The organism is Kribbella sp. NPDC049174 (assembly GCF_043197365.1).
Classification (GTDB): Bacteria; Actinomycetota; Actinomycetes; order Propionibacteriales; family Kribbellaceae; genus Kribbella.
This window is the reverse complement of record NZ_JBICSZ010000001.1, coordinates 393,375-506,572: the sequence shown is the minus strand read 5'-3', so window position 1 is coordinate 506,572 and position 113,198 is coordinate 393,375. Positions and strand designations below refer to the sequence as shown.

The window sequence follows — 113,198 nt, the reverse complement described above, 5'->3', positions numbered from 1 at the left end:
GATCACCGCGATCTTGTCCGGACCGCCGCGGCCCGCGAGGAGCGCCGGGATGATCACCGCGGCCAGCACCAGCACCAGCATGAACGCGGTCGAGCCGAGGAAGGTCTTGTCCCGCAGCTTGGTGACGATCTCGCGCTCGGCGATCAGCAGCGCGGGACGGTCGAGAGTACGGTCGTTCATCGGGTCGCCTCCCGGAAGACGTCGCTCAGTGCCACCCGCTCCGGCCCGAACTCGAGCACCGGTCCGCGGGTGATCGCCTGCTGGAGAACCTGCTGCGCCACGCCGTCGTCCTCGACGTCGAAGAGCGCCGTACCGCCGGCCACATCGCGCACCCGGATGCCGCGGAGGTCGCGCAGCCAGCCCGCGTCGCCGTCGACCGTCAGCTTGTAGGTCAGGGACGGCCCGGCGGCCAGTTCGACAACGGGGCCTGCGGCAACGACCTTGCCGCGGGACAGGACGACGAGGTCGTCGCAGAGCCGCTCGACCAGGTCGAGCTGGTGGCTGGAGAACAGCACCGGAACCTCGGATGTGACCTCCTCGCGGAGCAGGTCCACCATCGCGTCGACCGCGAGCGGGTCGAGACCGCTGAACGGCTCGTCCAGGACCAGCGCGATCGGCTCGTGCACCAGCGCCGCGGCGATCTGCACCCGCTGCTGGTTGCCGAGTGACAGCGTCTCCAGTACGTCGGTCGCCCGCTCGCCGAGCCCGAGTCGCTCGAGCAGCTTGTCGGTGCGCTCGCCCGCCCGGATCGGGTCGAGCCCGTGCAGCCGGCCGAAGAACACCAGCTGGTCGCGGATCTTCATCTTCGGGTACAGCCCGCGCTCCTCCGGCATGTACCCGAAGTCACGCCGGGTCTCCTGCGTCAGCGGAGCGTCGTTCCACCGCACCTCGCCCGCCGTCGCGGCCAGCACGCCGAGGATGATCCGCATCGCCGTCGTCTTACCGGCGCCGTTGGCCCCGACGAACCCGGTCATCCGTCCCGGTACGACGTCGAAACTCACGTCGTCCAGCGCCAGCTGTTCCCCGAACCGCCGGGTCAATCCAGCCACGCTCAGCATCCGTCACCGTTCCATTCACCTTGGCCCCTCCGCCAGGCCCGCGCCTGACCGCTTCCGCTCGGAAGTAAGTCAAAGTTAGTGAACGGCGCCCGTACACACGTCGGCCCCCAGGGTGATCACGCAGGTCATCCGTACGGCGGACCTGGTCACCACCCCGGGGGGCCGGGGACGGACTGACTTCAGCTGTCGGCGTCACCCTCCAGCGCCTCGACAGCGCCGAGCAGGCTGCGCAGGCCGATCTCGTCCCGCTCGGTGTCGGCCGGGTCGACCGTCCACTCGCTGGGCGGCAGCGTGGCGGCCTCCGCGGGGTGACTGGACTCGATCATGGTCAGGTCGGCCTCGACCTCGTGTTCGAGCTCGTGCAGGAAGTCACCACTCATGACGGGTTCCACTCGCCGTAGTGGATCCGGCCGAGGGTGGCGTCGCCGATCGGGACCAGCGAGTCCTCGACCAGCTCGGAGCCGAAGTACGTCGCCTTCGGGTCGGTGATCACCTCTCGCTTGTCGCCGAGCTCGGCGAGTGCCTTGCGGAAGAACTCGTCCATCCGGTAGCGGTCGGGCCCGGCGATGTCCTTGCGGCCGTTCAGCGGCTCGCCGATCGCGACCTGGGCGACCTGGTCGGCGACGTCGTCACCGGCCATCGGCTGCCAGCCCACCGCCGCCATGTGCACCCCGTCGTCCTGGGCCGAGGAGTCCGCGATGGCCCGGACGAACTCGAAGAACTGGGTCGCGTGCACCAGCGAGTACGGGATCCCGGACTCCTCGATCAGCTTCTCCTGGGCCAGTTTGGCCGCGAAGTAGCCGTTCTCCGGCATCCGCTCGGTGCCCACGATCGACACCGCGACGTGGTGGCCAACCCCCGCCTCGGCCTCCGCGGCGAGCTGGTTCGCGGTGGAGGTGGTGAAGAAGTCCATCACCGCCTGGGCCTCGAACGACGGCGAGTTGGACACGTCCACGACCACGGAGGCGCCCGCCATCGCCTCGGCCAGGCCCTCGCCGGTGAGAGTGTTCACCCCGGTGTTCGGTGACGCCGCGACGACCTCGTGTCCGTGCGCCTCGAACCGCCGTACCAGCTTCGAACCGATCAGCCCCGTGCCACCGATCACCACGATCTTCACAGCCACTCTCCTGTCCCCGGGCACCCCGCTGGCGACCCGACGCCAGTTAAGACAAGGCAGCCCCCGGACTTGTGACCGTCACAACAGGGCGGGCTGCCTTGTCTAGCCTGCAGACGAGAGGACGGACAACGTTGCCCACTGCATCGAGCCGCTTCAGGATCCGGATGACGGCCCGGCCGATCGACGAGCCGCACCGGACCTCGAGCCCGCTGGAACTGCTGTTCGACCTCACCTTCGTGGTCGCGGTCGCGGCGGTGACGGCCGAGTTCGCGCACAGCATCGCCGACGGTCACGCCGCCGTGGTCCCGTTCCTGATGGTGTTCTTCTGCATCTGGTGGGCGTGGATGAACTTCACCTGGTTCGCCTCCTCCTACGACACCGATGACGTCCTCTACCGGCTGCTGACGATGCTCCAGATGGCCGGAGTGCTCGTGCTGGCGGCCGGAGTCCCCGCCGCGACCTCCGAGTCCGACTACAGCGCCGTGCCGTTCGGCTACCTGATCATGCGGATCGGTCTGGCCGCCCTGTGGCTGCGGGCCGGCTACGAGGACCCGGAGCGGCGCCGTACGGCGTTCCGCTACGCAGGCGGGATCCTGACCCTCAACGCGTGCTGGATCGCGGCACTCCTGCTGACCCACATGGCGTTGTGGTTGTTCGTCGTACTGGTGGTGCTCGAGCTCGCCGTACCGCTGTGGGCCGAGCGGCCGCGGGCCACCAACTGGCACCCGCATCACATCGCCGAGCGCTACGGCCTGTTCACGATCATCCTGCTCGGTGAGAGCGTGCTCGCAGCCAGTCGCGGCGTCCAGAAGGCGCTCGCGGTCGGTGACATCAGCAGCTCCTTCCTCCTCGTGTCCGGGGCCGGCCTGGTGCTGCTCTTCGCGATCTGGTGGCTGTACTTCCTGCACCCCGCCGGCCACGGCCTGAGCGAGCGACGGGCCGCCTCCTACCGGTGGGGGTACGGGCACTTCTTCCTGTTCGCCGCACTGGCCGCAGTCGGCGCCGGGCTCGAGGTCGCCGTCGAGGAGGCGGCGCACCACTCCACCTCGACGACGGTCGGGTACGCCGTCGCGATCCCGGTCGCGGTGTACCTGCTCGCGCTCTGGCTGGTGCACGCGCCGATCATCACGCCGGCGGTCACCACGCCGGCCATGATCCTGGGCAGCGTTGCACTCATCCTGCTCTTGCCGCTCCTACTTCCACCGGTCGCCGTGGTGGTGGCTGTCGCGGGTGTCGCTGTACTGATCGCGGCGCTGGTGATGATCCGCGCGAATCAGCTGGCCGGGTCGTCGCCCGGGGTGACCAAACCGCATTCGTAGGCGAAGACGACGGCTTGGACCCGGTCGCGGAGGCCCAGTTTGAGGAGGACCCGGGAGACGTGGGTCTTGACCGTGGCCTCGCCGACGTAGAGCTGGTTGGCGATCTCGGTGTTGGTGAGACCGCGGGCGATCAGGCCGAGGACCTCGCGTTCGCGGTCGGTCAGCTCCTCGAGCAGGTCGGGGCGGTAGACCCGCTCGCCGCCGCCGGTGAACCGCTTGATCACCCGGCGGGTCACCTCGGGAGCGAGCAGGGCGTGACCGGAGTGCACCACCTGGATCGCGTCGACCAGGTCCTCCGGCGCGGTGTTCTTCAGCAGGAACCCGCTGGCTCCGGCGCCGAGCGACTCGAACAGGTAGTCGTCGCGGTCGAACGTGGTCAGGATGACGACCTTGCCGGCGTCCGCGGCGACGATCCGCTGGGTCGCGGTGATCCCGTCCATCCCCGGCATCTGGACATCCATCAGTACGACGTCCGGCCGCAGCGCGAGCGCGAGTTCGATCGCCTTCTCGCCGTCCGAGGCCTCGCCGACCACCTCGATATCCGGCTCGACCGACAGGATCATCCGGAACCCGGCCCGGACCAGATCCTGGTCGTCCACCAGCAGCACGCGCATGGGTGCCGTCTCACTCACGACTGCTTCTCCTCTGTGGCCAGCGGGCGGTTCTGCGGGTCGAGCGGGATCCGGACCCGGACCCGGAAGCCACCGACCGGGCGGGGGCCGATCTCGGTCTCGCCGCCGAGCAGACCGACCCTCTCACGGATCCCGACGTGGCCGAGCCGGCTCCCCACCGGCGCGTGCTTCGGCCGACCGTCATCGATCACCTCGAGCTCGACCGAGTCGCCGAGATAACGCAGTGTGATGTGCGCGCTCCGCGCGGTCGAATGGCGTCGTACGTTGGTCAGCGCCTCCTGGGCGATCCGGTAGACCGAGACCGAGACCGTCTCCGGCAGCTGGACCGGCTGGCCGATCTGGTGGAACCCGACCGACAGCCCTTCGCCGTTCACGTCCGCGATCAGGGCGGGCAGCCGGTCGGCGCCGGCCTGCGGGGCCTTCGCCGCCGGGGCCTCGACGTCGAGGTCGGGGTCGGCCGCGCGGAGCATGCCGAGGAGCTGGCGCATCTCGTTGACCGCGGTGCGGCTGGAGTCCTCGATCACGCTGAGCGCGCTCTTCGCCGCCTCCGGATCGGTGCCCATCACCCGGCGGGCGCCGCCGGCCTGGACGCCGATGCTGCTGATGTGGTGGGCCACCACGTCGTGCAGCTCACGGGAGATCCGGAGCCGCTCGTCGATGACCGCGCGCCGGGCGTTGGCCTGCTGCTGGGCGGCGAGCTCGGTGGCCTGCTGCTCCAGCTCGTACCGCTGCCGCGCGGTCCCCCACGCCGTTCGGCCCCAGAAGTAGGCGCCGAAGAAGTAAAGGACGTTCAGGGCAAGGGTGAGGACGACGCCGGACACGTACGGCGACAGCAGGCCGTCGTTGGGGCCTTTGATCTCGTCGTTCTGCAGCGCCTGGACGAAGTTGAGCACCAGCCAGCCGAACATCCCGACGAAGACCACGCCCACCGCGGCCTTCATCAGCCGACGGTCCCGCGCCCAGGCGACCGCCGCGTAGATCGCCATGAACTGGGCTGCCTGGGTGATCAGGTTGCTGGCGAAGGCGAAGGTGGCGCGTTCACCGGCCACGACGAACAGCACGGACACGACGAGCAGTACCGGGATCGGCCACCGGCGCCGGAAGCAGAGCGGCAGCGCGACGGCCGCGCTCAGCACGTACGCCTCGACGCCGCCGATGCCGAGCTCGACCGGATTCGGCGACACTCCCCGCGCCAACTCGGTGCCGATCACGCCGGCCACGGCCATCCCCAGCCCGAGCAGCAGGTCGTACTTCTGCTCCTTGGCCGTCGGCCCGGGCCGGACCCAGCCACGCACGGTCGTCCCGGTCGCCGGAGGCGTCCCCGGATCGGACACTTTCACTTCCTCGGTACGACGCTCGGCCGCGGAGCCCGGCGTACCGGCCTGGGTCGTCGACATGGTCCATCAGCCTACGGGCCGATCGGTGCTGTCAGGGGGACGCGTACCCTGGAGGGCGTGACGATCGCCCCAGAAGGACGGAAACTGCTCAGGCTCGAGGTGCGCAACGCGGAGACCCCGATCGAGCGCAAACCCGAGTGGATCAAGACCCGGGCGAAGATGGGCCCGGAATACCAGGCGTTGCAGAAGCTGGTGAAGTCCGAGCAGCTGCACACGGTGTGCCAGGAAGCCGGCTGCCCGAACATCTTCGAGTGCTGGGAGGACCGCGAGGCCACCTTCCTCATCGGCGGCGACCAGTGCACCCGGCGGTGTGACTTCTGCCAGATCGACACCGGCAAGCCGGAGGCGCTGGACCGCGACGAGCCGCGACGCGTCGCCGAGTCGGTCCGGACCATGGGTCTGCGCTACGCGACCGTGACCGGGGTGGCCCGCGACGACCTGGACGACGGCGGCGCCTGGCTGTACGCCGAGACGATCCGCCAGATCCACGAGCTCAACCCCGGCACCGGGGTCGAGATGCTCGCGCCCGACTTCAACGCCGTACCCGAGCAGCTGGCCGAGGTGTTCTCCTCCCGGCCGGAGGTGTTCGCGCACAACGTGGAGACGGTGCCGCGGATCTTCCGCCGGATCCGGCCCGGGTTCCGCTACGAGCGGTCCCTGAACGTGATCACCCAGGCCCGCGACTACGGCCTGGTGACCAAGTCGAACCTGATCCTCGGCATGGGCGAGACCCGCGAGGAGGTCAGCCAGGCGCTGCGCGACCTGTACGACGCCGGCTGCGAGATCATCACCATCACCCAGTACCTGCGCCCCTCGGTGCGGCACCACCCGGTCGAGCGGTGGGTCCGGCCGGAGGAGTTCGTGGAACTGAACGACGAGGCCGAGGCGATCGGCTTCGCCGGAGTCATGTCCGGGCCGCTCGTACGTTCGTCGTACCGGGCCGGTCGGCTGTACCGTCAGGCTGTGGAGTCGCGGATGCAGAGCTCCGCCCAGCAGGCACTGCAGGCATAAGAGAACACGGACAAAGGTAGAGATGGCCAAGAACGACGCACCCGCCGAGAAGAAGACCGGTCGGCTCAAGCAGATCCGGTCGGCGTACCAGCTGACCAAGAAGTCCGACCCGAAGATCGGACTGGTTCTCGCCGGGATCTTCCTCGGCGTTGTCGCCGTGTTCGCCGTGGTCGCCGTGCTGGTCGGGCCGCTGCTGGTGTGGCTGCCACTCGGTGTGGCGCTCGCCTTCCTGGCCACCACGATCATCTTCGGTCGCCGGGTGGAGAAGGCGGCGTACAGCCAGATCGAGGGCCAGGCCGGTGCGGCCGCGTCGGCCCTGCAGACGCTGCGCCGCGGCTGGAACGTGACGCCCGCGGTCGCGGTCACCAAGAACGCCGACATCGTGCACCGGGTGGTCGGCCGGCCGGGCATCGTCCTGGTCGGTGAGGGCCAGGCGAGCCGGGTGAAGAACCTGCTCCAGGCCGAGGGCAAGAAGCACACCCGGGTCGCCGGGGGCGCGCCGGTGATCCAGATCGTCGCCGGTCAGGGCGAGGACGAGATCGACATCCGCAAGCTGACCAAGCACGTGATGAAGCTGCCGGCCGCGCTGCAGCCGTCCGAGATCACCGACCTGCTGCAGCGGCTGAAGGCGCTGGACGCGGTCCGGCCGCAGGTGCCGATGCCGAAGGGCCCGGTGCCGACGAGTCTCAAGGGCGCCCGTCAGGCGATGAAGGGGCGCTGAGGGGCGCTGCGCAGCGCTGGCTGGGGGGCTGCGCGTTCTCTCAGCGTGAGATGCCGGTAACCCGGCGGCCGCTGAGTAGTTGATCTGTCGTGACGTGGCACGAGTGTGCCCTCGTGTCGCGCTGTGGGGTGGGGGTCGGGCCTTAAGGTGCGACCAGGACAGATTGGACACGAGGGTTGACGGATATGACGGATCTCATGCCGAGGGTGCACCGCCCGGCGGCTGACACCTGGCCCTCGCTGGCCCCGCCGCGGTCGAATCCGGTCCGCCGGGCCGGTGCGATGGCCGCGATCCGTCTGATCGCCAAGGACCTGCCGGCCACGATCCACCTGGACAACAACCGCTCGTACGGCCTGGGCGGCCCGGCGATGCGGGTGCACCGGAGCTCGGACTTCCTCGACCGCCTCGGGCACGACGCCGGGTCGGGGTTCGGCGAGGCGTACCTGGCCGGTGACTGGGATCCGGAGCCGGGGACCGACCTGGCCGATCTGCTGGTCCCGTTCGCCGAGCGCTTCAGCAACGAGGAGACCCGGCACCTGCTGCCGAAGTGGGCCCAGTCGCTGCGCTGGCTGGTGACCCGCTCCCAGCCGGGCGAACAGGAGAACGACCGGGCCGGCGCCCGCGAGAACGTCAGTCGCCACTACGACCTGAGCAATGCGATGTTCGCCGAGTTCCTCGACCCGACCCTGACCTACTCGGCGGCGTACTTCGGCGCGGACGCCGCGGCCGATCTCGCCACCGCGTCGTACGACGAACTGAACCAGGCGCAGCTGAACAAGCTCGACTCGATCCTGGACGCGGCCGGGGTGGTGTCCGGATCACGGGTGCTCGACATCGGCTGTGGCTGGGCCAGCCTGGCGATCCGCGCGGCCCAGCGCGGTGCGTGGGTGACCGCGATCACGATCGCCTCACAGCAGGCGTTGCTGGCACAGCGCAAGATCGCCGAGGCCGGGGTGAGCGACCGGGTGCAGGTCGCGCTGCGCGACTACCGCGACCAGATCGGCGAGTTCGACGCCGTGCTGAGTGTGGAGATGATCGAGGCGGTCGGCGAGCGGTACTGGCCGGTCTACTTCGACGCGATCGAGCGGCGGCTGGCGCCCGGCGGGGTCGGCGTGGTGCAGGCGATCGTGATGCCGCACGAGCGGATGCTGGCCACCCGGAACACCTTCACCTGGGTGCAGAAGTACATCTTCCCCGGCGGCCTGATCCCGTCGATCAGGGTGATCGAGGACGTCACCGCCCAGCACACCGGCCTCCAGGTCGAGGTACTGCGGCATCTCGGCGCCGACTACGCCCGGACGCTGCGGATCTGGCGCAACCGGTTCACCGACCGCTGGCCGGCCATCGCCGATCTGGGCTTCGACCCCACCTTCCGCCGGATGTGGGAGTTCTACCTCGCGTACTCCGAGGCCGGCTTCCGCACCAACTACCTCGACGACGTCCAGCTCCGCCTGACCAGGCGCTGACGGCGGACGACAGGCCTAGCGGCGTACGACGACTGTGCTGGCGGCGCGGTCGTGCAGGCCCCGGCGGTCCCGGTCGTAGACGACGGCGGGGATGAGCAGGCAGAGCAGGAAGGCGCGGATCACGCCGGCCAGCAGGCCGGGCTGGGCCGTGTAGCCGGCGCTGCCGGGACGGACCGGGACGACCCGGAGGCCGCAGACGCGGTGGCCGATGGTGGCCCCGGCCAGACCGGTCAGGATCGCGGTCATCGCGAAGAACGTGACCAGCTGGGCGATGCTGTAGTCGTTGCCGCCCGCCCACAGGGGCTGGGAGGTGATCGCGGACGCGACCAGACCGGCGATCAGCCAGTCCAGGAACAGCGCGAGCACCCGGCGGCCCCACCCGGAGACCGAGCCCGGACCCTCCTCGGGCAGCCCCAGCCGGTTGCCCGGAAACCGGAATTCTTCGGTGGGTCCTGTGCCCGGCCGCGGGGATGATGCCATGATGGCTAGCCTACGGACACGGCCTGGACCCGGTCACAGCGGCTCGGGATATCTCAGGGCGTCACCGCCGTACACCAGTGGGTCAGCGCGGACACGCTGGGCGTAACATCCGCGAAACATCAGGGTCACGACGGAGTAATCGTCGGGCCCTACGTTCAGATGCAATCTCTGAGCCACCCCGAGGAGTACGAATGTTTTCCAGCGCTGAGGAGCTGCTCGCCTACGTCAAGGACGAGGGCATCGAGATCATCGATGTCCGGTTCTCCGACCTGCCGGGCATCATGCAGCACTTCACCGTCCCGGTGTCGTCGTTCGGACCTGAGGTCTTCGAAGAGGGCCTGATGTTCGACGGTTCGTCGGTACGAGGGTTCCAGCAGATCCACGAGTCCGACATGAAGCTGCTGCCCGACCCGACCACCGCCTTCCTCGACACGTTCCGCGGGACGAAGACGCTGGCGATCAACTTCTTCGTGCACGACCCGCTGACCGGCGAGGCCTACAGCCGTGACCCGCGCAACATCGCCCGGAAGGCGCAGGAGTACCTGAAGTCGACCGGGATCGCGGACACCGCGTTCTTCGCGCCCGAGGCCGAGTTCTACGTCTTCGACGACGTCCGGTTCGAGACCAAGCAGAACTCCGGCTACTACTCGATCGACTCGGTCGCCGGCGCCTGGAACACCGGCCGGGTCGAGGACGGCGGCAACCGCGGCTACAAGGTCCGCTACAAGGGCGGCTACTTCCCGGTCGCGCCGACCGACCACTTCGGCGACCTGCGCGACCAGATCACGCTGAACCTGGAGAAGTCCGGTCTGCTGGTCGAGCGCGCCCACCACGAGGTCGGTACCGCGGGTCAGGCGGAGATCAACTTCCGCTTCGACGAGCTGCTGAAGACCGCGGACAACCTGATGAAGTTCAAGTACATCGTCAAGAACACCGCCTGGCAGGCCGGCAAGACCGCGACCTTCATGCCGAAGCCGATCTTCGGTGACAACGGCTCCGGGATGCACGTCCACCAGTCGCTGTTCTCCAACGGCGAGGCGCTGTTCTACGACGAGGCCGGCTACGGCGGCCTGTCCGACGTTGCCCGCTGGTACATCGGCGGCCTCCTCAAGCACGCCCCGTCGCTGCTGGCCTTCACCAACCCGACGGTGAACTCCTACCACCGCCTGGTGCCGGGCTTCGAGGCGCCGGTCAACCTGGTCTACTCGCAGCGCAACCGGTCCGCCTGCATCCGGATCCCGATCACCGGCTCGAACCCGAAGGCGAAGCGGATCGAGTTCCGCTGCCCCGACCCGTCCGCGAACCCGTACCTGGCCTTCTCGGCCCAGCTGCTGGCCGGCCTGGACGGTATCCGCAACAAGATCGAGCCGGCCGACCCGGTCGACAAGGACCTGTACGAGCTGCCGCCGGAGGAGCACGCGGGCATCGCCCAGGTGCCGACCTCGCTGCCGGCCGTGATCGACTCGCTCGAGGCCGACCACGCCTTCCTGCTCGAGGGTGACGTGTTCACCTCCGACCTGATCGAGACCTGGGTCGACCTCAAGCGCGAGCAGGAGATCGCCCCGATCCAGCTCCGCCCGCACCCACACGAGTTCGAGCTGTACTACGACGTCTGATCCCTGGATCAGCTCAGCGTCAGCTGAACGGCGGCCGGCCCGGAACGCGAGTTCCGGGCCGGCCGCCGTTCTTGCTTGTAGAGGGCAGACTTATGTGTCGTGCACTGTCGCACTGAGGTGGTCTTTGGACAGGTGCACGACCAAGGCCCGGTTCAGTGCCCGCCAGACCTTCACCGTCGACAGGCAGTTCTACAGTTTGCGTGACCGAGACTGTGCTCTCTCGCCTTCAATCACGCGGACTCGCAGATGCAGAGTTGAAGCGGCGAATCCACGGCAAATGGCCGACCGGACCAGTCGCCGAAGCGCTCGACGAGCCGAAGGCCGCCGAGCGAGAGGAGCAGCGGCAACTCCTGCGGGAAGATGCTCCTGATTTCGAGCGCTGCGACGACGAAGTCGGGCTCGGAGTCAGTCGAGAGGTACCACGTCCCGCGGGTAACTTGCGCGGGCGCATCGTAGATCTCAGCAACATCGACGCTGACGTTGCCACGGTCAGGATCCATGAACGACAACGACTCCCGGGTGCGCCGCACGCCATCGGCTTCAGCAAGTAGGCGCACGCTCGGATTGAATACATCCAAGACGAACCGTGCTCCAGGTGCCAGGTGTCTTCGAACCGACCGGAAGCAGCTCACCAGATCCTCAGCCTCATGCAAATGCAGTAGAGAATTGGCTGTGATGAACACGAAGTCGAATGTGCGGCCCAGATCGAAGGCCCGCATGTCGCCCTGCATCCATTCCACCGCTACACCGCGCTCGTTCGCCTTACGCTGAGCCTCAGCCAGCATGTCTGACGAGAAGTCCATGCCCACGCAGGGATGCCCGTCGGACGCGATGGGGATCAGCTTGTGCCCGGTGCCGCACCCGAGTTCCAATACGCGCCCGCCTTGCCGATTGACGTCGGCCCGGTAGAAGTCGACTGCGGGCCCGCCGCCCGGGAACATCAGGTCGTACAGCCTCGCGTGCGAGTAGAACGCTCCACTCATCAAGCGTCGCCTCCCTTCCGACTCATCCGCAGTTGGCCGTGATGGCCTGCTGATTCAAGCGTGTGCGCCGCCGGCGTGTCTGCCGGTGGCGCGGGCGTCGTCCTAGTGGTGGCGGCGGGCGAGGTGAGCATGGATCTCGGCGTTGAGTTCCACGGTTTTGGGCAGGACCTGGAGGATTCGGCGGAAGACCTGGTCTCGGTCGGCGGGCTGCAGCATCACGTACGCCGAGACCGTCGAGAGTTGTCCGATGTACTCGTGGGCGCTCATCGTCAAGCGCCGTTCGATCACCGACTGCCGGACATCGGTGAACCACTCGGCCTCCTGGAGCTCCGTGCCGGGCCATTCCATCGGGCGATCCGCGGAGGGTGTGCCGTCAGGCGACGGGATGCCGTCGTTCTCCAGGTACGGCGAACGTGCCGTGCGCACGGCCTCCTTGAGGGCAGGGTCGGCCAGCTGGATCGGCACACCGAACGAGGCGAACACGCCACCCGGTTGGACTAGTGCGGCCATGCGGGTCCACCGGCCTTCAGGTTTGGTCCAATGAAGCGCGGCAGCCGAATACACCAGCTCGTACGACGAATCCAGCGGCAAGTCCTCGAAGGCGGCTTGCACGGTTGTGACGTTTGCCGGCACGTGTTTGCGCATCTCCGCAAGCATGGCCGCGTCAGGCTCGGTCGCCGTGACCGCGATCCCTGCCTGCGCGAACAGACGCGTTGCCTTGCCTGTCCCGGCGCCGAACTCGAGGGCGGTCCGGATCGGCCCACCGGCGTACGCCATCACCAGATCGAGGAGTTCCAAGGGATATCCGGGCCGGAACCGTTCGTACGCCTCCGCCACCACCCCGAAGCTCAGCGCGCGCGCAACCATGCCGGCATCCTGGCACCATCCACGCCCCAGCGCTTTCCATTTTCCCCCGCCGAACAGCGGACGCGATGGGGGGCGACGTGGCCGTTCACTACCACCCCTAGAGAATTCAGCTTCCGCTATCCGGTGTACGTCGCGCTGACGTGGTAGACCCGGCCGCCCCAGCCTTCGTCGGGGAACGAGTCGGAGATGCGCACGTAGGCGGCCTTGTCCGGGCCGAGGTACGGCGTCAGGTCGAACGTCCGGGTGGCCTTGTTCTCGCCGCCGTGAACGTGCTCGGTCTCCCGCGCCACGGTGGTCCACTGTTGACCGTCACCGCTCACCTCGACGACGTACTCGTTGTCGATCGTCAGCGTCGCGGACGCCGAGGTGGTGCCGGACGGGAACGGGAAGCGGTAGACGAAGTACGCGTGACCGTCGGCGAAGCGGTTCTGGATCCCGTTGCTCTGTGAGCCGCCGGCGTCCCACAGCCATGGGTTCTCCGCCGCCGTACCGGTGTCGAAGTCCGCGGTGTGCGCCACCAGGATCTCGGCCTGCGTGCTGAACGACAGCAGCGGATCGGACGTAGCGGTCACGGTGACCGAGTAGCGGCCGTCCGGCGTACCGGCGGGAATCGCCACGTCGAGCTCGACGCTCGCCTGCGCGGGTACGGCGTTCCCCTTCGGTCGGAGCGTCACGGTCGTCGTGCTCGGGGTCACGGTCCAACCCGCGGGGGCGGCGGCTCGCACGTCGGCCTTGACCCGCTCTCCCGCCGGTGCGGTGGCCTGAAGCCCGGCCACGAGCTTGACGTGGGTCGCAGTACCGCCGGCGGGCATCACTACCGGCTGGGCCGGAGTCATGGCCGCCGACAGCGACCGCACCGGCGGCCGCGCTGGTACGGCGGCGATCAGGGCGCTGAGCGCACTGGCCTGAGTACGCCAGTCGAAGACGTTCGGTTCGTCCGCACTCGTGGCCCCGGACCACCGCTGGCCGAGCCGTCCGGCCGCGTCACGGTCGTTGTCCCAGACGGAGGCGGCCTGCTGGGCGAGGAAGGCGACGTACCGAGAGTCATGCGTGGTGTCGGCGAGGTCCATCCAGTAGCGCAGGAAGATGCCCTTGAACTGCTTCTGGTTGTCGTCGCAGACCTTGCCCGGCACGTCGCACGACTCGGTCAGGACGCCGTTCGAGACCAGGCCCCCGGCCCCGATCGCGGAGTCGGCCAGCCGTCGTACGGTGGTCAGCAGCTGAGGATTCCGGGTTGCCCGCCACAACTCGAGGCCGGCTCCGATCGCCAGGCCCTGGTTGTAGGTCCACACCGTGTCGTTGTTGCTCTGGCAGGTGCTGGTGTTCAGACCGTCGTTGACCAGGCCGCCGAAGTTGATCATCCCGCTGCCCGTGAACCAGTTCCACCCCTGCTGCGAGCGGCCGAGCCAGTGCCGGTCACCCGGGATCCGGTTGTGCAGCTCGGCGGTGAGGCGGATCCAGAGGCCGTTGGTGACGGCGTTCTTGTACGTCCGCTCGGCGTCCCACCAGACACCGCCGCCACAGGTGTCGTCCCAGTAGTCCTCGACGTACTCCGCGATCGTGACCGCCATGTCGAGGTACTTCTGCTTCTTGGTCAGGTCGTAGGCCTGGATCCAGGTCAGCGCCCACCACTCGGAGTCGTCGATGGCGCGGCTGGTGAAGTTGCCGAGCAGTGGATCACCCGACAGGTACCCCGCGGGGAAGACGCCTTTGTCCTTCTCGAACGTGTTGTCCAGCTGCTGCAGATAGCGGCGATCTCCGGTGCGCTGCATGTAGTCGCCGATCGTCTGCAGGGCGACGGCGGAGTTCCACCAGCTGGACGGGAACCATGCCTTCACCGGCTCGTACGACGTCATCAGGACGTCGGCGGCGACCCGGGACCGCGCCGTGGCCGTCGGGCCGTCGGCACCTCCCGGCGGAACGGCTGCGGCAGCCGGTGGGGACACCAGCCCGACGGCCAGCGTGACCACGCCGGCCATCAGGGCGCACAGAACGCGCGGACGACTCAACACCATGATCGGATCTCCTCGAGTGCTCGTGGGCGGTCGGCGGACCGAGGTTGGAAACGTTTCATCAGGCTCTCGCTGGAGAATCGTCGTCGCAGCAGACAACGATGTCAATGGCCCAACCCGGTCATCCTTCGCGCCGGCTGACCAGACCGCGAGACGGCCATAGTCGACTAAATAAGTGAACATAAACTGCTTTCCATGACTTTTCTGTGGTACATCCCGAATCAGGTCGATCCCGGGCATCGCGGGGATGACGCCGTCCGAGGGCACAACAGTCTGGAGCGATTGACCGAGCTGGCTCGGTTGACGGAGGCGCACGGGTGGGGTGGGGCGCTGCTCGGGACCGGGTGGGGGCGGCCGGACACGTTCACGGTCGCGACGGCACTCGCCGCGCAGACGACGACCTTTCAGCCGTTGATCGCGATCCGGCCCGGGTACTGGCGGCCGGCGCACTTCGCGTCCGCGGCGAGCACACTCGATCAGCTGACCGGCGGTCGGGTGCTGGTGAACATCGTGTCCGGGCAGGACAACCTCGCGGCGTACGGCGACAGCGAGGGCGACCAGCCGCAGCGGTACGCACGGACGAAGGAGTTCCTCCAGCTGGTCCGGCGGTTGTGGACCGAGGAGGAGGTGACCTACGTGGGCGAGTACTTCTCGGTCACCGGATCCACAGTCGCGACGCGTCCCGTCGTACGCGAAGGAAGACTGCACCCGCGGCTGTACTTCGGCGGTGCGTCCGATGCCGCTCAGCGGGTCGCCGCGACCGAGGCGGATGTGCAGCTGTTCTGGGGTGAGCCGCTGGACGGGATCGCCGAGCGGATCAGCAAGCTGCGGCAGCTGGAGGCCGAGCTGGGGCGTGAGCACGCGCCGCTCGAGTTCGGGCTGCGCATCACCACGCTCGTGCGCGACACCACCGAGGAGGCCTGGGCGGACGCGGAGGCGAAGGTCGCGAAGATGGCCGAGGCACAGGGTTCCCGCGATCGCCGCTGGTTCAAGGCGGTCGGCCAGCAACGACTACTGGATCTGGCCGAGCGGGGCGAGATCCTCGACGACAATCTCTACACCGCGACCGGCAAGTACGGCGGCGGAGGCGCCGGTACGACGTGGCTCGTCGGCTCGGCCGACGACGTCGCGAAGTCGCTCCGCAAGTACCAGGACCTCGGCATCACCCACTTCGTCCTGTCCGACACGCCGTACCGCGAAGAGATCGTCCGCATCGGCGACCAGCTCCTCCCGCTGCTGACGAACGGAGCCTGACAGCCCGGCTGCCCCTCCGGCCGATAGTGTGCTGCCTCCTGGGATGAACTCGCTCGCCCGGTGCGTCCGTTTCCCTTGACGATCACATGCCGATTGTGATCGGTTGATTACCGAGCGCCAACGCTGGGTAAGCGGTGCTTGTGAGGCATGTGAGGAGCACGTGATGGTCACATATCTGCCGCGGTCCGCCTGGAACGCGCGGCCACCGAACGGTGGGCCGGGCAATCTGACGGTCTCCCGGGTCCAGGGCGCGGTGATCCACTGGCCCGGGACCGGATCGACAAGTGTCATCCACAGCAAGGCGGCGGTCGCGTCGGCGTTGCGGGGCTGGCAGAACTACCACATGGACAGCCGGGGCTGGTCCGACATCGCGTACCAGATCGCGGTCGACCAGGCCGGCCGGGCCTGGACGCTGCGCGGGTTGCGGACGCAGTCCGGTGCCAACGGCAACGCTGATCTCAACGAGCGGTACGGCGCGATCCTGCTGGTGCTCGTCACCGGCGAGCAGCCGACCGCCGCGATGAAGGCGACCACCCGCGGGGTGATCGCCGACTTCCGCAGAATCTTCCCCCGCGGTACGGCGATCCGGCCGCACTCCGCGGTCCGGCCGGACGGTACCGACTGTCCCGGCCCGGCCGCCCGGGCCGCGATCGCCCGCGGCGACTTCACCCCAACTTCGTCGGAGGACGACATGACGCCTGCCCAGATGCAGGAACTGAAGAACTTCATCGAGGCCCGCAGCCAGGCCTACGCCCTCTGGGTGCACCGGCAACTGCGCAAGGATCTCTCCGCGGTGGTGAAGGCGTACGCGCTCGACATCAAGAACTACGAGCGCCAGACCGACGCCGCCGACGCCCAGCGCGCCGCCGCCGCGGTCTGGGCGACCGCACCGGACACCTTCCAGCCGAAGCCGGCCCCGGACCCCGAACCCGAGCCCGATCCGAGCACGGAGCCCTATCTCCTGCTCCCGGACCCCGAGCCGATGCCGACCGCCGACACCACACCGGACGCCGCCCCGGACTCCGCGCCGGACGCGGCGACGGACCCCAACGGCAGCGCGCCCGCGGGCACCGCGCCGGCCGCACAGCCGGAGTCAGGATCGGACCCCGAGCCCAACCCCACCCCGCAGCAGTAACCGCGACCTTCAGCGTCCTGCGGCCTTGAGCACCCGCAGGGCGTTGAGGGTGATCATCTCGTTCGGACCACTGCGCCCCCAGTCGACGACTTCCGGCGTACGGTCGCCACCCGGCGGACTCCACCACTGCTGCCCCGCGTGCCAGCGACCATCCGGTTGCTGCTGTCGCTCCAACTCAGCCAGCGCATCCCCAGCCCGCTCGTCCCGCACCAGTCCGAGCCGCGACAACACCAGGAGCGCCTGCAGGATGTCGTAGTGCCAGTACGGCGGATAGCTCGGCCGCAGCCACCGCTTGTTGATGGGCTCACCGGTCGACAGGCTGCGGAACACTCGGTGCTCCAGGAACAACTCCCCGGCCCGTACGGCGGCATCACGCGCAGCGGTGTCGCCGGTAGCGCGGTGATACTCATGCAGACCCCACGCAGCCGCATGCGACTCGTGGAACGACGAACGCCGGCCGGACGCCTTCCGATCGCAGTTCCAGCCGCCGTCGGGCCACTGCCAGTCCAGCAACCCCTCCGCCAGCTGCTGCACGCGCGGGTCGTCTGCCATGCCCAGCCGACTGCAGGCCCCGAGCGTGTTGCCCTCGATGGACGCACAGCGTCGTACCAGTCCGTCGACGACACTCACGCCGTACTTCAGCGACCGCATCACCTCAGCCAGGTCGTACTCCGCAGCCGCCACCGCCCGCGGCTCCCCCGCCGGCACCTCCAACTCCGCCAACGACACGATCCGCCAGTGCGCGCCGGTCCACTTCTTGTAGGCCCGCTTGTCCGCAGACGCGTCGTCGAGCAAGGCCTGCACCTTGAGCCCGCTCAGCACATCCTCGTGGTGCGGTCGCCCGAGCAGGTCCCGCCGAGCCATCCCCCGCACCGCCGGCTCCGCCGACTCGAGCAACCACGCCACCGCATCCATCGGCCCATTCTCTGTCGGTGGCTGGTGGTTGGGTAGGCGCGTGGACATCACTGAGTTGTCGGAGCGGTTGGAGAAGCTGTCGGTGCGGTACGGCGAGATCCTCAGCTTCGAGCGGGATCCGGACTGGTTCCTGCTCAAGTTGCAGGAGGAGATGGGCGAGCTGACCCAGGCCTACCTGCAGCACACCGGCCGCGCCCGCGCCAAGGGACTCAGTGCGGAACAGATCCGCGACACGTTCCACCAGGAGTTCGCCGACGTCTTCTGCCAACTCCTCCTGCTCGCCCGTCAACACGACGTCGATCTCCCCCAGGAAATCGAGAAGAAGTGGCTCGCCCGCGAGATCTAGCTGTTGCCTGAGGCAACCGGACTGGCGTCGGCCGGGGCGGCGCTGGACTGCCCTGGGCGGGCGCTCTTGGCCAGCACGACGAGAATGCCGATCGTGATCAGGTTGGCGACCACGAGGCTCACCCACAGCGGGTTGACGAGGACGTAATCGCTGATCAGCGCGGCGGCGTACCCGAGCGGCCACGCCAGCGTGCCGAGCAACTTCTGGCCGCGGGTCCAGCGGTCGGAGGTCCACAGCAGCCAGACGCCGGCCAGCCAGCCGATCACCAGGACGAACGGCCCGATCACCAGCAGCGCGAGCGCGGCGAAATCCCGGAGGCGCAACCGTGGCGGCTGCTCGACCAGGACGAGACCGTCGGTGGCCGCGGCGACGATGTCGGCAGGGTCACCCAGCCGCGCCAGGACCTGTCGCACCTCGCTCTCGGACGTGGCGCCGGCCGCGCGCGCCTCGGCGATGTGTGAGGTCACCTCGGCGACGAGGTCGTCGCGCCGTCGCACCGGCAGCGACTCGGCCGCCGCGGACAGGTGCTTCAGATACGCCTCGACCAACTGGTCACCGCTCATGCTTGTCTCCATCTGTCTGTCCGTGACGCAGGATCGTGTCGACCGACGTCCGGAACCTGTTCCAATCTGCGATGAATGCCGCGAGCGCCTCACGCCCCGCGGCGGTGGACGTGTAATAGCGCCGCGGCGGTCCGGCGTCCGACTCCCGCCGGCTGGTCTCCACCAGCCCTTCCCGCCGCAACCGGGCCAGCAGCGGGTAGATCGTGCCCTCGGTGGTCACCATCCCGTCGACTTCCCCGAGCCCACGCCAGGTGAGGTGGTGTCGGCGCGTTCTCAGTCGGATTTCGGTTTGATGGCGAACATCACGGCGAGCACGAACGCCGGGATCGCGAGCACCCAGGTCGAGCTGAGGCCGAGCAGCACCGGGACGAGACAGAGCAGGAGCAGGTCGAAACCCCGGATGGGCTGGGAGAACAGCCCGGGCGGGATGGCCCCCATCGGCGACGCGACCAGCGGGCCGGCGTACGACGGAGGTCGCGCGGAGGCCTGCCGGACGGTGCCGGAGATGATGCCGGCGGCAACGGCGAAGGCGGCCGCGCCATTGGACAGGGCGGGCAGGGCCAGGAGGACCCAGAGCGCGGTGACGCCGGCCGGGACGACGGCCATGATGACCCGGAGCTCGCGGAGATCCATGCCGAGGGCCCGGACCAGGCCGGTCGAGCGGCACACCGATCGCAACCCGTCCATCAGCGGGCGGACGGCGACGAAGCCCGCGAACCCGGCCGCGATCGGCACCAGGACGTCGAGTCCGGTTCCGGCCACGGCGTACGGTACGACGAGCAGCGCGAAGCCGATGACGAGGCGCCGGGGCCAGCGCAGGATCCGGAGGAACTCGCGGTGCACGAGGGCCGCACCCCGCGAGCCGCGACCCCGGTGGGAATGCACGCGGCCCTTCAGCCGCCAATGCCGGCCCGAGACCACGTCGGCGAGCATGCTGATGTCCAGACTGCTCGCAGCTCCGGCAAGCCCGGCCAGCAACTCGCCGCCGGCGATGACGGTCGTCCGGTTCAGCTTGGGGAGCGTTCGCGCGGTGGCGATCACGATCGCCAGGACGACGGCCAGGCATACCAGCCCGATCACGAGCAGACGGGCCTGCTCAAGTGTGAGCAGTGTGTCCGGCTCGACCGGACCCCACTGAGCGATCACGACGTTGGCAATCTGGCCCTCGGGCTCGGACCTGGTGGCCAGCCACACCGCCGGGATCGCGGCAACGATCAGCAGGAGATCCGCGACGCGGAGCGTCCACCTGGTGCGCACCTGTGATTGCTGGGCCCACACCGTCACACACGCAACACAAACCAGCAAGGAGGCAGTCACCACCGACGCCTCCCCGATCCCCAGCATCGGCCACCCGAGCAGCGTCCACGCGATCACCGAGACCAGCAGGCCGGTCACGGCCACGATGGCGATCACCGCCCGGTACGTCGGCCGCAGCAGCGCCCTCCGGTCGACCGGAGTGGCCAGCAACCAGAATCCCGTGGCCCGGGACGCCGATACCGGCCCGACGCTCAGCAACATCCGCAGCGTCGTTGCCACCAGCAACGGCACGAGGATGAAGGGCAGGTAGTACGACAGCTCCATGCAGGACCACGACATGCACCGGGCAGCGTTCTCGTTGAGCTGGCGCAGGACGTTGCCCCCGGTGGCGCCCAGCATCGCGAGGGTGAAGGCGACCAGGTAGACGTCCTCGAAGATCTGCCAGAACGACCGGTCGGCGCGGCGGCGCCGGGTCTTGCGCATCCAGGCCCGCAGCGAGCGCGACGCCGGGATCGCACCGAAGTCGGCCGGGTCGAAGACGACCGGCCCGTCCGCCGCGCTCACGCGGCAACCTCCGCCCGACAGACGCTCATGGCAGCGGGGTCAGGGTGACGATGGAGTCGGCGACGGCGTCGACCAGGGCCGGGTCGTGGCTGGCGAAGAGGATCGACGTACCGGACTTCTTCTCCGCGATCAGGCGATCCGACAACCACTGCACGCCGTCGGTGTCCAGCCGCGCCTCGGGCTCGTCCAGCACCATCAGGGTGCGCGGGCGGACCAGCGCCGTCGCCAGCGCGAGGCGACGGCGCTGACCCGAGGACAGCGATCCCGGCAGCTGGTCGGCGGCCGGCAGCAGCCCGATGTCGTCGAGGAGCGTGTCGACCAGATCCTCCGGCTCCGGGTTGCCGTGGGCGCGGGCGAGCAGGTCGAGGTGTTCGGCCGCGGTCAGGTCCGGGAAGAAGTCGAGGTCGTCGAGCAGCGTGGCGACGTCGCGTCGTACCGTCTCGGCGCGTTCGTCGATCGGCAGACCGTCGAGCAGGATCGTGCCCGCCGCCGGTTCGGCCGAGCCGACGATGCACTTCAGCACGGTCGTCTTGCCGGCGCCGTTCGGCCCGACCAGTGCGATCGCCTGACCGGCGGCCAGGGTGAACGTCAGCCCCTCGATCACCGGCCGGTCGCCGTACTTGTGCTGCAACTCCTTCACGCTCAACCGAGCCGCGGCCTTGCTCACTTCTTGCGAACCAGGGTCAGCCCGTCGCCGATGCCGAGGATGACCACGTCGACCCGGTCGTCCTTGGCGATGTGCGCGTTGAACTCCTTGCGGTCGGCCGGGTCCTCCGCGTGCTCGCCGACCACGCGGCCGCCGGCCAGGGTGTTGTCGAACAGCATCAGCCCGTTCGGCCGGATCACCTGGACCAGCCGCTCGAAGTAGTCGATGTAGCCCGGCTTGTCGGCGTCCACGAACGCCAGGTCGAACGAGCCGTCCAGCGCGGCCGCCAGCTCGTGCCCGTCGCCGATCCGGAGCTCGATCTTCGACGCGACGCCGGCCCGCTCCCAGTACTTCTGCCCGATCGAGGTCCACTCCTCGCTCGCGTCCAGGCAGATCAGCCGGCCGTCGTCCGGCAGCCCGCGGGAGATCGCCAGCGCCGAGAAGCCGGTGAAGGTGCCGATCTCGACCGCTCGGCGGGCGGAGATCAGCCGGGTGAGCGTGGTCAGCAGGCCCGCCTGGTCAGCGGTGGTCAGCATCCGGGAGACGTCGCCCAGCTGCCGGGTCTCGGCGACCAGTTCGGCGGCGATCTCGTCCAGCGGCATCCCGTGCGCGACCATGTAGTCGTGCAGTTCGTCGGTCACCAGCACCTGATTACCCATCGAATCCTGCCTTCGGTGTATTAGATCGGTCGCCTGTAGTCTCTATGGGTTGCCCAAACGCCGCGCACCCACCCCACCCGAGGAGCACCCCGTATGCGCATCGCCGTCGCCGGTTCGATCGCGACCGACATCCTGATGACGTTCCCGGGCCGGTTCAAGGACCAGTTCCTCGAGGAACAGATGCACAAGGTCTCGCTGTCCTTCCTGGTCGACGAGCTGGTCGTCCACCGCGGCGGCGTCGGCGCGAACATCTGTTACGGGATGGCCCAGCTCGGCCAGCCGTCGCTGCTGATCGGCTCGGTCGGTGCCGACTTCGCCGAGTACGGCGCCGCCCTCACCGAGGCCGGCGTGGACGTGTCCCATGTGCGCGTCTGCGAGAACGTCCACACCGCCCGGTTCACCTGTACGACGGACCTGGACGCCAACCAGATCGCCTCGTTCTACACCGGTGCGATGGCCGAGGCACGGGAGCTCGACCTCGGCGCGATCCACGCCGCGACCGGCGGGATCGACCTGGTGCTGATCGGCGCGGACGACCCGGAGGGCATGCTCAAGCACACCGAGCTGGCGAAGGCGAACGGGATCGCGGTGGCCGCGGACCCGTCGCAGCAGCTGGCCCGGATGGAGTGCGACGACATCAAGACGCTGATCGACGGCGCGCAGTACCTGTTCAGCAACGAGTACGAGGCCGGCCTGATGGTGCAGAAGACCGGCTGGAGCCACGAGGAGATCCTGGCGCGCGTCGGCGTCCGCGTCAGCACCCACGGCGGCGACGGGGTCGTGATCGAGAACGCCGACGGCATCCTGGCCAAGGTCCCGGCCGTCCCGGCGCCGAACCTGGTCGACCCCACCGGCGGCGGCGACGCCTTCCGGGCCGGCTACCTGACCGGCCGCGCGGCCGGCCTCGACCACGAAGCCGCCGCCCAGATCGGCTGCACCCTGGCCACCACGGTCCTCGAGACCGTCGGCACCCAGGAGTACACCCTCGACCGGCCCACCTTCCTGGAACGCCTCGCCTCGGCGTACGGCGCCCCTGCCGCAACCACCGCCGCCCGGGCCCTCAACCTCAACTGACGATCCCGGCGCGTGGCCTAGCCTTCGGGGTTGCGCGCCCACAACCCGCGCACGTGCCCGATGTGCCGCCGCATCGACTGCTCGGCTGCCTCGGCGTTGCGGGCCTCGATCAGGTCCATCAGCTCGTGGTGCTCGGCGGCGGACTGGACGAGACGGCCGCTCTCGACCAGCGGGGTGAGGCCGAGCAGGCGGGTCTGGGAGCGGAGGTCGGACACGACGTCGACCAACTTCTGGTTGCCGGAGTACGCCAGCAGGGTGACGTGGAAGACCCGGTCCGCCTCGATGTAGGCGATCAGGTCCCCCGCCTCGGCCGCCACCACGATCTCCTCGGCCAGTGCCCGCAGCCGGGGGAAGTCCGCCGGCGGAATCACCGGTACGACGTCCCGGATCGTCGGCGGCTCGATCAGCTGCCGCAGCGACGCCAGGTTGTCCAGGTCCTCGTCGGACATCTCGGTGACCCGGAAGCCCTTGTTCCGCAGCGAGATCACCAGGCCCTCGCGGACCAGGTCCAGCATCGCCTCACGCACCGGCGTCGCGGACACCCCGAACCGCGCGCCGAGCATCGGCGCCGAGTACACCTCCCCCGGCACGAGCTCGCCGGAGATCACCGCCGCCCGCAGCGCGTTGGCCACGCTGTCCCGCAGGTTCTCCCGCTGTTGCAGCCGCCGCACACTCGGCAACGGCCCGATCGAATCGGCCGACATCCCCTCACCTCCCCGCCTTGTCGGCCCCATTGTGGGGCACCCATCTGGGATCAGGCCGGTCAACCCGCCCGTACGCCGCCACCCACCGACCGGACCAGCTCGGTCAAACGGTTGAACACCCGCTCCGACGAGAGCCCGTCGTGCTCGTACTCGTTCGTCACCCACGCCTGCACGTTCCCCACCCGCGCGGCAGTGTCCAGTTGCAGCCCGGAGTCGACGTACATGTCGTCGTAGTAGACCGCCGCGGCCACCGGTACGTCGTTCGCCGCCAGCCGGTCCAGGTCGTACAACGACGACCACTGACCACGGGCAGCCAACGTCTCGACCGCAGCCTGGAACGGTCGCAACACCCGGATCTCCGCGAACATCCAGGGGTACATCATCTCGCCGGTGAACAGCAGCGGCCGAGCGTCCTCGGCGAACTCCGGATGCAGCGCCCGCTCCACCTCGGCCGCCCAGCCGGTGGCACCGGCGCCGGACCCGTAGATGCTCTCCTGCAACGCCGCGAACAACGGCCCGCCGCTGTACGACGACCGGTCCATCACCTGACTCAGGAACGTGTCCGACAGTTCGTCACCGTCGAACGCCTCGTCCACCAGCCAGTGCATCCGCTCGTACCCGGGCTTCATCCCGAAGTCGATCCCGAGCGACTGGAACCGCCGTACCGTCAGCCGATCGCCGTCCGGCAGCCGTACGTCGTCCGCCGCCAGCCGATCCGCGATCGCGCCGATCCGTTCCACGTTGTGCGGGTAGCGCCGGTAGAACTCGCGGTTCTTCGCCGCCACCCGGGGATAGGTCCGCCGATAGACCTCGGCCGCCGACGGATCGATCGAGGCCAGCCCACCGGTCACGTAGCAAGCGGTCAGCCCTTCGGGAGCCTGCGAGAGGTACGTCAGCGTGAGGAACCCGCCGTAGCTCTGGCCGAGCGTCGACCACTTGCTGCCGCCGAAGACCGTCGTCCGCAGGTGCTCCGCGTCGCGAACGATCGAGTCCGCCCGGAAGCAGGCCAGGTAGTCGGCCCCGTCGTCTGCGGTCGTGAACGACGCCATCCGCCGCCCGGAGATCGGCGTACTGCGACCTGTGCCCCGTTGGTCGAACAGGATGACCCGATAGGTCTTCAGCGCCTGCCCGATCCACCCGGTCGGCTCGGTCGGCCGCGGCGACTTGCCGCCCGGCCCGCCCTGCAGGAACAGCAGCAGCGGCAGGTCCTCGTCGCGCCGAACCGGGTCGACGAGCTCCCGCGCGAAGACCGTGATCGTCTCCCCGGGGCTCGTCCAGTCCAGCGGGACCTCGAATGTGTGCTCCCGGACGTGCATCCCCGGGATCGTGTAGCTGATCATCGAGCCTCCTTGGCCCGACGCCGCCGGTCCCACTCCGGATTGATCCGGGGTACGGCGGCCAGCAGCGTCTTCGTGTAGTCGTCGCGGGGATCGCCGAACACCTGGTCGCGTGACCCCAGCTCCACGATTCTGCCCTTGTTCATCACCGCGACCCGCTGCGAGATCTGCCGTACCACGGCCAGGTCGTGCGCGATGAAGATGTAGCTGAACCCGCTCTCGCGCTGCAGCCGCATCAGCAGCTCCAGCACCTGGGCCTGGATCGACACGTCGAGCGCGGACACCGCCTCGTCGCAGATCACCAGCTTCGGGCCCACCGCGAGCGCCCGGGCGATCCCGATCCGCTGCGCCTGGCCGCCGGAGAACTGGGCCGGGTACCGCTGGCAGTGGTCCGGGTTCAGCCCGACCCGCTCCATCAGCTCCTGGGCGAACGCGCGCCGGCCGCCCTTCGGCGCGATGCCCTGATAGGTGAGCGGCGCGGTGATGATCCGCTCGACCGTGTACCGCGGGTTCAGCGACGAGAACGGATCCTGGAACACCACCTGCACGTTGTTCCGGAACCGGGCCAGCTCCTTGCCGGCGGCCCGCGTCACGTCCTGCCCGTCGAACTCGACCGTCCCGCTGGTCGGCTCCATCAACCGGGCCGCGATCCGCGCGGTGGTCGACTTTCCACTGCCCGACTCCCCCACGATCGCCAGCGTCTCGCCCAGCTCGACCTCGAAGCTGACGTTGTCGACCGCGGTGAACGCCGCCTTGCGGGCCGCCAGTCCTTCGCCCCGGGTGACGAACTGCTTGGTCAGCGCACGAACCTTGAGCAACGTCATACGGCCCTACTTTCGAACGGCACCTCGTCGTCGATCCTCGGTACGGCGTCCAGCAGCGTGCGCGTGTAGTCGTGCCGCGGATCCGAGAACACCTGCTCGGCCGTGCCGTACTCGACCGCATCGCCCGCACACATCACCAGCACCCGCTTCGCGATCGAGCTGATCACCGCCAGGTCGTGGGTGATGAAGATCATCCCGGTACCGGTGGTCGACTGCAGCTCGGCCATCAGCTCCAGGATCTGTGCCTGCACGGTCACGTCGAGCGCGGTCGTCGGCTCGTCCGCGATCAGCAGCGACGGCGAGCAGCACAACGCCATCGCGATCATGATGCGTTGCCGTTGGCCACCGGAGAACTGATGCGGATAGTGGTCGACCCGCCGGGCCGGATCGGGAATACCGACCCGTTCCAGCGCCTCGATCGCCACCCGATGGGCCGCCCGGCGCGAATTACCGCGATGTGCCCGGTACATCTCCTCGATCTGCAACCCCACCGTGTAGTAGGGATTCAGCGACGACAACGGGTCCTGGAACACCATCGAGATCAGGTTGCCGCGCACCGACTGCAGTTCCCGGTCGGACTGCCCGAGCAACTCCGCGCCGTCCAGCCGGATGCTCCCCGTCGTCCGCGCGCCCCGAGGGAGCAGCCCGAGGACGGCGAGCGCCGTCATCGACTTGCCCGACCCGGACTCGCCCACGATGCCGAGCGTGTCGTCCCGGCCGACCGTGAACGACACGTTCTTCACCACATCCACCGGACCGCGCCCCGTCGGCAGCGTCACGGTCAGGTCCTCCACCACGAACAAGTCATCGGTCATGACGACGTCACTCTCACTCTTGGGTCGAGGGCGGTGTAGACGAGGTCGACGACGACGTTGCCGATGACAACGAAGAAGGCGGCCAGCAGGGTGACCGCCATGATCACCGGCTGGTCGTTCTTGGCGATCGAGTCGGCCGCCATCTTGCCGATCCCGTTCAGCCCGAACACGGTCTCGGTGATCAGCGCACCGCCGAGCAGGCCGGCGAAGTCCATCCCGAAGATCGTGGTGATCGGGGTCAACGCCGGCCTGAGTGCGTGCCGGCGCAGGATCAGCGGCCGGCTCAGCCCCTTCGCCCGGGCAGTCCGGAAGTAGTTCTCGGCCACCGTGTCGATCACGTTGGAACGGGTCAACCGCGCGTACAGACAGGCATAGCCGACAGCCAGCACGGTCCACGGCATGAGGTACGACTCGAACCACAGCATCGGGTTGTCCGCGAAGGCCGGCGCCGACGGGAACGGCAGCACCTGCAGCTTCACCACCAGCACGAACTGGAGCACCAGCGCCAGCACGTAGTTCGGCACACTAACCCCGCCGAGCGCGAGCGCCATCGCGGTGCGATCCCACCACGTGCCCTGCTTGATCGCGCTGATCAGACCACCGATCACACCGGCCAGCAGCCACAGTACGGCGGCGCCGACAGCGACCGTGATGCTGACCGGGAGCCGCGCGGTGATCATTGTCCACACCGACTCGTTGGTCTGGAAGCTGTAGCCGAGACAGGGCGCCGAGCAGTGCACGGACCCGTAGTCGCGGCCGACGAAGATGCCCTGCAGGAACTCCCAGAACTGGGCCAGGATCGGCTGGTTGAGCCCCAGCACGTCGCGGATCGAGTCGATGCGCTCCGGCGTGCACGTCTTACCGCAGATCATCACCGCGGGATCCGGGGACAGCTTGAAGAAGATCAGGTAGGTGAACAGGCACACGGCCAGCAGGATGAACACCACCCCGCCGAGTCGACCGAGTACGTAGCGGGTCATGGGGCCTCCCGGCCTGGACTGAGGAGCGCAGGGAGCGAAGCGACTGGAGCGACGAGGGAAGGCCGGGAGCCAAGGCCCCATGACCACGCCGGCGCCGGAGGCCCGGCCAAAAGCACCGTCATGCCGCCTCCCCTTGGTCGACCACTGAGCGGATCTTGTCGCCGAGCACCGTCAGCGAGAGCACGGTGAGGAACAGGAACGCGCCGGGGATGGCGAAGAACATCGGGTCGACCGAGTACCAGCTCACCGAGCTCGAGATCATCTGGCCCCAGGACGCGGTCGGCGGCGAGACACCCACACCGAGGAAGGACAGGCCAGCCTCGGTCCCGATGTAGCCGGGGATCGCCAGCGTCGTCATCACGATGATCGATCCGCGCAGGTTCGGCAGGATCTCCCGGAACACCACCGCGGAGTCCTTCGCCCCGGACGCCCGGGCCGCCTCGACGAACTCACGGTTGGCCAGGGTCATCGTCTGCCCGCGGATCACCCGGGCCAGGTACGGCCACCCGAACACGCTGATCACGATCACCAGCAGCACCGGACGGTTCCCGGCCGGCAGCGAGGACAGGATCGCGATCATGAAGATCAGCGCCGGGAAGGCCATCAGGAAGTCCATCAGCCGCGAGATCACCTGGTCGACCCAGCCGCGGTAGAACCCGGCCAGCATGCCGAGCACGACCCCGAGGATCCCGGTCAGCAGGGTCGCCGACAGCGAGATGGTGATCGAGACGCGGGCGCCGTACACGATCCGGGCGAACAGGTCGCGGCCGTTCTGCGGCTCGACGCCGAACCAGTGGTTCGCGCTGATCCCGCCGAGTGCGCCGTGCGGTACGCCGCCGAGATCGGAGTTGATCGCCGCGGAGTCGAACTCGTACGGACCCCAGCCGCTGACCTTGGTGATCAGCGGCGCGGCGACCGCCATCAGGACCACGATCGCCAGGAACAGCACGCACGCCAGTGCGCCCTTGTCCCGGGTGATGGTGGTGAGGATCCGCCGGCTCGAGGTCGGGGGACCGCCGGCCGGAGCCGGGGTCCCCACCTCCTCGACCTCGAGCACAGTGCTAGTCCCCCCGAGCGGACTCGCGGTCATCGGCTACTTCCCGGCGTCCGCGACGCCGACCGAGACCAGGTCGATCCCACCGGAGAACCCGTCGTGCAGGTAGGCACCGGCGATGTTGCTGCCGACCAGCATCAGCACCTTCTCGTACAGCAGTGGGACGACCGGGGCGGCCGCCATGATCTGCTTGTCCAGTTCGCCGTACGCCGCGTTGGCCGCGGTCACGTCGGTCAGCTTGGCGATCTCGTCGATCTTCGCGTTGATGCCCTTGTCGTTCAGCTGGGCCAGGTTCGAGTTGCCCTTGGCGGTGATGTTGCGGCCGTCGAACAGCGGCGGCAGGAAGGTCGCACCGGACGGCCAGTCCGGGCACCAGCCGGTGATCGCCATGTCCTTCTGCTGCGACGGCGTACCGATCACCTCGTAGTACGTCGAGGTGTCGATCGGGTTGATCTTGACGGTGATCTTCAGCGGCTCCAGCGCCTGCTGGACCGCCACCGCCATCGCCTGCATCTTCGGCTGCGTCCGGGTGTCGAGGGTGAGGGTGAAGCCATTGGCCAGGCCGGCCTCGGTCAGCAGCGTGCGGGCCTTCTCGAGATCGCCCTTGTGGTCCGGGCTCGGGTACGGGTCGTAGTCCACCCGGCCGGCCACGGTCGGCGGCTGGATGCTGGTCGCGATGTCGGCGAGGGTCGAGCCGCCGACCGCGTCCCGCACGGTCTGCTTGTTCACCGCGAAGTTGATCGCCTGCCGGACCCGGACGTCGTTCAGCGGCTTCTTGGTGGTGTTCAGACCCATGTACGTCGTACAGCCGCCGAGGCCGGTCATCGTGCGCTGCTTCAGCTGCGGGGACTGGATCCGGGCCACGCTGGCGGCCTGGACGGTGCCCGCGATCGCGTCGATGTCGGTGCCCTGGCCGGCGATCATCCGCTCGTCGATGGTGGCCGGGTCGAGACCGAAGGTCCACTGGAACACGTCCGGGTTCGCGGCCCGGACCTCGTCGGTCTTCTTGTCCCACTTGTCGTTGCGGACCAGCTTGAGCGACGCACCCGGCTTGTACTCGGCCAGCTTGTACGGACCGGACGCGATCGGCTTGCTGTCCAGCTGGTTGCCCGCGCCCTGGCCCTTCGGCACGGGAGTGAAGGTGTTCTGCGCGACCACGCTGCCGAAGTCGGCGTACGGCTTCTTCAGGTGGAAGACGACCGTCTTCGCATCCGGCGTCGCGATGGTCGGCAGGTCACCCGACTTGTACGGCCCTTGGTAGCCGGCCGGCGCGTCGATGAGCTGCTTCGCGTACGGCGACCCGATGCCGAGCTCGGGATCCCAGGCCCGGGACACGCCCCACTTCACGTCCGCACTGGTGATCGGCGCACCGGTCTCGAAGAACAGCCCGTCCTTCAGCGTGAAGGTCCAGGTCTTGCCGCCATCGGACGGCTTGCCGGTGTCGGTCGCCAGGTCGGGCACGATCTTGGTGCCGTCGGCACCGGGCGCGGCGCCCTGAGTGGTCAGGGTCCGGTAGATCAGCCGATAGAAGTTGTTGACGCCACCGTCGAAGCCCCGCGCGGGGTCGAGGTGGGAGAAACCCGCGTTCGCGAGCACCTGGAGTGTTCCGCCCTGCGCGGCCTTGCCGCCTGGGCCGGCCGACGAGTCGGCGGCACCGGTCGCGCCACCACCCGAGCAGGCGCTGAGTACCAGCACCCCGGACGATATGAGCCCCACCAGCATGGATCTCTTCATGTGTCTTCTCTTTCAGTTCGCGGCGCGCAGCCACACACGCATGGCCAGGGCCTGACGGTTCCCCCAGAGGAAGTACGGGACGAAGGTCGCCGGCACTTCGCTGATGGCGGTCTGGGTTTCTTGAGCAGTGATCACGGGATAGAGCTCGTGCGGCGGAGTCGGAGCGACACCGGCCGTGAGCTCGAGGACGAGGGCGTCTGGTACGCCGTCCACCACCGGCCGCCGATGTGCGGTCGCCCCGGCCACGGCGGCTGGCTTCAGCAACAGATCGTCGACGGGTGCTTCGACGTCTTGTTGCTCGACGCAATAGACAAGCGGACCTCGGGCAACGGCGAGCGCACCTCGGGTCGCATCGAGGTACGGATGTGATCCGTGCGCTCTCGGGGCCATCGGCAACGTCAGCCGAACGGTGTCCCCGGCAACGAACCGCCGCCGCACGAGCGCCCAGCCGTCGTTCGCGACCGCACCGTCGACGGGTTCGCCGGCCCAGTCGCCCTCGCCGACCGTGACCGCCCCGTCCGCGGGACTCGTCACGATCTCGGCGCCCGTGCACCACGCCGGGATCCGCAGCGCGATCGCCTGCTCCTCTTCCGGCGCGCTGTCGACGGTGATCGTGACCTCGCCGTCCCACGGGTAATCGGTCCGGACGGAGACTGCGAGGGTCTCGGTGGTGATGCGTGCGTCGGCGTACACACCGACGTACAGCGTGTCGCCCTGCTGCGCCGCGACGTGGTCCTGGAGCTCGGACATCCAGCGGACGATGTTCGGCGGGCAGCACGGGCAGCCGAACCACGACCGGCGCAACGGCTCGCCACCGCTCTCGGCGCCCGACCGCTGCTCGTGGTCCGGCCGCCGCTGCAACGGGTTGTCGTAGAAGAACGCCGTGCCGTCGGCCGAAAGCCCAACGGCATAAGCGTTGTAGAGCACGGTCTCGTAGACGTCGAGGTACGACGCCTTGCCCGTGGCAAGGAACATCCGCCAGGCCCACTGCATCGTCGCGATCGCCGCACACGTCTCCGTGTAGGCGCGCTCCGACGGGAGCTCGTACCGGTCGCCGATCGCCTCGTCGGAGTGCCGGCTGCCCAAACCGCCGGTGAGGTACAGCTTGGTGGCGACCATGTCGTCCCACAGTCGCTCCAGCGCCGCGAGCAGCGTCGGGTCGCCGGTCTCGAGGGAGACGTCCGCGGCACCGGCGGCGAGATAGGCCATCCGGACGGCGTGACCGGTGACGGACGGGAGCTCGCGGAACGGCGCGTTGTCCTGGAAGTACTCGGCCGGGAAGATCGTGTGCTTCAGCTTCCCCTGGCCGCGGCGATCGACGAACAACTGCGCCTGGGTCAGGTAGTCCGCGGTGCCGGTTTCTCGATACAACTCGACCAGCGCCATCTCCACCTCGGGATGCCCGTCCACGACCTCCTCGCCGTCCGTGCCGAACTTCCGGACGACGAGATCCGCGAACCGGCCGGCGATGGTCAGCAATCGGCGGTCGCCCAGGCGACGATTCGCCGCGACGGCGGCCTGGATCAGGTGACCGAGGTTGTAGAGCTCATGTCCCCAGCCGAGATCGGACCATGGCTGCTTGGGCTGTTCGGGGTCCTGGAAGAACGAGTTCAGGTAGCCGTCGTCGGCCTGCGCCTGCTCGAGAAGTCCGACCACTTCGTCGAAGAACTCCCGCGCTCCGGCCGGCGCGTCGTCCCGGCCGATCTCGTAGGCGAGCCCTTCGAGCGTCTTGTAGAGATCGGTGTCGAGGAACGGGTACCGCCCCCGGTACGCCCCGACTGTCGGGTCGGCCAGGCGGCGGAGGTTCTCCAGATTGCCCGCCTTCCGCAACTCCGCGATCGCGTGCGGAACTGTCGCCTCCCGATTCCGCCGCTGCCAGTCCCCCAGCAGCCCGCCCGTCAGCTCCACCTCACCCACGGGCAGCACCACTCCACGACCAGCCCGCACCGCGCCACTCATCCGACCACTCCAGTACCGTGTGACATTGCACAGACCCTAAGTGCAATGTCACACCTTGCCAAGCGAAAACGAAAGACGTTTACAAGCCGGACACAACCACCGGCCAGAGCCCGCCGAGCCCCCGCCCGGCGGGCACGCGAGCCTGCCCGCGCGGCGCTCGAACCCGTGGGGCTGGTGGACCCGGACGGCTGGTGGACGCGGGTGGACCGGAGGGCTGGTGGACGGGGTGGACTCCGGGTGGGTGGTGGAACCGGGCTGGGTGTCGGTGGACCCTTGCTGGTTCAGGGTGGGGGCATGAGCGGACCGCCCCTCGATCTACGCCGCCGCACCCGGCACCCCGCCGCGGGTCTCTTCCGCGCCACCGCCGTCGTCGCCGCGCTGACGCTGCCTCTCGTCTGGGTGCTGACCGCCTGGGCACCGTTCGGCCCCGTGCGTTGCGGCCGCGAGCTCGGCTCCGACGGAATCCCGGTGCCCTGCCCCGACTCCATCCGCCCGTACGACGCGCTGTTCCGCGCCATCCTCGCCACCGGCGCTGCTGAGCTCGTGGCTATCGGCATCTACCTCGTGGTCGCGCTCCCCCGCAGCACTGCTCCGGCGAGCGCCGTGCTGCGTCAGCTACCGCTCTCGGCGGGCGTCATCGCACTCGCCCTCGGGCCGTATGCGGTAGCAACCGAAGGAACCGGGCTGCTGACACCGCTGTTCCTGCTCTGGATCCTCGCGCCGCTCATCGTCTACGGCGTACACCGCGCCGACGCCCGTTCCGCCGTCATCGTCCTGCTGGCACTCCTGCCCTCAGGGGTGGTCAGCGCGATCCTGGTGCTCGACGAGATCTACCACGGGATGCCGGCCGCCATGTTCCTGGCGACCGGCGTCCTCGTCGGCGTCCGACGCGCAACCAGCTAGAGCCGCGGGTCGACGGGCTCCGACTCGAGGGCGAGGACGGCGAAGACGCACTCGTGGATGCGCCAGAGCGGTTCACCGCGGGCGGCTCGTTCCAGGGCTTCGAGACCGAGCGCGTACTCACGAAGCGCGAGCGAGCGTTTGTGGCCGAGGTTTCGCTCCCGGAGGCGCTCGAAGTTGGCCGGCTCGGTGTAGTCCGGGCCGTAGATGAGCCGCAGGTACTCCTGCCCGCGCACCTTCAGCCCCGGCTGAGCCAACCCCTTCCCCGTCCGCGTCAGGTTGGCGGCCGGCTTCACCACCATGCCCTCGCCACCCGCCGCGGTGAGCTCCTGCCACCAGGCGATCCCGGCATCCCAGTTGCCGGCATCGACAAAGAGCCGCCGGGTCGGCGTGATCAGCGACGGCCCGGCTTTCACCAGTCGGTCCGCGATCCCGAGGTGCCACGCGTGCGGCCGGTCCTGGTACGTCGCACCTTCCGACGCCAGCACCTGGAACGGCGCCAGCCGAACGCCCTCGAGCCCTGCCGTCGGCCAGCAGTACCGTCGGTACGCCTCGGTGAACCGCTCGGCATTCGTCGTACGACGCTTCATCCGGGCCAGCTGATCGCCCACGTCAAGACCGGCCGCGACGGCTGCCTCCAGCGCTGCGGTTGCCGCTGGCAACGACGCACGAGCGGCCGCACCGACAGCGGCGTACTGGTTCCGAAGCAGGTCCTCGGCCTTGGCACTCCACGGCAGCAGCTCGGCGTCGAGCAGGAGCCAGGAGGTGTCGAGCTCGTCGAAGATCCCGGCCTCGGCGACGACCGCCCGCAGCCCGAGCAGCAGCTCGTCGGTCAGCGGTCCGTCGAAGAACGACCGCCCGGTCCGCGTGTGGATCGCGCCGCGTCCGGCCAGGCCGAAGCGCTTCTCCGCGACGCCGTCGTCCCGCGTCAGCAGCACGACCGCCCGCGAGCCCATGTGCTTCTCCTCGCACACCAGCTCGGTGACGCCTTGCGCCCGGTAAGTCTCGAACGCCTGCAGCGGGTGCTCGAGCAGCCCGGGCTCTGGTGAGGTGGCGACCGGGCTCATCGTCGGCGGCAGGTACAGCAGGAACCGCGGGTCGATCGCGAACCGGCTCATCACCTCCAGCGCGGCCCCGGCCTGCTCCGCGCGGATGCTGAGCCGCCCGTGCGTCGTCGTCTCGATCACTCGCCGGCCGGTGACGTCGGTGAGCTCGAGCACGTCGGGCTCACGGCCAGGTGCGGTTGCCACGTGCAACGGTTTGGCCGGTGCGTAGTACTCCTCGGCCGCCTGGACCGAAACGAGCTCGCGTTCCGGGTAGCGCAGTGCGGTGAGCGATCCACCGAAGACGCAGCCGGTGTCGAGGCAGATCGTGTTGTTGATCCACTCCGGCTCGGGCGTCGGGGTGTGCCCGTAGACGACCATCGCGCGACCGCGGTACTCGTTCGCCCACGGGTAGCGGACCGGCAGCCCGAACTCGTCGGTCTCGCCGGTCGTCTCGCCGTACAGGCAGAAGGAACGGACCCGGCCGGACGCGCGACCGTGCATCCGCTCGACCAGACCGGCATGCGACACGACCAGCCGGCCGCCGTCGAACACATAGTGCGAGATCAAGCCGTCGATGAAAGTCTCGACGGCTTCGCGGAACTCCGGCGACTCCCCCGCCAGCTGCTCCAGCGTCGTCTCCAGGCCGTGGCTGATCTTGACGTTGCGGCCTCTGAGGGCCTTGAGCAACTTGTCCTCGTGGTTACCGGGGACACAGAAGGCGTGGCCGTTGGCAACCATCCCCATCACGAGTCGCAGGACGCCGGGAGTGTCCGGCCCACGGTCGACCAGGTCGCCGACGAAGACCGCGCGACGTTCCGGATGTACGGCGTCGATCGCCCGGCCGGAGTCGTCACGGGTGATGGTGTAGCCGAGGTCGGTGAGCAGCTCCTCCAGCTCGGCACGGCAGCCGTGGATGTCGCCGAAGATGTCGAACGGGCCGGTCTGATCGGTCAGGTCGTTGAACAGCCGGGTCCGTTCGATGCTGACGGCATCGATCTCGTCGACGCTGTCGAGCACGTGGACGGTCCGGAAGCCCTCACGTTTGAGACTGCGCAGACCGCGCTTCAGCTGCGACCGCTGCCTGGTCACCACCTTCGCACCGAACTGCCGGTCCGGCCGCTGCTCGTTGCGCTCGACGCACACCCGCTCGGGCGGATCCAGAACGATCGCCACCGGCAACACGTCGTACTCACGGGCCAGCGCGACGAGTTCCTTGCGCGCCTCGGGCTGCACGTTGGTCGCGTCGATCACGGTCAGCCGCCCGGCCGCGAGCCGCTTGCCGGCAATGAAGTTCAGCACCTCGAAGGCGTCCTTGGAGGCCGCCTGGTCATTCTCGTCGTCGGACACCAGCCCACGACAGAAGTCGCTGGAGATCACCTCGGTGGATTTGAAGTGCTTCCGGGCAAAGGTCGACTTGCCCGACCCACTCGCACCAACCAGCACAACAAGAGAAAGCGCCGGGATCTGAATCGCCGCCATCAGCCGGTCACCTTCTCCCGGAGCTTGAAGAGAGCGAGCTGCGTCGGCGGACCGACTTCCGGATCGACCGCGCCGACCGGACGGAACTCCACCGAATAGCCGTACAGCTCTGAAACCCGCGTCGCCCACTGCTGGAATTCGCCGCGGGTCCATTCGAAGCGGTGGTCGGGGTGGCGGAAGTCGCCGGCGGGGAGGGAGTCGAAGCGCACGTTGTACTCGCTGTTCGGCGTGGTGACGACGACGGCGGCGGGGCGGGCAGCCTGGAAGACGGCCTTGGCCAGGGCCGGCAGGCGCGGCGGGTCGACGTGCTCGATCACCTCCATCAGTACGGCGGCATCCAGCCCCGGCCAGCCGGTGGTCGGCGTACGTGACCGACGACTGCAGGAACCGCAGCCGCTCCCGCTGCCGATCCGGGAGGTCGTCGTAGTGCAGACGCCGTTTCGCGTTGATCAGCGCCCGCGCCGAGACATCAGTCGCGAACAGCTCCCCGATCATCGGGTCCTTCAGCAACTCACCGACCAGAGCGCCCTCACCGCAGCCCAGGTCCGCGATCCGCCGCGCCCCGAGTTCCTTCAGTACGGCGGCAACCGTCGTACGACGTTCAACGGCGAGCGACACAGGGCCCTCGGCATCGTCCGGAGCCGCCTCCGGCTCGGTGAGCCCGTCGGCCTCGGCGAGGCGTTCGAGCGCGACGTCCGCGAGGTACCGGCGGTGGGCCAGGTAGCGATGGGAGATCAGGTCCCTCTCCGGGTGCGCACCGAGCCAGCCCTCGCCGGCGCGGACCAGTTTGTCGACCTCATCGGACCCGACCCAATAGTGCTTGGCGTCGTCGAGAACCGGCAGCAGCACATAGAGGTGATTGAGTGCATCGGCGAGCCGGAGTACGCCGGTCAGCCGCAGGTCGACGTACCGGGAATCACCCCAGGCCGGGATCTCGGGGTCGAGCGGCACGGGCTTGGCGTCGACGGTCCAACCCAGCGGGCCGAACATCCGCTCGGCCAGCTCGGAGCCACCCCGGCACGGGAGCGCGGGGACGTGGATCTCGAGCGGGATCGGGCGGGCGGCGAGCTCGGGGCGGGCATCGCAGCGGCCGTTCATCGCCGTCCGGAAGAGCTTTCCGAGGGCGACGGCGAGCAGGCTGGAGGCGGCGTACGGGCGGTCGTTCACGTACTGGCCGAGGGTGAAACCTTCCGGTGCTTTGCCGCGGCCGGATCGCACCAACGCGATCGGGTCGATCTCGAGCAGCACTGCCGCCGTACAACGATCGTCTGATGCTTCCGGGTAGAAGACCTGCGCGGTGCCACCGGTGATCTCGATGCCCTGCGGTCGCGCGGGGTTCTTGTGCAACAGGAACCCGAAATCGCTCGCGGGCGCGTCAACTCCGGCAAAGTCGGTGGCAAGGGTCAGAAACACTTCCGTATTCGATCACGCCGACCGGTCGCGAACCCACCTATTTGTCAGGAGTTGAAGGGAATTCCCCGCCTGCGGCGGATCGAAGATCGAGACACGCTGACGGAGGTCTGGCGTGTTGCCCGGAATGGATCTAGCTTGATTTGCAGAAGATGTGTCGCTACAGACCGTCCTTCCCCGCTGACAGTCCGTATTGTCCCCGGTTTGTGGCGAGCACCCACCCACGCCGACCACGGGGAAAGGACCATGGCAGCACCCTCAGCCCACCCCAGTTCCGACAGACCGAGTTCCAGCAGCGCAGGTCGTCCCGGCGAGGTCAGCCGGTGAAACCCCAGACCTTCGAACTCGTGCGCTACACCGACATCAGCGGAGTCTCCGGTACCGGCATCGTCGCGGAAGGGTGCGTCTTCACCGACGGCTCGGTCGCGTTGCGCTGGCACGGCCCGAACCCGTCCACGGCCGTCTGGCCGGACCTCGACTCCATCCTCGCCGTCCACGGCCACCGCGGCGCGACCGTCGTCCGCTGGCTCGACGTGTCCGAGATGGACACGGTCCCCGGCACCGACCTGCTCCCCGGCGAAGTCGCCCACATCCTCGCCACCGGACGCAACACCCACCATCACCCGCCGGCGGTGGCCACCGCCTGAGACACGACGTCCACAGCAAGGACGTCAGCGAACGGGTCAGGGAGTCAGACCGGTCAGGGCGAAGAACTCCTGGCGGGAACTGAGGTTCTCCCGGAGGATGCCGTGCAGGGACGACGTCACCGTGCGGGAGCCGGTGGCACGGACACCGCGCAGCGACATGCACTGGTGCTCGGCCTCGATCACCACGCCGACGCCCTTCGGTGCGAGGTGGTCCTGCAGCCAGTCGGCGACCTGCTTGGTCAGCCGCTCCTGCACCTGGAAGTCGCGGGCGAACAACTCAACGACGCGCGCCAGCTTCGACAGCCCGAGGATCCGCTCCCCCGGCAGGTACCCGACATGCGCGACGCCGTGGAACGGCAGCAGGTGGTGCTCGCACAGCGACTGCACCGGGATGTCCTTGGCCAGGACGAGTTCGTCGTACCCCTCGTCGTTCGGGAACGTGGTCAGCTCGAACTCCCGCGGCGTCAGCATCTCGGCGTACGCGTTCGCCACCCGGCGTGGGGTCTCGGCCAGGTGCGCACTGTGCGGATCCCGCCCCAGGGCGACCAGCAGATCGGCGACCGCCCGTTGGGCCGCGGGGAGATCGATCTCCGCACGGCCGGCGACGATGCGCAGGGGGACGGACTCGAGATCAGCCGAAATCGCCATCAACACTCCCTGAGTTCTCAACGAACAGCCATCATAACTGTTTTATCAACCGATGTTGGAGATAGAATCGGTGCGTGGACACGTCCTGGGACGCACAGGTTCAGGCGGTCGCCGTGCTCGAGGAGCCGACCCGGCGCCGCCTCTACGAGTACGTCGTCGCACAGCCGGCGCCGGTGGGTCGCGACGAAGCCGCCGCCACGCTCGGCATCCCGCGGACGACGGCCGCGTTCCACCTGGACAAACTCACCGAGGAAGGTCTGCTCGCCACCTGCTTCGAACGGCGAAGCGGCCGCACCGGACCCGGCGCCGGACGTCCGGCGAAGCTCTACCACCGGTCCGAGCGTGAGATCGACATCACCCTGCCCGAGCGTCAGTACGCCGTCGCCGGCCGCCTGCTGGCCGCCGCGGTCGTGGACGCCGAGGCATCCGGCGGCTCACCCCGCGAGGCCGTGAACCGTCGCGCCCGGGAGTACGGCGAATCACTCGGCCGGACGGCGGGCGAAGGATCCGTGGACCAGATCCTCAAAGCCCACGGCTTCGAGCCGCGTCCCGACAAGGACGGCATCGCGCTGGCCAACTGTCCGTTCCAGCGCATCGCCAAGGACCAGCCGCAACTGGTCTGCGGGATGAACCTGCACCTGCTCGCCGGGCTGATCAGCACCCTCGACATCCCCTACGAAGCCCGCCTCGTCCCGACCGCCGGCCAGTGCTGCGTCCGGCTCGTGCCGGCCGGACTAAGCTCGGCGGGTGGCTAAGAGCAAGCAGAGTCAGGGCACGCCGGCGACGGTGGCGTTGACGAAGGCGAAGGTCGAGTTCACCGCACACACCTACGACCACGACCCGGGCGCGAAGTCGTACGGGCTGGAGGCGGCCGAGGCCTTGGGACTCGCGCCGGAGCAGGTGTTCAAGACGCTGCTCGTCGAGGTCGACGGGAAGCTGACCGTCGGCGTCGTCCCGGTGGACAAGCAGCTCGACCTGAAGGCGATCGCGGCCGCGGCGGGTGGGAAGAAGGCGGTAATGGCCGACCCGGCAGCCGCCGAACGCACCACCGGGTACGTGGTCGGCGGCATCAGCCCGATCGGCCAGAAGCGCGCCCTCCCGACCGTCATCGATGCGACCGCCACCGACCACGACACCGTCTACGTCTCCGGCGGCCGCCGCGGCCTCGACATCGGTCTGGCCCCGTCCGACCTGATCACCGTCACCAAGGCCCGCACGGCGGCCATCGCCCGCTAGTTACCTGAGGTACCGCACATCAGCCGGTGATGCTCGGTTTGCCCGTCTCCAGGTGACCGGTCAGGCGGCGCCGGTACGACGTGTCCTCGGCGGCCGTGACCTCGACGTCGTACCAGCCGTGGTCGGTCGGCCAGGGCAGCTCACGGGTTTGCTTGCCGCGCAGTTCCACGGTGACCGTCTTGCTGCCGTAACCGCGGGCCTTCACCTTCAGGGTCAGCGGCTTGCGCGACGTGTTCACCAGCTCCAGCTCGAGCGAGCTCCCGTCCCGACGAGCGCGAACGTCCAGCCCGGCCGCGGCACCGTCGGTCGATCCGGCCAGTTCGACCCAGAACCGGTTCGGCCCCTGGACGGCGAGCTCGTACGGCCCGTCGACCGCGATCGCCTCGGCGCGTTCCCGCCGTACGTCGACATGCTCGGGCGCGGGCAGTTCACCGCCGTACGAGTAGATCGTGAGGTGCGCGGTCTCGGTGCCCTTGTTGCCGAGGGCCAACGTCAGCTTGCCATCAGCAACGAAGCCGGAAACCGACGGCTGGTAAGGCAATGCGCGAGCCGGGCGGTGACCCGGCTCCTGCTGCGGCACGGCCTGGTCGGCTGGCGGCGTCGGCTTCCAGCGCTCGATCGGCGCGGGCACCGGACCGGGCGCGTCCACCGACGGCTGCCGGTAGCTGCGGTCGAAGTCGAACGCGGAGGTGAGGTCCCCACAGGCGGTCCGTCGCCAGCTGCTGATGTTCGGCTCGCGGACGCCGGTCCAGCGTTCGAGGAACCGGATCACCGAGGTGTGGTCGAACACCTGCGAGTTCACGTGACCACCGACCGACCATGGCGAGACGACCGTCATCGGCACCCGCGGGCCGAGGCCGATCGGCCGGCCGGCGTACCAGTCGTCACCCTCACCCGACGAAGGCCGCGGCGCGACCGGTGGCGGGACGTGGTCGAAGTACCCGTCGTTCTCGTCGAAGTTGATCAACAGCACGGTCTTGGACCAGGTCTCCGGGTCCGACGCGATCGCGTCGAGCAGGTCGTACACGAGGTTGGCGCTGCCGACCGGCGTGGACGAGCCGGGGTGCTCGGAGTCGATCGCGGACGGCACCAGCCAGCTGACCTGCGGGAGCTTGCCGGCCTTGATGTCAGCGCGCAGCCGCGGGATCAGCGACTCCGGCTCGGACCGGTACATCGCCTGGTAGAACAGCTTCTGGTCCTTGGCGGGCTGCTTGGCGACCGCGGCCTGCAACTGCTTCAGCGCCGCGGCCTGCTCGGCCGGCGTCTTCGCGAACAGCTTGTCGTAGAACTCCTCGGTGGTGCGGTAACTACCCGGCACCGACGCGAGGATCCGGTGCCCGAGCTCCTTGAAGGTCGTGAAGTACTCGACCGCGTTGTCGGTGAAGTTGTCCCACTCCTGGTAGATCTGCCACGACACCCCGGCCTGCTCGAGCCGTTCCGGGTACGAGGTCCAGTCGTAGCCCCGGTGGTCGTAGGAGTACGCCGCGTTGGTCACCGCACGTTGCGTCGTACCGGGCTCGTAACCCGTCGTACCGGACCAGAGGTAGTTGCGGTTCGGGTTGGTGGAGCCGTTGACGGAGCAGTGGTAGGCGTCGCAGATCGTGAAGGTCTCGGCGAGTTCATACTGCAGCGGGATGTCGCGGCGCTCGTAGTGCGTCATCGTGGCCGCGGTCTTGGCCTGCACCCAGTCGTCGTTCCAGCCGTTGCCCCAGGCCTGGGTGGCGTCGCTGTATCCGTGCGGCAGCGCGCCGAGGTACTGGATGTCGTCCGCCTTCCGGCCGGCGTCCGCCGCGGCCTTGCGGATCGAGAACGGCAGCACCTCGCCGCCACCGGCCTTCGGCTGGTGGAACACACTCTTGCCGTTGCGCAGCCGCAGTGGCTGCCGGTCCCCGAACCCGCGCACACCGCGCAGCGTCCCGTAGTAGTGGTCGAACGAGCGGTTCTCCTGCATCAGCACGATCACGTGCTCCACCGCGCGCAGACCGCCGCGCCTCACCGGTTGCGCCATCGCCGTGTGCAGCGACGGGGGGAGCAGCGATGCCGCCACTCCCCCTGCCGCCGACCCGAGCACCAGACGCCGAGAAATCTCAGTCATGCCCCGGACAGTAGGAGGAGCCTGTAGCCGCAGGACAGCGAGAAGATGAACAGCTTATCCGCGTCGCGCGACGGCGGCGTCCCGGAGGTTCTCCAAGACCGCCGCTGTGGTCTCCCAGCCCATGCACGCGTCGGTGACGGACTGGCCGTAGGTGAGTTCGCGGGTGGGGTCGAGGTCCTGGCGGCCCTCCTGCAGGAAGGACTCGAGCATCACACCGACGATCGCGCGGTTTCCGGCCGCCACCTGTCGGCCGATCTCCTCCGCGACCACCGGCTGCCGGCGGTGGTCCTTGCGGCTGTTCCCATGGCTCGCGTCGACGACCGCTCGCTCCTGCAGCCCGGCCTTGCGCAGCTGCTCCATCGCACCGGCCACGGAATCCGCGTCGTAGTTGGGTCCGCTGTCGGAGCCCCGCAGTACGAGGTGACAGTCCGGGTTGCCGCGGGTGTGCAGGATCGCGGGGGCGCCGTCATGGTCGATACCGGTGAACACGTGCGGTACGGAGGCGGCCTTGATCGCGTCGACCGCCGTACCGATGCTGCCGTCGGGGCGGTTCTTCATCCCGATCGGCATCGACAGACCGGAGGACAGCTGCCGGTGCACCTGGCTCTCGACCGTCCGCGCACCGATCGCACCCCACCCGACGGTGTCGGCGATGTACTGCGGTGTGATCGGGTCGAGGAACTCACAGCCGACCGGGAGGCCGAGCTCGAGGACCTGGAGCAGAAGCTGGCGGGCCGTGCGCAGGCCGCGGTTCACGTCACCGGAGCCGTCGAGACCTGGGTCGTTGATCAGGCCCTTCCAGCCCAGGGTGGAGCGCGGCTTCTCGAAGTACACGCGCATCACCACGAGCAGGCCGTCGGAGAGTCGCTCGGCCACGGGTCGGAGGCGTTCGGCGTACTCGAGCGCCGCCTTGGCGTCGTGCACCGAGCAGGGGCCGACTACGACCAGCAGGCGGTCGTCGACGCCGTTGAGTACGTCGCTTACGGCTTGGCGACCGTCGACCACGGTCTGGGCCAGGGCGTCGCTCAGCGGCAGCTCGTCGTGCAGGGCGAGCGGCGTGATCAGCGGGACGGTCTTCTCGATCCGTCTGTCGACGACCGCGGCCTGATTCGTCTGCCTGGGGAGGGTGTTCATGTCTGCTGGGACCTTTCTGCCGGCAATCGACATCGAGGTCGCAGCGCCGGCGGGAACGAGAAAAGGCAAGGACTCATGTCCTTGCCTTCGGGCCGGCTCTGGTGTGTTCGGTTGGGCGTCAGCAGGCGGCTGAGTCGCCCGGCACCAGGGCCGGCCACTCAAAAAATCGCCAATAGCTGCGCTTCACGGGAACGACGATACCACCGCCGGGAAATGCATGGCATCCGAGTCGTGGTTGTGGTTGTCTCAGCCAGTGAACATCCGCACTGCCCGCCTGGACGAACTGCCACAGCTCCAGTCGCTCGAAGTCGCCGCCGGAGTCCTCTTCCGCGACATCGGAATGACCGACGTCGCGTCCCATCCGCCACCGTCGCTGGAGGTCTTCGAGCACTCCCGGCAGGCGGGCCGCCTCTGGGTGACAGCCGACGACAGCGACCAGCCGACCGGCTTCGTCCTGGTCAAGCTCGTCGACGGCGCGGCGCACATCGAGCAGGTCAGTGTCCATCCGGACCACCAGGGCCGAGGACTCGGTCGCGCACTGATCGACCACGTCGACTCGTGGGCGGCCGAGCAGGGCTTGCCGGCGCTCACCCTCACCACCTTTCGCGACGTGCCCTGGAACGGCCCGTACTACGCCCGCCTCGGCTTCCAGGAGTTGGACGAACTGACACCCGGTCTGGTCACGATCCGGGCCGAGGAGACCGCGTTCGGTCTGGACCCGGCTGAGCGGATCGTCATGCGCCGCCTCGTAGCTCGTCAGTAACCGCAGGTGGTGTGGGCTCGTTGAGGGCTGCAAGACCGGTCAAGACCTGAGGAGTGCATCACGGTGGTGAGGCCGCGGACCTTTGAGTTGGTTCGTTACCGCGATCCGAGCGGCGTGTCCGGCACCGGGGTGGTGGCCGAGGGCTGTGAGTTCAGCGACGGCTCGGTGGCGCTGCGCTGGTGCGGTACCAACCCTGCGACAGCGGTCTGGCCGGACATCGACTCCGTGCTCGCCGTCCACGGCCATCAGGGTGCGACCGAGGTCCGCTGGATCGAGCAACAGTCCACGTCCACCCTCTTCGACGAGCTGCATCAAGTCCGCCCGCCTACCTCGGTCACCGACCCACTGCCGGGCGGCCACGCCCGGGGATGGGCAGGGGCTCGTCATCTCAGGTAGAACATGCCCGTGACGCAGATCTACCTGGTTCGGCATGGGGAGCCGGACTACGCGCCGGTCGACTCCCGGGGGCTCCCCGGGATCGCGGCCGACACTGCCCCGCTCACTCCGGTCGGCGCCAAGCAGGCCCAGGAGGTCGCCGACCTGCTCAGCGGCATCGGAGCGACGTATCTGGTCAGCTCGCCGTTCACCCGGGCCCTGCACAGTGCCGCGATCATCGGGCACCGGCTGGCCCTCGGCGTACGGGTCGACTACGACCTGCGCGACTGGCTGCCGGACCACACCGGGTCGTGGCGCGGCGTGGCCGACGTACGGGCCGCTCAGGCCGAGTTCGAGGCGTACGGCGGGGAATGGCCCGAAGGCATCCAACGACCCTGGGAGCCGCTGTCCCAGGTCCGCGAGCGGGCCCGGGCCGCGTTGGCCCGGCACACCGCGAGCACGGACGGACCGGTGCTGGCCATCACGCACGCGATGGTGATCCGCGCACTGACCGGCGAGACGGGTACGGCCCACGGCGCGCACGAGTACTACCGCTACGATCCAGCGGACGATGTCACATGAGTGACCGGAGCGAACTCATCAATGGCGCAGCCTGGATTAGCACGCGTGCTGGGCGTCGTGGCCCTCGGCGGGATCATCGGCTCACTGGCCCGCTACGGGTTCATTGAGGCATTTCCCCGCGGGCACAGCGAGTTTCCCTGGACGACGTTCACGATCAACGTGCTCGGATGCTTCGCCATCGGCGTGCTGCTGGCGCGGTTGACGCCGCGATCGCATCCGCTGCTCCGACCCTTCCTCGGCACCGGCATCCTCGGCGGGTTCACGACGTTCTCGACGTTTGCCGTGGACACCGAGAAGTTGCTGCACGAGCACGTAGTTGTTGCCCTGGTCTACTTCTTCGGCACGGTGACAGCAGCGTTGCTGGCGGCACTGATCGGTGAGTGGGGCCGGCTCGGCGGCCTGAACGGCCGGTCGCGATGAACATCCTGCTCGTTGCCCTCGGCGCCGCTGTCGGCGCTCCCCTGCGGTTCCTGGTGGACAAGCACATGGTCGGCCGGTTGTTGCTGGGCAGGACAACCACGACTCCGTTGCCTTGGGGAACCTTCGCCGTCAACGTCCTGGGCAGCTTCGTGCTCGGGCTGCTCACCGGAGTGACCGATCGGACCACGACGTTGCTCGTCGGCGTCGGGTTCTGCGGCGCGTTCACGACGTACAGCACGTTCGCCGCCGAGACGACCGCACTGGCTGCTTCCGGGCATCGCGGGAAGGCGTTGCTCAACGTCGCACTCAACCTCGGCGTCGGGCTCCTGGCCGCCGTACTCGGTGCTGTCCTGGCCTGAAGCAAGTGAGTGACGCATGTCACACCTCGTGATGACGTGAACACAGTCACCGCGTGAACCGGGCCTGATCACGGCCTGCGACGCCACCTGCCGATAACAAATGGACCGAAGTTCGAGACAACAAGGGTTGAACTCGGTGTGAGTTGAGCATAGTTTTCACCGAGCGCCCGTCCGCGCTTACGGTGAGTCAAGGAGGTTGCCATGTCGAGAGGGATGCCTCGCCTGCCCCGCCCGCTCATGGATCTGTGGGACTGGCAGTCGCAAGCCGCGTGCCGCGACGTCAACCCGGAGTTGTTCTTCTCGCCCGAATCGGAGCGTGGCGTCCGCAAAAGGGCCCGCGAGATGGTGGCGAAGTCGCTCTGCGGAACCTGCCCGGTTCAGCCCGAGTGCCGTCAGCACGCGCTCTCCGTAGGAGAGCCGTACGGCGTCTGGGGCGGCACCACGGAGTCCGAGCGCGACAACACTCTCCTGCCCGAGCACCGTAAGTCGGCGTGACGGAGCAGCTTCCGCACCACCTGCCTTCAGCCGAAGTCCTCGCCGGTGAGGCCTGCACGAAAAGCTCAGGCCTTACCGTCGTCGGACTCTGACGGCGTCTCGTCCTCGGCCTTGGGCTCGGGCTCGGGCTTGTTCTTGGGCTCGGCCTTCTTCTTGGGCTTGGACTTGCGGTCCGGTTCGTCCGGCTCGGCGCCGGGTGCCGGTGCTGGTTCCGGTGGTGTCTGATCGTGCGGCGGCTTCACGGTCGTGCGCGGGTCGCGATAGCGGTCCAGGGACTTGAGGAAGTCCGGATCGTCATCCGGCGCGACCGGACGCGGGGTCGGCTTCGGCGGCCTCCCGCCGCGATCGCGACGGCCGAGCTGGGTGCGCAGCATCAGCAGCCAGACGATCGGCCCGACGAACGGGACGAACACGATCAGGACGATCCACACCAGCTTGGGCAGGTGCGGCACGTCCTCGTCGGGTGTCTGGATGCAGGAGAACAGCGCGTACACGCTGAGCGCCAGGCTGATCAGGAACGGCAGAAATCGAACCACGCTCCAACAGTACGGCGCGACGCCGAAAGCGCCGCATCCCCCGGCCCGCCGGTGGCCAACCCGTAATCCGTCAACGGGCCGTGACGGTCAGTCCACGGGCCCGCAGGACCGAGTTCTCCAGCGGCCGGAACACCAGTAGTTCGATCCCGACACCGACGACGAAGATCAGCAGGATGCCGGCGAACACCATCGAGATGTCCGACAGCGACATCCCGTTGTGCAGGAACTGGCCGAGCCCTTCACCGAGCTCCGGCGAGGTCGCGATCAGCTCCGCGGCCATCAGCGACCGCCACGAGAACGCCCAGCCCTGCTTCAACCCGCCCAGGAACCCGGGCAGCGCGGCCGGCAGCAGGATGTACCGGATCCCGCCGAGCCGTCCGGCACCGAGCGCCTTGCCGACCCGCGGCAGGATCGGCGGCACCTGGTCCAGACCGGAGACCAGTCCGTTCGCGATCGACGGTACGGCGCCCAGCAGGACGACCCAGTAGATCGCCCGGTCGTTCAACCCGAACCACAGGATCGCGGCCGGCACCCAGGCCACCGACGGCAGGCTCTGCAGACCGGACACGAGCGGACCGATCCCCCGCCGTACGACGGAGATGTTCGCGATCGCCAGGCCGAGTGGTACGGCGATCAGCAGCGAGATCGCGAAGCCGATCACGGCCCGGTGCACCGACACCCAGAAGAGCTCGAGGATCTCGCCCGTCGTCACCAGTTGCCAGATCTGGCCCCACACGTCGACCGGTGCCGGCAGCTTGAACTCCGGCCAGAACGCGGCCGCCCACAACGCCTGCCACACCGCGACGAGTAGTGCGATCGCGACAACAGGTGGCAGCACGCGTCCGGCGATCCGCCGAGCCAGTGAGCCTTCACTCGGGTTGACCGGCGTATCCAGCGCGTCCAGGCCGGCTTCAACGGCGTGCAGATCCTCTTGGACGTCAGGCGGCGGCATGACTGCTGATCACCTTCCGCAGCGCTGCGTTGACCTCGTCCACCGCACCGGCCTCGTCAGCACCGGCCAGTCCGTCGACATCCCACTGCCGCACCACCCGACCTGGCCGCGACGACAGCAGTACGACGCGCTGCCCGAGCCGCACGGCCTCGCGTACGTCGTGGGTGACGAACAGGATCGCCGTGCCGGTCGCACGCCAGATCCGGAGCAGCTCACCCTGCAGTACATCCCGAGTGATCGCGTCCAGCGCGGAGAACGGCTCATCCATCAGCAGCAACGACGGCTTGCCCGCACTGGCACCCGTGTTGTCGTCGGTCGACGCGAGAGCCCGTGCCAGCGCGACCCGCTGCCGCATACCACCAGACAACTCGTGCGGCCGCTTGTCACCGAGTCCTGCGAGTCTGACGAGCTCCAGCAACTCAGCAGCCTTCGCACGACGCGCAGCCTTCGGTACGCCGGCCATGCGCAGCGGCAGCTCGACATTCCCGGCGGCCGTCAGCCACGGCATCAGCGCGGGCTCCTGGAACACGACCGCCGGTCGCGACGAGCTCAGCTCGATCCGCCCGGTGGTCGGCTGGTCGAGACCAGCCACCAGGTTGAGCAGCGTGGTCTTGCCGCAGCCGGACGCACCGAGCAGACAGACGAACTCACCGGCCGCGACGTCGAGATCCACACCTTCCAGCGCCACGACCGCAGTACGGCCGTGCCCGAACGCCTTGCCAACCTGGTGAAACCGCACCGGCCGCACCACGGCCTGCCCAACCTCGACTGTCGCGGTCATGGTCTGCCCCCTACTTCGTGTCGAGACCGGCGGCGTCGACGGCCGGCTTTCCTGCCTTGGTGAGTACGTCGTTCAGCGGGCCGAGGTCGGCGAAACCGGCAACCGTCGGGGCCTCCTTCGCGATCCCCGCGGTGACCGAGTCCTTGGCCAGCTGCGGGAACGTCGAGGCGATCGGGTCCGCGGTGATCTGGATGTTGGCGAACGCGCGGTCGATGACGGCCGGCTTCAGTGCCTTGCCGGTCAGCTCCTTGAGTTGCGCGTTCACCACGGTCTTGGCGGCCGCGTTGTCGGTGGTGGAGAAGTCGATCGCCGCGACCAGACCGGTGAGCAGCGCCTTCACGCTCTCCGGGTGCTCCTGCAGGAACTGGGTCCGGACGATCAGGACAGTGGTCGGGAACTTGCCGTCCGGCCACAGGGTCTTCTCGTCCAGCAGCACCTTGGCGCCGGCGTCCAGGACGAGCCTCGACGACCAGGGCTCGGGCAGCCAGGCCGCGTCCACGTCACCCTTCTTGAACGCGTCCAGCGTCTGCGCGTTCTCCAGGTTGGTGACCTTGACCTTGCCGGTCAGGTTCTTCTCGGCCAGCCACTTCTTCAGCGAGACGTCCTGGGTGTTGCCGAGCTGCGGGGTGACGACGGTCTTGCCGACCAGGTCCTCCGCCTTGGTGATCGTCGGCTTCACCACCAGCTGCGCACCGCCGGACGTCGTACCGGCGATCAGCCGGACGGCTTCTCCATTGGACTTGGCGTAGGCGTTGATCGCCGGGCCGGAGCCGATGAAGGACGCGTCCAGCGAGCCGCCGAGCAGTGCGCCGACGGCCTCGGGGCCGGCGTTGAACTTGGTCGGCACCAGCTTGGTGCTGCCGAGCTCCTTGGTGAACAGGCCCTTGTCCAGACCGACGAGTGCGGCGGCGTGGGTGACGTTCGGGAAGTAGCCGAGCCGCAGCTCGGTGGCCGGACCCTTGTCGGTGGCGGCGGCCGGAGCGTCGTTGCCCTCCGCACGGGAGCAGCCGGCGACCGCGGCCAGCAGAGTCAGGACGGCGGCGGACGCGGCGAACAGACGGTTTCTGGGCATGCTGAGAAGACCTTCGAAGGTGCAGGCGGTCCGAGGAGGACCACAGACGGACGGAACAGCAGGAAGGTGATGACGGGGTCAGACGGTCTCGAGCTCGCGCTCGCGCTCCGCCCGGACATCCGCCTTACGGCCGGTAGTGCGAATGCTGTAGGCGACGACCGCGGCCCATCCGACGATCAGAACGCCGTACACGAGGTAGCGGGGGCCTTCGGCCACACCGACACCCTTCAGCAGGGTGCGGGCGTTGGTCAGGATCAGCACCAGGCCGACGCCGACGCCGAGCCAGCGAGTCGCCAGTCGCGACACCAGCCAGGCGGCCAGCGGTGCCGCGAGGACGCCGCCGACGAGGAGCGCGGCGACGATGCCGAGCGGCAGGTTCTCCTTGCCGAGGCCGATCAGGAAGCCGATGCTGGCGGCGACCGAGACGATGAACTCCGCCGCACTCACCGAACCGACCGTGCGCCGCGGCTCCAGCTTGCCGCTGCTGAGCAGTGTCGAGGTCGCGACCGGGCCCCAGCCGCCACCGCCGGTGGCGTCGATGAACCCGGCCACCAGGCCCAGCGGGCCGAGGAACTTGCCGGCCGGCCGGCCCTCCATCACGGCCCGGACCTTCCCGGTCGCGAACCGGACCAGGATGTAGATGCCGATCAGGAGCAGCAGTGCGGCGACCCACAGTGAGGCCGACTCGGTCGACAGACCGGACAGGAACGTCGCGCCGGCGAAGGCGCCGATCCCGCCCGGAACGCCGATCAGCGCCACCACGCGCCAGTCGACGTTGCCGAACCGCCAGTGCGAGAGACCGGACGCGAGCGTGGTGCCCACCTCGGCGAGGTGGACGGAGGCGGACGCGACGGCGGGCGAGATCCCGGTGATCAGCAGGGCCGTGGTGGCGGTGACGCCGTAGGCCATGCCGAGGGTGCCGTCGACGAGCTGGGCGACGGAACCCAGCAAGGCGACCAGGATGAGACGACGCACGGAACTGCTCCTACGGGTCGGGGAGGAGACGCTGACAGGGCGAACGGAGAAGTACGCCTAAGGTCAACAACCCGCGGAGTTCACGCGCAGCAGGTCGACGTGCCGGCGCCGCGTGAGGGCGTCGCCGGGAGCGTTTCGGGTGACCTGCATGCCTCCATGAAAGCGGACAAAGTCGAGCAAGATGCTCAGGTTTCACGATGTGGGACAAGATTTCTCTCTGTGAGACGCGCGGCCAGTTGTGGTCACAGTGTTGAAAGCCTGGCGCCCGCCTGCCTACGGTCCTCGGGGTATCGACGAGCCCGAGGAGCCGCCTGATGCACGACCTGCCGGACGGATGGAAGCCTGGTGGTCCACTGAACGCCGGAACGCTGAAGACCGAGTACGCCGAGCGCCCACTGGGCACCGACGTCCGGCGACCACGGTTCGGGTGGATCGCGACCGGTCCCGGGTACGGCGCGACCCAGGCGGCGTACCAAGTCCTCGTCGCCTCCTCACCGGAGTTGCTCACGCCGGAGAGCGCGGACGTGTGGGACTCGGGCAAGGTGACTTCGGCACGGACCTTCGGCATCGAGTACGACGGCCAGGCCCTGACCGCACGCACTCGGTACCACTGGACCGTCCGGCTCTGGGACGGCCTGGACCGGGAAGGCAGCTGGGCCGAGCCCGAGTGGTTCGAGACCGGACTCCTCGACGACGGCTGGGGCGGCGCGCGCTGGATCGGCGGCACGACCGACAGCGCACCTCTTCTTCGGCAGGCCTTCACGACCGACGGGACGGTGAAGCAGGCCCGTGTGTACGCAAGCGGACTCGGGTACGCCGACCTGCGGGTGAACGGTCAGCGGATCAGCGACGCCGTGCTCGATCCCGGCTTCACCGACTACGACCACACCGTGCTCTACGTCACCCACGACGTCACCGGCCTGCTGCGCTCGGGCGACAACGTGGTCGGCGCCGAGCTCGGTCGCGGATTCTTCGGCCTGACCACGCCCAACGCCTGGCGCTGGCACCAGGCGCCCTGGACCGCCGAGCCTCGGCTGCTCGCCCGCCTCGTCATCGAGTACGACGACGGCCGCACGACCGAGGTGGTGTCGGACGAGTCCTGGCGCATCACCGGCGGCCCGACCATCTCGGACGACCTCTACACCGGCGAGACGTACGACGCCCGTCGCGCCCTCCCCGGCTGGGACACCGCCGGCTTCGACGACTCCACCTGGTCGACGGCCACCATCGTCGACCCGCCCAAGGGCGCGCTCCAGGCCCAGGCCCACGAGCCGATCCGCGTCGTCGAGACCGTCGAACCCACCGATATCACCGAGGTCCGGCCCGGCGTCTGGATCGTCGACTTCGGCCGCACCACGGCCGGCTGGACGAAACTCACCGTGAACGCCGACGCCGGCACCATCATCAGCCTGACCCACGGTGAGACGGTCGCCGATGACAACGTGGTGGCAGTCAACGTGCACGTCGAGGGCGACCGGATCCAGCGCGACGAGTACATCGCCGCCGGCCACGGTGTCGAGGAGTGGGAGCCGCGCTTCTCCTACAAGGGTTTCCGCTACGTCCAGGTCGAGGGCAGCACCGATCGGCCCGATGTGCTGATGCGAGTGGTGCACTCGGACGTTCGTGACGTGACGTGGTTCTCCTCGACGCAGTCGTCGTACGAACAGTTCGACCAGGCGATGCGTCGTACCGTCCTGAACAACCTGCACGGCATCCCGACCGACACACCGTTCATGGAGAAGAACGGGTGGACCGGTGACGCGCAGGTGGGCGGGCCGACGATGCTGGCGACGCTCGATCTGGCCCGGTTCTTCACCAAGTGGCTGGGCGACATCCGCAACAGCCAGGCCGAGTCCGGGCAGCTGCCGGTGATCGTCCCGTCCAGCGGCTGGGGCTTCACCGACCTCTCCCCCGCGACCGAGTGGCCGACGGTGTACCCGTTCCTGCTCCGCGAGATGCACCGCGCGTACGGCGACGAGCGGCTGCTGCACGAGCACTGGGAATCACTGACCCGCTACCTGTCCTGGGAGCTCGACCGCGTCGAGGACGGCCTGTCCGTCAGCGTGCTCGGCGACTGGCTCCCACCCGGCTTCGGCCGCGGCCCTGCGCCCGAAGACCGCCGCCTCACCGGTACGGCGTACCTCTACCGAGCGCTGATCGCATCCGCCGAGATCGGCGACCTCATCGGCAAGCCGAACGACTACCGCAAGGCCGCGGCCGAGCTGCAAGACGGGCTCAACCGAGCGTTCCTGGATCGCGAGGCCGGCGTCTACAGGTCGGGTGACGACCCGGACTACCGGCAGACGTCCAACGCGGTGCCGCTGGCATTCGGCATGGTCCCGGAGGAGTTGGTACGACGGGTCGCCGCCAACCTGGCCGCGGACGTCGAGGCGCGTGGGTTCCACCTCAACACCGGCTGCCTCGGCGTCGGCGTGCTGCTGCCGGTGCTGACCGCACACGGGTACGCCGACGCGGCGACGAAGGTCGCGCTGCAGCGGAGCTACCCGAGCTGGGGCTACTGGTTCGACCTCGGTGCGGACACGATGTGGGAGAAGTGGGAAGAGGACTCGCGGTCACGCAACCACTACTTCCAAGGCACCGTCGTGCAGTGGGTGTTCGAGAATGTCGCCGGACTGCGCAACCTCGATGCGGGCTGGCAACGGATCCTGGTCCGGCCGGACGCGCGGGGTGAGGTGGACTCGGCGACGATCCGCACCGACACGATCCGTGGCCGGGTGACCGTGGCGTGGAAGCGAACGAGCCGGGTGCTGTCGCTGGACGTCCAGGTCCCGGTGGGTACGACGGCCGAGATCCACGTACCGTCCGCGGCTGCGTCCGACGTCACCGCCGTACCGGCTCCGTTCGCGGGTGAGGCGTCGTACGAGGACGGTTACACCGTCTACACCGTGCCGGGCGGGCTGTGGAACTTTACGAGCCGCTTGGCGTGACCTTGGTGTAGAGGAGGTCGCGGCAGACGCGGCCCTCGGCGTGGGCGCGCGACTCGAACTTGGTGATCGGACGCCACTCGGGCCGCGGCGCCCAGCCGTCGTACTGGTTGCGCAGCAGCGGCTCGGCCTCGCACACCTCGAGCATCCGGTCCGCGTAGTCCGCCCAGTCGGTTGCCAGGTGCAACGTTCCGCCAGGCTGCAGGCGGGACGCCACCAGCGCGACGAACGGCGGCGTGACGAGGCGCCGCTTGTGGTGCCGCTTCTTCGGCCAGGGGTCCGGGAAGTAGATCCGTACGCCGGCCAGCGTGCCGGGCGCGACGTGGTCGCGGAGGAAGTCGAGGGCGTCGCCGTGCAGCAGCCGGACGTTGTCGAGGTCGTACTTCTCCACCCACAACATCAGCTGGCCGAGGCCGGCCGGATACACCTCGGCGGCCAGGTGGTTCACCTCCGGCGCCGCCACCGCGAGCTGCGCGGTCGCGTCGCCCATCCCCGTCCCGATCTCCAGCACGGTCGGTGCCTCCCGGCCGAACCAGGCGGCCAGATCGACGTCGCCCGGCGGCAACTCCTCCAGCTTCCGTCCGAGCCTCGGCCAGTCCGTCTCCCAGACCCGCTTCTGCCCAACCGTCATCCGAACACTCCGCCGGACGTGGCTGAAAACCCCCGCCTGCCTGACTTCATCCACCGTTTCCACCGGCACCAGCTTATTAGTCGTCCCAGAAGAGATGAGCAACGGTGTTGTGGGCCCGGCGGGTAATGCGGAGGTAGTCGTCGGAGAAACGGCCCGATTCGCCCGGTGGGTAGCCGCAGATCTGGGCGACGGCGGCGAGGTCCCGGGGGTCTGTGGGCAGCGAGTCGCCGGGGCGGGCACGGACGAGCATGATCGCGTTGCGGATCCGGGTCGCCATCTCCCAGGCGACCCGCAAGGTCTCCGCGTCCGTCGGCTCGACCAGCCCGGCCTGCACCGCGGCTTGCAGTGCGCCGAGCGTGCGCGTCGTACGCAGCGCGGGGACCCGGTTGGCCTCGCGCAACTGCAGTAGCTGCACGGTCCACTCGATATCGGCCAGGCCGCCCCGGCCGAGCTTGGTGTGGGTGCTCCGATTGGCGCCACGCGGCAGGCGTTCGGCGTCCACTCGCGCCTTGATCCGGCGGATCTCCATCACGTCCCGGTCGCTGACACCGTTCGCCGGGTAGCGCAGCGGATCGATCAGTCCGCGGAACGCCTCACACAGATCAGCGTCCCCGCAGAGCGGATCGGCCCGCAACAACGCCTGCGCCTCCCACACCGCCGACCAGCGCGCGTAATAGGACGCGTACGACGCCAACGTCCGGACCAACGGCCCCTGACGACCTTCCGGGCGCAGATCCGCGTCGACCTGGACGGCCGGATCGGCGCCGGGCAACGCCAGCAGCCGGCGCAGCTCCGTCGCGGTCTGGGTGGCGAAATCGGTCGCGGCCTTCTCGTCGGCACCCGGCACCGGATCGTGGACGAACATCACGTCCGCGTCGCTGCCGTACCCGAGCTCGTGCCCACCGAACCGCCCCATCGCGACGATCGACATCCGGGTCGGCTCGGGCTCACCCTTGGCGATCGCGCGCCTGGCTACCTCGAGCGCGGTGGTCAGCGTCCCGACCGAGATCGTCGTCAGCGCTTCACCGACCGTCTCGACGTCGAGCAGACCGGACAGATCGGCCGCGGCCACCCGGAAGAGCTCGCGGCGCCGGACGGCGCGGATCGCGGCGACCGCCGCCTCCGGCTGCTCCTGCCGGCTCGCCGCCGCGGACATCTCGGACAGCAAACCGTGCTGCGTCCGCGGGACGAGCTCTCGTTCGTCGGCCAGCATCGCGGTCGCCTCGGGTGCCCGTTGCAGCAGGTCGACGGCGTACCGGCCGCTCGCGAGCAGGTGAGCGAGCCGCTCGGCCGACGCACCCTCGTCACGCAACTGGCGCAGGTACCACGGCGTCGAGCCGAGCGTGTCCGAGATGGTCCGGAACGCGAGCAACCCGGCATCGGGATCAGGCGATTCCGCGAACCAGCCGAGCATCGCCGGCAGCAGCGCCTTCTGGATCGACGACCGCCGCGAGACCCCTTCGGACAGCGCCTCGATATGCCTCAGCGCGGACGCCGGATCGGCGTACCCGAGGGCGGTCAGTCGCTGCTTGGCGGCCTCTGGCGTCAGCCGCACCTCGCCGCCGGGGATCCGTGCGACGGCCGCGAGCAGCGGTCGATAGAACAGCTTCTCGTGCAGGCGTCGTACCTCGAGCCCGTGCTTCTTCCAGGCCGCGGTCAACTCGGTGACCGGGTTCTTCGTGAACCCGAGTGACCGCCCGAGACGGCGCAGATCGGCTTCCTCGTGCGGGACCTGATGGGTACGGCGCAACCGGTACAGCTGGATGCGGTGTTCCATCGACCGCAGGAACCGATAGGCGTCGGCCAGGACAGCACCATCGCTGCGACCGACGTACCCGTTGGCGGTCAGCGACTCCAGCGCGACGAGCGTCGTACCGCTGTGGACCGCGTCGTCACTCCGGCCATGCACGAGCTGCAGCAGTTGTACGGCGAACTCCACGTCCCGCAGACCGCCGGGACCGAGCTTGAGCTGGCGATCCACGTCGGCCGCCGGGATGTGGTCGATCACGCGACGACGCATCGCCTGCACGTCGTCGACGAACCCGGGCCGGTCCGCCGCCGACCACACCAGCTCACCGGTCTTCTCGGCGTACCGCCGCCCGAGGTTCGCGTCACCCGCGACCGGGCGGGCCTTGAGAAGCGCCTGGAACTCCCACGTCTTGGCCCAGCGCTGGTAGTACGCAAGGTGGCTGTCGAGACTCCGGACCAGCGGGCCGGACTTGCCTTCGGGGCGGAGTGCGGCGTCGACCGGCCAGAGGGTGCCTTCGGCGGTGTGGGCCGAGCAGATGCGCATCGTGGCGGCGGCGAGCTGGGTCGCTGTCTTCAGCGCGGGCGCTTCGGGTTCGCCGTCGAGCGGCTCGGCGACGAACAGGACGTCGACATCGCTCACGTAGTTCAGCTCGCGACCACCACACTTGCCCATGGCAATGATCGCGAGCCGGCAGTCGGCGGCGGCCGGGTGCGCGGCGAAGTACTCGTTGCGGGCGATGTGCAGCGCGGTCTCCAGCGCTCCCCCGGCGAGGTCGGCCAGTACGGCGGCGACCTCGTCGACCAGCAGTCCTTCGGCGAGATCACGCGCCGCAAGCCGCAGCAACAGCCGCCGGTACTCGACCCGCAACGCGTCCACCGGGTTGGGCGCATCGACCGCGGTGGCGAGCTTGGCCGCGACATCATCAGCAGACGGCCGTACGCCGGCCAGCGCCGGATCGGCCAGGTCGTACCAATGCCGCGGGTGGACGCCGAGATGCCGGCCGAGCGCCTCACTCGCGCCGAGCACGGACACGAGCCGGCGGCGGAAGTCGTCGTCCATCTCGAGCGTGCGCGCGAACGCGGCGACGTCGTGCTTGTTGCGATCCAGGGCCTCCGCCAGGCCGCAGAGTCCGCGCAGGGCGAGATCCGGGTCAGCAGACTCCGACAGTGCGGTGATCACCTGCTCGTTCACCATCGGGCTGCGCGCATCCAGCCGGTCCAGCTGCTCGAGCATCACGCCGGCCCGCTGCGGATCGGCGAACCCGAGCCGAGCCAGCCGGCCCTCCCAAGACCCTCTGCGCACCTCGGCCACGGGTGCAGGCTACCCAATCCCCCTCGGCCCATCCCACGCCCCTGTCAGGACCCCAACAACCGTTTCTATGATCGAGCTGTGCACACCATCGAGGGCGCGTCTCAGTTGGATCGCGGTCAGATTGCGATGAATACACGGTGTCGTGTAGCGGATTCGCTCAGTAATCGGCATGATGGCTTCTCATGGTCATGATGACGGGGTCGCTCGCTGTTCGGGGCTCGGTGGTCTGGTTGACGCCCCAGCAGGGCGGGCGAGTGTCGGGTCCGCCTGAGCCGGACTACGACTACGACTACACAGCCACCGCCTACCTCCCACCGAGGTCGGCGGACGACTGCCAGGCCGGGATCGCGTTGCGCCGCTTCGCGCCGGGCGCCTGGCGCACCCAGGCCGAGGGGATCCTCGTTCCCGCGAAGGGGAATCGCGCCCAGCAGGTGATCCCCGGCTGCATCGTGGTGATCACCGAAGGGACCCGCCCGGTCGGCCTGCTCACCGTCGAGGAGGTGCACGCCCTCGCCCCCGACGGGTCACCGATCCTGCCGCCGGCGCCGGCTGATTTCAGCGTGCCCACGGCACCTCCGTCGGTCGATCCGCCGTACCGGCACTCGACCGCGGCCTCGCGCTGGGCCTCGAAGCACGCCTCCGACGACCAACTCCTCAACCTCTGAACACACTTTGTTGCTCGACGCCTACTCAGTGTTACCGTCGGAGACATGCGTCGCTGGAAACGGGTTGTCGCAGTCCTGCTGGTCGCCGCTGTCGCCCTGATCCTGGAGGGCTGGGCCGCCAGCGCCCAGGCGGCACCAGCGTTGTTCAAGAAGTGCACCTACACCCGTACGGCGGATGGCACCGTCAGGCCGCCGTACTCACTGGCACCGCTGGTCGGCTTCGTGAAGGTGACCGTGCAGACCAACCGCGGCACGCTCGTCCTGCAACTTGACCGTCGTGACGCCCCGTGCGCCGTCCACAGCTTCACCCACCTGGCCCTGGTCCGGTTCTACAACGAGACCCCGTGCCCACTCCTCACCCGGGCGATCCTCGTGTGCGGCGCGGGCCGGCCTGGCTACCGCTTCACGCCGGAGCTGACCGGCAAGGAGACGTACCGCCGCGGCGTAGTTGCCATGCGCAACGATGGCATGAACGGCAGCGGGTTCTTCTTTGTGCACACGACAACCAACCTGCCGAAGACGTCCACCGTCATCGGTGCCGTCAGCAACGGACTACCGGTGCTGGACCGGATCGCAGCAACCCCACGCGAGCCGGTCCGCATCACCTTGATCAGCGTCTGTTGGCGTTCCACGTAGCAATGACGGAGCAGAGCGCAGCTCAGCGGGCGAAGGCGCGTGGGAGATTGCGGGTCGAGAGAGCGATGCGGACAAGGCTCGCCGGGAGTGCGAGCGCGAGGGCCGTGGTGAGTATGGGTTGGACGGTCAGGATGGTGATGAGCATGCTCAAGTCGAGGAGGATGAGTACGGCGCTGGCCGGGCCCGCGAGCCGGGTCCGCGCCGGGTTCTTGCTCGTGGCAACGACCAGCAGCGTCCCGGCGACAGCCACGAGTGCGACTCCGAACAGGACGGGCAGACCGCGCGGAAGTGACCACCTCCAAGCCTCGGCCCCGATCAGCGCGATCCCCCACAGGATGGCAAAGATCGGGGCTGTCGAGAGCATCGCAATCGCGGTACGGCGTCCGGTGGACTGACGAGCGAACGCTGCTGCGACCTGCGCGGGCCGCCCGAAGTCGTCAATCGCCGCGGCCACCGCGGCCGGCGGCGCGAGGCCGATCGCAAGGTGATCCTCAACAAGTCACGATGACCAGCTTTCGACCGACCCGTCCCTGAGAACCTCGATCGGTCGCCCGGCCGGTGTCGCTTCAGCCGAGGGCGGACCGAACCACCGGCGCTAGGAGCGCACGAGCCGGGCGATGGCTTCGGAGGCTTCCTTGATCTTGCGATCGGCTTCGGGGCCGCCGGCGGCCGCGGCGTCGACCACGCAGTGCGCGAGGTGGTCCTCGAGCAGGCCGAGGGCGACGGACTCCAGTGCCTTCGTCATGGCTGAGATCTGGGTGAGGATGTCGATGCAGTACTTCTCGTCCTCGACCATCCGCTGCAGTCCGCGGGCCTGACCCTCGATGCGGCGCAGCCGCCGCAGGTAGGCCTCTTTGTCGTCGATGTAACCGTGCTGCGCCGGTCCGGCCACGCTCACCACGTCCTCCCTTGGGTTCGCCGCACCCTGCCCGCCTGACAACCGCAGGATCCTTGACTCTCTTGCATTTCATAGGTTACCCCCCTAGGGTATCGTCTCGTTTCCCGGTTCCCAACCCCGGAGCCTTTCATGGATTCGATCGATACCCCATACGGGTAAGGAGTACTGAGATGAGTCAGATGGAATCGCCGGCGTCGTCACGGCGCTGGTGGGCGCTCGGCCTGATCGCCGCAGCGCAGTTCATGGTGATCATGGACACCTCGATCATCGGTGTCGCGCTACCGAAGATGCAGGCCGAGCTCGGGTTCGGTCCGGGCGACCTGTCGTGGGTGTTCAACGCGTACGTCGTCGCGTTCGGCGGCCTGTTGCTGCTGGGCGGACGGTTGTCCGACCTGCTCGGCGCCCGGCGGATCTTCGCCGCCGGCTGGGCGGTACTGCTGGCCGGGTCGCTGCTCGCGGGCCTCGCGACCGGCGTCAGTACCGAGCTGGCAGGCCGTGCGATCCAAGGCATCGGTGCGGCGTTGATCGCGCCGGCCGCACTCACGCTGCTGATGATGCTGTTCGGAGGGAATCCGCGGGAGCTGACCAAGGCGATCGCGCTGTACGGCGCGGCCGCTCCGGCCGGCGGCACGGCAGGGGTGTTCCTCGGTGGCGTGATCACCGAGTACCTGTCCTGGCCGTGGGTGTTCTTCCTCAATGTGCCGATCGCGCTGATCGCCCTGCTTGCCACACCCGCTCTGATGCCGAGCTCCGCCGTACGGCGTGGGTCGGTCGACCTGCTCGGTGCGTTGACCGTGACGGTCGGTCTCGGCGCCGGCGTCTACGCGATCGTCCGGGCGCCCGAGGCGGGTTGGTCGGCCGGCTCGACGCTGCTGGTCGGCGCGGCGGCCGTCGTACTGCTGGGTGTGTTCGTCGCGGTGCAGGCCACGCGACGCGAGCCGCTGATGCGGCTCGGGATCTTCGCCGCGCCGAACCTGGCTGCCGCGAACGTGGCTCAGTTGCTGCTGGGTGCGGCGTGGGTGCCGATGTGGTTCTTCCTGAACCTGTACCTGCAGCAGGTCCTCGGGCTGAGCGCGTTCCCCAGCGGCGCCGCGCTGTTGCCGATGACTACGTTCATCATGCTCGGCATGATCGTCGTCGCGCCGAGGGCGATCGCCGCGGCCGGTCCGAAGAAGACGCTGGTTGGCGGCATGGCGATCCTCACCGTGGGTCTGGCGGGCCTGTCACTGATCCGCTCCGACGGTTCGTTTTGGGCCGACGTACTACCGGCGTCGTTGATCGCGGCCGCCGGGATGTCGCTGGCGTTCATCCCCAGCCTTGGCATCGCTTTGTCGTCGGCGCGCCCGGAGGAGGGTGGCCTGGCGTCCGGGATCGTGAACACCAGCTACCAGATCGGGTCTGCCTTGGGCCTGGCCGGGATGACCGCGGTGGCCGCCGCGAACGGCGGTGACCTCCTCGGTGACGCCGCCGCGCTCACCGACGGATACTCGGCCGCCTTCATCGGCGCCGCGGTGATCGCCGCGGTCGGTGCAGTCCTGGCCGCGATCAGCCTCCGGATGCCCAGCCCCGCTGCTCAGCCGGACCCGGCCAGTTCGGTAGACGTCCCGACGAGCCGGTGAACCGTCCACCCCTCCCAGGGCTGCTTCTTCAGCAGCCCTGGGAGCGGCCGGCACCTTTCGCGGCCACCCCGCACCACCGTTGAGCAGGACCGCAACCACACCTCCGGCTGACCAGTAACTAAGGTAGGACCGATGAAGACCCACGACCCAAGCGCACGGCCGAGCCTGATCAGGGCCCTGATCGCCGTGTGCCTGCTCGCCGGGGTCTTCGTGATGCACGGTCTGACCGGCAACCATGACGCCGCAGCAGCCCTCACTGCCACCCCGCAGCCCGCGGCGGCCGGGCCCGCGAGCGTGCACCAGGCGGCAGAGCAGCCCTCGGCTCACTCAGCGCACCGCGTGCCGGACAGCCCGTCGGCGGCCGGACAGTTCGAGCCGACGCCGATCGACGCGGCGGCCAGGAGCGAGATCACGGTGCGACCGGCTGAGGACGGACATGGTCATGCGATGGGCGATGTCTGTCTGGCGATGCTCACCGCCCTGGCCCTCGCCATCGCCGGAGCGCTCGCGTCACGCATCCTCCGCACCACACGCCCCGTCGTACGACTCGGACCCCGGCTCACCCCGCTCGCCGCAGGGCCATCGCCACCCTGGCTGCAACCGACCTTGTCGAAACTCTGCGTTCTACGAAGCTAGGCCGAACTCCTGCCCACATCCGGGCGAACGGCCTACCTCGCGCGCCCTCGCAGGCGCCGCGTAGATCACAGCTTCGAACGACAAGGACACCTGCACATGCAACCCAACACCTGGAAGCGTGCTGCCTCCACAGCCGTCATTCTGGTGGCAACCATGACCCTGGCCGGCTGCGGCGACGACTCGAGCAGCGGCTCCATGCCCGGCATGGAGCACGGCACCAAACCCGCAGCGCCCAGCAGCGCGGCCACGGCGTCCGGTGAGTTCAACGACGCCGACGTCACCTTCGCGAGCCACATGATCCCGCACCACCAGCAGGCACTGCAGATGGCCAGCATGGCCGGCTACATGGCCACCACGTCCGAGGTGAAGCAACTCGCGGCCGCGATCAACGCCGCGCAGGAGCCGGAGATCAAGGTCATGTCCGGCTGGCTCACCAAGTGGGGCAAGCCCATACCGTCCGCGCAGCATGGTGGCCACGGCGCCGACGAGATGCCCGGCATCATGACCGAGGACGAGATGTCCGAACTGGGCAAGCAGAAGGGCAGCATGTTCGACCGGATGTGGATCGAGATGATGATCAAACATCATCAAGGCGCGGTCAGCATGGCCAAGACCGAGCAGACCACCGGCAAGGACCCCGCCGCGATCGCGCTGGCCAAGAAGGTCGAAACCGATCAGACCCGCGAGATCGCGGCCATGAAACGCCTGCTCGGGCAACTGCCCGTCAGCTGACGGAACGCAAGCCGGCAGCAGGCGCTTAACGATCGGGGGCCCGCCCAGATCGCCGCGTCCGCTGCCGGCCTCGCGACGCCCAGTACGTCGTACGAGCGCTCGCTGGCGTCACCGGCCGGATGCCGGCCGCATAGCAGGAATTCTCTGCACCAGCAGGAGAAGTACGCCGGCCAGCGCGCACGCCCCGGCGACCAGCAGTACGAGCGGCCGGTAACCCGCAGCGGCGGCGAGCAACGCGCCACCGAGCGGTGCCGATGCCTTCGCGACGAGCACCGGCGCCGCGAGCGTGCCCGCGATCGTGCCGTAGCCGGTCGCGCCGTAGCGATCGATCAGGATCGCGGGTGTCGCGATCGACGCGACACCGAAGCCGAGCCCGAACAACACCAGGCAGGCGATCGCCCCCGCTACGTGCCGTCCGACGAGCGGCAGCAGGGACATCGCCACTCCCTGGCCGACGAAGATGACTCCGGCGATGGTAGCCATCGGCAACCATCGCGTCGAGAGGGTGGTGACAACCCGACCGGTGACGGACAGTAGCCCGAGCAGTCCGGCCAGCGTGGCGGCCAGCGCGGCGGGATGGCCGAGGCTGATCAGGTACAGCACCAGGTGTACGGCGATCACGGCCAGCGCTGCACCGTGGAACACAAAAGTTGCGGCCAGCAACCAGAAGGCCGGATCGCGCACGACCTGTGCAGGCGAAGTGTGCCGATGCCGATGCCTATCGACCCGGTCAGCGCGAGGTGTCGTGTGCCGCAAGGCGAGGCCGTGCAGCGGAACGGTGATCACGGCAAGACCTACTGCGAGCACTATCAGCGCGGCGCGCCAATCCAACCCGGCGACCAGTTGGCCGGTCAGCGGGATGAAGATCGAGCTGGCGAAGCCGGCGACCAGGGTGATGCCCAGCAGCGCCTTCGACCGCCGCGTCGGGTCTGTGACCGCGACGACCACCGCGAACGCCGGCTCGTACAAAACCATCGCCGAGGCAACACCGATGAGCACGAAGACCGCGTACAGCTGTGCGACCGACTGCACCTGAGACCACGCGAGTACGGCGACCGCGCCGAGAACCGACCCCGTCGTCATCAGCGCGTGCCCGCCGCGGGCGTCCAGCCAGCGACCGACCGGGATCGACAGCAGGCCCGTGACGAGAACGGCGACAGTGAGAGCGCCCGCGGAGATGGCGTTCGAGATCCCCAGGTCACGGCTCATCGGCCCGAGGATGACGCTGAAGGCGTAGTACAGAACGCCGTATCCGACCGTCTGGGTAACGGCGAGCGCGCCCACCAGACGTCGCGAACCGGGTCTGGCCGGCGCCGTGGTGGGGCGGTCGACCAGACCCGGATTCGACGTCATCTCAGCCGCAGCAGCTGGACTGCGTGGTCGGCTTCGCCTCGACGACGGTCAGCAGACCACCGCTGATGCCGGTGGCCAGGCCGCGGCCGGCCGGCGCCTCGATGGAGACCGACTGCGGCGCCGGGCCGCAGCAACCGCCCGCGGCCTCGTCGGCCGAGTCGCCGTACGCGAGGTTCGACGAGCACACGCCGGTCTCGGGCAGGTTCAGCTGGACATCGCGGGCGGCCTCCCAGTCACCAGCCAGCGCGGCAACCACGGAGCGAGCCTGCTCGTAGCCGGTGGCCAGCAGGAACGTCGGTGCGCGTCCGTACGACTTGGCGCCGACCGCGTAGTAGCCGGGCTCGGGGTGCTCGAGTTCGTCGACGCCGTGCGGCGGGACGGTCCCACAGGAGTGCTGGTTCGGGTCGATCAACGGTGCCAACGCCCGCGTCGATCCCAGGATCGGGTCGAGGTCGAGGCGCAACTCGCCGACGATCTCGTGGTCGGGGCGGAACCCGGTCGAGTTGACCACGGTGTCCACGACCACCCGCCGGTCACCGGCTGCCAGCTCCACCCGCCCGTCCGTCGTGCGGGTGATCGCCTCGATGCGGAAGCTGCTCACGAGCTCGACCCGGCCGGACCGCACCAGTCGCTTGAGACGCGCGCCGAGCGCTCCGCGGGCCGGGAGCTCGTCGGCGTCGCCGCCGCCGTAGGTGCGGGCCTGGTCGGCGCCGCGGACCACCCAGAACACCTCGGTGCCCGGCTCCTGCGCGGCCAGATCGCCCAGCTCGAGCAGCGTCGTCGCCGCCGAGTGACCAGCCCCGACCACTGCCGTACGGCGACCAGCGAAGCGCTCACGGTCACGCACCAGCACGTCCGGCAACGCCGCCGAGATCGCGTCGGCCACGTCGGCCTCGCCCCGAGCGGGGATGCCGGAACCGCCGAGCACGTTCGGGCGACGCCACGTCCCTGCCGCGTCGATCACCGCGCTGGCGAGCACCTCCTCACCATCGGCCAGACGCACCAGGAACGGCGCGTCCGCGCGACCCGCGGTACGGACGCGGTCGAACCCGACCCGGGTCACGGCGGTCACCTGAGCGCCGTACTTGATCCGGTCGTCGAGTTGCGGCGTCTTGGCCAGCGGAGCCAGGTAGGCGTCGATCAGGTCGCCGCCGGTGGGCAGGTCGTCCAGGTTGGGCTCGATCCAGGCGGTCTGCTCCAGCAGGCGACGGGCGGCCGCGTCGATGTCGTACCGCCACGGGCTGAACAGCTTCACGTGCCGCCACTCGTCGATCGCCGCGGCGACGCTCGGCCCGGACTCGAGGACCAGGAACTCCAGCCCGCGCTCGGCGAGATGGGCCGCGGCGGCCAGTCCCACTGGGCCTGCTCCGATGACTACCACCGGCTTTGTCACGATCATCCTCCGTACTGTCTAGACGTTCATCTAATCACGAAGCTTGCCTCCTGATTAGACGTAAGTCAAGATAGACGCATGCCTAAACAGGAGCTCGTCGTACTCAACACCTGCTGCACGCCGATCTCCGAGGCCGCCCTCGACCCGGCCCAGGCAGCGGACGGCGCCGCGGTCTTCAAGGCGCTGGCCGACCCCATCCGGCTGCGGCTGATGTCGATCATCGCCTCCGCCGGTGACGAGGTGTGCGTCTGCGACATCACGCCCAACTTCGACGTCAGCGGGCCGACGATCTCGCACCACCTGAAGGTCCTCCGCGAGGCCGGACTGGTCGACTGCGAGCGCCGCGGTACCTGGGTCTACTACTGGCCCCTGCCCGAGCGTCTGACCTGGCTCTCGAACCTGCTGTCGGTCCCGGCGCCGACCGCGGTCTGACTTCTCCGGATGGCGTCATCGCGTAGGGCCCGTGTGGTGGTGATCGGTGGCGGCCAGGCCGGCTTGGCCACGGGTTTCTACCTGCGCCGCTCCGGTCTGGTCCCTGGCGAGGACTTCGTCATCCTCGATGCCACCGCAGAGCCCGGCGGCGCCTGGGCACAGATGTGGCCGACGCTGCGGACCTTCTCGCCCACCCAATACTCCTCGCTGCCGGGTTGGATGATGCCGGCGTGGACCGGCGACAGTGGTTACCCGTTGGCCGCACATGTGGTCGATTACCTGACGCACTACGAGAAGCGTTACGAGCTCGACGTACGACGCTCTGTCCCGGTCGACGCAGTGAGTCGCGGCGATGACAAGCACCTCGTCGTCCACACCGGCGACGGCGACTGGCTGGCAGAGCACGTCGTGTCGGCGACCGGGACCTGGTCCAGGCCGTTCGTCCCGACGTACCCGGGACTGTTCGCCGGCCGGCAACTACACACCGCCGACTACAGGCGCGCATCCGACTTCATCGACCAGCGCGTGCTGATCGTCGGCGGTGGCAACTCGGCCGCGCAGATCCTGGCCGAGGTCTCGCTGGTCGCGGAGACCACGTGGGTGACGCTCCGCCCGCCTCGTTTCCTCCCCGACGACGTCGACGGCCGGGCCTTGTTCGAGATCGCCACCAGGCGTCACCGGGCACGGCAGCTCGGCGAACAAGACACGGGCGGCGTGTCCGGTCTCGGCGACATCGTGATGGTCGACAGTGTTCGAGAGGCCCGTGACCGCGACGTACTGCACGCTCGCGAACCATTCGCGAGCGTGGTCGACGACGGCGTCCGATGGCGCGACGGCACCGAGTCGTCGTTCGACACGATCATCTGGTGCACCGGCTTCCGCCCACAGCTCAGTCACCTGTCGACCCTCGGCCTGCGGGGACCAGACGGCCTGATCCCCACCGACGGCACCCAGGCGATCAAAGAGCCACGTCTGCACCTGATCGGCTACGGCGACTGGACCGGCCCGGCCTCGGCCACCCTCATCGGCGCCGGCCGCACGGCCCGCGACCTGCTCGCCAAACTCTGATCAGGTCGCAGCGAACAGCTCGGCGATCACCGGCCTGCTGACTCAGGAGACCGGCCGCCATCTGCGACCTGCCGGCGTTGCGAACATAGACGAAGAGCACCTCAGACACGGTTCCGCGCGTCGTGCCCTCGGCCCTCGCGAGAGCGTGTCAGGCGCTCCGCGGCGAAGGACGCTCGGCAGGGAAGACACCTATATCCCGGCGACGGCCGGGCCCTGCAGGCTTCACGCGGTCTGCAGCTCACCGACGAGCTTCTCCACCCGGCCGCGGATCTCGTCGCGGACCTGGCGGACGACCTCGATCGGCTGGCCGGCCGGGTCGGTGAGCTCCCAGTCCTCGTACCGCTTGCCAGGGAAGATCGGGCACGCGTCGCCGCAGCCCATGGTGACAATGACGTCGCTCTCGCGGACGGTCTCGGTCTCCAAGCGCTGCGGGATGGCGCCGGTGATGTCGATGCCGACCTCACGCATCGCCTCGACCGCGACCGGGTTGATCTGGTCGCGCGGTGCTGATCCGGCCGACCGGACCTCGACCGTGTCGCCCGCCAGGTGCCGCAACCAGCCCGCGGCCATCTGCGACCGGCCGGCGTTGTGGACACAGACGAACAGAACACTTGGCTTGCTCACGTGGATGCTCCAGTACTCGCAGGGGTCTCAGTGTGTGGCGTGACGACCTCGTCCGCAGCGCGTCCGGCTCTCGGGTACAGCAGGGCCAGCAAGCCCACTCCGACCATCGCGCCGACGACCTGTGCGATCACGAAGCCGGGCAAGGAGGCCGGGGCGATCCCGGCGAAGGTATCGCTGAACGCTCGCCCGATCGTGACGGCAGGGTTGGCGAACGAGGTCGACGAGGTGAACCAGTACGCCGACCCGATGTAGGCGCCGACCGCAGCCGGGGCCAGCGAGGCCCGGCCGGACGCGGCGAGCGCGAAGATGAGCACAATCAGCCCTGCGGTTGCGACGACCTCGCCGAGCCACAGTTGCCCACCGCTGCGCTCGGTCGTCGACCACGACACCGCGGCCTCGCCGTACATCAGATTCGCCAGCACGGCGCCCAGGACCGCACCGACGACCTGCGCCGGAACGTAGGCACCGAGATCACGCGATGTCAGACCGCTTCCGGTGCGTCGACCGAGCCACCAGTCGATTGCCGACACGACCGGGTTGAAGTGTGCGCCGGAGACCGGCCCGATCATCAAAATGAGTACGGCGAGTCCGAGCGCGGTCGCGAACGCGTTCTCCAGCAGCTGGAGTCCGACATCGTTCGGCGACAGTTTTGCGGCGGCGATCCCCGAGCCGATGACGACGGTCACCAGCAGCCCGGTTCCGATGCCTTCGGCAACTGCCCGTCGCCAGAGTGGAGCGGTGTTCACCGGCCGCTCGCAGCAGGTACGGCGAGCTCGTCGAGCAACTGGCGGACCCGGCGCTCGATCTCGTCCCGGATCGGCCGAATCTCGGCAACCTCGAGCCCCGACGGGTCGTCGAGGACCCAGTCCTCGTACCGCTTGCCGGGGAAGATCGGGCACGCATCACCGCAGCCCATGCTGATGACTACGTCAGCGGCCCGAACGACCTCGTCGGTCCACGGCTTCGGATACTCGGTCGAGATGTCGATCCCGCGTTCCGCCATCGACGTGACCGCGGCCTGGTTCACCTCGACGCCCGGCTCCGAGCCACCCGACCAACCGATAGCGCGGTCACCGACCAGATACTCGAAGAACCCGAGCGCCATCTGACTGCGGCCGGCGTTGTGCACGCACAGGAACAGAACCACCGGACGACCGTCGTCGTGGTGTCCTTCCACTCGGGCGAGTGCGGTCAGCCGCTGCCGGGCGAAGCGCTCGGCGAGCAGGGGAAGGAAGTTCGGCACCGTGCTGCCGATCGCGAACTGGTCGTAGCTCGAGTGGAGGAATCGCTCGATCGTCGCGGGTCCGTAGATCCCGGCGAACTGCTCCCCCAGCCTCGACGCCGCCGTACGCAGCGCGAGCTGCTGATCGATGGACAAGTCTTCGCGGTGGTACCCAGAGACTTCGGTCATGCTCCACTCCTCGATCGGTTCACCTCAACCGGCGAAACCAACGGCGCCAGCCGATCGATCCGGCCGGCGATCTCGTCGTACGCGGCCTCGAACGCCGCATCCGAGTCCGCCGGAGCCGGATCCGGCACCGACCAATGCACCCGCGGCCGCGCCTCGGCCGGCAGATGCTCGTACGCGATATCGCACACCGCGATCACCAGATCATCGGGCTCCACCACGTCACTCACCTGAGCCGTGCGCCACTTTGCCGGATCCAACCCGCGCCGCCGTGCCACCTTCACCGCCCGCGGATGCACTCGCTCAGCCGGCCGAGTCCCGGCCGACACGGCCGGCACATGGCTCCTTCGCGACCAGATCGCCGCCGCCAACTGCGACCGAGCCGAGTTGTGCGTGCACACGAACACGACGCGCGGCACATCACTCAGGGACGGGCTCCCCACCATCGCCAACGTCTCAGGCACCAGGCGCACGTAGGTCCGACGATGATCACCTTCAGACCTCCCCCGCACCACCAACCCGGCCTCCTGCAGAACCTTCAGATGATGCGCGATGAGGTTGGTGGGCATCTCCAACACCGCCCCCAACTCCCCCGGCGCCGCATCCCCCACCGCCAACGCTTCCACAATCGCCAACCGAGCAGGATCCCCAAGCGCCGCATGCACCCGAGCCCGCTCCACCAGAGACTTCCGCTCAACGTTCATTGCCTCAATGATCACTGAGTCAATTCGCCCTGTCAACGCAGACAGACCAACAGCACCCGCAACAGGTAGTCCCCACCTCTGCTCCGCGGGCACGACCGCGCCCGAACAAAGGTTCTTACGCATTCGCGAGGTCAGGACTTGAGCGACTCGTAGGCGTCGCGAAGCTCCGCGGCTTCGGGTAGGCCGCAGGCATCGACGGCCCTGATGACTTCCTTCGCGCGCCAGAAGTTGGACGGGACGAGCCGTCCAGAGGTCAGGGCTTGCATCGTGACGCCGCTTGCTTCATCGGGCTTGCTACTGGCGATGAGGGCGAGGGAAAGGTCCAGGCGAGCGGTCGCCGCACGGCGCGGACGAGCGCTTCCGCTCGATGGGCTCTCGAGCCGAGTGAGCACCTGACGGGCGATCGACTCGGCACCCGGGTCGCCTAGCCACGACAACGTTGTGGCTACGTACGCGTTCGACTTTTCGGGGTCGTAGCGGTAGTGATGCTCGGGCCGTTCGGGCACCTTGAGTGGTGCCACGAGTTGCTCCACACGGCTGAGGACGTTCAGGGTTTCGCGGGTGTGACCCAGTCGGGCGTGGGCTCGGCCCTCCTGAGCGGTGGCTTGGATGTACGCCGAACTGTCGTGCGGAGCGATCGCTTGGGCGCCCTGACTGAGCTTCAGAGCGCGCCGGTAGTCCCCGTCGGTGACTGCTTGCCAAGCTGCCGTTTCGAGGCACCACGCCGACAATTCGGCGTGTTCACCATGCTCGGCCAGTCGCGTCGCCGTACGCAGCCTTGCCGCGGCCGCCGGACGGTTCGCCAGATCGATAGAACAGGTCGCTCCGAGGAGGGAGAGCCAGCTTCCTACGATCACGAGCCGGCGGTGTTCCGCGAGTGTCTTGCGGGCGTCGAGCAGCTTGCCGACGTACGCGAGATGACGCCGGACGCGGAGCAAGAGCAGATCAGGCGGACTCGCTGGATAGACGATCACGAGTTCGTCGACCGCGGCTTCCAGCCGGTCCAGTGTCTGTGCGCCGACATCGCTGGCGGCCACGCGCTGGCGAAGTTCAATCGCCTCTGCTTCATCGGAATCGATGGTTGGGGTCGCAAGGCGCGCAAGGTCCTCGAGGTCGAAGAGGCTCATCCCGAACACCACCGCGAGCCATTCCAACCAGTACCGCCGCGGCCGGCGACGCCCTTGCTCCCAGCGGCTCACCTCATGGCGCGTGACAGCCGCGTTGCCGGAAACCTTGGCGAGCAGTTGCGCAAGCTCCGCCTGACTCAACTCACGCTCGGCACGCAACTGCGCGATCAGCCGACCAACCCCGGTCTCCATCGCGCTGCCTGTGCCTTTCGCCTCAGCAACCAATCCCGCCCATTTGGCCACCAGTATGGCCCCTCCGGAGAGTGACAGCACGGTCGACAGTTGTCACATGAACGCGGGGAAGGGTACGGATGAGCGCCAGGTGGCGCACGGCTACTACCGAGAGCACCTCTTCATGGAGGCCCGGGAGAAGGCGGACATTCGCGCGCGTTTCTCCACCCACGCAGAGCGTGAAGGCTACAAGCTCGGCAAGATCTTCGAGGAGAAGGTAGAGAGCGTCCCGGCCGCATTCCGGGACCTCGTCGACGCCGTGCTCGCCGACCACGCCCGTGCTGTGGTCGTACCAAGCCTCACGCACTTCGCCGTACTCGGTCATCCCATCCGTGTCCGCGACGACATCGAGTCCGCGCTACACGTTGCGGTACTCGTGAGCGACCCGCGCCCCTAGTCCGGCGGGCCGTGCGTGCCGGTCCCAGCACCCGCGTACGGCCCGCCTTCCACTCAAGCGTTCAGCCTCGCGCGACTAGACGCTTCTCGGAAAGAGTCGTGGAACTGCCGACTGCGACGACCGGGAGAGCCGTCGCATGAGCCGCTGAGCAAAGGGTGGTGGGTGGGAGCGGATGGCGAGCACGCGACGTAGGAGCGCGCGTAACGCCGGCGTGGGGACGACCGACCACGGTGGGCCAAGGTGACCACGCCGACGCTTCGATCACATCGCAGTCAACTGAAGCGGGCGACAGCACGCGCGCAAAAGGGCCCGCAGAGCGCTGGCGGCAGCCGGCGAGGATGCACCGGCGGCTAAGCCGGGGGGCGGGTGGGAGCGCGCGTAGCAGCTGCGACGAGGAGTGGCTGCGCAGCACGCGTGGGCTGGACCTACAGCACGGGTAGCAGCTTGTTCAGCTCGAACGGGGTGACCTGGCGACGGTAGTCCTGCCACTCGGCGCGCTTGTTGCGGAGGAAGAAGTCGAAGACGTGCTCGCCGAGGGTCTCGGCGACCAGTTCGCTGTCCTCCATCGCGCTGATGGCCTCGGCGAGGCTGCTCGGCAGCGGCTTGATGCCGAGGGCCTTGCGTTCGCGTGACGTCAGCGACCAGACGTCGTCCTCGACCTCGCGCGGCAGCTCGTAACCCTCCTCGATGCCCTTCAGGCCGGCCGCCAGCATCAGCGCGAACGCGAGATACGGGTTCGCCGCCGAGTCCAGCGACCGGAACTCGACCCGCGAAGACTGGCCCTTGTGCGGCTTGTACATCGGCACCCGGACCAGCGCGGACCGGTTGTTGTGACCCCAGGAGATGAACGACGGTGCCTCGTCGCCGACGGCGAGCCGCTTATAGGAGTTCACCCACTGGTTCGTCACCGCGGTGATCTCGGCCGCGTGCTGCAGCAGGCCGGCGATGAAGGCGCGGCCGGTCTTGGACAGCTGGTACTGCGCGCCGCCCTCGAAGAACGCGTTCCGGTCGCCCTCGAACAGCGACATGTGGGTGTGCATCCCGGACCCGGGCTGGTCGCTCAACGGCTTGGGCATGAACGAGGCGTAGATGCCCTGGCTCAGCGCCACCTCCTTGACCACCACCCGGAAGGTCATGATGTTGTCCGCGGTGGTGAGCGCGTCGGCGTACCGCAGGTCGATCTCCTGCTGGCCGGGCCCGCCCTCGTGGTGGCTGAACTCGACCGAGATGCCCATCGACTCCAGCATCGTGATCGCCTCGCGGCGGAAGTCGTTGCCGATCCCCTGCGGGGTGTGGTCGAAGTACCCCGACGAGTCCACCGGCTCCAGCTTCGTGCCCGGCTCGCCGGTCAGCGACTTGAACAGGTAGAACTCGATCTCGGGGTGGGTGTAGAAGGTGAAGCCGAGGTCGGCCGCCTTCGACAGCGTCCGCTTCAGCACGTACCGCGGGTCGGCGAAGGACGCGGACCCGTCCGGCATGTTGATGTCGCAGAACATCCGCGCGGTGCCCATCGTCTCGCCCCGCCAGGGCAGGATCTGGAACGTCGACGGGTCCGGTTTGGCCAGCATGTCCGCCTCGGTGACCCGGGCGAACCCCTCGATCGCGGATCCGTCGAACCCGATCCCCTCGGCGAACGCGCCCTCCAGCTCGGCCGGCGCCACCGCCACCGACTTCAGGAACCCGAGCACGTCGGTGAACCAGAGCCGCACGAACCGTACGTCGCGCTCCTCGAGCGCGCGCAGTACGAACTCCTGCTGCTTGTCCATCGGCCAGTCCACCTCTCGCTCAGCATCGACTTCAGAGGGCCCTCACACAGTCTGCCCCTGCTCTGTTAAGCAGACGTTACGTGCTGGTGCGGACATCGCGCCGATCAGGGCCTAACGTTTCGGTGTGCAGACGATCTTCGGTGCTGGTTACCACGCCGCCCTGATCGTGGCCGCGATCCTGTGTGCCGCCGACCTGCTGCTCAGCACCACGCGCTTCGTCCAGTCGATCCGGGGCAAGCGGCCCGCCGAGCGGGACGTGCTCGGGCGGCGCTGGCTGCCGGTCCCGGAGCTCGGATTCGGCATGTGCGCGTTCTCCTGCACCGGCCTGGTCACGCTCGGCCTGACCCACCACCACGCCGACGACCTGCCGACCAAGCAGATCCTGCTCGCCGCCCTGGTCTTCGGGTACGCCGGTGCCGTGCTGTCCCGCGTGGTCCGTACCCCGGGCCCGGGCGGGCGCCGGTTCCGGCTACGCGCCGGCCTGCTCCTTGGCCTGCCGGCCCTCTTCGGCCTGGTCTTCGGCCTCTCCGGCGTCGCGGTCTGACGCCCGCCGGCGCCGGAACCAGGGCACGATCCGCTCCAGCGGCGCGAACGCCAGCCAGCAGACCACCGTCGGCAAGAAGTGGATCAGCAGGATCGCCGTGTTCGCCGCGTGGAACCCGAGGAAGAACAGCGCCCCGAGCAGCTGCCACCGTCCCTTGAGCCAGAGGATCACCGGCGACAGGAGCTCCGCGATGATCCCGACCCACTGCATCACGTGCAGCATCCACGGGTGGTGCAGCAACCACTCTCCGACCGGGTGCGGCCGCCGTACGATCGCCCACGTCAGTACGGCGCTGCCCGGCCAGGTCAGCGCCCACCCGGCGCTCCGCAGTTTCGCGACGGCGGACAGGAAGTACGTCGCGATCACGCAGATCTGCACACACCGAACGGCCCAGCCGGCGGCCTCCGACCTGGTCTGATCGCCGTACGACGCCAGACCGCGCTTGCCGGACCTCACGGTTGGGAGCACCCAGAGCGCGATCACCAGCGCGAGGTGGTCGTGGTCGACCTTGCCGTCGCTCATCCCGATCAGCACCCACCAGGTGAACGCCGGCGCCACGATCCAGCCGGCGATCCGCGGGAAGTAGTTCGACGCGCCGACCAGGCAGGCCACGATCAGGACGACGTACAGGGTGGTCGTGTTCGCCACCGACGGCTTGGGCAGTTCGAAGATGCGGGCCAGCAGCAACGGCTGGTAGAGATCGGAGTGCTCGCCCTTGAGCCGGGTGTCCCGGACGAACGCGTGCATGTCGAGGATGACGAACAAGTAGAGGACGGTCCGCAACCACGCGACCCGAGCCAGCGCGATGGACGGGGTGAACCAGCCCGCGACGCGTGCCGGGAGCGACCGGCGGACCGGCACCGCAGCGTCGGCCGCGCTCATCGGCGCACCTCCCACGTCGCGAGTACCTCGGGCGTCGGCGGGCCAACGACTCGCCCCTTGACCAGCTGGGTGGTGTCGCGGATCAGCTCGAGCTTCACGTACTTCGGCTTGTCCGGGTGTTTCTTGGACCATCCGTCCGCGACTTGCTGCAGCAGCGACGGATCCTTGACGATCTCCCCGGTCCGCGCCTCGATCTCGGCCCGGGCGACCCCGGCCCCCTCGATGTTCAGCGGTACGTCGACCGTCGTACCGGCATCGGTCTGGGCGGTGATCCGGGTGTAGGTGATCGACGCGTCGTCCGGCACCGACATCGCGTACTGCGACATCGGTCCGAACGGCCAGGCGTCGTCAGTGGCCCGGACCGATCCGTTGATCAGCAGCCCGATCCCGACCACGGCCACGAGGACTCGCAGCCCCTTACCGACCCGTCCCAGCCGGACGTCCCCCGCCGGCTCCTGCCCTCTTGTCACGCCAGCCATTAGACACCACGGGTCGTCTACGCTCGGGTCACTGCCTTACTGAAGCGATACGTGAACTTGCGGATCATGATCTCGAACGGTCCGCGGTAGCCCACGCGCCGCATCCGCTCGGCCAGCAGAACAGTCGCCAACCACGTCGCGACGGCGAGCAGCGCCGTCGTGGCCGTACTGAGCGTGCGCGACAGATCGAGCAGGTACGGCGTGAATACGACGGTCCACACCACCGACTGGGCCAGATAGCAGGTCAGTGAGCGCTGACCGACCGCGGCGATCGCCAGGGTGATCGGGCCCTGGCGATCGCTCAGCCGCATCCCGATCAGCACGATCAGAGCGGCGTACCCGAATCCGCCGAGGACGCCGGACGAGTCGTGCAGCGGACCGATGATGCTGAGCGTGTGATCGCTCGGCCGGTCGATCACGCCGCCGACGACCAGCGACACCGGCAGGGCGCCGACGACCGCGACGGTGATGCCGATGATCGCGGTCGACCGGAGCAGGGTGAGGTGCTCGGCCGGACGCTCGAGAACGCCCCGGCGGCCGGCCCACAGGCCGATCAGGAACGGTGTGATGAACCCGATCGGGCCGAGCAACGCGATGAACGGCTGGACGACGATCCGGTCGGCGAACTGGTCGAGCAGGCTCTGCGGCAGCATCGAGGAATCGACCGGGTCCGTCGCCGTCGAGAGTGAGTCGCCGCTCGGCAGCGACGAGAGCACCAGCACGACCGCGGCCACGATCAACAGCCAGCGGTCCTTCCAGCGCAGCGCCCAGACGCCGAGGAAGAGGAGTACGCCGTACGCCGCGAGGATGTCGCCGACGTACAGCAGCATCGCGTGCAGGAAGCCGAGCACGACCAGGACGAGGCTCCGCCGCCGGAGCAGCTTCCGGATCGGCTTCCACTCCTGCCCGGCCTCGCGCTGGCGGCGGACGATCTGCGCGACGCCGTACCCGAAGAGCACGCCGAACATCGGGAACGACCGGCCGTCGACGAACGTCGCGATCAGGAAGCTCACCGCGCGGTCCACCGGGGACCCGTCGGTCGGGAAGCCACCGAAGATCGAGGGGCCGTTGACGAAGTAGTGCGAGTTCGCCAGCGCGATGAACAGCAGCATGAACCCACGGGCCAGGTCCGGCCCGAGCGCCCGCTCGGTCAATCCCGTCGGCCCAGCCTGAGATGTCACACCACTCAGTGAATCGGCCGGACCGTCCCCACACATCCACCCAAAGTCATCGACCGGCGAACCTTCGTCGCTTATGTTCCTGCCATGAGCGAATCCATCGCCGGTGCCGAGGACTGGCGGGCACTTGCTTCCGGCACCTACGCCTGGTTCGAGGCGCCCTCGCAGACGACCGGCGCGGCCCTGGTCGCGCGGATCGCCGGACTGACGGACCTGCTGGAGGTGAACCTGCGTGATCGCGGGGTGCAGGTCCGGATCGACGGTTCCAGCGGGCTGGAGTTGGCGTCGGCGATCTCGGCCGCGGCGAAAGGGCTGGGGCTGACCGCCGATCCGTCGGCGCTGCAGGATCTGCGAGTGCGGATCGGGGCTGCTGACAGGTCCGCGGTGATTCCGTTCTGGCACGCCGTACTCGGCTACGAAACGGTCGGCGACGACCAGCTGGCTGATCCGCTGCGGCGGGATCCGGCGTTCTCGTTCCACCAGCTCGATGAGTCGCTGCCGCTGCGCAATCGTCCGCACGTCGATGTCTGTCGTCCGCAGACTCTGACGGCTGGCGTGACGGCGGCCGAGGCGGCCGGCGGGCGGGTGGCGTTCGACGGTGGTGACCACTACCGGACGATGGCCGACGCCGAAGGGAACGAGGCGGACATCGTCTCGGCCCAGGAGCTGGCCGGCGGGCCGGAGACGGCTGATTGGCGGACCGCGTTCGGTGGGATGACCTTCTACCCGACCACGTCGACCGCGCAGGCGGCCGAGCTCGCCACTGCCGTGGCTGGGTTGGTTGACGAGACAGGTATGGCGCTGATGGTCGACCTTCGGCCGGACGGCGTCACCATCGACACCGGTAAGGACCTGTGGGAGGACGCGCGGTTCGCCGACCTGGCCCGCCGGGTCCAAGCCGCCGCGCGTGACCTGAAGCTCACGGCGGACCCGTCCCGACTGCGCTTCGTACAGTTCGGCATCGACGCCGTCGACATCGCCGCGGTCCGCACCTTCTGGCAGACGGTCCTCGGCTACGACCCCGACACGCGTCCGTACCTCAGCGACATCTACGATCCCCGCTGGCTCAACCCGGTGCTCTTCTTCCAGCCGATGGACCCCTCGGACGAGGCCCGCCGCGCGCAGCGCAACCGCATCACGCTGGAGCTCCTCGTACCCGGCGACCAGCTCCAGAACCGCATCGAAACGGCCCTCGCCACCGGCGGCCGGATCGTGCACCAGGACTCGCCACAGCGCTGCACACTCGCCGACCCGGAGAACAACGAACTGGACCTGGTCACCACTGATCTTTGATCAGAAGTGGGTTCGAGCCAAGGAACCAGTAATGTGCTCCCGTGCCTCAGCTTCGGGTTGCTCTCGCTCAGCTCAACGTGACCGTCGGTGACATCGACGGGAACGCCGAGAAGATCGTCGCGTGGACCCGTAACGCCGTCGAGCGGGGAGCCCATGTGGTGGCCTTCCCGGAGCTCGCCCTGACCGGCTACCCGGTCGAGGATCTGGCCCTGCGGGCATCGTTCGTGGACGCGTCCCAGGCCCGCATCCACGACCTCGCCACCCGGCTGGCCGACGAAGGTCTCGGCGACGTCGTGGTGGTCTGCGGCTACCTCGACCGCGCCACCGGTACGGCGATGGGCGTGGACCGGCTCGGCCGGCCGAAGGGCTCCCCGACCAACAGCGCGGCGGTGATCCACCAGGGTCGCGTCGTCACCAGCGCGGTCAAGCACCACCTGCCGAACTACGGCGTCTTCGACGAGTTCCGGCACTTCGTCCCCGGCAGCACCCTGCAGGTGATCCGGATCCACGGTGTCGACGTCGCCCTGGTCATCTGCGAGGACCTCTGGCAGGACGGCGGCCCGGTCGCGGTGACCAAGGCCGCGGGTGCCGGTCTGCTGCTGGTCGTCAACAGTTCGCCGTACGAGGCCAACAAGGACGACGTCCGCGGCGACCTGGTCCGCCGTCGCGCCCGTGAGGCCGGCTGCTCGCTCGCCTACGTCAACCTCGTCGGCGGCCAGGACGAGCTGGTCTTCGACGGCGACTCGCTGATCGCCGATGCCGACGGCAAGGTGTTCGCCCGCGCCCCGCAGTTCGAGCAGGGCAGCATGGTGGTCGACCTCGACCTGCCCGCGCCCGCCGGTACACCGTCGGGGTCGCACGAAGGCATCGACATCGTTCACACCGTGATCCACGAGGACGCGCTGGAGCCGTACGAACCGATCGCCACCGCCGTCGCGCCACGGCTCGCGGACGAGGCCGAGATGTACGGCGCGATCGTCACCGGACTGCGCGACTACGTGCAGAAGAACGGCTTCAAGTCGGTCCTGCTCGGGCTGTCCGGTGGCATCGACTCGTCGCTGGTCGCCGCGATCGCCTGTGACGCGGTCGGGGCCGAGCATGTCTTCGGCATCTCCAACCCCAGTGTGTACTCCAGCGACCACTCCCGCGACGACGCCGCCGAGCTCGCCGCACGGACCGGCCTGAACTACCGGGTGGTGCCGATCCAGCCGATGGTGCAGCCGTTCATCGACACCCTCGGCCTGACCGGTCTGGCCGAGGAGAACCTGCAGGCGCGGGTGCGAGCGGTGATCTGGATGGGCCTGTCGAACGCCGACGGTCACCTGGTGCTTGCCTGCGGCAACAAGTCTGAGCTGTCCGTCGGCTACTCGACCATCTACGGTGACGCGGTCGGCGGGTACGCGCCGCTGAAGGACGTACCGAAGACGCTGGTCTGGCGGCTGGCGAAGTGGCGCAACGCGGACGCGAAGGCGCGCGGCCAGCAGCCGCCGATCCCGGAGAACTCGATCGCCAAGCCGCCGTCGGCGGAGCTGCGGCCCGGCCAGCAGGACACCGACTCGCTGCCGCCGTACGACCTGCTCGACGACATACTGGACGACTACGTCGAGCAGGACCGCGGCAGTGCCGAGCTGGTCGCGGCCGGGTTCGAGACCGAACTGGTGAGCAAGGTGATCCAGCTGGTCGACCGGGCGGAGTACAAGCGACGGCAGTACCCGCCGGGCCCGAAGATCACCCACAAGGCCTTCGGCCGGGACCGCCGGCTGCCGATCACGAACGCCTGGCGTGAGGACGCCCGCAAGGCGGCGCACGGGACGGCTACGGACAGTTCGACAGGTCAGGACGTCCCGGTGACTGGTGAGGACGCCGGTTCCGACGTACCGGCGACTGGTGAGGAGGCACGGAAGGTGGCCGAGAGCACTGACTGATCCCTGGCGGTACCGCCCGACCTCCGACACCCCGTGGGGCTCCTCCGAGGAGCTCTCGGACCGCTCCGGCCTGCCCGCCGACGATGTGAGCGATCGCTCAGCCGCAACCCGTAGCGCTCACCCTCCGCAACGGTGGGACGATGAAGGCATGGTTGACAACTTCCTGTCGGCCGGTACCCACGACGACGACGAGCTGCCCTCGCCGTACGGGACCGGACCGAAGAACCGGACAACCGAGGAGCACCGCCGCTCGGAGTACGGCGACGACACCTGGCGGGACCGCGGCAACGGCCTCGGACTCGACCCGTCGCCGTCGTTGCCGAACGCACCCAGGTCCTACGAACGCGGCCCGGTGCCCCAACAGCCGTACGTCCCGAAGCCTCCGTACCTGCCGGCATCGCCCCCGCCGCCGCCCGCGCAGCAACCTCAGCAGCGGTACGGCGACCAGCCCCAGCCTCGTCCGTACGGCGAGCAGCCGCAGGGGCGCACGTACGGCGACCAGCAGCGGCTGGAGTACTACGGCGAGCCCGGTCGTGGTGAGCCCGGTCGTGAGGCTCCTCGTGAGCCGGGGCGTGGTGAGGGTCTTCGTGAGCCCGGTCGTGGCGAGGCTCTTCGTGGTGAGCCCGGTCGTGGCGAGGCTCTTCGTGGTGAGCCCGGTCGTGGAGAGGCCCTTCGTGGCGAGCCCGGTCGTGGTGAGCCGGGTCGTGGAGAGGCTCTTCGTGGTGAGCCCGGTCGCGGTGAGGCTCTTCGTGGTGAGCCCGGTCGCGGTGAGGCTCTTCGTGGTGAGCCCGGTCGCGGTGAGGCTCTTCGTGGTGAGCCGGGGCAGGCTCGTGGTGACGAGTCGACGTTCGGTCAGTTCCAGGAGCAGAGCCCGTTCCGGCCGCAGCAGCCACAGCAGTCGCCGGTCGGCCCTCCCCCGCCACAAGGTCGGCCGAGCCCGTTCGGTCCAGGTAGCAACGGCGTACCGCCGAACCGGCAGACGCCGCCCGGCACACCGCAGCAGCAGCCGCAGCGCCCAACCGCGCCGCCACAGGCCGGCAGCAACGGTCTGACCCAGCACGCGCCGGCACCGCACAGCTCCAACGGGACCAGCAACGCCAACTGGAGCGGCCCTGCCCCGACGGCTGCGCAGAACGGCACGCCTGCACACAACAACGGCGTGACGCCGCACCAGCCACAGGGCCAGGCACCAACACCACCGCCTCCGCCCGCGCAGCCGCAGGGCCAGCAGCAGCCATCGCAGCCGCAGAACCAGCGGCCCGCGTCGCCTCCTGCGAACCCACCAGGCAACTACGTGGACACTCCGACGATCACGGCGTACCTGCCGGAGATGATGGAGGCCAACTACGGGCAGGAGTCCGGCCGGCAGTCGGACAACGGCTACCTGTCCGACCCGAGCGCGGAGTACGAGAGCAACACACCAGTGAGCGAGCAGCCCAAACCTATCGGCGCACGGCGACGTGCGGACGTCCAGCAGGACGCCCCGAGCCAGGTGGCGAACGAGCACACCGGTTCACACCGTGCCCGTCGTGCACAGCCCAGTGGCGGTGAGCCCGAGGCCGGCAACTCTCCCGCACCGACCAATGCCGGCAACTCTCCCGCACCGACCAATGCCGGCAACTCTCCCGCACCGACCAATGCCGTCGGCTCGTCCGCACGAGCTACTGGCGGCTCTCCCGCACCGGCTGCTTCTGGCGGCTCTAATGCACCGGCACCTGCTGGCGGCTCTCCCGCGTCGGCTCTTGCCGCCGGCAATCCCGCACCGGCCGCTGCCGTCGGCTCTCCGGTACCGGCCACTGCACAGGTGAGCGGTCCTGCCGAGGCTCAGGCCACGACTGCGTCTCCTGGTCAGGCCTCCTCGGCCGCAGGCCCGGGTGAGGGCAGCAAGCGGCCGCGCCGGTACCGCATCCACCACCTCCGCGACATGAAGAACCGCGGCGAGAAGTGGGCGATGCTGACGGCGTACGACCAGTACACTGCCGAGATCTTCGACCAGGCCGGCATCCCGGTCCTGCTGGTCGGCGACTCCGCCGCGAACAACGTCTTCGGCTACGAGACGACCCTGCGCGTCACGGTCGACGAACTGATCCCGTTGGCCCGCGCGGTCGCCGGTGCGGTCGACCGGGCGCTGGTCGTCGCGGACCTGCCGTTCGGTTCGTACCAGGCGTCACCCGAGCAGGCGTTCCACACCGCTGTCCGGTTCATGAAGGAAGCGGGCGTGCACGCGGTCAAGCTCGAGGGTGGCCGGACCGTCGTACCGATGGTGGAGAAACTGACCCAGTCCGGCATCCCGGTGATGGCGCACATCGGCTTCACGCCGCAAAGCGAACACAGCATCGGCGGGTACCGGGTCCAGGGCCGCGGTGACCAGGCGGCCGGCCTCATCGACGACGCGATCGCACTGGCCGACGCCGGCGCGTTCTCCGTCGTCCTCGAGATGGTGCCGGGCGACGTCGCCGCGGAGATCACCAAGCGCGTCACGATCCCCACCATCGGCATCGGCGCCGGCCGCGACACCGACGCCCAGGTGCTGGTCTGGCAAGACATGGCAGGCATGCGCTCCGGCACAATGCCCCGCTTCGTCAAGCAGTACGCCGACTTACGCGGCATCCTCACCTCAGCAGCCACCACCTACGCCGCCGAAGTAGCCTCCGGAGCCTTCCCCGCCGACGAACACACCTTCTGATTCAACCCACGCGTGCTACGCAGCCGCTCCTTCGTCGCGTCAGCTACGCCCGCTCCCACCCGCCCGGGTTTCCCTGCGGGCTACCGCCCGCGGTGCCGGGCTTTCGCCCGCGGTGTGCGTGCTCCTGCGTCGCACGCGATGCGACTACCTGTCCGACGCCCGTCCGCAAGACGTGCCGTTGTAACCACGACCGCCATCGTGGCGAACGAGACCCCGACGCACCCCAATCACGGACTGCACCCGGCTGATCAAGCGGGCGACGCAGGAGCACGCACACCCGCGCGGCACAGGAGCACGTACACGGCAGAGCTGGCCCAGGACCGGTCGGCCGAGAACCCGCTGCGGGTGACGCAACGGCATGCACCGGCGAGCGGATCGAGTCCACTGGGTGCACCCGCGGTCGATGCGACGAGAGTTGTCTGTCATCCGGGCGTCGGCCAGGTAGTCGAGCGCGACGCAAGAGTGCACAGCACGCGGGCGGCAGCACCGCGAGGCGCGATAAGCGCACACGCCGCCGGGCGGCAGCCAGGCAAGAAGCACACTGGCGACAAGCCGGGGCGGGTGGGAGCGCGCGGAGCTGACGCGACGAAGGAGCGGCTGCGCAGCACGCGTGGGCTGCTGCTAGATCCAGGGCAGGGCTGACCGTTCGGTCCAGTACTCGTCCGGCTGTTGGGCGAACTCGGTGAGTGGTCCAGCCGTCCGGTGGGCGAGGTTGCTTTCGAGTTGTTCTGCGGTGCTCGCGCCGCTGAGGACGACGTCGGCCCACGGCTGCGCAGCGGCGGCACCAATGGCCAGCGCATCGGGTGCGATGCCGTGCTGCCGGGCGAACTCGTTGAACGGGGTCTCGCCGGCCTTCGCGGTCAAACGTCCGTTGGCGACGGCTTCCTTGACCACGACGAACCAGCCCGCGTCGTGTGCCTCGGCGAGGGCGGGACCTGCTGAGGTCTCGAGGACGTTCCAGGTCGCCTGTACGGCGGTGAACGGTCCGTTGAGCTCCAGCGCCTTGCGCAGGGTCTCGGCCTGGCGTGGTCCGCTTGTCGACAATCCGACGCGTACGCCGTCGGCCGCGAGCTGACCGAGGCGATCGAGCAGTCGGGCGTCGCCGAGTGCCGGGCTGTCCGACGTGAGGCTGTGGACCAGGTAGAAGTCGGGTGGTCCACCAAGCGCTTGAAGGGTCTCGGGCCACTGCCGTTCGAGGGTGGCGAGCGAGTGGTCCTTCACCTCGTGCGTGTCCACGTCGTGGCGCCAGTCGGCGACGTACGTGTAACCCCATTTCGAACCGATGGTGAGCTGGTCGCGTCGTTCGGGTGTCAGCCACTCGCCGAGGAAGGCTTCGGCAAGGCCGTACGAACGCGCGGCGTCGAAGTAGCGAACTCCGGCCTGCCAGGCCTGCTCGAGGAGTTGATGTGTGCGCGCTCTCAGGTCCTCGATCGCGCGGCCGGGCGGCAGATCCTCGTCGTGTCCGAGGTTGATGTACCCGGGTCGCCCGAGCGCTGCCAGTCCGAGACCGATCGTTGCCGTCATGGTTCGATCGTGCCACCTGATGTGCACGGCAACTAATGTGAGACGCGCCGCATCAGCCGACGCGGGACGGGTTTCCTCGTCTAGCGTTTTGTTGTGTGAGCGATCCTCGTCTGCCATCACCAGGCACCGTCGTCCGGCGTACGACGGCCCGTGTCCTGCCGGTCCGCCCGGACGGCAAGGTGCTGCTGCTGCACGGCTGGGATCCGCTGAAGCCACAGACGCCGTACTGGTTCACCATCGGCGGCGGCGTGGAGGCCGGTGAGACGGTCGCGGAGGCGGCCAGCCGGGAACTGCGTGAGGAGGTCGGCATCCACCTGCCGATGGAGTCCCTCGGTACGCCGGTGGCGACGAACACGATCGAGTTCGAGTGGGGCGGGTGCCCGATCATCCAGCACCAGACGTTCTTCGCGGTCGCGGTGGACGGCGTCGACGTGACGTTCGCCAATCAGGAGCAGCTCGAACTGGAGACGATCAGCGCACACGGCTGGTGGTACGGCGACGACCTCGAGGCAACCGGTCAGGCCGCCCACGTCACCATCCCCGGACTGCTCCGCCAGGCGGCCGACGCCATCACCCTGCGCCGCGCGTCCTGAGTCGACGCGTCGTGAATCACCGCGTCAGCGGCTGCGGGCCTCTTTGAGGACCTTCTTCTTGATCTTCTTGTCCACCACGTAGTGGACCCGATCGAGCCGCTCCGCGCAGCCGGCATCAGCCAGCCGCTTCAGGACGACCGGGCACTTCTTGCACCTCGGCTTGTCCTTGCAGCACTTCTTCTTCGCGGTCATCGACGGCACGCAGCGAGTGTAGGTGAGGCATACCTAACCGTCTAGCTGACCGGGCAGGCATCGTGTCGCACATCACTGCGCCCGTCCGATCAGCATCGCGACCGTCCGCCGGGCGGTTCAGGCGAGCTGTCCCGTGAGCAGTTCACGCGCCTCGACCAGCGACGGGCCGTACCAGGTCAGATGCCGGCCGGACACACACTTCGCCGGCTGGGTGAATGCCTCCGGACCGTCGTCGGGTGAAAACGCATAAGGCTCGTCCGGCAGTACCACGATGTCGTAACCGGGCAACGCATCCGGATCGATCCGCGGATAACGTTCACCGGATTCCGCGAACACGTTGTCGATCCCGATCCGCGACAACACATCACCGGCGAATGTGTCCCGGCCCAACGCCACCCACGGTCGACGCCAGATCGGTACGACGGCCCGCCGGCGCTTCCCGACGTACGGCGTACTCCAGACGTCGCGCGCTTGTCGCAGCCAATCCGGGAGCTCACCGGTGATTGCGGACAGCATGCGCTCGAGTGAGTCGAGTGATTCGGCGACTGTCGTCGGTGAGGTGGTCCAGACCGCGATTCCGCTCGCGCGCAACGTGTCGAGATCGACGGCCCGATTCTCTTCGGCATTCGCGATCACGACGTCGGGTGCGAGTGCACGGATGCGATCGAGATCCGGATTCTTCGTACCCCGCACGCGCGTCACATCGAGCTCTCGCGGATGCGTGCACCAGTCCGTCGCACCGACCAGAAGATGTGCGTGCGTCACGGCGATCGACTCGGTCAACGACGGCACGATGCTGACGACGCGACGCACTGTCGACGGCATCGAGACGATGTCGCCGAGGTCGTCGCGCAGCTCTCTCATCATGCGCCTCCGACGTCGTCACACACGCTCTTCGACATGTCCGTCACCTCACTTCGCGCAGGCCGTTGCCGAGGACAACACTCCCCGAAAGCACGGTTCGACACGAACTTTGTGCGCGTGTCGCCAAGAAATTCTTGAGCCCTTCGGGCATCCTCTTAGCGCGACGGAATCCCTTCTGCACAAGGATTTTCGGCATTTGCGCGCCTGCTTGCGGCCAGGACGCCTTAACCTGAAGACGTTTCGGGTGCTTTACGTAGCCACCAAGTGTTGTCATCATCATGACGACGAGGAATCCACCGTGGTTTTCCTCAGCCGCACCAAGGAGGCAGAGTGCCAGCCAAGAAGGCAGCCGCAGGGAAGGCGACAGCCAAAAAGGCTTCTCCCGCCAAGAAGACTGTCGCCAAGAAGGCCAGCGCCGCGAAGACGACATCCGCGCGCAAGGTCAGCGCAGCGAAGAAGACAGTGACGAAGAAGGTGAGTGCGGCAAAGAAGGCGCCGGCAAAGCGCAGCGCTGCCAAGGCGCCCGCCAAGAAGACCGCAGCCAAGAAGACAACTGCTGCGAAGAAGACCGCCGCGCGGAAGACGACGGCGAAGAAGACGGTCGCGAAGAAGGCCCCGGCCAAGAAGGTGACGGCCAAGAAGACCGTCGCGAAGAAGGCCCCGGCGAAGCGGACGACGGCCAAGAAGACCGTGGCCAAGAAGGCGCCCGCGAGGAAGACGGTCGCGAAGAAGGCGCCCGCCAAGAAGACCGCGGCGAAGAAGGCCCCGGCCAAGAAGACCGTCGCCAAGAAGGCGCCGGCGAAGCGGACCGCGGCGAAGAAGGCGCCTGTCCGCAAGGTCGCGGCGAAGAAGGCCCCGGCCCGCAAGGCTCCGGCCCGCAAGACCGCGGCTCGCCGGGTCACCCGCTGAACCGGGCGTTCGCTCAGAGGCGACGCCGACTACCAAAGCCCGAGGGGCACCACCAGCAACGGTGGTGCCCCTCGGTGCGTTCAGGATCGGTCGCCGTGCCGCATCATCACGAGCTTGCTCGGCGGTGAGTCGTCGTACTGCACCATCACACAGCCAGTCGTCGTTGCAGACCATCACAAGTTCGCCGCGGAGCGGCTACTCGGTGCTCGGTGGTCAGTCGTCGTTCCACTTGGGGTCGTTGTCCCAGGCCTCGTTGCGTTCCTGGACAATCTCCAGTGCCCGGGCGGCCTCTTCCGGCGAGTTGTAGGGGCCGAGCCGGTCGGCTGACTTCTCCCCCTGGTACGGCTCGACCTTGCCGGTCTTGACGTTGTAGTACCACTCGTTGCTGTGATCGTCGCTCATCTGGATGACCGCCTCCCGGGAGTCTTGTCGCAGCTCACTACAATGTTCCCACCATGTCGCCTCTCACTCCCGGCATCATCTCGCCGCGCCGCGAAGTCCCCGCGTCCATCCCGCGTCCCGAATACGTCGGGAAGCCGGCTCCGACGCCGTACGACGGTTCCTACGTCACCGCACCCGAACTGATCGAGAAGATGCGCGTCGCCGGCAAGCTGGCCGCGCAGGCCTTGCAGGCGGTCGGTGACGCGGCGAAGCCAGGGGTCACCACCGACGAACTGGACCGGGTCGGCCACGAGTACTTGATCGAGCGCGGTGCGTATCCGTCGACGCTCGGCTACCGCGGCTACCCGAAGTCGCTGTGCACGTCGGTCAACGAGGTGATCTGCCACGGCATCCCCGACGACCGTCCGCTCGAGGACGGCGACATCGTCAACGTCGACATCACGGCGTTCCTGGACGGTGTGCACGGCGACACCAACGCCACCTTCCTGGTCGGCGACGTGGCCGAGGAGACGCGACTGCTGGTCGAGCGCACCCGTGAGGCGCTGAACCGCGCGATCAAGGCGGTCAAGCCGGGTCGCCAGGTCAGCATCATCGGCCGGGTGATCGAGTCCTACGCCAAGCGCTTCGGGTACGGCGTCATCCGCGACTTCACCGGCCACGGCATCGCGACGTCGTTCCACTCCGGCCTGATCATCCCGCACTACGACGACGAGCGCTTCAACGACGTGATCGAGCCCGGGATGACGTTCACCATCGAGCCGATGCTCACCCTCGGCACCCACGATTACGACCTGTGGGACGACGGCTGGACCGCCACCACCAAGGACAAGTCCCTCACCGCCCAGTTCGAGCACACCCTGGTCGTCACCGACACCGGCGCCGAAGTCCTCACCTTGCCGTGAGGATCACGCAGTACGAGCACTCTCACCTTCCGGGAGTGCTCGCCCTCTGCACCGCCGAAGGCTGGCCGACCTTCCCAGCCGACCCAGCGCGCGCCCACGCCGTCCTCACCTTCACCGGCTTCCGCGTCTATCCGTAGATCCGTTGCCGGTGGCAATCAGTGCTAGCGGTTGGAGGCCGAGCGGATGAAGGTGGCCAGGTCTTCGGACTGTTGCACCCGGGACGGTTCGTGGAGGTACATCATGTGGCCGGCCGGGTAGTACTTGGTCTCGATGTTGCCGACCAGTTCGGCCGGGATCTGCAGGCGGGCCAACGTGTGTTCAGTGGCGAAGTACGGCGTTGCTCCGTCGTAGTGGCCGGACGCGACGTGGACCTTGAGGTGGGGGTTGACGCGCATCGCGTCGGCGAGCTTCTCGGCGACGGTGATCTGCTGTCCCTCGAACTCCTTGAAGGACCAGTTCTTGGCCGCGTCCATGTTCAGGATCTCGTACGGGAGGTCGTTGTTGTACTCCAGCTCCACCCGCACGTAGTGGTTCAGCGCGGCGGTGTAGGGCCCGATGATCGCGCTGAACGACGGGTCCTTGCTCGGCGTCTCACCGGCGTAGTCCGCGTCCCACCCGGTGAAGCGGCCGTCCAGCCGGCCGACCACCTGGCGGCGCGACCGCAGCAGTTCGGCGAAGAAGCGCATGTGCTCGATCCGCAGGTTCACCCGGTCGAGATAGTCCTCGGACAGCCCGGTCAGCGTCGCCAGCCGGGTGACCACCTCGGCCCGGTAGTCGGCCGGGATCCGGTTGCCCTGGGCAAGCGCATTCGGGAAGCGGCCGGCCGCGAACCGTTCCGCGTCCGCGAGCACCTCGTCGAGCGATTGATCCGGCACGAGACCGTGGTAGTGCGCGATGGCGGCGTACGACGGCAGGAACAACGTGTACGGCAGATCGTTGCCCGGGGTGAAGTCCAACGTGCCGAACTCGAGCGCCGCGGAGATCAGCATCACGCCGTTCAGGTACATGCCGTACCGCTCCTGCAGATGCGCGGCCAGCCCGGCGGCGCGCGTCGTACCGTACGACTCGCCGGCCAGGAACTTCGGCGACATCCACCGACCGTTGCGCGACGTCCACAGCCGGATCACCTCGCCGACGGACTCCAGGTCGCGGGTGAAACCGTGGTAGTCGCCCGGCTTCTCGCCCTCGACGGCGCGTGAGTAGCCCGTCGACACCGGGTCGATGAAGACGATGTCGCTGTGCTGCAACAAGGACTCGGTGTTGTCCACCAGCCCGTACGGCGGGGGCGCGAGCTCACCGGCGTCGCCGGACACGACCCGGCGCGGACCCAGCAGGCCGAGGTGCAGCCAGATACTCGACGAGCCCGGACCGCCGTTGAACGCGAACGTCACCGGCCGGTCGGCGGCATCTGCGTCGTCCAGCGTGTACGCGGTCAGGAACACCTCCGCCTTCGGCCGGTGCCCGTCGAACTTCCCCTCGGTCAGCACCTCCTGCCGCAACACGATCCGACCGGTCGTCGCGGTGTACTTCAGCTTCTTCCGGCCGATCGACAGCACATGCTGCGTCGACACCAGATCGTCGGTGGGCGTCTTGGCCGCATCCGGCTTCTGCTCCTCGGCCGCCGCCTCGACCGGGGACTCGGTGCTCTCATCCTTAGCCATGCCGAGCACCCTAGACCAAGCATTCGACCACCGGCGTCGGGTTCGGCAGAGTCTGGCGCGACGAGCGGGTGGTCAGACCTTCACGGCACCAGGGCGGCCGTCCTCGACGACGAACGAGGCGTAGGTGTACTTCGGGGCGTCGGCACGGCTCACCGTGGTGACCATCTGCAGGTCGGTGCGGAATTCCTCGCGGTCGATCGTGCAGCGGACGTATCCGCGCCGGTCGCCGTCGAAGAACTTGATGTGCGGGTTGTACTTGATCATCGGCCCGTAGTACGGCCCGTACACCTCGCCGTCGCCGTTGCTGGTCAGCGAGGTGCCGACGAACTCGGTCGCCACCACCGGTGTCCCCTCGCGGTCGAAGTCCGCGTGGATGTCGTTGACGAACGTGGAGTGCCAGTCGCCGGTGACGACGACCGGGTTGCGAGTGTTCGCCCGGTCCCAAGCCCTGATCAGCCGCTGCCGCGCGCCCGGGAACCCGTCCCACGCGTCGTGCCAGAGCAGGTCGCCCGCGGTGCCGTCGTGGTCGAGCCGGCCGAGCATCACGTTGCTGGCCAGCACGTCCCACTGCGCGCGAGACCGCTTCAGACCGTCGTACAGCCACTCCTCCTGGGTCTGGCCGAGCATCGTGATCGATGGGTCGTAGCCGCCCGCACAGGCGTCGGCCTCGCCCCAGCCGCAGGGCGGGACGCTGCGGTACTGCCGGCCGTCGATCACATCGAACTGGGCGAGATCGCCCCACTGCAGCCGCCGGTAGATCCGCGGCCCTTCACCGGTCGGCCGCGCAGGCCGACGTACCGGCTGGTGCTCGTACCAGGCCTGGTACGCCGCCGCCCGCAGAGCGCTGATGTCACCCTCGTACTGCGACTGGGTGTTGGCGTAGTCGTTCTGGACCTCGTGGTCGTCCCAGGTCACCATCCACGGGAAACGCGCGTGGGCCAACTGCAGATCCGGGTCGCTGCGGTAGAGCGCGTACTGCATCCGCCAGCGCTCGAGATCGCGCGGGGCCGGCCGCAACGCCGCCGGCACCGGTGTCTTCCGATAGCCGCCGTCAGCCGGGATACCGCCTTCGTAGACGTAGTCGCCGAGGTGCAGGACCAGGTCGAGGTCCTCGTCGGCGAGGTGCCGCAGCGCGGAGTAGTAGCCACTCGACCACTCCTGGCAGGACGCGAACGCGAACTTCACCTGCGCGTGCCGGCCGGTGCGCACCGGCGCGGTCCGGGTACGTCCGATGGGCGACACGTCGGAGCGGTACCTGAACCGGTAGAACCACTCGCGATCCGGAGCCAGTCCTTCGACCTCGACGTGCACCGAGTGGGCGAGCTCGGGCAGCGCCCACGCCGTACCGGTTCGGACAACGCGACGGAAGCCGGCGTCGAGCGCGATCTGCCACTCCACCGGCACCCTCGTGGCCGGCATCCCGCCGCCGGAGACGAACGTGTCCGGCACGAGCCGGGTCCACAGGACGACGCCGCTCGATGTCGGGTCCCCACTGGCCACGCCGAGCGTGAACGGGTAGTCCCCGCCGACCGGGCGAGGTGTCGCGTTCGCCGGACCTACCGGCAGCTGCGCAAGGGTCGCCGCCCCGGCCACACCTGCGACGGCACCGAGGAACTTACGACGGTCGAGTTCTGAAGTGGGCGGTGTCATGCACGGCACGCTAGCGCCGATGAGTGACATCGAAACGACGTACGAGTGTCGCAACGGAGGTCCGCACCGGCGGCCCGGATACCCTCCGAGGATGGCGACGATTCTGCATATCGCGTTTCCGGACCAGTGGGAGGCCGCCGTCGAGGCGGGGTATTACCGGTGGTCGACGCGCGGCAAGAGCCTCGACGACGGGGCGACGTTCATCCACGCCTCGAGGCCGGAGCAGGTGGCCATGGTGGCGAACTTCGTGTACGACGACGTGCGCGAGCCGCTGTGCCTGCTGGTGATCGACACCGAGCGGCTGGTGTCCGCGCTCTGCGACGAGGACCTGGACGCGATCGGCATCACGTTCCCGCACATCTACGGCCCGCTGAACCTCGACGCGGTGGTCGACGTCCGCCCGTACGAGCGGGCCGCCGACGGCCGTTGGCCCGAGGTGACCGCCGAGGCCGTATCCTGAAGGTGGAACGGGTCGGTCGGGCGATCGCGTCGTCCACCACCCGGTGGGCGCCGAGGAAAGTCCGGACTCCACAGGGCAGCGTGGTGGGTAACGCCCACCCGGGGCAACCCGCGGGACAGTGCCACAGAGAGCAGACCGCCAGCGGCTTCGGTGAACCCCGTGGTTCATCGGAGTGCGGGTGAGGGTGAAACGGTGGTGTAAGAGACCACCAGCTCCGCAGGTGACTGCGGAGGCTCGGTAAACCCCACGTGGAGCAAGGCCAAGAAGGGCGATGGGAAACCACCGTCCGCGCGAGCGTTCGAGGGCTGCCCGCCCGAGCTCGCGGGTAGGCCGCTGGAGGTGCCCGGCAACGGTCACCGTAGATGGATGATCGCCGACCACAGAATCCGGCTTACAGACCGGCCCGTTCCCTTCAACTGCCGCAGCCGACCCACGCGTGCTACGCCGGCGCGACGAAGGAGCGACGGCGTAGCACGCGTGGGCTGGCTGCTGGCGGACCACCTGGGTGGCAGGCTTGGAGTATGGCGCGCAGAGGGGTACGTCGGGTGCGGACGGGGATCGTGATCCTCGTACTGTTCGCGCTGCTCGCCGGGAGCGGGTACGTGGGCTGGGTGGCGGTCCAGCGGTCGGAGCCGGTGGCATTGCCCGATCCGACCGGCAACTACCAGGTCGGCCGACGGACGTTCGAGTGGACCGACACGGGCCGCAAGGATCCGTACGGCGAAGGGCAGCGGCAGCTGTCCGTCTGGCTTTGGTACCCGGTGGCGAAGGAGACGACCGGTCGCAAGGCGCAGTACGCACCCGGGCTGTGGAGCGACCTCCAACTGAAGGCACCAGCCTCGGTGTTCCAAGGCCCGTTCGACACCCTGCGCGATCCCGCGTTCGACCGCGTCGCGGTCGCACCCGGCCGATTCCCGGTCGTCGTACTCATGCCGGGCCTGGGGTTGTCGGCACCGATGTACGCGAGCCTGGCCGAGGACCTCGCGAGCCACGGCTACCTGGTCGCCGGAGTGACGCCGACGTACAGCGCAGACCTCACCGTCCTGAATGGACAGAAGGTCGAGAGCACCGAGGCGGCCAAGCCGAGCGACCTCGAGAAGGAAGGCGATCGCCTGGTCGGGACCTGGGCCGCCGACGCCCGGTTCGCCGGCTCGACAGTGGCCAAAGAACTACCGAACAGCGTGGAGTCCGGGATCGGTACGTCGTACGTCGGCCACTCATTCGGCGGTGCCGCGGCACTCGAAGCCTGCCGGACCGACAGCCGGTGTGCGGCGGCGGTCGACCTCGACGGCACCCCGTACGGCGAGGCCGTGACGAAGGGCGTGCAGGCGCCGATCCTCCTGCTCGGCGCCGACGACTCGTGCATGACCGGCGTCTGCGGCCCGGACGCCCGCGGTGACGAGGACCGGGACCGCAGCCTGTCGTTGCTCAAGGCAAGCACTGGTACGTCGTGGTGTGCCACGATCCCAGGCACGCGCCACTACAACTTCACCGACTATGGCGCCTACTACCTGGCCCTGCCGCTGCGGACGTACCTCCCACTCGGCAGCGCCGGACCACGCCACGTCCTCCGCGTCCAGAACGGCTACGTCAGCACGTTCCTCGCGCACGCCATCTACGGCACTCCAGCCCCAGGCGCCCCCGCCTGCAGCACCTAGAGATCGAGCTCGTAGGTCTGGCCGACGAGGCTCTCACCCCAGGACTCATGGGGTTCGGAGCCGGTGAGGCGGAAGCCGCGGGCGAGGTAGATGTGCCGGGCGGCGACCAGCGGATCGTTCGTCCACAGCACCATCCGCTTGTAGCCGGCCGCGCGGGCGAAGGCCAGACAGGTGTCGACCAGGTCAGCGCCGAGGCCGAGACCGCGCGCGGCCGGTGTGACCAGGAGCAGCCGCAGTTGAGCGGTGGCCTCGTCCGGACCGCGGACGCAGAAGATGCTGCCGGCCCGTACGCCGTCGACCTCGGCGATCCACGCGGCCTCCCGGGCATCGTCGTGCTCGGTCGCGTACGCCGCGACGATCTGCGTGATCAAGACTTCGTACGACGGACCCCAGCCGTACTCCGCCGCGTAGATCTCGGCGTGCGACTGCACCACCCAGCCAAGGTCGCCCGGCTCCCCCAGCTTCCTGATCAGCTTTGTCATCAACCCTACCCAATCTACTGACACGACTGTTTCAGTAAGCGATACTAGCCTCGTGCCGACCACGAAGCCAGCCCCGTCCGCGCGCCAGCAGGAACTGCTCGAGCGCGCGTACGCGTACTCGCTCAGCCACGGCCTGGCCGACCTGTCGCTGCGCCCGCTCGCGACCGCGATCGGCTCCAGCCCACGCGTCCTGCTCTTCCTGTTCGGCAGCAAGGACGGCCTGATCCGCGCCCTCCTGGCCCGCGCCCGCGTCGACGAGCTCGAACTGTTGCGGCAGCTCGACGCGCAGTACGACGAACCGCCCGGGCTCACCGTGGTCGCCAGGGAGCTGTGGACGTGGCTGGCCGCGCCCGGACGGCGACCGTTGATGAAGTTCTGGGTCGAGGCGTACGGGCGCTCACTCGTCGCGCCGGAAGGCCCGTGGGCGGACTACGGCCGCTCGACCGTGGACGACTGGCTCGAGCTGCTCAAGGCGAGTCAGCCCGATCCGGGGTCCGCGGAGGCGGAGGCACGTCGGACTGCCGTGCTGGCCATGCTCCGCGGCGCCCTGCTGGACCTGCTGGCGACCGGTGATCTCAAGCGCACGACCAGAGCGGTCGAGGACTACCTAGGAGACTAGTTCGAAGGCGACCACGCGCTTGGCGATGTCGGCCTCGACGAGTCGGACGCGGACCGGCCGGCCCAGCGGCAGAGCCGTCGTACCGGTGATGCGGCCCTCGATCGCCAGCGTGGACAGCACGACGATGCCGCGAGTGTTGTCGCGCTGGTCGACCTCGGTGATGACACCGTCGAACTCGGAACCGACCTCGTCGGCCACCAACCCGGCCTCGACCATGCTGACGATCGACCGCTCGTACGCGTGCGCCCGGCGATCCGCGTCGTCCATGATCTTCGGGATCTCGTCCATCGACTCGCGCACCCAGGCCGGCACCTCGGTGCCCGCGGACAGCGCCACGCAGATCTCCGCCGTCCACCGGTCGACCAGCCGCCGCAGCGGCGCGGTGACGTGCGCGTACTCCGCCTTCATCGCCGCATGCTCCGGCTGCTCCGGCACGCCGTCGGAGAACGCGCTGTACCCGGCGCCGCGGAACAGCACCGTGCACGCCGCCAGCATCGCCGCGTGGGCCGGCACCTTCGGATCCAGGCCGTGGATGAACGCCGCGTACGACGTCCCGTCCGGCCAGTCGATCCCGAGTGCCTTGGCCGTGTTCCCCAGCTTGCGGCGCAGATCCTCGTGCGACTCCGGCAGCGTCCGCAGAATGCCGATCCCGCCGCCCATCATCAGCTGCGCGGCGGCCATCCCGGTGAGTAGCGAGATCTGCGCGTTCCAGCCCTCGACCGGGAGCGGCGCGCGGAACTTCAGACCCCAGCCGTGGTTGGAGGTGACGACCTCCTGGTCCGGGATGGGCAGGTTGACGCCGCCGCGGGCGAGCTCGCGCTGCTCACGGAGCTTGCCGACCTCGCGCAGCAACTGCAGCGACTCCGAGGCGTTGCCGGCGTCGAGATCCTGCTGGACACCGGCGTAGTTGAGCTTGGCCCGCGACTTCACCAGCGCGCGCTCACAGACGACCTTGGTGCCCTCGCCGGCCGCGTCGACCGAGATCGTCCACAGCACGGCGGGACGGACCTGGTCGGGCAGCAGCGAGGCCGCGCCCTCGGACAGCTCCGGCGGGTGCAGCGGGGTGCGCTTGTCCGGGGCGTAGAGGGTCTCGCCGCGGCGGCGGGCCTCGACGTCGATCGGGTCGCCGGCCTGAACGAAGGCGGCGACGTCAGCGATGGCGTAGTACACCGTGTACCCGTCGCCGGCGCGCTCGATGTACAGCGCCTGGTCGAGGTCCATCGAGTCCGGCGGGTCGATGGTGACGAAGTCGAGGTCGGTCCGGTCGAGCTCCGGCAGGCGAGGGGTCTTCGCCGCCTCCAGCGCCGCGGCGACCACCTCGGGCGGGAACTCGGCCGGTACCTCGAGCTCGCGCCGGATGTCCTGCAAGGAGGCGTGAAAGACCTCGGGAACGGGCTCGGCGAAGTGGACCCTCTGCAACGGCACGTGAACTCTCCGTCCTCGTCAACGCACGTCGGTGTGCGTGAGGTCAGAGTAACGAAGAAGGAGGAGCGAGCTCCTCCTTCTTCCCCAGGCAGTGCTCAGACCAGCGACGGTTGCACGTTGAAGGAGCGGAGTGAGGCCAGGCCGTCGGCGTACCAGTGGATCTCGGTGAGAGTTGCCGGGCGCAACTCCATCCGGAACAGTGACGCCATCGGGGCCTGCAGCACCGAGCGGACCATCAGCTTGATCGGCGTGACATGGGTGACGACGACAACTGTCTTACCGGGGTACTTGGCCAGCAACCCGTCTCGCGCCGACCGGGCCCGCCGGGCGCACAGGTCGAAGGACTCACCGCCGGGCGGCGCGACCGACGTCGACTCCATCCAGGCGTTCAGCGCGTCCGGCCACTTCTGCTGGATCTCGGCGAACGTGTGCCCGTCCCAGTCACCGAACGCGACCTCGACCCATCCCTTGTCGACGACCGGCTCGAGCCCGAGACCGGCCGCGACGATCTCAGCCGTCTGCCGCGTCCGCAGCATCGGCGAGGTCACGATCGCGTCCACTCCACCGATCCGGGACAGGTACTCCGCGGCCGCGTGCGCCTGCGCCCGACCGGTGTCGCTCAGCCCGGGGTTGTCACCACCGGAGCCGGAGAACCGCTTCTCCACGGTGTGCGGGGTCTCCCCGTGCCGCAGGAAGATCAACTGCGTCGGCGGCTCGGCCTGCGGACCCCAACCCTGCAACGCCTTCTGCAGGTCCGACGGCTCCTTGACCACGGCCGCAGCCTCAGCGACCGAAGGCTTCAGCGGGATCGGCACGCCGTCCAAGGCCATGTTCGCGAGCGCGTCGGCGGCGGCGTTCTGCGCCCGCGGCACCCAGGTCCACTCGGTCCCGAACGGCGCCAGCCCTTGGGCCTTGATCGCGAGCGGCTGCAGGTCCGGGTGCTTGATCTTCCACCGGCCGGCCATCTGCTCGACCACCAGCTTGGAGTCCATCCGTACCTCGATCGAGGCGTCCGGGGCGTACTCCGCGGCCAACTCGAGCCCTGCGATCAGACCGGAGTACTCGGCGACGTTGTTGGTCGCGATCCCGATTGTCTTCCCGGATTGCGCGATCACCTCGCCGGTCGCCGGGTCGCGGACCAGAGCGCCGTACGCCGCCGGCCCAGGGTTCCCGCGCGATCCACCGTCCGCCTCGACGATCACGTGGCGGTAGGTCATGCGGCGCTCTCCGGCGTCCGAACGAGGATCCGGCCGCACTCTTCACACCGCAGTACGGCGTCCGGCGCGGCAGCCTTGATCCGGTTCAGGTCCGACGGCGCCAGCTCCATCCGGCAGCCCATGCACCGCTTGCCGACCAGCGGCGCGGCACCGATCCCGCCGTTGTGCTCACGGAGCCGCTGGTACTGCGTGACGAGGGCCTCCGGGAGCTCGGCGGCGATCGTGGCCCGCTTGTCGCCGAGCTGCGCGCGCTGCTCGTCGAGCTCCTTGAGCGCGGCGTCGCGGGAGGTCTCCAGCTCGGCCTGCTTGCCGGCGAACGCCTCGGCGCGGGTGCGCAGGTCGGCCTGCACCGCCTCGGCCGCCTCCAGCTTCTCCATCACCTCGAGCTCGGCGTCCTCGAGGTCGGAGATCCGCCGGTCCAGCGAACCGACCTCGTGCTGCAGGTTCTCCAGGTCCTTCGGCGAGGTGACCTGCCCGGAGTCGAGCCGCTGCTGGTTGCGCGCCTTGCGCTGCCGCACCTGCTCGACATCGCTGTCGGCCTTCTTCTGCTCCCGCTGCAGGTCACTGACCTCGGTGTCGGCGGTGACGAGCTCGCGGTCGACCACCGACTTCTCCGCGGCCAGCTCGGCCAGGGCCTGGTGCTCGGGGAGGGATTTGCGTTTGTGGGCGACCTGATCCAGCTGCAGGTCGAGATCCTGCAGGTCCAGCAACTGGCGTTGGACAGCGGGCTCGGCGTTCAGAGTCGGCTCCTTAGTTCGTTCAGTTGTCAGCGCCGCGGACTCAGAGCCGCAGGTTCCACGCGTCCGTACGGAGCGTCGAGATGTGAGTGTCCACGGTACTGCCTTGGTCTGCCAACCCCTCGAGCAGTAGCCGCTCCGCGTCCCGCAGCCACGGCCACTCGCTGGCCCAGTGCGCCACGTCGACCAGCGCGGGCCCCTCGTCGTACGCCCGGGCCTCGGTCGCGGGGTGGTGCCGGAGGTCGGCGGTGACATAGGCGTCGACCCGGGCCGCGCGAACCCGGTCGAACTCCGAGTCGCCCGCTCCCCCGACCACGGCGACGGTCTCGATGATCCGATCAGGATCTCCGGACACCCGTACGCCGTGCTCCGTCCGCGGAAGGTTGTCGGCGACCAGCCGGGCGAAGTCCGTCAGCGGCATCGGCTCCGGGAGTACGCCGACCCGCCCGCCGCCACGCTCACTCGGCAGCACGGCCAGCTCGTAGATGTCGAAGGCCGGCTCCTCGTAGGAGTGGGCTGCCTTCAGCGCTTCGACGACGGCTCGACGGTTCCGGCGCGGCACGAGCATCTCGAGCCGGTTCTCGGCGACCACTTCGATGTCACCGACCTGGCCGATGGTTGGGTTGGCACCGTCGAGCGGCCGGAAGGTCCCTTCGCCGGTCCCGCTCCAGGCTGCTCGTTCGTAGTCCCCGATCCGGCCCGCGCCGGCCTTCGCCAGCGCGTCCAGCATGGCTTGCGTTTCCGCAACGGGAACGAACACGACGAGCTTGTCCATCGGGTCCGACGGCAGGGCCTTGAGCGGACGGGTGTCGCGCAGGCCGAGCGCGGCAGCGAGGGCGTCACTGACACCTGGGTTGGCGTTGTCCGCGTTCGTGTGGCACACGTGCAGAGCCGTGTTGCTCTTGATCAGGTCGTGCACGACGCGGCCCTTCGGCGTCGTACCCGCGACGCTGTGCACCCCGCGCAGCAGGAGGGGATGGTGGGTGACGAGGAGGTCGAAGTCACCGGCGATGGCTTCGTCCACGACGGCCCGCATCGGGTCGACCGCGAACAGAATCCGCCGTACCTGCTGGTCCGGATCCCCGGTCACCAGCCCGACCGCGTCCCAGCTCTCCGCCCAGGCCGGGTCGTACAGCCGATCGAGCACCGCAACCACGTCACCAACCGTCGGATTCACAACCCCCATCCTGCCGCACGGGGTGGCCTACTCGACCCGTGGATCCTGGGTAGGCAGGATCCACGGCGCGAGGGTCAGATCAGCCAGGCAGTGGTGTCGCCCGGCAGCTTGTCGCCCTCGAGCGGACCGCTGGCCAGGACCACCGCGGCCTCGGGGAGCTCGACCGGGGCGGCGCCGAAGTTGGTGATGGACTGCCAGCCGCCGGGCCGGGTGAAGTGCAGGACGTAGTCGCCGCCGTCGGACCAGGTGAGCGAGTTGCCGGTCTGGAGTCCCCGCCGTACGGCGAGAGCCTTGCGGTAGAGGCTCAGCGTCGACCCCGGGTCGCCCTCCTGCGCCTGCACCGAGTACCCGCCGAACCACTTCGGCTGCACCAGGTGCGAGCCACCCGAGCCGAAGCCGAACGACAGACCGTCGACCGTCCACGGGATCGGCACCCGGCACCCGTCGCGGCCCTTCTCCGCACCCTTCGACCGGAAGTACGCCGGGTCCTGCAGGTTCGCCGCCGGCAGCTCGCCGACCTCCTGCAGCCCCAGCTCCTCACCCTGGTACAGGTACGCCGATCCCGGCAGCGCCAACATCAGCAGCACCGCCGCACGCGCGCGCCGTAGGCCCAGCTCGACGTCCACGGTCGGCTCGGTGCCGTTGCTGAGCAGCCACGCCTTCCCGTCCTGCCAGAGGCCGGACGGATCCTTCGGCAACCCGTACCGGGTCGCGTGCCGGACGACGTCGTGGTTGGAGAACACCCAGGTCGAGGACGACCCGTTCTGCTCGGCCAGCGCGAGATTGTCCTCGATCACCTGCCGGAACTTCTCGTACTCCCAGTCCGCCTGCAGCAGGTCGAAGTTGAACGCCTGCCCGAGCCCGTCGGCACTCGCGTACCGGGCCCGGCGCGCGGCCGGCACGAACGCCTCCGCCACCGCCGATCGGGGCGGGTCGTACTCGTTCAGGACCGTCCGCCACTCGCGGTAGATCTCGTGTACGCCGTCCTGGTCCCAGAGCGGATGGGCTCCGTTGGACTCGGACTGCCGGGGCAGCGTGGTCTTCGACGGGAACGGCTCACTCAGGTTCTTCACCAGGGCGTGCGCGACGTCGACGCGGAAACCGTCGACACCACGATCCGACCAGAACCTCAGTGTCGTCAGGAAGTCCGCACGGACCTCCGGGTGCTGCCAGTTCAGGTCGGGCTGCTCGGCCGCGAACATGTGCAGGTACCACTGCCCGTCCTCGACCTGCGCCCAGGCGGAACCGCCGAACACCGAGTCCCAGTCCGACGGCGGCTCGTCACCGTCGCCCTCGCGGAAGATGTACCGGTCCCGGGCCGGCGAGTCCTTCTCGGCGTCCAGCGCCTCGACGAACCACTCGTGCCGGTTGGAGGTGTGGTTCGGCACGATGTCGACGATCAGCTTGATCCCCGTCTCGTGCAGCGCGGCGACGAGCTGGTCGAAGTCGTCGAGCGTGCCGAGCCGCGGGTCCACGTTGCGGTAGTCGTCGACGTCGTACCCGCCGTCGGCCAGGGCGGACGGGTAGAAGGGGCTGAGCCAGACCGCGTCGATACCTAGGGACGCGAGGTACGGAACGCGGCTGACGATGCCCTGCAGGTCACCGATGCCGTCGCCGTTGGAGTCGGCGAAGCTGCGCGGATAGATCTGGTAGACGACGGCCTGGCGCCACCAGTCTCGGTCTGTCGGCTGCGTGCTGGTCAAGAAAGCCTCACTTGGGTCGGAAGGCGCGGGTCCAGGGTTTCCAGGCGGTTGCGGCGACGTTGCCCTCTTGTTTATATAGACTCTAAATTTAGATTCTGCAGTATTCTGCGCTTCCGTTCAACAACAGGTCAAGGGGCTTTCATGGCGAGACCAGCGGCCACTCCGCCCACGGCGACGCCGCCGATGCTGCGCCGGGTCAACGCGGGGAAGCTCCTCGGTGTGCTCGCGAAGGCCGGGGTGATGACAGGGACCGGCCTGATCGAGGCGACCGGGCTGACCCGCGCGACCGTGCACGCGGTCTGCAACGACCTGATCTCGATGGGCTGGGTGGTCGAGCTCGACCCGGGCCGCGACACCTCGGTGGGCCGGCCGTCGCGGCGGTTCGAGTACAACAGCAGCGCGGGGTGCGTGCTCGGGATCGACATCGGCGCGGGCAAGACCACCGTGCTGGTCAGCGACCTGCGCGGCGAGACGATCGCCAAGGTGGTGCGCTCGGTGTCCGGCGACCCGACAGCAGCCGAGCGGACCGAGATCGTGCACGAGACCGTCGTCGAGGCGCTCGAGACCGCGCAGGTGACGGATGCGCAGGTGCTCGCGGCGGGCGCCGGTGTGGCCGCGCCGGTCGACCGGGACGGCAACATCCTGGTCGATGACGAGTTCTGGCGGCGCTTCGATGCCGGTCTGTCCCGGCGATTGACCGAGCTGCACGGCTGGCCGGTCCTGCTGGAGAACGACGCGAACCTTGCCGCCCTGGGCGAGCACTGGCGTGGCGAAGGCCGGAACGTCGGCGATCTCGCCGTACTGCTGGCCAGTGAGCGGTTCGGTTCCGGCCTGATGGACTCCGGCCGACTGCTGCACGGCAGCCGCGGCGGCGCTGGTGAGATGGTCTACCTCAAGCTCGTCGAGGGTGTCGGCGACACCCACGGCATCGCCCGGATCGCCCGCGAACACGGCGCCGCGGCCGTCGCCGACCCGGCCGTGGAAACAGCGCTGCGGACCTTGGCCGCCGACCGACCGGTCACCGCCGAGCTGGTCTTCACCGCCGCGGACGCCGGTGACGAGGTTGCCCTAGGCATCCTCGAGTACGTCGCCGGCCGGACCGCACGGGTGGTGGCCACACTCGGCATCCTGTTCAATCCCGAGCTGATCGTGCTGGGCGGTGCGGTCGCCGCAGGGGCCAAGTCGCTGCTGCCCGAGATCGAGCAGCAGCTGGCCGGCTTCACCAGTACGCCGCCTCGCGTCGCCGTCTCGTCCCTCGGCGACGCGATCGTGTCCGTCGGCGCCGTCCGGCACGCCCTGAACTACGTCGAGCAGAACGCCCTCGACCTGCGTCTCAGCTGCCGTCCCGGGTAAGGGCTCAGCTGCCGCCCCGGGTGAGGGCTCTGGCGATCGCTTCGAGGACGATCAGGTTCCGGCCGGACGTCGTACCCGTGGTGACGCCCTCGGGGACGAGCGCGCGGTCCTCGGGGATGCCGGTGCACAGCACGACGGTGTCCTCGCCGCGGTTCTGCAGCAAGGTGGTCAGCGCTTCGCGCATCCACGGCGTACGTACGGCGTCCTGCACCGCGATCACCAACGGACGACCGGCCGCGGCCTCCGCGGCAAAGGCGATTGCGCCCTCGGACTGTGTGCCGGCGCCTTCGAGCATGCGGTGCTCGCCGCGCAGGACGACGCCGTCCGAACCGGGAGCGATCCGGCCGAAGATCTCCGGAAGCCCACTGAAGTAGGGGTTCCAGGCCGGGTGCAGGCCTTGGGTCAGGTCGACGACGTACGGCGCACCGCCGAGCGCCGGCAGCGTCTGGCTCGCCACCACACGGGTGGCGACCTCGCGGATCGGGGCGCCGTCGAGGCCGGGTTGCCGGGTGCGGGTCTGCAGCGTCGCGGCCAGGGCCCGGACGCGGGCGGCAGCATCGGCGACCCGCTCTGCGTCGAGGGAACCGTTGGTGACGGCATCGACCATGCGGGCGGTGAGCGCGCGCGGGTCGGCGGTGCCGATCGCGATCATGGCGAGATCGGCACCGGCCCGGACCGACGCGACCGCGGCGTCCTCGATCGACTGGTTCTTGGTGATCGCCTGCATCTCCAGCGCGTCAGTGGTGATCACGCCAGTGAACCCGAGCTCCTCGCGGAGCAGTCCGGTAAGCAGGCGACGCGAGAGGGTGGCGGGCTGGTCGTCGTACGCCGAGAAGACGACGTGGGCGCTCATGACCACGTCGGCGCCGGCCGCGATGGTGGCCTTGAACGGTGCGAGCTCGACCTCGGTGACCTGCTCGATGGAGCGATCGACCCGGGGCAGGTCGAGGTGGGAGTCGACGCTGACGTCGCCGTGGCCCGGAAAGTGCTTCGGGCAGGCGGCGATCCCGGCCTCGTGGACACCCTCGACGAAGGCGACGCCGTGCCGCGAGACCAAGTCTGCGGTGGCGCCGAACGAGCGGGTGGAGATGATCGGGTTCGCCGGGTTGCTGTTCACGTCGACCGACGGCGCGAGCATCAGGTCGATACCGAGACTCGCGAGCGTCGCGGCGGCGTCCCGGGCGGACGCGCGGGTCAGATCCACGTCGTCGAGGTCGCCGAGGATCCGCGGCGAGGCCAGCGGCCACGGGTTGGCCGGCGCGAGGTGGCTGAACTCGCCGCCCTCGTGGTCGATCGCGATGACCAGGTCCGGCCGCTCCGCCCGCAGGCTGGCGGTGAGCGCGGCGACCTGCTCGGCGTCGGCGACGTTCCGGGTGAACAGGATGACCGCGCCGAGCCCGCCCGCGACCGCGCGACGCAGGTCGTCCGGTGCGGTGGTCCCGTCGAAGCCGACGATCAGCGCGCCGGCGGCATCCCGATCCAAGTGATCACTCATTCCCACACCCTCTCGCGCCCCGGGTCCTCCCGCCACCCGACTCCACCCTGGCCCTCTCCAACCACCCGCTCAGGCCGGCCGACCCCGGTCGCCGCACCATCACGGACAGCTAATAATTAGCGGCGACGGACACCCAGAGTGCGATCGTTGTCAGGCGTTGTCAGAGTGAATTCTGAGCGTACGCCCGTGGGTTCTGCCCGGATTCCTGCAAATGACCCCTCGCTGTCCGGGCCGACTACGGATAACGTTGTCTCTCGACCTTGACCGCTCTCGACGGAGCCAGACACCGTGACCGTACTGATCACTCACGTCTCCTCGCCCGAGTTGTTCGCCGGCAGCGACGACGATCCGCGCCAGCTGCTGCGGGTGGAACTGACCCGTTCCAGCGGCGACGGCGCGCTGTCCGTGCGCGTCTCCGGCGACGGCGTTTCCGGTGCGGCAGACCTCCCACCGGGCGACGGTCCGATCCGGGTCGAGGTCCCGCTCTCGGTCGCCGACGGGCTGCGCACGCAGTACGGCGCGAGTGTCGCGGCGACCGTGAATGTCTCGGCGGACGGTGTGGACGTGGCGTCGGACAGCGGCACGGTGGTGATCGCCGAGCCGGGCTGGACGATGGTCATGGTGTCGCACTTCCACTACGACCCGGTCTGGTGGAACACCCAGGCGGCGTACACGACCAGCTGGGACCTGCAGGGTCCTGACGGCACCACCCGGCCGGTCTACACGCACAACGCGTTCAGCCTGGTCGACGCGCATCTCAAGCTGGCCCTGCGCGATCCGGCGTACTGCTTCGTGCTGGCCGAGCTCGACTACCTCAAGCCGTACTTCGACACCTTTCCGGAGAACCGCGCGGTCCTGCGCCGGCTGATCGCGGAGGGGCGGGTCGAGATCGTCGGCGGCACCTACAACGAGCCGAACACGAACCTGACCGGCGCCGAGACGACCATCCGCAACATCGTGTACGGCGTCGGGTATCAGCGCGACATCCTCGGCGGCGACCCGCAGAACGCGTGGCAGCTGGACGTGTTCGGCCACGACCCGCAGTTCCCCGGGTACCTGGCCAAGGCCGGGCTGACCGGGTCCGCGTGGGCACGTGGGCCGTTCCACCAGTGGGGACCGCTGCGGCAGGCCTGGGGCGACCCGAAGGCCGGCACTGCGGCGGTCATGCAGTTCCACAGCGAGTTCGAGTGGATCAGCCCGAGTGGGGACGGCGTACTGACGCACTACATGCCGGACCACTACGGCCCGGGCTGGGAGCTGCAGCACGCGCCGAGTGTCGAGGCGGCCGGCGACACGGCGTACCAGCTCTTCGCCACGTTGAAGACGGTCGCGGCAACCAAGAACACGCTGCTGCCGGTGGGTGGGGACTACACGCCGCCGAACAACTGGATCACCGCGCTGCACCACGACTGGAACGCCCGCTACGCCTGGCCGAAGTTCGTCTGCGGTACGACGAAGCACTTCATGGACCGGGTCCGGGCCGAACTCGCCGAGACCGGGCGCCGGCCGTCACCGCAGTCGCGGGACATGAACCCGATCTACACCGGCAAGGACGTGTCGTACATCGACACCAAGCAGGCCCAGCGCGCGGCCGAGGTGGCCGCGGTCGACGCCGAGAAGCTCGGCACGTACGCCGACCTGCTCGGGCTCGGGCGGTTCGCTGAGGCGTCGCTGGACAAGGTGTGGCGGCAGCTCGCCTACGGCGCGCACCACGACGCGATCACCGGGTCGGAGTCGGACCAGGTGTACATCGACCTCGTCACCGGGTGGCGGGAGGCGCACGATCTGTCGGATGCCGCACGCACCGCTTCCTTGGAGGCGTTCGCGGCGCGGATCGACACCTCGGCGTTCGGCGCGCATGCGGTGGTCATCACCAACACGCTGTCGTTCACGCGGACCGACCTGGTCACCGTGCAACTGCCTGATGGCGATGGGCCGTGGCAGATTGTCGACGATGCTGGTGTTGACGTGCCGGCGGTGGTCGAGGGTGAGAAGCTCACGTTCCTGGCGGCTGAGGTGCCGTCGCTGGGATGGCGGACGTACGCGCTGAGGGCCGGCGCCGGCGTTGCTGGTGCTGGCGTTGCTGGTGCTGGTTCTACCGCCGGGGCTGGGGCTGGTTCGGCTGCTGGTGTTTGGGGGCCGGCGGATGCCAGCGAGTCGGTGGAGAACGAGTTCTTCAGTGTGACCGTGGATCCGTCTCGCGGTGGTGGAATCTCTGAGATTGTCGACAAGCGAACCGGTCGACAGGTTCTCAACGGCCTCGGCAACGAACTGCGGGTGTACGAGGAGTATGCAGACCACCCGCGCTTCGGCGAAGGTCCGTGGCACCTGCTCCCGTCGGGTCCGGTGGTCGGCTCGAGCGAGGCGCCGGCGAAGGTCTTCACGCAGACCGGTCCCCTCGGCAGCCGGATCGTCAGCCGTGGGGAGGTCGACGGGATCTCGTACGAAGCCGTCGTCACGGTGTACGACGGCCTCGACCGGATCGAGTTCACGACCCGGATCCTGGACCACGCCCAGTCGGACCGTCTGGTCCGCGTCAAGTTCCCGGCCGATGTCCCGGGTGCCCTCCCGCTGAGCGAGGTCGCTGGAGCTGTTGTCGGCCGCGGCTTCGGCCTCATCGACGTCGACAGCGCCCAGGCCCCGTGGACCCTGGACAACCCCGCCAACACCTGGTTCGGCCTCGGCTCCACCGCCCGCATCGAGCTGGTAGATGCCGCCGGCAACCATGCCGGCGTCCGCCCACTCGCCGTCGCCGAGATCGTCGTACCAGACAACTCCGACCCAGCCGACGTCCGCGACCTGGTAGTAGCCCTGGCCCGAGTAGGCGTCACGGCAACCACATCGACCGTGGGCGGTTCCCGCTACGGCTACCTCAAGGTCGACTCCAACCTGCCCGACCTGCGCATCCTGATCGGCGCGGCTACCTCTCTGCTGGATGAGGAGGTGCTTGGCGAGACCGCGGCGTTTGTCCCGCCGCGGACTGCGTTGGCTGAGGTTTGGCGGCCGAACGCGGATGTGCGAGATGTTCGGGCTATTCCTGCTCTTGTGCTTCCGACCGCGGCCGCTTTCGACACTGCCGTCACGGAGCTTGGCGAGGCTCGGATCACCGCGACCGTTCAGGGCGAGGGTGTGATCGAGGAGTTCGAGGATCGGACTGTTGCGCTGCTGACCTATGGACTGCCTGGGTTTGCGGTGGATGCGACGGGTGCGTTGCATGCGTCGTTGCTGCGGTCGTGTACCGGCTGGCCGTCGGGCATCTGGATCGATCCACCGCGCCGGTCGGCGCCGGACGGGTCGGCGTTCCAGTTGCAGCACTGGACGCACGAGTTCCGGTACGCGTTGACCAGCGGCGAAGGCGACTGGCGCAAGCAGCAGCTGCCGAGCCGCGGCCAGGAGTTCTCCTCGCCGTTGCTCGCGGCAACCACCACCGCGCACGACGGCACCTTGCCGGCGACGCACTCGCTGCTCCAGGTCAGCCCGGAGCGCGACGTGCTGGTCTCCACGCTGAAACCGGCCGGCAACCCCATCGCCCGCGGGTCGGGTGTCCCGGCCGACCCGCGGGACGGCGTCACCCTGCGCTTGATCGAGGCGACAGGCCTGGGGTCGACGGCGACCGTCACCTCGGCCCTCCCGATCACTGGCGCCCACCACGCCGACCTGCTGGAGAACCCGGCCGCCCCGATCGAGGTTGCCGACGGCAACTTCACGGTCGACCTGGCCGGTTCGGTAGTGGACACCTTCGTGCTGGCCGTCGACGGTTCGGCCCCCGCGAACCCCGCCGTACTGGGTCAACCGGGTGAGCTGGCCCAGCCGTCGTACGCGCGCTACTGGCTGCACAACCGCGGACCCGCGCAGATGGGCTTCCTGCCGGTCAGCCTGTCGGTCTCCCCCACCGTGGCACGCACCGCCGGAAAACCGTTCGAGATCTCGATGGTGATCGCGAACCAATACGCCGACACCCCGGCCGAAGGATTGTTGACAATCGGACTCCCGGACGGGTGGACAACTGACCAATCCGATCGTTCACTCCGCCTCGAGCCAGGTGGTTACGTCCGCCACCTCGCGAACGTGACACCACCGGAGAACTGCGAGCCAGGTCAGTACTTCGTCGCCGCCCGGGTCCTCACCAAGACCGACGAGCTCGCCGGTGGTGCCGGTGTCACGGCGGTCGAGGATGTCGTCACGGTGTTCGTGGGCGAGAGCCCGGAACTCACCGCGACCCTCGGCTTCGGGATGCCACCGACCGAAGAGCCGGACCACGGCTCGGGTGCGGTCGAGGGCGAGCCGGGACGACCGACCGGTCTGACCGTGACGCCGTCGACGCAGGACCTGCGGCTGGCGCCCGGTACGTCGGAGACGCTCGAACTGGAGTTCACGAACACAACCTCGTCGGAGATCCGCGCCGAGCTGCAGCTGGCATCGCCGTACGGCACGTGGTCGTGGCTGCCCGAGCCGGTGCGGATGGTCGTCGTACCGCCGAAGTCGTCCATCACCGTTGCCGTGCCGGTGCAGGCTCCGGCGGATGCGACGCCGGCGCATGCGTGGGTGCTGCCGAAGGTGATGTGGTTCGGCCGGGCCCAGTACGCACCCACCGTCCGCCTGGAGATCCAGTGACGGCCGCTGTCACCGTGGGCCACGGTCACGCGCACAGCCACGGGCACGGGCACGGCCACGGGCACGGGCATGGAGATGCCCACAGCCAGGCGCCGGTGGCGCCGCCGGAGGTGATGGCGTACCTCAACGGTGAACCCGTGCCCCGCGAGCTGCTGGACGATCGGCTCGCGGTCCTGCGGGCCGGCGACGCCGCCTGCGTACTCCCCCGACCGGACAGCCGCGAGGGCCGCCAGCTCACCCGCTGGGTCGCCCAGGTCGTCCTCACCGAGCAGCTCTGCCTGGACGAGCTCCGCCGCCACTCCACCGCCACACCCGAGACCCCGGCCGGGCCGCAGGACGTTGCGGAGGAGACGTCGGACGGGTCGTCGGACGCCGCACCGGCGACGCCCGCCGCGCCGCAGGACTCCGCACCGGCGACGCCCTACGGGCGGCGGGACGTTGCTCCAGACCCATCAGCCGGGTCGTCGGACGGTGCCGGGCCGGAGGCGATCGACGTGTCGACGGCGATTGCGGTCGGTTCGATCACGGCTGCGGCACTGGCGGGTTCCGAGGCGGTACGACGGGTTGCCGCGTTGGTGACCGCGGACGTACGGATCGCCGCCGAGCAGTTGGCGTACGCGGCCGACGTACTGGGTGAGGAGCCACCGGCGGATCCCGGTGTACCCGTGGCGGGCTGGCATCGCGAGTTGCTGCAGAGCGCCCGGCTGGAGGCGTTCGCGCGCTGGCTGAACGCGGCCATGCACGAGCGGGTCCAGCTGGTCCGCGGGCTCGAGCACCCGGGCGACAGCAACCAACCTGACAACCTGCACCGGCACTGACGGGGGGACGATGAGCGACGATGCAGTGAGCACGCCTCGGATCGAGGCTGAGCAGAGGACGGTTCTCGGAATCGACATCGGCGGCACGAAGATGGCCGCCGCTCTCGTGTCCGCCGACGGCCGGATCCTGACCGGGGACCGGATCCTCACCCCGCCCGGCGACGCCGACCAGGTGTTCGCCGCGCTGGCCGAGCTGATCGACCGGGTCCGCGGCGACGCGACGCCGCTGGCGGTCGGGATCGGTTCGGCCGGGCCGCTGGACCAGACACACGGCCTGGTGTCGCCGGTGAACATCGGCGGCTGGCGGAACTTCCCGCTGGTCGACCGGGTCCGCGCGCTGGTCGGCGACGTACCGGTGACGCTCGGGGTGGACGGGCACTGCTTCGCGCTCGGCGAGTTCTGGACCGGGGCCGGGCGGGAGGTCGACACGCTGCTCGGCATCGTGGTGTCGACCGGGGTCGGCGGTGGACTGGTTGTCGACGGCAAGCCGCTGATCGGTCAGTCGGGGAACGCCGCGCACATCGGTCACGTGGTCGTGGACCTGGACGGCGAGGCGTGTGCCTGCGGGTCGTTCGGGTGCGTCGAGGCGTACGCGAGCGGGCCGCGGATGGTTGCCCGGGCCAAGCGTCGCGGCTGGCGAGCCGGCGAGCACGTGGACGCCGCCGTACTGGCCGCCGATGCGGCCGCCGGAGACGAGCTCGCGCTGGCGACCTTCGACGACGGAGCCCAGGCGCTCGCCGCCGGCATCGTCGCGACCGCGGTCACCGTCGACCTCACCACGGTGGTCATCGGCGGCGGGGTCTCCAAGGCCGGCCCGATCCTCTTCGACCCGGTCCAGGCCTGGGTCAAGCGCCTCGCCCAGCTCCCCTTCGTCACCGACCTCAGCGTCGAACCCGCCCAGCTCGACAACGCCGGCCTCCTCGGCGCCGCCCACCAGGCCTGGTCCACCCTCCGCTGACGCCACCCCCACCCCAGGACGCCGGGGTAAAGCGCTTCCACCACCTGATTCGCGCTCGGGTGATTCGTTCCTGCCCTCACGCACAGTTATCGCGTGCAGAAAAGGGTGTACCGAGCACCTTTGCGCAATTCTTACCCAATTGCCCAGAACCGTGTAACGACCGGCCCGTCGTACCCGATGCAACGGATGGATGGGGTGGGGGCACGTCATCCAAGGTCGGTCGAGGGGGGCTCGGACCGACGACACGGCCGGTCAGGGGGGCCTGGACCGACCAGAACGCGAGTGCGGCGGAGAGGAGACTCTCCGCCGCCATCGCGTGGCAGTGCGTCAGGTGAGGTAGCAACGTCCGCCAGCGTTGTCCGAGGCAACGCTCGACCCCAAGGGATCGGTCCTGATGGACGTCGCGGTACTCCTGCTCCTCGCTACCTTCATCACCGCGGTGGCTGTCGCGACCATCTCGCGTCACGAGGTGCTGCGTACCTCGGTACGACGGCCGCTGCTACTGAACGTCGCCGCCTCGTGCGGCGTTGCCGCCCTGCACGGTTGCCTGCGCGGACGAGCCCTCGCCGGCTCGGCTCCCGCCGCGACCACCGCAGGCGCGGCCGCGGCCTGCTCACCGGAGACCGGCACCGGTTCTCGCCCGGGTGCTCTCCTGGGCTCCGGCCCGGGTTCCGGTGGGCAGGTCGACGACGGGCGCGGGCTCCGGATGGGCGTGCTCGGCTGGACCGGACCGTTGATCGCGCTGGTCGTGGTCACGGCGGTCGTGGCGCTCGGGTCCGGATCCGCTGGGAACGGAACCGTCCCCGGCAGCGTCGGAACCACGGCCGGCAGTGCCGGGTCAGCGCTCGCGATCTACTCCCTGCTCGTCTGCGTGATCAGCGCCTCATCGCTGTTCCGCGGCAGACCTGCGAGGAGTGCGATCGATCCTCGGGAGGGATGAGGATCGACGCGGGTTCTGCACCGTGGACGGTGGGCCGGTGGCTGCGGGAGGGCTGCCACCGACACAACCCCCGTCCCCGGTGCAGAACCGACGTCCCGGCTTTCGACCGCGACGTACCAACTGCGGCTTGAGCCGACCGGGCGGCGACGTACCGGTTAAGGCTTGAGCCACTCGGGTTCGGGGAGGCGGCTGCGATCCAGCCGGCCGTTGTCGTCGAGCGGGAGTTCCTCGATCGGGATCAGGTCGGCCGGAACCAGGTAGATCGGCAGTTCCTTGCCCAAGTCAAGCATCAGCCGGGCCAGCACCGCGGGATCGCTGTCCTCCAGTACGACGTACCCGAGCAGGCACGTGTCACCGCCCGGATCCGCACACGCGACCACGACCGCGTCGACGACACCCGGCTGATCCGCCAGGACGTGCTCGGTCTCACCCGGCTCGACCCGGTGACCGCGGATCTTCACCTGGTCGTCCGCGCGACCGAGGTACTCCAGCGTCCCGTCCGCCCGCCAGCGACCGAGGTCGCGGCTGCGGTACAGCCGACCGCCCGGATGACCCGGGTCCGGCACGAACACGCGCTCGGTCTCCTCCGGCCGCCCGATGTAGCCCTGGGCAACGGCCGCACCGCCGAGGTGGATCTCCCCGACCGCACCGACCGGCACCGGCCGCAGCGCCGCGTCCAGCAGCCGTACGACGACGCCCTCGACCGGACGGCCGATCGACGGCCGGTCCTCGGCCGGGTCGACCTCGTGGATCGTGGTCACGATCGACGCCTCGGCCGGACCGTACTCGTTGAACAGCCGGCAGTCCGGATGAACGTCGAGGAAGTCGCGCACCTTGTGCGTCAGCACCATCGCCTCGCCGCCCGCGACGATCTCGCGCAGCGCGGGCAGTTCCGGCAGCCGGCGCATGGTCGCGAGCAACGCCGTCAACGGGCTGAATGCCATGAACAGCCGCTCGACCCGGTGGTCCCGCAGCGCCGCGATCACCGCGTCCGGGTCGTACCGGTCGTCCTCGCCGATCAGCACCAGCGGCGCACCCGACGCGAGCGCGGTGAACAACTCCTGCACGTGGACGTCGAAACCGAACGACGTCCACTGCAACGTCCGGAGCGAGCTCCGGGTCCGCAGGTAGTGCCGGATCAGGTTGACCGGCCCGCGGTGCGGAACCAGCACGCCCTTCGGGTTGCCGGTCGAGCCCGACGTATAGATGCAGTAGGCAACATCATCGGCCGCCGACCGCACCGGCGGCGGCTGCTGCGACCGCAGATCACCGTCCACTGCGGCGACCGGAACCAGCCGCAGCCCGAGCCGATCGGCCAGCGCCGCGTCGTCACCGACCAGCGCGACCGCGGACGCGTCCTCGACCATGAACGCCCAGCGCGACTCCGGTACGCCGGGATCCAGCGGCAGGTAGGCCGCGCCCGACTTCAGTACGGCGAGCACGGCGACGACAAGTTCGGTGCCTCGGGCAACACGCACGGCGACCAGTTGCCCGGGCTTCACGCCGAGGTCGACGAGTTGCCACGCGACCGCGTTGGATCGGCGATCGAGCTCGGCGTACGTCAACTCCCGCTCGCCCTGGATCAGCGCGATCGCGTCAGGGGTCCGGGCGACCTGCTGCTCGAAGAGTGTGTGCAGTCCGCTGAGCTCGCCGGCCACCACCGCGTTCCGCCGGACCCGGCCGATCAGACCGGCGGGGTCGATGTCGCCCTCGAGTTCACGCAACGTCTCGAGGTCGGACTCGATCGGCAGCATCAGGTCGGGCAGGCGCAAGTGCGGTTGGCTGGTCGCACGACGCAGTACCGCTTCCAGATAACCCAGCAGGCGATCGATGGTGCTCTGCGCGAACAGATCGGCGCGATAGTCCGCCGTACACGTGATGCCGGCGCCGTGGTGGGTGAGCCGCAGCCGCAGGTCGACGTGCGCGGGCAGCTCCTCCTCGCCTTCCTCGAACTCCACCAGCACGTGGAAGAGCGGGTCGCGCTCCAGTACAGCGAGATCGATGCCGGCGTGGTCGAACGCACCGGTCGTGACGTCGCGGACCCGATGTGCGATCTCCCCCAGATCAGGCTCACCGGACAGGTCGATCCGGATCGGCAACGCCCGCTGCGCCGTCGTGGAGGTGTCGCCCTTCGGCCGGATCAGCGCGGTACCGATGGTCACGTCGTCCTGCGCCGCGAACCGTCCGAGCACAGTCCCCACCGCGGCGAGCATCACCATCAGCGGGCTGACCTTGCGCTCCCGGCTGAACTCGAACACCGCGTCGCCGAGCTCACCCTCAAGCTCCTGCTTGACCGAGCCAACACCGGGCTCACCTGCCGGCCGATCGCCGGGCAGCACCAGGGGCTCCGCACCCGCCAAAGCCAAGTCCCAGTACTCGAAGTCCCGCCGCTGAAGCTCCCGGGCCTCGTGCAACGCTTCCGCGGCAGCATCATCCGGCACGACGCCCGCGGCAGCATGATCCGGTACGACGCTCGCAGCCGCCGCACCGTCGCCGGACGGCTCATCCTCGGCACCGGCGTCCCCCGCCTCCGCGGCGGCGTCCGGCTCTGAAGCCGCCTCGGTGGTGTCTGGGGTTTCGGGAGTGGGCTCAGCAAGGAGAGCCAACTGCTCCCGCATCAACTTCGTCACTCCGTCGACAAGCTGACCTGCAACGCGAAGCTGTTGAGACATGAGCGCAGCCATGCCAGACCCAGGAAGCTCAGCCTCACTGGTCGCCTCGGCCGCTTCGTCCACCTTCGCCGCCAACTCGGCGAGCCCCGAACCCAGCACCGCCAACGCCGCGCGCGGATCGCGCACGGGGGCTTCCTCGACCGAATCCTCAACAGCAGAAGGCGTCTCGGCAACTTCTTCGGGCGGACTTGGGAGTTCGATGCCCTCAGCAACTTCGGCAGCCTCGGCCGCGGGCTCCTCCGCCTTCGGAGCCTGGACAGCCACCGCGGTCGCAAGCTTGTGCGGCGTCGTGTGCGCGGTGAAGAGGTCCTCGGCGGTGAGGTTGACCTCGAAGCGCGTGTTGATCTCCTCGATCACCGGCGTCATCGAAGCAGGGTTCGCGCCGAGTTCCGCGAAGGTGTGGTCGACGGTGAGGTCGTACGGGTCGAGCGACAGCTTCTCGCAGGTCAGGTCGAG

The 113,198-nt window shown here is 68.9% G+C and carries 107 protein-coding genes and 1 other RNA gene (2 of these 108 cut by a window edge); 45 read left to right on the top strand and 63 right to left on the bottom strand.

Translation table 11 applies throughout. The annotated features are described in order from the left end of the window. The 4 genes from ACGFIF_RS02405 to ACGFIF_RS02390 form a co-directional block, all read right to left on the bottom strand. On the bottom strand, window positions 1-180 hold the 5' portion of the coding sequence (locus tag ACGFIF_RS02405; protein WP_393150539.1) for an ABC transporter permease. The gene continues 993 nt to the left of window position 1, outside the view; only the first 180 of its 1,173 coding nucleotides appear in the window; it begins with the start codon at window positions 178-180; its stop codon lies beyond the left edge, outside the window. Then, window positions 177-1,058 (bottom strand): ABC transporter ATP-binding protein, encoded by an 882-nt coding sequence (locus ACGFIF_RS02400; protein ID WP_393150537.1) that lies wholly within the window; start codon window positions 1,056-1,058, stop codon window positions 177-179. Before ACGFIF_RS02400 ends, ACGFIF_RS02405 begins: the two co-directional genes overlap by 4 nt. A 179-nt stretch (window positions 1,059-1,237) precedes the next feature. After that, on the bottom strand, window positions 1,238-1,438 hold the full coding sequence (locus ACGFIF_RS02395; RefSeq protein WP_393150535.1) for a hypothetical protein: 201 nt from the start codon (window positions 1,436-1,438) through the stop codon (window positions 1,238-1,240). Next, complete coding sequence (locus tag ACGFIF_RS02390; protein WP_393150533.1) at window positions 1,435-2,175, bottom strand: SDR family oxidoreductase; 741 nt, start codon at window positions 2,173-2,175, stop codon at window positions 1,435-1,437. The genes ACGFIF_RS02395 and ACGFIF_RS02390 overlap by 4 nt, the downstream gene beginning before the upstream one ends. A 164-nt stretch (window positions 2,176-2,339) precedes the next feature. On the opposite strand from ACGFIF_RS02390, the gene ACGFIF_RS02385 reads away from it, so the two are divergent. Then, the gene (locus ACGFIF_RS02385) at window positions 2,340-3,494 is read left to right on the top strand and encodes a low temperature requirement protein A (protein ID WP_393150531.1); all 1,155 of its coding nucleotides are present in this window, start codon (window positions 2,340-2,342) and stop codon (window positions 3,492-3,494) included. Here ACGFIF_RS02385 and ACGFIF_RS02380 read toward each other — a convergent pair. Then, a complete protein-coding gene (locus tag ACGFIF_RS02380) occupies window positions 3,449-4,108 on the bottom strand; it encodes a response regulator (protein ID WP_393153617.1) in 660 nt (219 codons plus the stop codon). The genes ACGFIF_RS02385 and ACGFIF_RS02380 overlap by 46 nt on opposite strands. Window positions 4,109-4,122: 14 nt before the next feature. Further along, window positions 4,123-5,523 (bottom strand): sensor histidine kinase, encoded by a 1,401-nt coding sequence (locus ACGFIF_RS02375; protein ID WP_393150529.1) that lies wholly within the window; start codon window positions 5,521-5,523, stop codon window positions 4,123-4,125. 57 nt (window positions 5,524-5,580) lie between these two features. Between ACGFIF_RS02375 and lipA the strand changes: the two genes are divergently transcribed. The 3 genes from lipA to ACGFIF_RS02360 all read left to right on the top strand — a co-directional run bounded on the left by lipA (window position 5,581) and on the right by ACGFIF_RS02360 (window position 8,721). Further along, window positions 5,581-6,534 (top strand): lipoyl synthase, encoded by a 954-nt coding sequence (gene lipA / locus ACGFIF_RS02370; RefSeq protein ID WP_393150527.1) that lies wholly within the window; start codon window positions 5,581-5,583, stop codon window positions 6,532-6,534. A gap of 22 nt (window positions 6,535-6,556) precedes the next feature. Further along, a complete protein-coding gene (locus tag ACGFIF_RS02365; protein ID WP_393150525.1) occupies window positions 6,557-7,255 on the top strand; it encodes a DUF4191 domain-containing protein in 699 nt (232 codons plus the stop codon). A 185-nt stretch (window positions 7,256-7,440) separates the two neighbouring features. Continuing rightward, complete coding sequence (locus tag ACGFIF_RS02360) at window positions 7,441-8,721, top strand: class I SAM-dependent methyltransferase (RefSeq protein ID WP_393150524.1); 1,281 nt, start codon at window positions 7,441-7,443, stop codon at window positions 8,719-8,721. Between the two features lie 15 nt (window positions 8,722-8,736). Here ACGFIF_RS02360 and ACGFIF_RS02355 read toward each other — a convergent pair whose 3' ends face one another. After that, entirely contained in the window at window positions 8,737-9,201 is a 465-nt protein-coding gene (locus tag ACGFIF_RS02355) for an RDD family protein (protein WP_393150522.1), read from the bottom strand. A 191-nt stretch (window positions 9,202-9,392) separates the two neighbouring features. On the opposite strand from ACGFIF_RS02355, the gene glnA (ACGFIF_RS02350) reads away from it, so the two are divergent. Next, complete coding sequence (gene glnA, locus ACGFIF_RS02350; protein ID WP_132207120.1) at window positions 9,393-10,817, top strand: type I glutamate--ammonia ligase; 1,425 nt, start codon at window positions 9,393-9,395, stop codon at window positions 10,815-10,817. 230 nt (window positions 10,818-11,047) lie between these two features. Here glnA (ACGFIF_RS02350) and ACGFIF_RS02345 read toward each other — a convergent pair whose 3' ends face one another. The 3 genes from ACGFIF_RS02345 to ACGFIF_RS02335 all read right to left on the bottom strand — a co-directional run bounded on the left by ACGFIF_RS02345 (window position 11,048) and on the right by ACGFIF_RS02335 (window position 14,682). Beyond that, complete coding sequence (locus ACGFIF_RS02345; protein WP_393150519.1) at window positions 11,048-11,800, bottom strand: class I SAM-dependent methyltransferase; 753 nt, start codon at window positions 11,798-11,800, stop codon at window positions 11,048-11,050. Window positions 11,801-11,902: 102 nt separating this feature from the next. Then, a complete protein-coding gene (locus ACGFIF_RS02340; protein WP_393150517.1) occupies window positions 11,903-12,667 on the bottom strand; it encodes a class I SAM-dependent methyltransferase in 765 nt (254 codons plus the stop codon). A 116-nt stretch (window positions 12,668-12,783) separates the two neighbouring features. Continuing rightward, window positions 12,784-14,682, bottom strand: a complete 1,899-nt coding sequence (locus tag ACGFIF_RS02335) for a glycoside hydrolase family 76 protein (protein ID WP_393150515.1) — start codon at window positions 14,680-14,682, stop codon at window positions 12,784-12,786. Window positions 14,683-14,874: 192 nt separating this feature from the next. Between ACGFIF_RS02335 and ACGFIF_RS02330 the strand changes: the two genes are divergently transcribed. Then, window positions 14,875-15,933, top strand: a complete 1,059-nt coding sequence (locus tag ACGFIF_RS02330) for an LLM class flavin-dependent oxidoreductase (protein WP_393150513.1) — start codon at window positions 14,875-14,877, stop codon at window positions 15,931-15,933. 163 nt (window positions 15,934-16,096) lie between these two features. Next, on the top strand, window positions 16,097-17,068 hold the full coding sequence (locus ACGFIF_RS02325; protein WP_393150511.1) for a peptidoglycan recognition family protein: 972 nt from the start codon (window positions 16,097-16,099) through the stop codon (window positions 17,066-17,068). A 9-nt stretch (window positions 17,069-17,077) separates the two neighbouring features. Here ACGFIF_RS02325 and ACGFIF_RS02320 read toward each other — a convergent pair whose 3' ends face one another. Further along, complete coding sequence (locus tag ACGFIF_RS02320) at window positions 17,078-17,983, bottom strand: hypothetical protein (protein ID WP_393150509.1); 906 nt, start codon at window positions 17,981-17,983, stop codon at window positions 17,078-17,080. 40 nt (window positions 17,984-18,023) lie between these two features. Between ACGFIF_RS02320 and ACGFIF_RS02315 the strand changes: the two genes are divergently transcribed. After that, window positions 18,024-18,329, top strand: coding sequence for a pyrophosphatase (locus ACGFIF_RS02315; RefSeq protein ID WP_393150507.1), 306 nt, complete (start codon window positions 18,024-18,026; stop codon window positions 18,327-18,329). Here ACGFIF_RS02315 and ACGFIF_RS02310 read toward each other — a convergent pair. The 5 genes from ACGFIF_RS02310 to ACGFIF_RS02290 are packed head-to-tail and all read right to left on the bottom strand — an operon-like array spanning window position 18,326 to window position 22,018. Continuing rightward, entirely contained in the window at window positions 18,326-18,892 is a 567-nt protein-coding gene (locus ACGFIF_RS02310) for an HAAS signaling domain-containing protein (RefSeq protein WP_393150505.1), read from the bottom strand. The two genes, ACGFIF_RS02315 and ACGFIF_RS02310, sit on opposite strands and share 4 nt — an antisense overlap. Then, entirely contained in the window at window positions 18,882-19,115 is a 234-nt protein-coding gene (locus ACGFIF_RS02305; protein WP_393150503.1) for a PadR family transcriptional regulator, read from the bottom strand. Before ACGFIF_RS02305 ends, ACGFIF_RS02310 begins: the two co-directional genes overlap by 11 nt. 50 nt (window positions 19,116-19,165) lie before the next feature. Then, the gene (locus ACGFIF_RS02300; RefSeq protein WP_393150501.1) at window positions 19,166-20,713 is read right to left on the bottom strand and encodes a DUF6297 family protein; all 1,548 of its coding nucleotides are present in this window, start codon (window positions 20,711-20,713) and stop codon (window positions 19,166-19,168) included. Window positions 20,714-20,738: 25 nt separating this feature from the next. Then, window positions 20,739-21,380, bottom strand: a complete 642-nt coding sequence (locus ACGFIF_RS02295; RefSeq protein WP_393150499.1) for an ATP-binding cassette domain-containing protein — start codon at window positions 21,378-21,380, stop codon at window positions 20,739-20,741. Further along, window positions 21,377-22,018 (bottom strand): O-methyltransferase, encoded by a 642-nt coding sequence (locus ACGFIF_RS02290; protein ID WP_393150497.1) that lies wholly within the window; start codon window positions 22,016-22,018, stop codon window positions 21,377-21,379. Before ACGFIF_RS02290 ends, ACGFIF_RS02295 begins: the two co-directional genes overlap by 4 nt. A gap of 93 nt (window positions 22,019-22,111) precedes the next feature. Here ACGFIF_RS02290 and ACGFIF_RS02285 point away from each other — a divergent pair, with 93 nt between their 5' ends. Continuing rightward, window positions 22,112-23,092, top strand: a complete 981-nt coding sequence (locus ACGFIF_RS02285) for a carbohydrate kinase family protein (RefSeq protein ID WP_393150495.1) — start codon at window positions 22,112-22,114, stop codon at window positions 23,090-23,092. A 17-nt stretch (window positions 23,093-23,109) separates the two neighbouring features. Here ACGFIF_RS02285 and ACGFIF_RS02280 read toward each other — a convergent pair whose 3' ends face one another. From ACGFIF_RS02280 to ACGFIF_RS02245, 8 genes are all read right to left on the bottom strand, one after another. Beyond that, on the bottom strand, window positions 23,110-23,796 hold the full coding sequence (locus tag ACGFIF_RS02280; RefSeq protein WP_393150493.1) for a GntR family transcriptional regulator: 687 nt from the start codon (window positions 23,794-23,796) through the stop codon (window positions 23,110-23,112). Between the two features lie 59 nt (window positions 23,797-23,855). Continuing rightward, a complete protein-coding gene (locus tag ACGFIF_RS02275) occupies window positions 23,856-25,136 on the bottom strand; it encodes an alpha/beta fold hydrolase (RefSeq protein WP_393150491.1) in 1,281 nt (426 codons plus the stop codon). Further along, window positions 25,133-25,957 (bottom strand): ATP-binding cassette domain-containing protein, encoded by an 825-nt coding sequence (locus ACGFIF_RS02270; protein ID WP_393150489.1) that lies wholly within the window; start codon window positions 25,955-25,957, stop codon window positions 25,133-25,135. The genes ACGFIF_RS02275 and ACGFIF_RS02270 overlap by 4 nt, the downstream gene beginning before the upstream one ends. Next, window positions 25,954-26,772 (bottom strand): ABC transporter ATP-binding protein, encoded by an 819-nt coding sequence (locus ACGFIF_RS02265; RefSeq protein WP_393150487.1) that lies wholly within the window; start codon window positions 26,770-26,772, stop codon window positions 25,954-25,956. Before ACGFIF_RS02265 ends, ACGFIF_RS02270 begins: the two co-directional genes overlap by 4 nt. Then, window positions 26,769-27,752, bottom strand: a complete 984-nt coding sequence (locus tag ACGFIF_RS02260; RefSeq protein WP_393150485.1) for an ABC transporter permease — start codon at window positions 27,750-27,752, stop codon at window positions 26,769-26,771. Before ACGFIF_RS02260 ends, ACGFIF_RS02265 begins: the two co-directional genes overlap by 4 nt. A gap of 118 nt (window positions 27,753-27,870) precedes the next feature. Continuing rightward, window positions 27,871-28,842: an ABC transporter permease gene (locus ACGFIF_RS02255; RefSeq protein ID WP_393150483.1), complete on the bottom strand. Its 972-nt coding sequence runs from the start codon at window positions 28,840-28,842 to the stop codon at window positions 27,871-27,873. A 3-nt stretch (window positions 28,843-28,845) separates the two neighbouring features. Then, the gene (locus tag ACGFIF_RS02250) at window positions 28,846-30,540 is read right to left on the bottom strand and encodes an ABC transporter substrate-binding protein (RefSeq protein WP_393150481.1); all 1,695 of its coding nucleotides are present in this window, start codon (window positions 30,538-30,540) and stop codon (window positions 28,846-28,848) included. Between the two features lie 12 nt (window positions 30,541-30,552). Beyond that, on the bottom strand, window positions 30,553-32,499 hold the full coding sequence (locus tag ACGFIF_RS02245) for a glycoside hydrolase family 127 protein (protein WP_393150479.1): 1,947 nt from the start codon (window positions 32,497-32,499) through the stop codon (window positions 30,553-30,555). Between the two features lie 294 nt (window positions 32,500-32,793). On the opposite strand from ACGFIF_RS02245, the gene ACGFIF_RS02240 reads away from it, so the two are divergent. Further along, window positions 32,794-33,402 (top strand): hypothetical protein, encoded by a 609-nt coding sequence (locus tag ACGFIF_RS02240; protein ID WP_393150477.1) that lies wholly within the window; start codon window positions 32,794-32,796, stop codon window positions 33,400-33,402. On the opposite strand, the gene ACGFIF_RS02235 is transcribed toward ACGFIF_RS02240, so the two are convergent. After that, window positions 33,399-37,337 (bottom strand): polynucleotide kinase-phosphatase, encoded by a 3,939-nt coding sequence (locus tag ACGFIF_RS02235; RefSeq protein WP_393150475.1) that lies wholly within the window; start codon window positions 37,335-37,337, stop codon window positions 33,399-33,401. The genes ACGFIF_RS02240 and ACGFIF_RS02235 overlap by 4 nt on opposite strands. Before the next feature lie 320 nt (window positions 37,338-37,657). Between ACGFIF_RS02235 and ACGFIF_RS02230 the strand changes: the two genes are divergently transcribed. Further along, the gene (locus ACGFIF_RS02230) at window positions 37,658-37,981 is read left to right on the top strand and encodes a hypothetical protein (RefSeq protein ID WP_393150473.1); all 324 of its coding nucleotides are present in this window, start codon (window positions 37,658-37,660) and stop codon (window positions 37,979-37,981) included. A gap of 36 nt (window positions 37,982-38,017) precedes the next feature. Here ACGFIF_RS02230 and folE read toward each other — a convergent pair whose 3' ends face one another. Further along, window positions 38,018-38,629 carry a GTP cyclohydrolase I FolE gene (folE, locus tag ACGFIF_RS02225; RefSeq protein WP_393150471.1) on the bottom strand — a complete coding sequence of 204 codons (612 nt, stop codon included), beginning with the start codon at window positions 38,627-38,629 and terminating at the stop codon, window positions 38,018-38,020. 74 nt (window positions 38,630-38,703) lie between these two features. Between folE and ACGFIF_RS02220 the strand changes: the two genes are divergently transcribed. Next, window positions 38,704-39,384, top strand: a complete 681-nt coding sequence (locus tag ACGFIF_RS02220; protein ID WP_393150469.1) for a helix-turn-helix transcriptional regulator — start codon at window positions 38,704-38,706, stop codon at window positions 39,382-39,384. Next, complete coding sequence (gene ybaK / locus ACGFIF_RS02215; RefSeq protein ID WP_393150467.1) at window positions 39,377-39,865, top strand: Cys-tRNA(Pro) deacylase; 489 nt, start codon at window positions 39,377-39,379, stop codon at window positions 39,863-39,865. Before ACGFIF_RS02220 ends, ybaK begins: the two co-directional genes overlap by 8 nt. Before the next feature lie 19 nt (window positions 39,866-39,884). Here the strand turns inward: ybaK and ACGFIF_RS02210 are convergent, their stop codons facing one another. After that, window positions 39,885-41,960, bottom strand: a complete 2,076-nt coding sequence (locus ACGFIF_RS02210; protein WP_393150465.1) for a phosphocholine-specific phospholipase C — start codon at window positions 41,958-41,960, stop codon at window positions 39,885-39,887. 54 nt (window positions 41,961-42,014) lie between these two features. Then, window positions 42,015-43,094, bottom strand: a complete 1,080-nt coding sequence (locus ACGFIF_RS02205) for a 3-deoxy-7-phosphoheptulonate synthase (protein WP_393150463.1) — start codon at window positions 43,092-43,094, stop codon at window positions 42,015-42,017. A gap of 253 nt (window positions 43,095-43,347) precedes the next feature. Between ACGFIF_RS02205 and ACGFIF_RS02200 the strand changes: the two genes are divergently transcribed. The 6 genes from ACGFIF_RS02200 (at window position 43,348) to ACGFIF_RS02175 (ending at window position 46,088) form a co-directional block, all read left to right on the top strand. Next, complete coding sequence (locus ACGFIF_RS02200; RefSeq protein ID WP_393150461.1) at window positions 43,348-43,857, top strand: GNAT family N-acetyltransferase; 510 nt, start codon at window positions 43,348-43,350, stop codon at window positions 43,855-43,857. Window positions 43,858-43,920: 63 nt separating this feature from the next. Next, complete coding sequence (locus ACGFIF_RS02195) at window positions 43,921-44,253, top strand: hypothetical protein (protein WP_393150459.1); 333 nt, start codon at window positions 43,921-43,923, stop codon at window positions 44,251-44,253. Window positions 44,254-44,262: 9 nt separating this feature from the next. Further along, window positions 44,263-44,814, top strand: a complete 552-nt coding sequence (locus ACGFIF_RS02190) for a histidine phosphatase family protein (RefSeq protein WP_393150457.1) — start codon at window positions 44,263-44,265, stop codon at window positions 44,812-44,814. Between the two features lie 45 nt (window positions 44,815-44,859). After that, window positions 44,860-45,234: a fluoride efflux transporter CrcB gene (gene crcB / locus ACGFIF_RS02185; protein WP_393150455.1), complete on the top strand. Its 375-nt coding sequence runs from the start codon at window positions 44,860-44,862 to the stop codon at window positions 45,232-45,234. Then, the gene (gene crcB, locus ACGFIF_RS02180; RefSeq protein ID WP_393150453.1) at window positions 45,231-45,593 is read left to right on the top strand and encodes a fluoride efflux transporter CrcB; all 363 of its coding nucleotides are present in this window, start codon (window positions 45,231-45,233) and stop codon (window positions 45,591-45,593) included. Before crcB (ACGFIF_RS02185) ends, crcB (ACGFIF_RS02180) begins: the two co-directional genes overlap by 4 nt. A 201-nt stretch (window positions 45,594-45,794) precedes the next feature. Beyond that, window positions 45,795-46,088: a WhiB family transcriptional regulator gene (locus ACGFIF_RS02175; RefSeq protein WP_131350551.1), complete on the top strand. Its 294-nt coding sequence runs from the start codon at window positions 45,795-45,797 to the stop codon at window positions 46,086-46,088. Between the two features lie 65 nt (window positions 46,089-46,153). On the opposite strand, the gene ACGFIF_RS02170 is transcribed toward ACGFIF_RS02175, so the two are convergent. The 6 genes from ACGFIF_RS02170 to ACGFIF_RS02145 all read right to left on the bottom strand — a co-directional run bounded on the left by ACGFIF_RS02170 (window position 46,154) and on the right by ACGFIF_RS02145 (window position 50,554). Next, entirely contained in the window at window positions 46,154-46,624 is a 471-nt protein-coding gene (locus ACGFIF_RS02170) for a PLD nuclease N-terminal domain-containing protein (protein WP_393150451.1), read from the bottom strand. 70 nt (window positions 46,625-46,694) lie between these two features. Continuing rightward, the gene (locus tag ACGFIF_RS02165; protein WP_393150449.1) at window positions 46,695-47,576 is read right to left on the bottom strand and encodes an ABC transporter permease; all 882 of its coding nucleotides are present in this window, start codon (window positions 47,574-47,576) and stop codon (window positions 46,695-46,697) included. Continuing rightward, a complete protein-coding gene (locus ACGFIF_RS02160; RefSeq protein WP_393150447.1) occupies window positions 47,563-48,357 on the bottom strand; it encodes an ABC transporter ATP-binding protein in 795 nt (264 codons plus the stop codon). The genes ACGFIF_RS02165 and ACGFIF_RS02160 overlap by 14 nt, the downstream gene beginning before the upstream one ends. Before the next feature lie 10 nt (window positions 48,358-48,367). Continuing rightward, window positions 48,368-49,429, bottom strand: a complete 1,062-nt coding sequence (locus ACGFIF_RS02155) for an ABC transporter substrate-binding protein (RefSeq protein ID WP_393150445.1) — start codon at window positions 49,427-49,429, stop codon at window positions 48,368-48,370. 78 nt (window positions 49,430-49,507) lie between these two features. Beyond that, window positions 49,508-50,404, bottom strand: a complete 897-nt coding sequence (locus ACGFIF_RS02150; protein WP_393150443.1) for a sulfite exporter TauE/SafE family protein — start codon at window positions 50,402-50,404, stop codon at window positions 49,508-49,510. A gap of 63 nt (window positions 50,405-50,467) precedes the next feature. Continuing rightward, window positions 50,468-50,554 (bottom strand): putative leader peptide, encoded by an 87-nt coding sequence (locus ACGFIF_RS02145; protein ID WP_369409992.1) that lies wholly within the window; start codon window positions 50,552-50,554, stop codon window positions 50,468-50,470. Window positions 50,555-50,718: 164 nt separating this feature from the next. On the opposite strand from ACGFIF_RS02145, the gene ACGFIF_RS02140 reads away from it, so the two are divergent. Further along, the gene (locus ACGFIF_RS02140) at window positions 50,719-53,352 is read left to right on the top strand and encodes a family 78 glycoside hydrolase catalytic domain (RefSeq protein WP_393150441.1); all 2,634 of its coding nucleotides are present in this window, start codon (window positions 50,719-50,721) and stop codon (window positions 53,350-53,352) included. On the opposite strand, the gene trmB is transcribed toward ACGFIF_RS02140, so the two are convergent. Both trmB and ACGFIF_RS02130 read right to left on the bottom strand, forming a co-directional pair. Then, entirely contained in the window at window positions 53,333-53,980 is a 648-nt protein-coding gene (gene trmB / locus ACGFIF_RS02135) for a tRNA (guanosine(46)-N7)-methyltransferase TrmB (protein WP_393150439.1), read from the bottom strand. The genes ACGFIF_RS02140 and trmB overlap by 20 nt on opposite strands. Before the next feature lie 76 nt (window positions 53,981-54,056). Further along, on the bottom strand, window positions 54,057-56,963 hold the full coding sequence (locus ACGFIF_RS02130; RefSeq protein WP_393153615.1) for a bifunctional [glutamine synthetase] adenylyltransferase/[glutamine synthetase]-adenylyl-L-tyrosine phosphorylase: 2,907 nt from the start codon (window positions 56,961-56,963) through the stop codon (window positions 54,057-54,059). 260 nt (window positions 56,964-57,223) lie between these two features. Here ACGFIF_RS02130 and ACGFIF_RS02125 point away from each other — a divergent pair, with 260 nt between their 5' ends. Then, window positions 57,224-57,706 carry a hypothetical protein gene (locus ACGFIF_RS02125; protein WP_393150437.1) on the top strand — a complete coding sequence of 161 codons (483 nt, stop codon included), beginning with the start codon at window positions 57,224-57,226 and terminating at the stop codon, window positions 57,704-57,706. A gap of 45 nt (window positions 57,707-57,751) precedes the next feature. After that, a complete protein-coding gene (locus ACGFIF_RS02120) occupies window positions 57,752-58,342 on the top strand; it encodes a peptidylprolyl isomerase (RefSeq protein ID WP_393150435.1) in 591 nt (196 codons plus the stop codon). Window positions 58,343-58,364: 22 nt separating this feature from the next. On the opposite strand, the gene ACGFIF_RS02115 is transcribed toward ACGFIF_RS02120, so the two are convergent. Further along, complete coding sequence (locus tag ACGFIF_RS02115) at window positions 58,365-58,706, bottom strand: hypothetical protein (RefSeq protein WP_393150433.1); 342 nt, start codon at window positions 58,704-58,706, stop codon at window positions 58,365-58,367. Between the two features lie 231 nt (window positions 58,707-58,937). Beyond that, window positions 58,938-59,240, bottom strand: coding sequence for a metal-sensitive transcriptional regulator (locus ACGFIF_RS02110; RefSeq protein ID WP_393150431.1), 303 nt, complete (start codon window positions 59,238-59,240; stop codon window positions 58,938-58,940). A 170-nt stretch (window positions 59,241-59,410) separates the two neighbouring features. On the opposite strand from ACGFIF_RS02110, the gene ACGFIF_RS02105 reads away from it, so the two are divergent. From ACGFIF_RS02105 to ACGFIF_RS02095, 3 genes are all read left to right on the top strand, one after another. Further along, window positions 59,411-60,859, top strand: a complete 1,449-nt coding sequence (locus tag ACGFIF_RS02105; protein WP_393150429.1) for an MFS transporter — start codon at window positions 59,411-59,413, stop codon at window positions 60,857-60,859. A gap of 132 nt (window positions 60,860-60,991) precedes the next feature. Next, a complete protein-coding gene (locus ACGFIF_RS02100; RefSeq protein WP_393150427.1) occupies window positions 60,992-61,495 on the top strand; it encodes a hypothetical protein in 504 nt (167 codons plus the stop codon). 96 nt (window positions 61,496-61,591) lie between these two features. Continuing rightward, on the top strand, window positions 61,592-62,227 hold the full coding sequence (locus ACGFIF_RS02095; RefSeq protein WP_393150425.1) for a DUF305 domain-containing protein: 636 nt from the start codon (window positions 61,592-61,594) through the stop codon (window positions 62,225-62,227). A gap of 108 nt (window positions 62,228-62,335) precedes the next feature. Here the strand turns inward: ACGFIF_RS02095 and ACGFIF_RS02090 are convergent, their stop codons facing one another. Beyond that, window positions 62,336-63,580 (bottom strand): MFS transporter, encoded by a 1,245-nt coding sequence (locus ACGFIF_RS02090; RefSeq protein WP_393150423.1) that lies wholly within the window; start codon window positions 63,578-63,580, stop codon window positions 62,336-62,338. Between the two features lies 1 nt (window position 63,581). Further along, a complete protein-coding gene (locus ACGFIF_RS02085) occupies window positions 63,582-64,979 on the bottom strand; it encodes an FAD-dependent oxidoreductase (RefSeq protein WP_393150421.1) in 1,398 nt (465 codons plus the stop codon). Window positions 64,980-65,051: 72 nt separating this feature from the next. Here ACGFIF_RS02085 and ACGFIF_RS02080 point away from each other — a divergent pair, with 72 nt between their 5' ends. Together ACGFIF_RS02080 and ACGFIF_RS02075 are read left to right on the top strand one after the other, a co-directional pair. After that, window positions 65,052-65,405 (top strand): ArsR/SmtB family transcription factor, encoded by a 354-nt coding sequence (locus ACGFIF_RS02080; RefSeq protein WP_393150419.1) that lies wholly within the window; start codon window positions 65,052-65,054, stop codon window positions 65,403-65,405. Between the two features lie 9 nt (window positions 65,406-65,414). Beyond that, window positions 65,415-66,473 carry an ArsO family NAD(P)H-dependent flavin-containing monooxygenase gene (locus tag ACGFIF_RS02075; RefSeq protein ID WP_393150417.1) on the top strand — a complete coding sequence of 353 codons (1,059 nt, stop codon included), beginning with the start codon at window positions 65,415-65,417 and terminating at the stop codon, window positions 66,471-66,473. Window positions 66,474-66,695: 222 nt separating this feature from the next. On the opposite strand, the gene ACGFIF_RS02070 is transcribed toward ACGFIF_RS02075, so the two are convergent. The 5 genes from ACGFIF_RS02070 to ACGFIF_RS02050 form a co-directional block, all read right to left on the bottom strand. Further along, a complete protein-coding gene (locus ACGFIF_RS02070; protein ID WP_393150415.1) occupies window positions 66,696-67,097 on the bottom strand; it encodes an arsenate reductase ArsC in 402 nt (133 codons plus the stop codon). After that, window positions 67,094-67,843 carry an aquaporin gene (locus ACGFIF_RS02065; RefSeq protein ID WP_393150413.1) on the bottom strand — a complete coding sequence of 250 codons (750 nt, stop codon included), beginning with the start codon at window positions 67,841-67,843 and terminating at the stop codon, window positions 67,094-67,096. The genes ACGFIF_RS02070 and ACGFIF_RS02065 overlap by 4 nt, the downstream gene beginning before the upstream one ends. Beyond that, entirely contained in the window at window positions 67,840-68,508 is a 669-nt protein-coding gene (locus ACGFIF_RS02060; RefSeq protein ID WP_393150411.1) for an arsenate reductase ArsC, read from the bottom strand. Before ACGFIF_RS02060 ends, ACGFIF_RS02065 begins: the two co-directional genes overlap by 4 nt. Then, on the bottom strand, window positions 68,505-69,209 hold the full coding sequence (locus tag ACGFIF_RS02055) for an ArsR family transcriptional regulator (protein ID WP_393150409.1): 705 nt from the start codon (window positions 69,207-69,209) through the stop codon (window positions 68,505-68,507). Before ACGFIF_RS02055 ends, ACGFIF_RS02060 begins: the two co-directional genes overlap by 4 nt. A gap of 131 nt (window positions 69,210-69,340) precedes the next feature. Next, window positions 69,341-70,579 carry a helix-turn-helix transcriptional regulator gene (locus ACGFIF_RS02050; RefSeq protein ID WP_393150407.1) on the bottom strand — a complete coding sequence of 413 codons (1,239 nt, stop codon included), beginning with the start codon at window positions 70,577-70,579 and terminating at the stop codon, window positions 69,341-69,343. A 46-nt stretch (window positions 70,580-70,625) separates the two neighbouring features. On the opposite strand from ACGFIF_RS02050, the gene ACGFIF_RS02045 reads away from it, so the two are divergent. Beyond that, window positions 70,626-70,964: a hypothetical protein gene (locus ACGFIF_RS02045; protein ID WP_393150405.1), complete on the top strand. Its 339-nt coding sequence runs from the start codon at window positions 70,626-70,628 to the stop codon at window positions 70,962-70,964. Window positions 70,965-71,389: 425 nt separating this feature from the next. Here the strand turns inward: ACGFIF_RS02045 and glnA (ACGFIF_RS02040) are convergent, their stop codons facing one another. After that, the gene (gene glnA / locus ACGFIF_RS02040) at window positions 71,390-72,730 is read right to left on the bottom strand and encodes a type I glutamate--ammonia ligase (protein ID WP_393150403.1); all 1,341 of its coding nucleotides are present in this window, start codon (window positions 72,728-72,730) and stop codon (window positions 71,390-71,392) included. Between the two features lie 124 nt (window positions 72,731-72,854). On the opposite strand from glnA (ACGFIF_RS02040), the gene ACGFIF_RS02035 reads away from it, so the two are divergent. After that, on the top strand, window positions 72,855-73,274 hold the full coding sequence (locus tag ACGFIF_RS02035) for a hypothetical protein (protein ID WP_393150401.1): 420 nt from the start codon (window positions 72,855-72,857) through the stop codon (window positions 73,272-73,274). Here the strand turns inward: ACGFIF_RS02035 and ACGFIF_RS02030 are convergent. From ACGFIF_RS02030 to ACGFIF_RS02020, 3 genes are read right to left on the bottom strand one after another with little or no spacing between them, the layout of a single operon-like run. After that, window positions 73,200-74,156, bottom strand: a complete 957-nt coding sequence (locus tag ACGFIF_RS02030) for a hypothetical protein (protein ID WP_393150399.1) — start codon at window positions 74,154-74,156, stop codon at window positions 73,200-73,202. The genes ACGFIF_RS02035 and ACGFIF_RS02030 overlap by 75 nt on opposite strands. After that, entirely contained in the window at window positions 74,153-74,635 is a 483-nt protein-coding gene (locus tag ACGFIF_RS02025) for a hypothetical protein (RefSeq protein WP_393150397.1), read from the bottom strand. The genes ACGFIF_RS02030 and ACGFIF_RS02025 overlap by 4 nt, the downstream gene beginning before the upstream one ends. Before the next feature lie 17 nt (window positions 74,636-74,652). After that, window positions 74,653-75,816: a DUF418 domain-containing protein gene (locus ACGFIF_RS02020; protein WP_393150395.1), complete on the bottom strand. Its 1,164-nt coding sequence runs from the start codon at window positions 75,814-75,816 to the stop codon at window positions 74,653-74,655. 84 nt (window positions 75,817-75,900) lie between these two features. On the opposite strand from ACGFIF_RS02020, the gene ACGFIF_RS02015 reads away from it, so the two are divergent. The 3 genes from ACGFIF_RS02015 to panB all read left to right on the top strand — a co-directional run bounded on the left by ACGFIF_RS02015 (window position 75,901) and on the right by panB (window position 81,717). After that, window positions 75,901-77,106, top strand: a complete 1,206-nt coding sequence (locus tag ACGFIF_RS02015; protein ID WP_393150393.1) for a VOC family protein — start codon at window positions 75,901-75,903, stop codon at window positions 77,104-77,106. Between the two features lie 41 nt (window positions 77,107-77,147). Beyond that, the gene (locus ACGFIF_RS02010) at window positions 77,148-79,031 is read left to right on the top strand and encodes an NAD+ synthase (protein WP_393150391.1); all 1,884 of its coding nucleotides are present in this window, start codon (window positions 77,148-77,150) and stop codon (window positions 79,029-79,031) included. Window positions 79,032-80,937: 1,906 nt separating this feature from the next. Further along, the gene (gene panB / locus ACGFIF_RS02005; RefSeq protein ID WP_393153613.1) at window positions 80,938-81,717 is read left to right on the top strand and encodes a 3-methyl-2-oxobutanoate hydroxymethyltransferase; all 780 of its coding nucleotides are present in this window, start codon (window positions 80,938-80,940) and stop codon (window positions 81,715-81,717) included. A gap of 621 nt (window positions 81,718-82,338) precedes the next feature. Here the strand turns inward: panB and ACGFIF_RS02000 are convergent. Then, on the bottom strand, window positions 82,339-83,241 hold the full coding sequence (locus ACGFIF_RS02000) for an aldo/keto reductase (protein ID WP_393150389.1): 903 nt from the start codon (window positions 83,239-83,241) through the stop codon (window positions 82,339-82,341). A gap of 95 nt (window positions 83,242-83,336) precedes the next feature. On the opposite strand from ACGFIF_RS02000, the gene ACGFIF_RS01995 reads away from it, so the two are divergent. After that, complete coding sequence (locus ACGFIF_RS01995; protein ID WP_393150387.1) at window positions 83,337-83,834, top strand: NUDIX hydrolase; 498 nt, start codon at window positions 83,337-83,339, stop codon at window positions 83,832-83,834. Between the two features lie 24 nt (window positions 83,835-83,858). Here the strand turns inward: ACGFIF_RS01995 and ACGFIF_RS01990 are convergent, their stop codons facing one another. Both ACGFIF_RS01990 and ACGFIF_RS01985 read right to left on the bottom strand, forming a co-directional pair. Continuing rightward, window positions 83,859-84,035 (bottom strand): hypothetical protein, encoded by a 177-nt coding sequence (locus ACGFIF_RS01990; RefSeq protein WP_393153693.1) that lies wholly within the window; start codon window positions 84,033-84,035, stop codon window positions 83,859-83,861. Between the two features lie 108 nt (window positions 84,036-84,143). Further along, window positions 84,144-84,890 (bottom strand): helical backbone metal receptor, encoded by a 747-nt coding sequence (locus ACGFIF_RS01985; protein WP_393150385.1) that lies wholly within the window; start codon window positions 84,888-84,890, stop codon window positions 84,144-84,146. A gap of 330 nt (window positions 84,891-85,220) precedes the next feature. On the opposite strand from ACGFIF_RS01985, the gene ACGFIF_RS01980 reads away from it, so the two are divergent. Then, a complete protein-coding gene (locus ACGFIF_RS01980; protein WP_393150383.1) occupies window positions 85,221-85,799 on the top strand; it encodes a histone H1-like repetitive region-containing protein in 579 nt (192 codons plus the stop codon). Between the two features lie 213 nt (window positions 85,800-86,012). On the opposite strand, the gene ACGFIF_RS01975 is transcribed toward ACGFIF_RS01980, so the two are convergent. Beyond that, complete coding sequence (locus ACGFIF_RS01975) at window positions 86,013-86,201, bottom strand: hypothetical protein (RefSeq protein ID WP_393150381.1); 189 nt, start codon at window positions 86,199-86,201, stop codon at window positions 86,013-86,015. 53 nt (window positions 86,202-86,254) lie between these two features. Here ACGFIF_RS01975 and map point away from each other — a divergent pair, with 53 nt between their 5' ends. Both map and ACGFIF_RS01965 read left to right on the top strand, forming a co-directional pair. After that, complete coding sequence (gene map, locus ACGFIF_RS01970; protein ID WP_393150379.1) at window positions 86,255-87,103, top strand: type I methionyl aminopeptidase; 849 nt, start codon at window positions 86,255-86,257, stop codon at window positions 87,101-87,103. Beyond that, a complete protein-coding gene (locus ACGFIF_RS01965; RefSeq protein ID WP_393150377.1) occupies window positions 87,100-87,240 on the top strand; it encodes a hypothetical protein in 141 nt (46 codons plus the stop codon). The genes map and ACGFIF_RS01965 overlap by 4 nt, the downstream gene beginning before the upstream one ends. Window positions 87,241-87,264: 24 nt before the next feature. Here ACGFIF_RS01965 and ACGFIF_RS01960 read toward each other — a convergent pair whose 3' ends face one another. Next, window positions 87,265-88,764, bottom strand: a complete 1,500-nt coding sequence (locus tag ACGFIF_RS01960; protein WP_393150375.1) for a S10 family peptidase — start codon at window positions 88,762-88,764, stop codon at window positions 87,265-87,267. Window positions 88,765-88,836: 72 nt separating this feature from the next. Continuing rightward, window positions 88,837-90,414: an alkaline phosphatase D family protein gene (locus tag ACGFIF_RS01955; protein WP_393150373.1), complete on the bottom strand. Its 1,578-nt coding sequence runs from the start codon at window positions 90,412-90,414 to the stop codon at window positions 88,837-88,839. A 91-nt stretch (window positions 90,415-90,505) separates the two neighbouring features. On the opposite strand from ACGFIF_RS01955, the gene ACGFIF_RS01950 reads away from it, so the two are divergent. The 3 genes from ACGFIF_RS01950 (at window position 90,506) to ACGFIF_RS01940 (ending at window position 92,532) form a co-directional block, all read left to right on the top strand. Continuing rightward, a complete protein-coding gene (locus ACGFIF_RS01950) occupies window positions 90,506-90,874 on the top strand; it encodes a DUF952 domain-containing protein (RefSeq protein WP_393150371.1) in 369 nt (122 codons plus the stop codon). Window positions 90,875-90,882: 8 nt separating this feature from the next. Beyond that, an RNA gene (gene rnpB / locus ACGFIF_RS01945) (RNase P RNA component class A) lies at window positions 90,883-91,284 on the top strand. Window positions 91,285-91,395: 111 nt separating this feature from the next. After that, window positions 91,396-92,532 carry a hypothetical protein gene (locus ACGFIF_RS01940; RefSeq protein ID WP_393150369.1) on the top strand — a complete coding sequence of 379 codons (1,137 nt, stop codon included), beginning with the start codon at window positions 91,396-91,398 and terminating at the stop codon, window positions 92,530-92,532. Here ACGFIF_RS01940 and ACGFIF_RS01935 read toward each other — a convergent pair. Continuing rightward, on the bottom strand, window positions 92,529-93,014 hold the full coding sequence (locus ACGFIF_RS01935; protein WP_393150367.1) for a GNAT family N-acetyltransferase: 486 nt from the start codon (window positions 93,012-93,014) through the stop codon (window positions 92,529-92,531). The genes ACGFIF_RS01940 and ACGFIF_RS01935 overlap by 4 nt on opposite strands. Window positions 93,015-93,066: 52 nt before the next feature. On the opposite strand from ACGFIF_RS01935, the gene ACGFIF_RS01930 reads away from it, so the two are divergent. Beyond that, window positions 93,067-93,633 carry a TetR/AcrR family transcriptional regulator gene (locus ACGFIF_RS01930; protein WP_393150365.1) on the top strand — a complete coding sequence of 189 codons (567 nt, stop codon included), beginning with the start codon at window positions 93,067-93,069 and terminating at the stop codon, window positions 93,631-93,633. Here ACGFIF_RS01930 and ACGFIF_RS01925 read toward each other — a convergent pair. From ACGFIF_RS01925 to ACGFIF_RS01905, 5 genes are all read right to left on the bottom strand, one after another. Further along, window positions 93,622-95,058: an RNB domain-containing ribonuclease gene (locus ACGFIF_RS01925; RefSeq protein WP_393150363.1), complete on the bottom strand. Its 1,437-nt coding sequence runs from the start codon at window positions 95,056-95,058 to the stop codon at window positions 93,622-93,624. The genes ACGFIF_RS01930 and ACGFIF_RS01925 overlap by 12 nt on opposite strands. A 95-nt stretch (window positions 95,059-95,153) precedes the next feature. After that, window positions 95,154-96,275 carry a bifunctional RNase H/acid phosphatase gene (locus tag ACGFIF_RS01920; RefSeq protein ID WP_393150361.1) on the bottom strand — a complete coding sequence of 374 codons (1,122 nt, stop codon included), beginning with the start codon at window positions 96,273-96,275 and terminating at the stop codon, window positions 95,154-95,156. Continuing rightward, on the bottom strand, window positions 96,272-96,985 hold the full coding sequence (locus ACGFIF_RS01915) for a zinc ribbon domain-containing protein (RefSeq protein ID WP_393150359.1): 714 nt from the start codon (window positions 96,983-96,985) through the stop codon (window positions 96,272-96,274). Before ACGFIF_RS01915 ends, ACGFIF_RS01920 begins: the two co-directional genes overlap by 4 nt. Window positions 96,986-97,055: 70 nt before the next feature. Further along, window positions 97,056-98,189 carry a Nif3-like dinuclear metal center hexameric protein gene (locus tag ACGFIF_RS01910; RefSeq protein ID WP_393150357.1) on the bottom strand — a complete coding sequence of 378 codons (1,134 nt, stop codon included), beginning with the start codon at window positions 98,187-98,189 and terminating at the stop codon, window positions 97,056-97,058. A gap of 74 nt (window positions 98,190-98,263) precedes the next feature. Continuing rightward, window positions 98,264-99,892: a glycoside hydrolase family 13 protein gene (locus ACGFIF_RS01905; protein ID WP_393150355.1), complete on the bottom strand. Its 1,629-nt coding sequence runs from the start codon at window positions 99,890-99,892 to the stop codon at window positions 98,264-98,266. A gap of 141 nt (window positions 99,893-100,033) precedes the next feature. On the opposite strand from ACGFIF_RS01905, the gene ACGFIF_RS01900 reads away from it, so the two are divergent. After that, window positions 100,034-101,245 (top strand): ROK family protein, encoded by a 1,212-nt coding sequence (locus tag ACGFIF_RS01900; protein WP_393150353.1) that lies wholly within the window; start codon window positions 100,034-100,036, stop codon window positions 101,243-101,245. A 4-nt stretch (window positions 101,246-101,249) separates the two neighbouring features. On the opposite strand, the gene nagZ is transcribed toward ACGFIF_RS01900, so the two are convergent. Further along, window positions 101,250-102,740, bottom strand: coding sequence for a beta-N-acetylhexosaminidase (nagZ, locus tag ACGFIF_RS01895; RefSeq protein WP_393150351.1), 1,491 nt, complete (start codon window positions 102,738-102,740; stop codon window positions 101,250-101,252). A gap of 288 nt (window positions 102,741-103,028) precedes the next feature. Here nagZ and ACGFIF_RS01890 point away from each other — a divergent pair, with 288 nt between their 5' ends. From ACGFIF_RS01890 to ACGFIF_RS01875, 4 genes are all read left to right on the top strand, one after another. Further along, on the top strand, window positions 103,029-107,354 hold the full coding sequence (locus ACGFIF_RS01890; protein ID WP_393150349.1) for an NEW3 domain-containing protein: 4,326 nt from the start codon (window positions 103,029-103,031) through the stop codon (window positions 107,352-107,354). Then, a complete protein-coding gene (locus tag ACGFIF_RS01885) occupies window positions 107,351-108,172 on the top strand; it encodes a hypothetical protein (protein ID WP_393150347.1) in 822 nt (273 codons plus the stop codon). Before ACGFIF_RS01890 ends, ACGFIF_RS01885 begins: the two co-directional genes overlap by 4 nt. A 10-nt stretch (window positions 108,173-108,182) precedes the next feature. After that, window positions 108,183-109,130: an ROK family protein gene (locus ACGFIF_RS01880; protein ID WP_393150345.1), complete on the top strand. Its 948-nt coding sequence runs from the start codon at window positions 108,183-108,185 to the stop codon at window positions 109,128-109,130. A 394-nt stretch (window positions 109,131-109,524) separates the two neighbouring features. Next, the gene (locus tag ACGFIF_RS01875) at window positions 109,525-110,070 is read left to right on the top strand and encodes a hypothetical protein (RefSeq protein ID WP_393150343.1); all 546 of its coding nucleotides are present in this window, start codon (window positions 109,525-109,527) and stop codon (window positions 110,068-110,070) included. A gap of 155 nt (window positions 110,071-110,225) precedes the next feature. On the opposite strand, the gene ACGFIF_RS01870 is transcribed toward ACGFIF_RS01875, so the two are convergent. Further along, window positions 110,226-113,198 carry the end of an amino acid adenylation domain-containing protein gene (locus ACGFIF_RS01870; RefSeq protein ID WP_393150341.1) on the bottom strand. The gene runs 7,332 nt beyond the window's last position, so the window shows 2,973 of its 10,305 coding nt (coding positions 7,333-10,305); the start codon falls outside the window, past its right edge; its stop codon occupies window positions 110,226-110,228.

Bases quoted from the DNA above. Each gene is read 5' to 3' on its own strand.
- ACGFIF_RS02400 (WP_393150537.1), bottom strand. From the start codon at position 1,058: ATGCTGAGCGTGGCTGGATTGACCCGGCGGTTCGGGGAACAGCTGGCG.
- ACGFIF_RS02395 (WP_393150535.1), bottom strand. From the start codon at position 1,438: ATGAGTGGTGACTTCCTGCACGAGCTCGAACACGAGGTCGAGGCCGAC.
- ACGFIF_RS02385 (WP_393150531.1), top strand. From the start codon at position 2,340: ATGACGGCCCGGCCGATCGACGAGCCGCACCGGACCTCGAGCCCGCTG.
- ACGFIF_RS02380 (WP_393153617.1), bottom strand. From the start codon at position 4,108: ATGCGCGTGCTGCTGGTGGACGACCAGGATCTGGTCCGGGCCGGGTTC.
- ACGFIF_RS02375 (WP_393150529.1), bottom strand. From the start codon at position 5,523: ATGTCGACGACCCAGGCCGGTACGCCGGGCTCCGCGGCCGAGCGTCGT.
- ACGFIF_RS02365 (WP_393150525.1), top strand. From the start codon at position 6,557: ATGGCCAAGAACGACGCACCCGCCGAGAAGAAGACCGGTCGGCTCAAG.
- ACGFIF_RS02360 (WP_393150524.1), top strand. From the start codon at position 7,441: ATGACGGATCTCATGCCGAGGGTGCACCGCCCGGCGGCTGACACCTGG.
- ACGFIF_RS02355 (WP_393150522.1), bottom strand. From the start codon at position 9,201: ATGGCATCATCCCCGCGGCCGGGCACAGGACCCACCGAAGAATTCCGG.
- glnA (WP_132207120.1), top strand. From the start codon at position 9,393: ATGTTTTCCAGCGCTGAGGAGCTGCTCGCCTACGTCAAGGACGAGGGC.
- ACGFIF_RS02345 (WP_393150519.1), bottom strand. From the start codon at position 11,800: ATGAGTGGAGCGTTCTACTCGCACGCGAGGCTGTACGACCTGATGTTC.
- ACGFIF_RS02340 (WP_393150517.1), bottom strand. From the start codon at position 12,667: ATGGTTGCGCGCGCGCTGAGCTTCGGGGTGGTGGCGGAGGCGTACGAA.
- ACGFIF_RS02335 (WP_393150515.1), bottom strand. From the start codon at position 14,682: ATGGTGTTGAGTCGTCCGCGCGTTCTGTGCGCCCTGATGGCCGGCGTG.
- ACGFIF_RS02330 (WP_393150513.1), top strand. From the start codon at position 14,875: ATGACTTTTCTGTGGTACATCCCGAATCAGGTCGATCCCGGGCATCGC.
- ACGFIF_RS02325 (WP_393150511.1), top strand. From the start codon at position 16,097: ATGGTCACATATCTGCCGCGGTCCGCCTGGAACGCGCGGCCACCGAAC.
- ACGFIF_RS02320 (WP_393150509.1), bottom strand. From the start codon at position 17,983: ATGGATGCGGTGGCGTGGTTGCTCGAGTCGGCGGAGCCGGCGGTGCGG.
- ACGFIF_RS02310 (WP_393150505.1), bottom strand. From the start codon at position 18,892: ATGAGCGGTGACCAGTTGGTCGAGGCGTATCTGAAGCACCTGTCCGCG.
- ACGFIF_RS02305 (WP_393150503.1), bottom strand. From the start codon at position 19,115: ATGGTGACCACCGAGGGCACGATCTACCCGCTGCTGGCCCGGTTGCGG.
- ACGFIF_RS02290 (WP_393150497.1), bottom strand. From the start codon at position 22,018: ATGGGTAATCAGGTGCTGGTGACCGACGAACTGCACGACTACATGGTC.
- ACGFIF_RS02285 (WP_393150495.1), top strand. From the start codon at position 22,112: ATGCGCATCGCCGTCGCCGGTTCGATCGCGACCGACATCCTGATGACG.
- ACGFIF_RS02280 (WP_393150493.1), bottom strand. From the start codon at position 23,796: ATGTCGGCCGATTCGATCGGGCCGTTGCCGAGTGTGCGGCGGCTGCAA.
- ACGFIF_RS02275 (WP_393150491.1), bottom strand. From the start codon at position 25,136: ATGATCAGCTACACGATCCCGGGGATGCACGTCCGGGAGCACACATTC.
- ACGFIF_RS02270 (WP_393150489.1), bottom strand. From the start codon at position 25,957: ATGACGTTGCTCAAGGTTCGTGCGCTGACCAAGCAGTTCGTCACCCGG.
- ACGFIF_RS02265 (WP_393150487.1), bottom strand. From the start codon at position 26,772: ATGACCGATGACTTGTTCGTGGTGGAGGACCTGACCGTGACGCTGCCG.
- ACGFIF_RS02260 (WP_393150485.1), bottom strand. From the start codon at position 27,752: ATGACCCGCTACGTACTCGGTCGACTCGGCGGGGTGGTGTTCATCCTG.
- ACGFIF_RS02255 (WP_393150483.1), bottom strand. From the start codon at position 28,842: ATGACCGCGAGTCCGCTCGGGGGGACTAGCACTGTGCTCGAGGTCGAG.
- ACGFIF_RS02250 (WP_393150481.1), bottom strand. From the start codon at position 30,540: ATGAAGAGATCCATGCTGGTGGGGCTCATATCGTCCGGGGTGCTGGTA.
- ACGFIF_RS02245 (WP_393150479.1), bottom strand. From the start codon at position 32,499: ATGAGTGGCGCGGTGCGGGCTGGTCGTGGAGTGGTGCTGCCCGTGGGT.
- ACGFIF_RS02240 (WP_393150477.1), top strand. From the start codon at position 32,794: ATGAGCGGACCGCCCCTCGATCTACGCCGCCGCACCCGGCACCCCGCC.
- folE (WP_393150471.1), bottom strand. From the start codon at position 38,629: ATGGCGATTTCGGCTGATCTCGAGTCCGTCCCCCTGCGCATCGTCGCC.
- ACGFIF_RS02210 (WP_393150465.1), bottom strand. From the start codon at position 41,960: ATGACTGAGATTTCTCGGCGTCTGGTGCTCGGGTCGGCGGCAGGGGGA.
- ACGFIF_RS02205 (WP_393150463.1), bottom strand. From the start codon at position 43,094: ATGAACACCCTCCCCAGGCAGACGAATCAGGCCGCGGTCGTCGACAGA.
- crcB (WP_393150453.1), top strand. From the start codon at position 45,231: ATGAACATCCTGCTCGTTGCCCTCGGCGCCGCTGTCGGCGCTCCCCTG.
- ACGFIF_RS02175 (WP_131350551.1), top strand. From the start codon at position 45,795: ATGTCGAGAGGGATGCCTCGCCTGCCCCGCCCGCTCATGGATCTGTGG.
- ACGFIF_RS02165 (WP_393150449.1), bottom strand. From the start codon at position 47,576: ATGCCGCCGCCTGACGTCCAAGAGGATCTGCACGCCGTTGAAGCCGGC.
- ACGFIF_RS02160 (WP_393150447.1), bottom strand. From the start codon at position 48,357: ATGACCGCGACAGTCGAGGTTGGGCAGGCCGTGGTGCGGCCGGTGCGG.
- ACGFIF_RS02155 (WP_393150445.1), bottom strand. From the start codon at position 49,429: ATGCCCAGAAACCGTCTGTTCGCCGCGTCCGCCGCCGTCCTGACTCTG.
- ACGFIF_RS02145 (WP_369409992.1), bottom strand. From the start codon at position 50,554: ATGCAGGTCACCCGAAACGCTCCCGGCGACGCCCTCACGCGGCGCCGG.
- ACGFIF_RS02140 (WP_393150441.1), top strand. From the start codon at position 50,719: ATGCACGACCTGCCGGACGGATGGAAGCCTGGTGGTCCACTGAACGCC.
- trmB (WP_393150439.1), bottom strand. From the start codon at position 53,980: ATGACGGTTGGGCAGAAGCGGGTCTGGGAGACGGACTGGCCGAGGCTC.
- ACGFIF_RS02130 (WP_393153615.1), bottom strand. From the start codon at position 56,963: ATGCTCGAGCAGCTGGACCGGCTGGATGCGCGCAGCCCGATGGTGAAC.
- ACGFIF_RS02125 (WP_393150437.1), top strand. From the start codon at position 57,224: ATGGTCATGATGACGGGGTCGCTCGCTGTTCGGGGCTCGGTGGTCTGG.
- ACGFIF_RS02120 (WP_393150435.1), top strand. From the start codon at position 57,752: ATGCGTCGCTGGAAACGGGTTGTCGCAGTCCTGCTGGTCGCCGCTGTC.
- ACGFIF_RS02115 (WP_393150433.1), bottom strand. From the start codon at position 58,706: ATGCTCTCGACAGCCCCGATCTTTGCCATCCTGTGGGGGATCGCGCTG.
- ACGFIF_RS02105 (WP_393150429.1), top strand. From the start codon at position 59,411: ATGAGTCAGATGGAATCGCCGGCGTCGTCACGGCGCTGGTGGGCGCTC.
- ACGFIF_RS02100 (WP_393150427.1), top strand. From the start codon at position 60,992: ATGAAGACCCACGACCCAAGCGCACGGCCGAGCCTGATCAGGGCCCTG.
- ACGFIF_RS02095 (WP_393150425.1), top strand. From the start codon at position 61,592: ATGCAACCCAACACCTGGAAGCGTGCTGCCTCCACAGCCGTCATTCTG.
- ACGFIF_RS02090 (WP_393150423.1), bottom strand. From the start codon at position 63,580: ATGACGTCGAATCCGGGTCTGGTCGACCGCCCCACCACGGCGCCGGCC.
- ACGFIF_RS02085 (WP_393150421.1), bottom strand. From the start codon at position 64,979: ATGATCGTGACAAAGCCGGTGGTAGTCATCGGAGCAGGCCCAGTGGGA.
- ACGFIF_RS02080 (WP_393150419.1), top strand. From the start codon at position 65,052: ATGCCTAAACAGGAGCTCGTCGTACTCAACACCTGCTGCACGCCGATC.
- ACGFIF_RS02075 (WP_393150417.1), top strand. From the start codon at position 65,415: ATGGCGTCATCGCGTAGGGCCCGTGTGGTGGTGATCGGTGGCGGCCAG.
- ACGFIF_RS02060 (WP_393150411.1), bottom strand. From the start codon at position 68,508: ATGACCGAAGTCTCTGGGTACCACCGCGAAGACTTGTCCATCGATCAG.
- ACGFIF_RS02055 (WP_393150409.1), bottom strand. From the start codon at position 69,209: ATGAACGTTGAGCGGAAGTCTCTGGTGGAGCGGGCTCGGGTGCATGCG.
- ACGFIF_RS02045 (WP_393150405.1), top strand. From the start codon at position 70,626: ATGAACGCGGGGAAGGGTACGGATGAGCGCCAGGTGGCGCACGGCTAC.
- glnA (WP_393150403.1), bottom strand. From the start codon at position 72,730: ATGGACAAGCAGCAGGAGTTCGTACTGCGCGCGCTCGAGGAGCGCGAC.
- ACGFIF_RS02030 (WP_393150399.1), bottom strand. From the start codon at position 74,156: ATGAGCGCGGCCGACGCTGCGGTGCCGGTCCGCCGGTCGCTCCCGGCA.
- ACGFIF_RS02025 (WP_393150397.1), bottom strand. From the start codon at position 74,635: ATGGCTGGCGTGACAAGAGGGCAGGAGCCGGCGGGGGACGTCCGGCTG.
- ACGFIF_RS02015 (WP_393150393.1), top strand. From the start codon at position 75,901: ATGAGCGAATCCATCGCCGGTGCCGAGGACTGGCGGGCACTTGCTTCC.
- ACGFIF_RS02000 (WP_393150389.1), bottom strand. From the start codon at position 83,241: ATGACGGCAACGATCGGTCTCGGACTGGCAGCGCTCGGGCGACCCGGG.
- ACGFIF_RS01985 (WP_393150385.1), bottom strand. From the start codon at position 84,890: ATGAGAGAGCTGCGCGACGACCTCGGCGACATCGTCTCGATGCCGTCG.
- ACGFIF_RS01975 (WP_393150381.1), bottom strand. From the start codon at position 86,201: ATGAGCGACGATCACAGCAACGAGTGGTACTACAACGTCAAGACCGGC.
- map (WP_393150379.1), top strand. From the start codon at position 86,255: ATGTCGCCTCTCACTCCCGGCATCATCTCGCCGCGCCGCGAAGTCCCC.
- ACGFIF_RS01960 (WP_393150375.1), bottom strand. From the start codon at position 88,764: ATGGCTAAGGATGAGAGCACCGAGTCCCCGGTCGAGGCGGCGGCCGAG.
- ACGFIF_RS01955 (WP_393150373.1), bottom strand. From the start codon at position 90,414: ATGACACCGCCCACTTCAGAACTCGACCGTCGTAAGTTCCTCGGTGCC.
- ACGFIF_RS01950 (WP_393150371.1), top strand. From the start codon at position 90,506: ATGGCGACGATTCTGCATATCGCGTTTCCGGACCAGTGGGAGGCCGCC.
- ACGFIF_RS01940 (WP_393150369.1), top strand. From the start codon at position 91,396: ATGGCGCGCAGAGGGGTACGTCGGGTGCGGACGGGGATCGTGATCCTC.
- ACGFIF_RS01935 (WP_393150367.1), bottom strand. From the start codon at position 93,014: ATGACAAAGCTGATCAGGAAGCTGGGGGAGCCGGGCGACCTTGGCTGG.
- ACGFIF_RS01920 (WP_393150361.1), bottom strand. From the start codon at position 96,275: ATGACCTACCGCCACGTGATCGTCGAGGCGGACGGTGGATCGCGCGGG.
- ACGFIF_RS01900 (WP_393150353.1), top strand. From the start codon at position 100,034: ATGGCGAGACCAGCGGCCACTCCGCCCACGGCGACGCCGCCGATGCTG.
- nagZ (WP_393150351.1), bottom strand. From the start codon at position 102,740: ATGAGTGATCACTTGGATCGGGATGCCGCCGGCGCGCTGATCGTCGGC.
- ACGFIF_RS01880 (WP_393150345.1), top strand. From the start codon at position 108,183: ATGAGCGACGATGCAGTGAGCACGCCTCGGATCGAGGCTGAGCAGAGG.
- ACGFIF_RS01875 (WP_393150343.1), top strand. From the start codon at position 109,525: ATGGACGTCGCGGTACTCCTGCTCCTCGCTACCTTCATCACCGCGGTG.